This window comes from Amycolatopsis sp. NBRC 101858, assembly GCF_030269325.1.
Taxonomy (GTDB): Bacteria; Actinomycetota; Actinomycetes; order Mycobacteriales; family Pseudonocardiaceae; genus Amycolatopsis; species Amycolatopsis ponsaeliensis.
Map to the genome: position 1 here is coordinate 228148 of NZ_BSTD01000003.1, position 113139 is coordinate 341286.

General features: G+C 70.2%; 112 protein-coding genes (2 of these 112 cut by a window edge). 34 read left to right on the forward strand and 78 right to left on the reverse strand.

The annotated features are described in order from the left end of the window. Positions 1 to 452: the 3' portion of a TetR/AcrR family transcriptional regulator gene (locus QSK39_RS24420; protein ID WP_285480149.1), read on the forward strand. The gene continues 268 nt to the left of window position 1, outside the view; 452 of the gene's 720 nt are visible here — the last part of the coding sequence; its start codon lies beyond the left edge, outside the window; the stop codon is at positions 450 to 452. 10 nt (positions 453 to 462) lie between these two features. Here the strand turns inward: QSK39_RS24420 and QSK39_RS24425 are convergent, their stop codons facing one another. Beyond that, positions 463 to 1263, reverse strand: coding sequence for a class II aldolase/adducin family protein (locus QSK39_RS24425; protein ID WP_285480150.1), 801 nt, complete (start codon positions 1261 to 1263; stop codon positions 463 to 465). A 140-nt stretch (positions 1264 to 1403) separates the two neighbouring features. On the opposite strand from QSK39_RS24425, the gene QSK39_RS24430 reads away from it, so the two are divergent. Further along, positions 1404 to 2006, forward strand: coding sequence for a TetR/AcrR family transcriptional regulator (locus QSK39_RS24430; RefSeq protein ID WP_285480151.1), 603 nt, complete (start codon positions 1404 to 1406; stop codon positions 2004 to 2006). Positions 2007 to 2020: 14 nt separating this feature from the next. On the opposite strand, the gene QSK39_RS24435 is transcribed toward QSK39_RS24430, so the two are convergent. From QSK39_RS24435 to QSK39_RS24450, 4 genes are read right to left on the reverse strand one after another with little or no spacing between them, the layout of a single operon-like run. Further along, positions 2021 to 3187, reverse strand: coding sequence for an acyl-CoA dehydrogenase family protein (locus QSK39_RS24435; RefSeq protein WP_285480152.1), 1167 nt, complete (start codon positions 3185 to 3187; stop codon positions 2021 to 2023). Beyond that, positions 3184 to 4308 (reverse strand): acyl-CoA dehydrogenase family protein, encoded by a 1125-nt coding sequence (locus QSK39_RS24440; RefSeq protein WP_285480153.1) that lies wholly within the window; start codon positions 4306 to 4308, stop codon positions 3184 to 3186. The genes QSK39_RS24435 and QSK39_RS24440 overlap by 4 nt, the downstream gene beginning before the upstream one ends. Before the next feature lie 2 nt (positions 4309 to 4310). Continuing rightward, a complete protein-coding gene (locus tag QSK39_RS24445) occupies positions 4311 to 5081 on the reverse strand; it encodes a crotonase/enoyl-CoA hydratase family protein (protein WP_285480154.1) in 771 nt (256 codons plus the stop codon). Further along, a complete protein-coding gene (locus QSK39_RS24450; RefSeq protein ID WP_285480155.1) occupies positions 5078 to 5845 on the reverse strand; it encodes an SDR family NAD(P)-dependent oxidoreductase in 768 nt (255 codons plus the stop codon). The genes QSK39_RS24445 and QSK39_RS24450 overlap by 4 nt, the downstream gene beginning before the upstream one ends. Before the next feature lie 137 nt (positions 5846 to 5982). On the opposite strand from QSK39_RS24450, the gene QSK39_RS24455 reads away from it, so the two are divergent. Beyond that, entirely contained in the window at positions 5983 to 7554 is a 1572-nt protein-coding gene (locus tag QSK39_RS24455) for a class I adenylate-forming enzyme family protein (RefSeq protein ID WP_285480156.1), read from the forward strand. 40 nt (positions 7555 to 7594) lie between these two features. Here QSK39_RS24455 and QSK39_RS24460 read toward each other — a convergent pair whose 3' ends face one another. From QSK39_RS24460 to QSK39_RS24470, 3 genes are read right to left on the reverse strand one after another with little or no spacing between them, the layout of a single operon-like run. Beyond that, positions 7595 to 9232 carry an AMP-binding protein gene (locus QSK39_RS24460; protein ID WP_285480157.1) on the reverse strand — a complete coding sequence of 546 codons (1638 nt, stop codon included), beginning with the start codon at positions 9230 to 9232 and terminating at the stop codon, positions 7595 to 7597. Next, the gene (locus tag QSK39_RS24465) at positions 9229 to 10368 is read right to left on the reverse strand and encodes a thiolase family protein (protein ID WP_285480158.1); all 1140 of its coding nucleotides are present in this window, start codon (positions 10366 to 10368) and stop codon (positions 9229 to 9231) included. The genes QSK39_RS24460 and QSK39_RS24465 overlap by 4 nt, the downstream gene beginning before the upstream one ends. Positions 10369 to 10385: 17 nt before the next feature. Next, positions 10386 to 11492, reverse strand: a complete 1107-nt coding sequence (locus QSK39_RS24470) for a CaiB/BaiF CoA transferase family protein (RefSeq protein ID WP_285480159.1) — start codon at positions 11490 to 11492, stop codon at positions 10386 to 10388. 59 nt (positions 11493 to 11551) lie between these two features. Here QSK39_RS24470 and QSK39_RS24475 point away from each other — a divergent pair, with 59 nt between their 5' ends. Beyond that, positions 11552 to 12748, forward strand: coding sequence for an acyl-CoA dehydrogenase family protein (locus QSK39_RS24475; RefSeq protein WP_285480160.1), 1197 nt, complete (start codon positions 11552 to 11554; stop codon positions 12746 to 12748). Then, positions 12748 to 13104 carry an EthD domain-containing protein gene (locus QSK39_RS24480; RefSeq protein ID WP_285480161.1) on the forward strand — a complete coding sequence of 119 codons (357 nt, stop codon included), beginning with the start codon at positions 12748 to 12750 and terminating at the stop codon, positions 13102 to 13104. The genes QSK39_RS24475 and QSK39_RS24480 overlap by 1 nt, the downstream gene beginning before the upstream one ends. 25 nt (positions 13105 to 13129) lie before the next feature. Here the strand turns inward: QSK39_RS24480 and QSK39_RS24485 are convergent, their stop codons facing one another. Then, complete coding sequence (locus QSK39_RS24485) at positions 13130 to 14470, reverse strand: MFS transporter (protein WP_285480162.1); 1341 nt, start codon at positions 14468 to 14470, stop codon at positions 13130 to 13132. Between the two features lie 253 nt (positions 14471 to 14723). Between QSK39_RS24485 and QSK39_RS24490 the strand changes: the two genes are divergently transcribed. Then, positions 14724 to 16592, forward strand: coding sequence for a flavin-containing monooxygenase (locus QSK39_RS24490; RefSeq protein WP_285480163.1), 1869 nt, complete (start codon positions 14724 to 14726; stop codon positions 16590 to 16592). Between the two features lie 15 nt (positions 16593 to 16607). Here the strand turns inward: QSK39_RS24490 and QSK39_RS24495 are convergent, their stop codons facing one another. The 10 genes from QSK39_RS24495 to QSK39_RS24540 are packed head-to-tail and all read right to left on the reverse strand — an operon-like array spanning position 16608 to position 26060. Continuing rightward, entirely contained in the window at positions 16608 to 17327 is a 720-nt protein-coding gene (locus QSK39_RS24495) for an SDR family NAD(P)-dependent oxidoreductase (RefSeq protein WP_285480164.1), read from the reverse strand. A gap of 11 nt (positions 17328 to 17338) precedes the next feature. Continuing rightward, positions 17339 to 18169, reverse strand: coding sequence for an SDR family NAD(P)-dependent oxidoreductase (locus tag QSK39_RS24500; protein ID WP_285480165.1), 831 nt, complete (start codon positions 18167 to 18169; stop codon positions 17339 to 17341). Next, positions 18166 to 18906 carry an SDR family NAD(P)-dependent oxidoreductase gene (locus QSK39_RS24505; RefSeq protein ID WP_285480166.1) on the reverse strand — a complete coding sequence of 247 codons (741 nt, stop codon included), beginning with the start codon at positions 18904 to 18906 and terminating at the stop codon, positions 18166 to 18168. Before QSK39_RS24505 ends, QSK39_RS24500 begins: the two co-directional genes overlap by 4 nt. A 32-nt stretch (positions 18907 to 18938) precedes the next feature. Continuing rightward, the gene (locus QSK39_RS24510; RefSeq protein WP_285480167.1) at positions 18939 to 19367 is read right to left on the reverse strand and encodes a carboxymuconolactone decarboxylase family protein; all 429 of its coding nucleotides are present in this window, start codon (positions 19365 to 19367) and stop codon (positions 18939 to 18941) included. Next, positions 19364 to 20965 (reverse strand): flavin-containing monooxygenase, encoded by a 1602-nt coding sequence (locus QSK39_RS24515; RefSeq protein ID WP_285480168.1) that lies wholly within the window; start codon positions 20963 to 20965, stop codon positions 19364 to 19366. Before QSK39_RS24515 ends, QSK39_RS24510 begins: the two co-directional genes overlap by 4 nt. 14 nt (positions 20966 to 20979) lie before the next feature. Continuing rightward, entirely contained in the window at positions 20980 to 21930 is a 951-nt protein-coding gene (locus QSK39_RS24520; protein WP_285480169.1) for an SDR family NAD(P)-dependent oxidoreductase, read from the reverse strand. Between the two features lie 40 nt (positions 21931 to 21970). Further along, positions 21971 to 23488 (reverse strand): class I adenylate-forming enzyme family protein, encoded by a 1518-nt coding sequence (locus QSK39_RS24525; RefSeq protein ID WP_285480170.1) that lies wholly within the window; start codon positions 23486 to 23488, stop codon positions 21971 to 21973. A gap of 14 nt (positions 23489 to 23502) precedes the next feature. Then, positions 23503 to 24564: a cyclase family protein gene (locus QSK39_RS24530; protein WP_285480171.1), complete on the reverse strand. Its 1062-nt coding sequence runs from the start codon at positions 24562 to 24564 to the stop codon at positions 23503 to 23505. 7 nt (positions 24565 to 24571) lie between these two features. Then, a complete protein-coding gene (locus QSK39_RS24535; protein WP_285480172.1) occupies positions 24572 to 25816 on the reverse strand; it encodes a cytochrome P450 in 1245 nt (414 codons plus the stop codon). 13 nt (positions 25817 to 25829) lie between these two features. Further along, positions 25830 to 26060: a ferredoxin gene (locus tag QSK39_RS24540; RefSeq protein ID WP_285480173.1), complete on the reverse strand. Its 231-nt coding sequence runs from the start codon at positions 26058 to 26060 to the stop codon at positions 25830 to 25832. A 156-nt stretch (positions 26061 to 26216) separates the two neighbouring features. On the opposite strand from QSK39_RS24540, the gene QSK39_RS24545 reads away from it, so the two are divergent. Further along, complete coding sequence (locus tag QSK39_RS24545) at positions 26217 to 28097, forward strand: helix-turn-helix domain-containing protein (RefSeq protein ID WP_285480174.1); 1881 nt, start codon at positions 26217 to 26219, stop codon at positions 28095 to 28097. 6 nt (positions 28098 to 28103) lie between these two features. Here the strand turns inward: QSK39_RS24545 and QSK39_RS24550 are convergent, their stop codons facing one another. Further along, positions 28104 to 28715, reverse strand: a complete 612-nt coding sequence (locus QSK39_RS24550) for a TetR/AcrR family transcriptional regulator (protein ID WP_285480175.1) — start codon at positions 28713 to 28715, stop codon at positions 28104 to 28106. A 175-nt stretch (positions 28716 to 28890) separates the two neighbouring features. On the opposite strand from QSK39_RS24550, the gene QSK39_RS24555 reads away from it, so the two are divergent. Then, positions 28891 to 30690, forward strand: coding sequence for a flavin-containing monooxygenase (locus QSK39_RS24555; protein ID WP_285480176.1), 1800 nt, complete (start codon positions 28891 to 28893; stop codon positions 30688 to 30690). Positions 30691 to 30792: 102 nt separating this feature from the next. Here the strand turns inward: QSK39_RS24555 and QSK39_RS24560 are convergent, their stop codons facing one another. Beyond that, a complete protein-coding gene (locus tag QSK39_RS24560) occupies positions 30793 to 31230 on the reverse strand; it encodes a hypothetical protein (protein ID WP_285480177.1) in 438 nt (145 codons plus the stop codon). Positions 31231 to 31368: 138 nt separating this feature from the next. On the opposite strand from QSK39_RS24560, the gene QSK39_RS24565 reads away from it, so the two are divergent. Then, complete coding sequence (locus QSK39_RS24565) at positions 31369 to 32475, forward strand: acyl-CoA dehydrogenase family protein (RefSeq protein ID WP_285480178.1); 1107 nt, start codon at positions 31369 to 31371, stop codon at positions 32473 to 32475. Positions 32476 to 32546: 71 nt separating this feature from the next. Here the strand turns inward: QSK39_RS24565 and QSK39_RS24570 are convergent, their stop codons facing one another. Continuing rightward, on the reverse strand, positions 32547 to 33320 hold the full coding sequence (locus QSK39_RS24570; RefSeq protein WP_285480179.1) for an SDR family NAD(P)-dependent oxidoreductase: 774 nt from the start codon (positions 33318 to 33320) through the stop codon (positions 32547 to 32549). A gap of 140 nt (positions 33321 to 33460) precedes the next feature. On the opposite strand from QSK39_RS24570, the gene QSK39_RS24575 reads away from it, so the two are divergent. Further along, positions 33461 to 34246, forward strand: coding sequence for an SDR family NAD(P)-dependent oxidoreductase (locus QSK39_RS24575; RefSeq protein ID WP_285480180.1), 786 nt, complete (start codon positions 33461 to 33463; stop codon positions 34244 to 34246). 45 nt (positions 34247 to 34291) lie between these two features. Here QSK39_RS24575 and QSK39_RS24580 read toward each other — a convergent pair whose 3' ends face one another. From QSK39_RS24580 to QSK39_RS24595, 4 genes are all read right to left on the reverse strand, one after another. Then, positions 34292 to 36217, reverse strand: coding sequence for a flavin-containing monooxygenase (locus tag QSK39_RS24580; RefSeq protein WP_285480181.1), 1926 nt, complete (start codon positions 36215 to 36217; stop codon positions 34292 to 34294). 197 nt (positions 36218 to 36414) lie between these two features. Continuing rightward, a complete protein-coding gene (locus QSK39_RS24585) occupies positions 36415 to 37209 on the reverse strand; it encodes an enoyl-CoA hydratase/isomerase family protein (RefSeq protein WP_285480182.1) in 795 nt (264 codons plus the stop codon). Positions 37210 to 37225: 16 nt separating this feature from the next. Continuing rightward, positions 37226 to 38185, reverse strand: a complete 960-nt coding sequence (locus QSK39_RS24590) for a VOC family protein (protein WP_285480183.1) — start codon at positions 38183 to 38185, stop codon at positions 37226 to 37228. A gap of 37 nt (positions 38186 to 38222) precedes the next feature. Beyond that, on the reverse strand, positions 38223 to 39158 hold the full coding sequence (locus QSK39_RS24595; protein ID WP_285480184.1) for a cyclase family protein: 936 nt from the start codon (positions 39156 to 39158) through the stop codon (positions 38223 to 38225). A 197-nt stretch (positions 39159 to 39355) separates the two neighbouring features. On the opposite strand from QSK39_RS24595, the gene QSK39_RS24600 reads away from it, so the two are divergent. Then, complete coding sequence (locus QSK39_RS24600) at positions 39356 to 40333, forward strand: LLM class flavin-dependent oxidoreductase (RefSeq protein ID WP_285480185.1); 978 nt, start codon at positions 39356 to 39358, stop codon at positions 40331 to 40333. Positions 40334 to 40346: 13 nt separating this feature from the next. Here QSK39_RS24600 and QSK39_RS24605 read toward each other — a convergent pair whose 3' ends face one another. From QSK39_RS24605 to QSK39_RS24640, 8 genes are all read right to left on the reverse strand, one after another. Next, positions 40347 to 41030, reverse strand: a complete 684-nt coding sequence (locus tag QSK39_RS24605; RefSeq protein WP_285480186.1) for a TetR/AcrR family transcriptional regulator — start codon at positions 41028 to 41030, stop codon at positions 40347 to 40349. An 80-nt stretch (positions 41031 to 41110) separates the two neighbouring features. Further along, positions 41111 to 42169, reverse strand: coding sequence for a cyclase family protein (locus QSK39_RS24610; protein ID WP_285480187.1), 1059 nt, complete (start codon positions 42167 to 42169; stop codon positions 41111 to 41113). A gap of 108 nt (positions 42170 to 42277) precedes the next feature. Continuing rightward, positions 42278 to 42685, reverse strand: coding sequence for a nuclear transport factor 2 family protein (locus QSK39_RS24615; RefSeq protein WP_285480188.1), 408 nt, complete (start codon positions 42683 to 42685; stop codon positions 42278 to 42280). After that, a complete protein-coding gene (locus QSK39_RS24620) occupies positions 42682 to 43731 on the reverse strand; it encodes an ABC transporter ATP-binding protein (RefSeq protein WP_285480189.1) in 1050 nt (349 codons plus the stop codon). The genes QSK39_RS24615 and QSK39_RS24620 overlap by 4 nt, the downstream gene beginning before the upstream one ends. After that, positions 43721 to 44743: an ABC transporter ATP-binding protein gene (locus QSK39_RS24625; protein WP_285480190.1), complete on the reverse strand. Its 1023-nt coding sequence runs from the start codon at positions 44741 to 44743 to the stop codon at positions 43721 to 43723. Before QSK39_RS24625 ends, QSK39_RS24620 begins: the two co-directional genes overlap by 11 nt. Positions 44744 to 44785: 42 nt before the next feature. Then, a complete protein-coding gene (locus QSK39_RS24630) occupies positions 44786 to 46333 on the reverse strand; it encodes an ABC transporter substrate-binding protein (protein ID WP_285480191.1) in 1548 nt (515 codons plus the stop codon). Positions 46334 to 46430: 97 nt separating this feature from the next. Then, positions 46431 to 47324 (reverse strand): ABC transporter permease, encoded by an 894-nt coding sequence (locus QSK39_RS24635; protein ID WP_285480192.1) that lies wholly within the window; start codon positions 47322 to 47324, stop codon positions 46431 to 46433. Next, positions 47321 to 48262 carry an ABC transporter permease gene (locus QSK39_RS24640; protein WP_285480193.1) on the reverse strand — a complete coding sequence of 314 codons (942 nt, stop codon included), beginning with the start codon at positions 48260 to 48262 and terminating at the stop codon, positions 47321 to 47323. The genes QSK39_RS24635 and QSK39_RS24640 overlap by 4 nt, the downstream gene beginning before the upstream one ends. Before the next feature lie 349 nt (positions 48263 to 48611). Between QSK39_RS24640 and QSK39_RS24645 the strand changes: the two genes are divergently transcribed. The 3 genes from QSK39_RS24645 to QSK39_RS24655 all read left to right on the forward strand — a co-directional run bounded on the left by QSK39_RS24645 (position 48612) and on the right by QSK39_RS24655 (position 52075). Then, a complete protein-coding gene (locus tag QSK39_RS24645; RefSeq protein WP_285480194.1) occupies positions 48612 to 49427 on the forward strand; it encodes an IclR family transcriptional regulator in 816 nt (271 codons plus the stop codon). A gap of 113 nt (positions 49428 to 49540) precedes the next feature. Next, a complete protein-coding gene (locus QSK39_RS24650) occupies positions 49541 to 50521 on the forward strand; it encodes a VOC family protein (RefSeq protein ID WP_285480195.1) in 981 nt (326 codons plus the stop codon). Between the two features lie 117 nt (positions 50522 to 50638). Continuing rightward, positions 50639 to 52075: a FadR/GntR family transcriptional regulator gene (locus QSK39_RS24655; protein ID WP_285480196.1), complete on the forward strand. Its 1437-nt coding sequence runs from the start codon at positions 50639 to 50641 to the stop codon at positions 52073 to 52075. A 256-nt stretch (positions 52076 to 52331) separates the two neighbouring features. Here the strand turns inward: QSK39_RS24655 and QSK39_RS24660 are convergent, their stop codons facing one another. From QSK39_RS24660 to QSK39_RS24675, 4 genes are read right to left on the reverse strand one after another with little or no spacing between them, the layout of a single operon-like run. Beyond that, positions 52332 to 53519 carry an acyl-CoA dehydrogenase family protein gene (locus QSK39_RS24660; protein ID WP_285480197.1) on the reverse strand — a complete coding sequence of 396 codons (1188 nt, stop codon included), beginning with the start codon at positions 53517 to 53519 and terminating at the stop codon, positions 52332 to 52334. A 13-nt stretch (positions 53520 to 53532) separates the two neighbouring features. Continuing rightward, positions 53533 to 54783, reverse strand: a complete 1251-nt coding sequence (locus QSK39_RS24665; protein WP_285480198.1) for an FAS1-like dehydratase domain-containing protein — start codon at positions 54781 to 54783, stop codon at positions 53533 to 53535. Between the two features lie 34 nt (positions 54784 to 54817). Beyond that, positions 54818 to 55690 (reverse strand): alpha/beta fold hydrolase, encoded by an 873-nt coding sequence (locus QSK39_RS24670; protein WP_285480199.1) that lies wholly within the window; start codon positions 55688 to 55690, stop codon positions 54818 to 54820. A gap of 1 nt (position 55691) precedes the next feature. After that, positions 55692 to 56165, reverse strand: a complete 474-nt coding sequence (locus QSK39_RS24675) for a cupin domain-containing protein (RefSeq protein WP_285480200.1) — start codon at positions 56163 to 56165, stop codon at positions 55692 to 55694. A 128-nt stretch (positions 56166 to 56293) separates the two neighbouring features. On the opposite strand from QSK39_RS24675, the gene QSK39_RS24680 reads away from it, so the two are divergent. Continuing rightward, positions 56294 to 56752: a cupin domain-containing protein gene (locus QSK39_RS24680; protein WP_285480201.1), complete on the forward strand. Its 459-nt coding sequence runs from the start codon at positions 56294 to 56296 to the stop codon at positions 56750 to 56752. Positions 56753 to 56764: 12 nt separating this feature from the next. Here the strand turns inward: QSK39_RS24680 and QSK39_RS24685 are convergent, their stop codons facing one another. The 3 genes from QSK39_RS24685 to QSK39_RS24695 all read right to left on the reverse strand — a co-directional run bounded on the left by QSK39_RS24685 (position 56765) and on the right by QSK39_RS24695 (position 59744). Continuing rightward, complete coding sequence (locus QSK39_RS24685) at positions 56765 to 57610, reverse strand: IclR family transcriptional regulator (RefSeq protein WP_285480202.1); 846 nt, start codon at positions 57608 to 57610, stop codon at positions 56765 to 56767. Between the two features lie 368 nt (positions 57611 to 57978). Beyond that, positions 57979 to 59418 carry an aromatic ring-hydroxylating oxygenase subunit alpha gene (locus QSK39_RS24690; RefSeq protein ID WP_285480203.1) on the reverse strand — a complete coding sequence of 480 codons (1440 nt, stop codon included), beginning with the start codon at positions 59416 to 59418 and terminating at the stop codon, positions 57979 to 57981. Between the two features lie 50 nt (positions 59419 to 59468). Further along, on the reverse strand, positions 59469 to 59744 hold the full coding sequence (locus QSK39_RS24695; protein ID WP_285480204.1) for a ferredoxin: 276 nt from the start codon (positions 59742 to 59744) through the stop codon (positions 59469 to 59471). A gap of 299 nt (positions 59745 to 60043) precedes the next feature. Here QSK39_RS24695 and QSK39_RS24700 point away from each other — a divergent pair, with 299 nt between their 5' ends. Continuing rightward, positions 60044 to 61027, forward strand: coding sequence for an NAD(P)/FAD-dependent oxidoreductase (locus QSK39_RS24700; RefSeq protein WP_285480205.1), 984 nt, complete (start codon positions 60044 to 60046; stop codon positions 61025 to 61027). 16 nt (positions 61028 to 61043) lie between these two features. Here QSK39_RS24700 and QSK39_RS24710 read toward each other — a convergent pair whose 3' ends face one another. Then, positions 61044 to 61880, reverse strand: coding sequence for an FAD-binding protein (locus QSK39_RS24710; protein ID WP_502873304.1), 837 nt, complete (start codon positions 61878 to 61880; stop codon positions 61044 to 61046). A 4-nt stretch (positions 61881 to 61884) separates the two neighbouring features. Beyond that, positions 61885 to 62439 (reverse strand): VOC family protein, encoded by a 555-nt coding sequence (locus tag QSK39_RS24715; RefSeq protein WP_285480206.1) that lies wholly within the window; start codon positions 62437 to 62439, stop codon positions 61885 to 61887. A gap of 209 nt (positions 62440 to 62648) precedes the next feature. Here QSK39_RS24715 and QSK39_RS24720 point away from each other — a divergent pair, with 209 nt between their 5' ends. From QSK39_RS24720 to QSK39_RS24730, 3 genes are all read left to right on the forward strand, one after another. Beyond that, positions 62649 to 64304: an FAD-dependent oxidoreductase gene (locus QSK39_RS24720; protein WP_285480207.1), complete on the forward strand. Its 1656-nt coding sequence runs from the start codon at positions 62649 to 62651 to the stop codon at positions 64302 to 64304. Between the two features lie 29 nt (positions 64305 to 64333). Further along, a complete protein-coding gene (locus QSK39_RS24725; RefSeq protein ID WP_285480208.1) occupies positions 64334 to 64798 on the forward strand; it encodes a nuclear transport factor 2 family protein in 465 nt (154 codons plus the stop codon). Positions 64799 to 64867: 69 nt separating this feature from the next. Next, entirely contained in the window at positions 64868 to 66232 is a 1365-nt protein-coding gene (locus QSK39_RS24730) for an MFS transporter (RefSeq protein WP_285480209.1), read from the forward strand. Positions 66233 to 66274: 42 nt separating this feature from the next. On the opposite strand, the gene QSK39_RS24735 is transcribed toward QSK39_RS24730, so the two are convergent. From QSK39_RS24735 to QSK39_RS24745, 3 genes are all read right to left on the reverse strand, one after another. Then, entirely contained in the window at positions 66275 to 67180 is a 906-nt protein-coding gene (locus tag QSK39_RS24735; protein ID WP_285480210.1) for an SMP-30/gluconolactonase/LRE family protein, read from the reverse strand. Between the two features lie 551 nt (positions 67181 to 67731). Then, positions 67732 to 68016 (reverse strand): hypothetical protein, encoded by a 285-nt coding sequence (locus tag QSK39_RS24740; RefSeq protein ID WP_285480211.1) that lies wholly within the window; start codon positions 68014 to 68016, stop codon positions 67732 to 67734. A 57-nt stretch (positions 68017 to 68073) separates the two neighbouring features. Next, positions 68074 to 68943, reverse strand: coding sequence for an SAM-dependent DNA methyltransferase (locus QSK39_RS24745; RefSeq protein ID WP_285480212.1), 870 nt, complete (start codon positions 68941 to 68943; stop codon positions 68074 to 68076). A gap of 249 nt (positions 68944 to 69192) precedes the next feature. Here QSK39_RS24745 and QSK39_RS24750 point away from each other — a divergent pair, with 249 nt between their 5' ends. After that, positions 69193 to 70089 (forward strand): hypothetical protein, encoded by an 897-nt coding sequence (locus QSK39_RS24750; protein WP_285480213.1) that lies wholly within the window; start codon positions 69193 to 69195, stop codon positions 70087 to 70089. 308 nt (positions 70090 to 70397) lie between these two features. Here QSK39_RS24750 and QSK39_RS24755 read toward each other — a convergent pair whose 3' ends face one another. From QSK39_RS24755 to QSK39_RS24805, 11 genes are all read right to left on the reverse strand, one after another. Then, positions 70398 to 70838: a hypothetical protein gene (locus tag QSK39_RS24755; RefSeq protein ID WP_285480214.1), complete on the reverse strand. Its 441-nt coding sequence runs from the start codon at positions 70836 to 70838 to the stop codon at positions 70398 to 70400. Continuing rightward, positions 70835 to 71068, reverse strand: coding sequence for a hypothetical protein (locus QSK39_RS24760; RefSeq protein ID WP_285480215.1), 234 nt, complete (start codon positions 71066 to 71068; stop codon positions 70835 to 70837). Before QSK39_RS24760 ends, QSK39_RS24755 begins: the two co-directional genes overlap by 4 nt. Before the next feature lie 62 nt (positions 71069 to 71130). Then, the gene (locus QSK39_RS24765) at positions 71131 to 71490 is read right to left on the reverse strand and encodes a hypothetical protein (protein WP_285480216.1); all 360 of its coding nucleotides are present in this window, start codon (positions 71488 to 71490) and stop codon (positions 71131 to 71133) included. Between the two features lie 26 nt (positions 71491 to 71516). Further along, a complete protein-coding gene (locus QSK39_RS24770; RefSeq protein WP_285480217.1) occupies positions 71517 to 71948 on the reverse strand; it encodes a hypothetical protein in 432 nt (143 codons plus the stop codon). After that, complete coding sequence (locus tag QSK39_RS24775) at positions 71945 to 73798, reverse strand: hypothetical protein (protein ID WP_285480218.1); 1854 nt, start codon at positions 73796 to 73798, stop codon at positions 71945 to 71947. Before QSK39_RS24775 ends, QSK39_RS24770 begins: the two co-directional genes overlap by 4 nt. 113 nt (positions 73799 to 73911) lie before the next feature. Continuing rightward, positions 73912 to 76314: a hypothetical protein gene (locus tag QSK39_RS24780; RefSeq protein WP_285480219.1), complete on the reverse strand. Its 2403-nt coding sequence runs from the start codon at positions 76312 to 76314 to the stop codon at positions 73912 to 73914. A gap of 15 nt (positions 76315 to 76329) precedes the next feature. Beyond that, positions 76330 to 76632, reverse strand: a complete 303-nt coding sequence (locus QSK39_RS24785) for a hypothetical protein (RefSeq protein WP_285480220.1) — start codon at positions 76630 to 76632, stop codon at positions 76330 to 76332. Beyond that, positions 76632 to 77729 (reverse strand): DUF4417 domain-containing protein, encoded by a 1098-nt coding sequence (locus tag QSK39_RS24790; RefSeq protein ID WP_285480221.1) that lies wholly within the window; start codon positions 77727 to 77729, stop codon positions 76632 to 76634. The genes QSK39_RS24785 and QSK39_RS24790 overlap by 1 nt, the downstream gene beginning before the upstream one ends. Further along, positions 77726 to 78838 (reverse strand): ParB/RepB/Spo0J family partition protein, encoded by a 1113-nt coding sequence (locus QSK39_RS24795; RefSeq protein WP_285480222.1) that lies wholly within the window; start codon positions 78836 to 78838, stop codon positions 77726 to 77728. Before QSK39_RS24795 ends, QSK39_RS24790 begins: the two co-directional genes overlap by 4 nt. Beyond that, a complete protein-coding gene (locus QSK39_RS24800; RefSeq protein ID WP_285480223.1) occupies positions 78835 to 79698 on the reverse strand; it encodes a replication-relaxation family protein in 864 nt (287 codons plus the stop codon). The genes QSK39_RS24795 and QSK39_RS24800 overlap by 4 nt, the downstream gene beginning before the upstream one ends. After that, on the reverse strand, positions 79695 to 81890 hold the full coding sequence (locus QSK39_RS24805; protein ID WP_285480224.1) for a type IV secretory system conjugative DNA transfer family protein: 2196 nt from the start codon (positions 81888 to 81890) through the stop codon (positions 79695 to 79697). The genes QSK39_RS24800 and QSK39_RS24805 overlap by 4 nt, the downstream gene beginning before the upstream one ends. A 179-nt stretch (positions 81891 to 82069) precedes the next feature. Here QSK39_RS24805 and QSK39_RS24810 point away from each other — a divergent pair, with 179 nt between their 5' ends. Next, positions 82070 to 82480: a histone-like nucleoid-structuring protein Lsr2 gene (locus QSK39_RS24810; protein WP_285480225.1), complete on the forward strand. Its 411-nt coding sequence runs from the start codon at positions 82070 to 82072 to the stop codon at positions 82478 to 82480. A gap of 30 nt (positions 82481 to 82510) precedes the next feature. On the opposite strand, the gene QSK39_RS24815 is transcribed toward QSK39_RS24810, so the two are convergent. Continuing rightward, positions 82511 to 83107, reverse strand: coding sequence for a hypothetical protein (locus QSK39_RS24815; protein WP_285480226.1), 597 nt, complete (start codon positions 83105 to 83107; stop codon positions 82511 to 82513). A gap of 609 nt (positions 83108 to 83716) precedes the next feature. On the opposite strand from QSK39_RS24815, the gene QSK39_RS24820 reads away from it, so the two are divergent. Both QSK39_RS24820 and QSK39_RS24825 read left to right on the forward strand, forming a co-directional pair. Further along, positions 83717 to 84175, forward strand: a complete 459-nt coding sequence (locus QSK39_RS24820; RefSeq protein WP_285480227.1) for a hypothetical protein — start codon at positions 83717 to 83719, stop codon at positions 84173 to 84175. An 81-nt stretch (positions 84176 to 84256) separates the two neighbouring features. Then, positions 84257 to 84709 carry a hypothetical protein gene (locus tag QSK39_RS24825; protein WP_285480228.1) on the forward strand — a complete coding sequence of 151 codons (453 nt, stop codon included), beginning with the start codon at positions 84257 to 84259 and terminating at the stop codon, positions 84707 to 84709. A 9-nt stretch (positions 84710 to 84718) separates the two neighbouring features. On the opposite strand, the gene QSK39_RS24830 is transcribed toward QSK39_RS24825, so the two are convergent. The 7 genes from QSK39_RS24830 to QSK39_RS24860 all read right to left on the reverse strand — a co-directional run bounded on the left by QSK39_RS24830 (position 84719) and on the right by QSK39_RS24860 (position 92913). Continuing rightward, positions 84719 to 85738, reverse strand: coding sequence for a C40 family peptidase (locus QSK39_RS24830; protein ID WP_285480229.1), 1020 nt, complete (start codon positions 85736 to 85738; stop codon positions 84719 to 84721). Beyond that, a complete protein-coding gene (locus QSK39_RS24835; protein ID WP_285480230.1) occupies positions 85735 to 87741 on the reverse strand; it encodes a hypothetical protein in 2007 nt (668 codons plus the stop codon). Before QSK39_RS24835 ends, QSK39_RS24830 begins: the two co-directional genes overlap by 4 nt. 42 nt (positions 87742 to 87783) lie before the next feature. Then, complete coding sequence (locus QSK39_RS24840; protein WP_285480231.1) at positions 87784 to 90351, reverse strand: ATP-binding protein; 2568 nt, start codon at positions 90349 to 90351, stop codon at positions 87784 to 87786. Then, entirely contained in the window at positions 90348 to 90803 is a 456-nt protein-coding gene (locus QSK39_RS24845; RefSeq protein ID WP_285480232.1) for a hypothetical protein, read from the reverse strand. The genes QSK39_RS24840 and QSK39_RS24845 overlap by 4 nt, the downstream gene beginning before the upstream one ends. Continuing rightward, a complete protein-coding gene (locus QSK39_RS24850) occupies positions 90800 to 91039 on the reverse strand; it encodes a hypothetical protein (protein WP_285480233.1) in 240 nt (79 codons plus the stop codon). The genes QSK39_RS24845 and QSK39_RS24850 overlap by 4 nt, the downstream gene beginning before the upstream one ends. A 15-nt stretch (positions 91040 to 91054) precedes the next feature. Next, on the reverse strand, positions 91055 to 91978 hold the full coding sequence (locus QSK39_RS24855) for a conjugal transfer protein (protein WP_285480234.1): 924 nt from the start codon (positions 91976 to 91978) through the stop codon (positions 91055 to 91057). A 65-nt stretch (positions 91979 to 92043) separates the two neighbouring features. Next, positions 92044 to 92913, reverse strand: coding sequence for a hypothetical protein (locus QSK39_RS24860; RefSeq protein WP_285480235.1), 870 nt, complete (start codon positions 92911 to 92913; stop codon positions 92044 to 92046). Between the two features lie 406 nt (positions 92914 to 93319). Between QSK39_RS24860 and tcmP (QSK39_RS24865) the strand changes: the two genes are divergently transcribed. Together tcmP (QSK39_RS24865) and tcmP (QSK39_RS24870) are read left to right on the forward strand one after the other, a co-directional pair. Then, positions 93320 to 94579 carry a three-Cys-motif partner protein TcmP gene (gene tcmP, locus QSK39_RS24865; protein WP_285480236.1) on the forward strand — a complete coding sequence of 420 codons (1260 nt, stop codon included), beginning with the start codon at positions 93320 to 93322 and terminating at the stop codon, positions 94577 to 94579. A 100-nt stretch (positions 94580 to 94679) separates the two neighbouring features. Next, entirely contained in the window at positions 94680 to 95768 is a 1089-nt protein-coding gene (gene tcmP / locus QSK39_RS24870; protein ID WP_285480237.1) for a three-Cys-motif partner protein TcmP, read from the forward strand. 1 nt (position 95769) lies between these two features. Here the strand turns inward: tcmP (QSK39_RS24870) and QSK39_RS24875 are convergent, their stop codons facing one another. The 5 genes from QSK39_RS24875 to QSK39_RS24895 form a co-directional block, all read right to left on the reverse strand. Then, positions 95770 to 96528 (reverse strand): DUF5131 family protein, encoded by a 759-nt coding sequence (locus QSK39_RS24875; RefSeq protein WP_285480238.1) that lies wholly within the window; start codon positions 96526 to 96528, stop codon positions 95770 to 95772. Positions 96529 to 96798: 270 nt separating this feature from the next. Further along, complete coding sequence (locus QSK39_RS24880; RefSeq protein ID WP_285480239.1) at positions 96799 to 97569, reverse strand: DUF2637 domain-containing protein; 771 nt, start codon at positions 97567 to 97569, stop codon at positions 96799 to 96801. After that, entirely contained in the window at positions 97569 to 97841 is a 273-nt protein-coding gene (locus QSK39_RS24885) for a hypothetical protein (RefSeq protein WP_285480240.1), read from the reverse strand. Before QSK39_RS24885 ends, QSK39_RS24880 begins: the two co-directional genes overlap by 1 nt. A gap of 59 nt (positions 97842 to 97900) precedes the next feature. Next, positions 97901 to 98068 carry a hypothetical protein gene (locus tag QSK39_RS24890; RefSeq protein WP_285480241.1) on the reverse strand — a complete coding sequence of 56 codons (168 nt, stop codon included), beginning with the start codon at positions 98066 to 98068 and terminating at the stop codon, positions 97901 to 97903. Positions 98069 to 98219: 151 nt separating this feature from the next. Further along, positions 98220 to 99227 carry a quinone oxidoreductase family protein gene (locus QSK39_RS24895; RefSeq protein WP_353051077.1) on the reverse strand — a complete coding sequence of 336 codons (1008 nt, stop codon included), beginning with the start codon at positions 99225 to 99227 and terminating at the stop codon, positions 98220 to 98222. On the opposite strand from QSK39_RS24895, the gene QSK39_RS24900 reads away from it, so the two are divergent. After that, on the forward strand, positions 99226 to 99807 hold the full coding sequence (locus QSK39_RS24900; RefSeq protein ID WP_285480242.1) for a TetR/AcrR family transcriptional regulator: 582 nt from the start codon (positions 99226 to 99228) through the stop codon (positions 99805 to 99807). The two genes, QSK39_RS24895 and QSK39_RS24900, sit on opposite strands and share 2 nt — an antisense overlap. A 157-nt stretch (positions 99808 to 99964) precedes the next feature. On the opposite strand, the gene QSK39_RS24905 is transcribed toward QSK39_RS24900, so the two are convergent. Then, positions 99965 to 100579, reverse strand: a complete 615-nt coding sequence (locus QSK39_RS24905) for a TetR/AcrR family transcriptional regulator (protein ID WP_285480243.1) — start codon at positions 100577 to 100579, stop codon at positions 99965 to 99967. A 97-nt stretch (positions 100580 to 100676) separates the two neighbouring features. Between QSK39_RS24905 and QSK39_RS24910 the strand changes: the two genes are divergently transcribed. Together QSK39_RS24910 and QSK39_RS24915 are read left to right on the forward strand one after the other, a co-directional pair. After that, positions 100677 to 101843, forward strand: coding sequence for an alpha/beta hydrolase family protein (locus QSK39_RS24910; protein ID WP_285480244.1), 1167 nt, complete (start codon positions 100677 to 100679; stop codon positions 101841 to 101843). Positions 101844 to 101882: 39 nt separating this feature from the next. Beyond that, positions 101883 to 102188, forward strand: a complete 306-nt coding sequence (locus QSK39_RS24915) for an SDR family NAD(P)-dependent oxidoreductase (RefSeq protein WP_285480245.1) — start codon at positions 101883 to 101885, stop codon at positions 102186 to 102188. A 7-nt stretch (positions 102189 to 102195) separates the two neighbouring features. On the opposite strand, the gene QSK39_RS24920 is transcribed toward QSK39_RS24915, so the two are convergent. Next, a complete protein-coding gene (locus tag QSK39_RS24920; RefSeq protein ID WP_285480246.1) occupies positions 102196 to 102939 on the reverse strand; it encodes an SDR family oxidoreductase in 744 nt (247 codons plus the stop codon). Between the two features lie 91 nt (positions 102940 to 103030). On the opposite strand from QSK39_RS24920, the gene QSK39_RS24925 reads away from it, so the two are divergent. Continuing rightward, positions 103031 to 103876 carry a LysR family transcriptional regulator gene (locus QSK39_RS24925; protein ID WP_285480247.1) on the forward strand — a complete coding sequence of 282 codons (846 nt, stop codon included), beginning with the start codon at positions 103031 to 103033 and terminating at the stop codon, positions 103874 to 103876. A gap of 31 nt (positions 103877 to 103907) precedes the next feature. Here the strand turns inward: QSK39_RS24925 and QSK39_RS24930 are convergent, their stop codons facing one another. Further along, a complete protein-coding gene (locus QSK39_RS24930; RefSeq protein ID WP_285480248.1) occupies positions 103908 to 104315 on the reverse strand; it encodes a MarR family winged helix-turn-helix transcriptional regulator in 408 nt (135 codons plus the stop codon). A gap of 91 nt (positions 104316 to 104406) precedes the next feature. Here QSK39_RS24930 and QSK39_RS24935 point away from each other — a divergent pair, with 91 nt between their 5' ends. Beyond that, a complete protein-coding gene (locus tag QSK39_RS24935; RefSeq protein WP_285480249.1) occupies positions 104407 to 105318 on the forward strand; it encodes an alpha/beta hydrolase in 912 nt (303 codons plus the stop codon). Positions 105319 to 105456: 138 nt separating this feature from the next. Here QSK39_RS24935 and QSK39_RS24940 read toward each other — a convergent pair whose 3' ends face one another. Both QSK39_RS24940 and QSK39_RS24945 read right to left on the reverse strand, forming a co-directional pair. After that, positions 105457 to 106953 (reverse strand): MFS transporter, encoded by a 1497-nt coding sequence (locus QSK39_RS24940; protein WP_285480250.1) that lies wholly within the window; start codon positions 106951 to 106953, stop codon positions 105457 to 105459. Further along, the gene (locus QSK39_RS24945; protein ID WP_285480251.1) at positions 106950 to 107453 is read right to left on the reverse strand and encodes a DUF3291 domain-containing protein; all 504 of its coding nucleotides are present in this window, start codon (positions 107451 to 107453) and stop codon (positions 106950 to 106952) included. Before QSK39_RS24945 ends, QSK39_RS24940 begins: the two co-directional genes overlap by 4 nt. A gap of 107 nt (positions 107454 to 107560) precedes the next feature. Between QSK39_RS24945 and QSK39_RS24950 the strand changes: the two genes are divergently transcribed. From QSK39_RS24950 to QSK39_RS24960, 3 genes are all read left to right on the forward strand, one after another. Continuing rightward, positions 107561 to 108208: a TetR/AcrR family transcriptional regulator gene (locus QSK39_RS24950; protein ID WP_285480252.1), complete on the forward strand. Its 648-nt coding sequence runs from the start codon at positions 107561 to 107563 to the stop codon at positions 108206 to 108208. An 885-nt stretch (positions 108209 to 109093) separates the two neighbouring features. Beyond that, positions 109094 to 109555, forward strand: a complete 462-nt coding sequence (locus tag QSK39_RS24955) for a hypothetical protein (RefSeq protein WP_285480253.1) — start codon at positions 109094 to 109096, stop codon at positions 109553 to 109555. Positions 109556 to 109625: 70 nt separating this feature from the next. Further along, a complete protein-coding gene (locus QSK39_RS24960; protein WP_285480254.1) occupies positions 109626 to 110549 on the forward strand; it encodes a glycoside hydrolase family 43 protein in 924 nt (307 codons plus the stop codon). Here QSK39_RS24960 and QSK39_RS24965 read toward each other — a convergent pair. Continuing rightward, positions 110501 to 111355, reverse strand: a complete 855-nt coding sequence (locus tag QSK39_RS24965) for a class I SAM-dependent methyltransferase (RefSeq protein ID WP_285480255.1) — start codon at positions 111353 to 111355, stop codon at positions 110501 to 110503. The two genes, QSK39_RS24960 and QSK39_RS24965, sit on opposite strands and share 49 nt — an antisense overlap. 42 nt (positions 111356 to 111397) lie before the next feature. On the opposite strand from QSK39_RS24965, the gene QSK39_RS24970 reads away from it, so the two are divergent. Beyond that, complete coding sequence (locus QSK39_RS24970; protein WP_285480256.1) at positions 111398 to 111946, forward strand: serine O-acetyltransferase; 549 nt, start codon at positions 111398 to 111400, stop codon at positions 111944 to 111946. Here QSK39_RS24970 and QSK39_RS24975 read toward each other — a convergent pair. Continuing rightward, the gene (locus QSK39_RS24975; protein WP_285480257.1) at positions 111910 to 112743 is read right to left on the reverse strand and encodes an FkbM family methyltransferase; all 834 of its coding nucleotides are present in this window, start codon (positions 112741 to 112743) and stop codon (positions 111910 to 111912) included. The two genes, QSK39_RS24970 and QSK39_RS24975, sit on opposite strands and share 37 nt — an antisense overlap. Continuing rightward, positions 112740 to 113139, reverse strand: the 3' portion of a protein-coding gene (locus QSK39_RS24980) for an FkbM family methyltransferase (RefSeq protein ID WP_285480258.1). Its footprint extends 347 nt past the window's final position; 400 of the gene's 747 nt are visible here — the last part of the coding sequence; the start codon falls outside the window, past its right edge; it ends in the stop codon at positions 112740 to 112742. The genes QSK39_RS24975 and QSK39_RS24980 overlap by 4 nt, the downstream gene beginning before the upstream one ends.

The window sequence follows — 113139 nt, forward strand, 5'->3', positions numbered from 1 at the left end:
TGCGCATGCTGTCCCACAGCCTGCTCGAGAACATCCTCGCCCGGCTCGACCACATCTGGGTCTACGAGCACGACTACCGCAACCTGCGTGGCGCCAACCGGGCACGGCTCCTGCGGCAACGCCGGGAGTTCGAGACCCTCGTCGAAGGACTCCTCGCCGAGGCCATGGACGCGGGCCAGTTCCGCAAGATGGACCCGCACCTGGCGACCCTGCAGTTCCTGAACCTGCACAACCACACCTATCAGTGGGTCAAGCCCGGCGGGCAGTGGGACGCCGCGTACCTCTCGGCCGAATACTGCGCCACCCTCATCTCCGGCTTCCGCAGCCAGGACTACGACCCCGAATACCTCGACGGCCGGATGCGGGACGCCCTGGCCCGACGGGAGACCGCGACACCGGAGCCCGTCGCTTCGCGGGACAAGCCACGCACCGCTCGCCGCGGATCGGCGTGACCCGGACGGCTCAGTCCCGGTAGGACGGATCGGCACGGTCCAGCTTGCGCACCAGCGACGGCCATTCCCGGTCGTGGGAGACACCCAGATCGCCGACCCACTGGCGGACGGTCAGCTCGATCACCTCCCGCGGCGGCGTGATCAGCGGGCTGCCCGCCGCCATCGCCAGGAGCTGGGCGCGAGCCGCCTTCTCCAGGTAGTAGTTCTCCGTGAAGGCCTGGGCCACGCTCCGGCCGGTCGTGATGGTGCCGTGGTTGCGCAGGATCAGGGCGACGTGGCCGCCGAGGTCGGCGACCAGGCGCTCCCGCTCGGCCGTGCTCAGGGCGATGCCCTCGTAGTCGTGGTAGCCGAGACGCCCGTGGAACCGCATCGCGTGCTGGGTGATCGGCAGCAGGCCGGCCTCCAGCGTCGACAGCGCCATGCCCGCCTCGCTGTGCAGGTGCATGACGCACTGCGCGTCCTCCCGCGCACTGTGGATCGCGCCGTGGATGACGAAGCCGGCGGCGTTGGGCCGGTACGGGGTGTCGCCGATGACGTTTCCGTCCAGGTCGATCTTCACCAGGCTCGACGCGGTGATCTCGTCGAACCCGAGCCCCAGCGGGTTGACCAGGAAGTGGTGCTCCGGCCCGGGAAGGCGGGCGGAGATGTGGGTGTAGATCAGGTCGTCCCACCCGAACACGGCACACAACCGGTAGGCGGCGGCCAGATCGCGCCGAATCGCCTGCTCGGCTTCGGTCATCGGGGCGGTGTCCTCGATGTGGGTGACCGGCAGCTCGAAGGAGGAGTACCCGGTGTCGGCGACGCTGGTCATGAGGTCGTCCCTCTCGTCGTGAAAACTCCGGCAATGTGAACTGAACGTACAGTTCATTCTTTGTCGCCGCCTCTCCCCTGTCAATGCTCCCGGTGCCCTAAACTGAACAAGACGTTCAGCCGAGACCTGCGAGGTGCGCCATGCCCAGCCCGGCACCAGCCGGTCCGGTGTCCCGGCGCGCCCGGCGGCCCCAGCAAGGGCCGCGCGCAGAGGCGAAGATCCTCGACGCGGCCTACGAACTGCTGCTCGACGAGGGGCTGGAAGCCACGACCGTCGAGGCGATCGCCGCCAGGGCCGGAGTCAGCAAGGTGACCGTCTACAAGTGGTGGCCCAACCGCGCCGCGGTGATCATGTCGGCGTTCCTGCGCCGGTCCGACGACCTGCTCCCCTACCCCGACGACTTCCACCTCGGCGAGGTCGAGGACCGGCTGCTGCGGATGGCCGCGTCGTTCCGCGGCGCGACCGGCGCGGCAATGGCCGCGCTCATCGCCGAGAGCCAGTCCGACCCGGAGATCGCCCAGGCCTTCCGCGACGGCTACATCAACGCGCGGCGGGAGCGGGGCGTGGAGATCGTCCGCGCGGCGATCGACAACGGCGAGATCCGCGCCTCGGACCCCGACGTCGTCCTCGACCTGCTCTACGCGCCGCTCTACTTCCGCCTCCTGGTCGGGCACCGGCCGCTGGAAGACAGCGCGGTCCGCGAGCACGTCCGGCTCGTGCTCGCGGCGTTGCGGGCGGACTGACGGGCTCGGCGCCGTCACCCGGCCGCGGGCATGCCCGGCTCGTGCGGCAGACCCAGCACCTGCTCGGCGATCGTGTTCAGCTGGATCTCCGCGGTGCCCGCACCGATCGTCGACGCCCGCGTGCGCAAGAACCCGGTCAGCCACCGCGCGCGCTGAACCGCTCCCGGCGAGTTCCGGCCCAGCAGCCCGGCCGGCCCCAGCGCGTCGACGGCGAACTCGTGCAACTCCTGCTCGAACGCGGTGATGTGCAGGCGCGAGATGGACGAAGCCGGACCTGGTTCGCCATGGGCGAGGATGTCCGAGATGGTCCGCTGTGCGTTGTAGCGCATGATCCGGACACCGATCTCGAAGCCGGCGACCCGGTCGGCCACCAACGGGTCCGCCAGCGCTCCACGCTCCCGGAGCAGCTCCTCCAGCTCGGTCAGGACCCGCCGATACAGGGCGGCCTGGTTCATCGCGCCCGCGGCCCGCTCGTGCCCCAGGCTGGTGCGCACCAGCGGCCAGCCGCCGTTCTCCTCGCCGACCCGGTCGGCGACCGGCACCCGCACCCCGTCGAAGAACACCTCGGCGAACACGTGCCCGCCCGTGAGGTCACGCAGCGGCCGGACCTCGACGCCCGGCGCGTGGGCGTCGATGATCAGGTAGCTGATCCCCCGCTGCCGGTCCGCCACCGCTCCAGTGCGCACGAGGGTGAAGAACACGTCGGCCCGGGCGGCGTGGCTGGTCCACACCTTCTGGCCGGTGACGACGTAGTCCGGCCCCTCCCGGCGTGCGGTGGTGCGCAGTCCCGGCAGGTCGGAGCCCGCTCCCGGTTCGGAGTAGCCCTGCGCCCAGACCCGGTCGCCCCGGAGCATCGACGGCAGCCACCGCCGCTTCTGCTCGTCCGTGCCGAACTTGATGATCGTCGGCGCGGCGATGCCCAGGCCGGTCCCGACCGGGCCGGGTACCCGCGCACGCGCCAGCTCCTCCTGGTAGGCGACCTGGTGGGCGAAGGGAAGATCCATCCCGCCGTAGGCCTCCGGCCAGCCCGGGCCGGCAAAGCCGTGGTCGAACAGCGTCGCCTGCCACGCCCGGGTCCACGCGAACCGTTCGTCCGGGTCACGGGGCCGCGGCCCCGGGCCGTGACCGGTGAGGAACTCGCTCAGGCGCGCACGGAAGGCCTCGACGGGTTCGGTGGTCATCGGTTCGGTCCCGTCATCTCGAGCAGGCGGTTCAGGCGGCGGCGTTCCTCCCGCGGTGAGCCGAACAGCAGCTCCGAGGACTTCGCCCGGCGCAGGTAGAGGTGTGCGTCGTGTTCCCAGGTGTAGCCGATCCCCCCGTGGATCTGGATGTTCTCCTTGGCCGCGTGGGTGAACACCTCCGAGCAGTGCGCCCGGGCCACCGAAGCCGCGACCGCGGCCTCGGTCCCGGGCTGCCCGGCCACCGACCCGGCGAAGCGGGCCGCCGAGCGCGCGCACTCGATCTCGACGTGCAGGCGCGCACACTTGTGCTTGATCGCCTGGAACGACCCGATCGGACGGCCGAACTGCTCGCGCGTCTTGGCGTACCCGACCGCCATCTCCAGGCACCGCGCGGCGCCGCCGACCTGTTCGGCGGCCACCGCCGCCCGGACCAGGTCACGCACGTGCTCGAGCGGGCCCGAGGCGTCCCCGTCACCGACCCGGGTCGCCGGCGTCCCGGCGAGCTCGATCTTCGCCAGGGGCCGCGTCGCGTCCAGTGTGTCGAGCTCGGTGCGGGTCAAGCCGGAAGCAGTCGCCTCGACGGCGAAGAGACCCACGCCGTCGGCAAAGCGTGCCGGAACGAGGAGCAGATCGGCGGAATGCCCGTCCACGACGTACGTCTTGACGCCGCGCAGCGTCCACTCGCCACGGTCGTGCTCGGCGACGGTCTCCGGTGCGACGTCCCATCGGCCGTTGTCCTCGGTCACCGCGAGGGTCGCGGTGAGCGTGCCCTCGGCGATCGCGGGGAGCCAGCGCCGCCGCGCGGTTTCGTCGCCGACATGGGTCAACGCCTGACCGGCCAGTACCACGGTGCCGAAGTAGGGACCCGAGTAGAGCGCGCGCCCCATCTCCTCCAGCACGACACCCAGTTCGACCGGCCCCGCCCCGGCTCCGCCGTCCGCCTCGGGAATGGCGAGCGCGGCGAGGCCCAGCTGACCGGCGAGCTGGGGCCAGCCTTCCCGGTCGTAGCCTCCGGAGGACTCGACGCTCTGGCGCACCGCGCCCGAAGAAGCCTTGTCGCCGAGGAACTTGCGCACCAGGGCACGCAGCTCCTCCTGCTCATCGCTGACACTGAGACTCATCGCTACCGCCCGGTCCAGACCGGATCGCGGCGCTCGGTGAACGCCCGCGCACCTTCGCGAGCGTCCTCCGAAGCGAAGACCGGATCGGAGTGGACGGCCTGCCGCCTCCACACCTCGTCCTGCGGCCAGCCTGCGGCCTCCGAGGCGACGGCCTTGGAACACTGGACGGCCAGCGGTGCGTTACGGGCGATCCGGGCGGCGAGGTCCAGCGCGCCGTCCAGGGCCGTTCCCTCGTCGACCACGCGGTTGACCAGCCCCAGGCGTTCCGCCCGGGCCGCGTCGATCGGGTCACCCGTCAGCAGCAGCTCCATCGCGATCGCGCGCGGGACCCGTTGCGGGAGCCGGATCATCCCGCCACCACGCGCGGCCAGCCCGCGGCGCACTTCGGGCAACCCGAAACGCGCACCGCGGCCCGCGACCACCAGGTCGCACGCGAGCACCAGCTCGCACCCGCCACCGAGGGCCCAGCCTTCGACCGCCGCGACGATCGGCTTGCGGGGCGGCGCCTCCACCATGCCGCCGAAACCCCGTCCCGGCAGAGCGGGACGTTCGCCGGCCGCGAAGCGCTTGAGATCCATTCCGGCGCAGAACGTGCCGCCGGCGCCGGTGAGCACAGCGATCGTCAGGTCCGGGTCGTCGTCCAGCCGCTCCAGCGCCGCCGCGATGATCCGGGACGCGGCCAGCGTCATCGCGTTCTTCTGTTCCGGCCGGTTCAGGGTGATGACGAGGATCCGGTCGCGCGCCTCGACGATCACCTCGGGCGCGGCGCTCATCGGGGCCCCATCCGCAGCGCGCCGTCGAGCCGGATGGTCTCGCCGTTGAGGTACGGGTTGCGCACGACGGACAACGCGAGGTCGGCGTAGTCCGCGGCGTGGCCGAGCCGTTTGGGGTGCGGGATCGTCTCGGCGATGCTTTCGCGGATGTCCTCGCGCAACCGCGCCAGCATGGGCGTGTCGAACGTGCCGGGCGCGATGGTGTTGACCCGGATCTGCCAGCTCGCGAGGTCGCGCGCCGCCACCAGGGTCATCGCGTGCACACCGCCCTTGGACGCCGAGTACGACGTCTGGCCGATCTGCCCCTCGAAGGCCGCCGCCGAGGCGGTCAGCACGATGGCTCCGCGATCACCGTCGTCGAGCGTGTTGCCCGCCATCGCCGCCGCCCCGAGCCGCAGGACGTTGTAGGTGCCGACGAGGTTGACCTCCAGCACCTGCCGATAACTGTCCAGCGCGGCGGGCTTGCCGGCCTTGTCGAGGATCCGCAGCCGGTCGCCGCCGCGGCCCGCGCAGTGCACGACCGCGCGCAGCTGCCCCGACTCGCAGGCCGCGTCCAGAGGCGTGGCCAGGCTGTCCGGATCGGTGATGTCGGCGGGAACGAACCTTGCTCCCGGGCCGAGCGCGGCCGCGGTGTCGGCCCCGGGAGAGGACGGCAGGTCGGTGATGACCACCTTCGCTCCCGCCGCGACGAACGCCTCCGCGGTGGCGGCCCCGAGCCCCGAGGCGCCACCGGTGACGAGCGCCGTGATCGTGTCGAGTCGCATCGTTCCTCCGGAATCCCTTGTACCGCAGCCTGGTGGAGTGGCGGCACCGCGGTCTCGGCCGCTTGGCCGCCGATCACCCCTCAGGTACAATCAGCTAACTGATTTATCTAAACTATACCTCCCTTCGGAAAGAAGCCATGACGAACCCAGCACGTGCGCTTCCCGCGGAGCGCGGCCTGCCCCTGTTGTCCAGCTGGCTCCGGCGGGTCCTGGAGGTCGATCCCCGCGCCCGGGCACTGACTTTCGAGGAGACGGACCATTCCTGGTCCTACTTCGCCGAGTCGGTGACGGACCTGGACACGCTCCTGCGTGAGCACCCCGCGGCCCGGCGGGTGGGCATCGTGCTGCGGAACCGCCCGGGGCACCTCGCCGCGGTGCTGGCCACGATCGCCACCGGACGGCAGATCGTCACACTCAGCCCGCACGTGGGCGACGCCGGACTGGCCGAAGACGTCGAAGCACTGCGTCCCGACGTGCTCGTCGCCGACGAGCAGGACTGGGCCCGAGAGCCCGTTCTCCGCGCGGCGGAACGGATCGCCGCGATCTCGCTGGTCGTTTCGGGCGAGCACCGGCTGCGGGCCCACCCGGCGCCGTGGCGACCGGCGCCCGCCGGCCTGCCGACCGAAGACGTCGCCGTGCTCATGATGACCAGCGGCACGACGGGCAAACCCAAGCGGGTCGCGCTCACCTACACGCACCTCACCTCCGCGTTCACCAGCGCGGGCACTTTGCTCGGCGAAGACGGGGAACCACGGCTGCGCAAGGGAACCGTCATCCTGTGGTCCGCACTGACCCACATCAGCGGGCTCTACTTCGCGATCAGCAACGCCGTCGAAGGCCGTACGGTCGCGCTGATGGAACGCTTCGAGGTGCACGCCTGGGCCCGTTTGGTCGTCACGCACCGGCCCCGGGTCCTGCGCCTGCCGCCGACGGCCATCCGCATGGTGCTGCAGGCGGACGTGCCACCCGAGGTGTTCAGCGGGGTGCGCGCCCTGGGGTCGGGCACCGCACCGCTGCCTCCCGAACTGGGCGAGCAGTTCGAAGCCCGTTACGGCATCCCGGTCCTGGCGACCTACGGCGCGACCGAGTTCGCCGGTGCCATCGCCGGCTGGACCCTCGCCGACCACCAGGAGTGGGGCAAGAGCAAGCGAGGCAGCGTCGGACGCCCGCACCACGGCATCGAACTGCGCGTCATCGACAAGGACACCGGCGCCGTCCTGCCGGCCGGGTCGACCGGTCTCCTGGAAGCCCGCGGTCCCCAGCTGCCCGCCGCCGACGACGCATGGGTCCGCACCACCGACCTCGCGTCCCAGGACGAGGACGGCTTCCTGTTCATCCACGGCCGCGCCGACGAGGCGATCAACCGCGGCGGGTTCAAGATCCCGCCCTCGGTCATCGAGGACGCCCTGCGCGCGCACCCGGCGGTGACCGACGCGGCCGCGGTGGGACTGCCCGACGAACGGCTCGGCGAAGTCCCGGCCGTCGCGGTCACCGTGGGGGCCGAGACGACCGAACAGGAGCTCCTCGACCACCTCGCCGCCCGGCTCACGCGCTACCAGATGCCGGTCGCCCTGCGGATCGTGGACCAGCTGCCGCGGACACCGTCCATGAAGGTCGGCCGGCCGCAGGTGCGGGACCTGTTCGCCGCCCGCGTTGACGCCCCGAAGGTGATACCGGCGAGCCGGCTACCAGAAACCACTGCCGGATAACGGATCCGCCGCTCGGCCCGGCCGGGCCGAGCGGCGGGGACTACCCCGTGGCGCGCGTTGATTCCGCGTGCTCGGCACGCAGGCGATCGCGCAGCTCGTACTTGCGGACCTTCCCCGAAGGTGCGCGGGGCAGGTCGGCGACGACCTCGATCCGTTCAGGTGCCTTCTGCGGAGCGACGCGATGGCCCGCGAAGAGCTCGCGCACCTCCTCGACGTCGAGCGTCCCGTCGTCCGCCAGGACCACGAAGGCCGCGACGCGCTCGCCGTACTTGGGATCGGGTTCGGCGACCACGGCCGCGTGGCGCACGCGCGGGTGGGTCGCCAGGATGTCCTCGACCTCCTTCGAGGCGATGTTTTCCCCGCCCCGGATGATGATGTCCTTGATCCGGTCGGTGACGACCAGGTAGCCCTCGTCGTCCACGAGTCCGACGTCGCCGGTGCGGAACCACCCGCCCCGCACGAACGCGGATCGGTCGTGGACCGGGTCCCGGTACCCGGCGAACCGGCTGGGGCCCCGGGTGAGGATCTCCCCTGCTTCACCGGCCGGAACCGGACGCAACTGTTCGTCGACGATGCGCACCTCGTCGCCGAAGCGCACCATGCCGTCGGTCAACGACCGCCGCCGCGCCGGCGCGTGCAACGGCGCGGTCGCCACCCGCGGGTGTTCGGTGCTGCCGTAGGCCCGGGCCACGACGACCCCGGCCGCGTCCGCCCTCGCCACCAGCGCCGGCGGCACGTTCGTGCCACCGACCTGCACGAACCGGAGGGTGGAGATGTTCCGCCCGGTGGTGGCCGCGGCCCTGAGGATCGCGTCGACGTGCAACGGGGTTCCGCTCGTGATGGTGCAGCCGAACTCCTCGATGAGCTCGACCGCGCGGACGTCGTCCCACCGGTCCATCAGCACGGTGTCCATGCCCGCGGTGATGCCGCCGCAGACCGCCAGCAGCCCAGCGATGTGCCCGGAGGGCCAGGGAATGAGCCGGCAGTCGCCCGGCGCGGCCTCGTTGATCCGGTCGCCCTTGCGCAGCTCGCACAGCAGGGAGTTGTGCGTGTGCTGCACGCCCTTGGGCACCCCGGTCGTGCCCGACGTGTAGATCACCGCGCACACGTCGTCCGCGCTCACCTCGCCGGCGGGCGCCGACGGCCCGTCGCGCGTGACGAGCTCGGACCACTGAACCGCACCGGGCGGGAGCCGCTCGCCGATGACGACGACGTGCTCGAGCGACGGTCCGGCGTCGAGTGTCTTGAGACGGTCCAGGAAATCGATGGAACGCCAGGCATCCGGCACGATCAGCACCTTCGCACCGGCGTCCCGGAGGATGACCCCCAGCTCGGCCGCGCCGTAGATGTGCGTGATCGGCACCAGCACCGCGCCGGCGAGCCAGACGCCGAAGTAGGACGCCACCAGCTCCGGCCGGTTGGGCACCTGGACGGCCACCACGTCGCCGGGCCGCACGCCCAGCCGGCCCAGCCCGGCGGCCACCCTGCGGGCCTCGCCGAGCACCTCGGTGAGGGACATGGTGTGCTGCCCGGCGTCCGAGGCGAAGACGAACCGCGTCTCCGGGAACCGCCGCCCGGCGTCGCGGAGGGTCTCGGCCAGCGTCTTGGACGTGTAGTGCCCTTCGACGTACCAGCGCTCGCGCAGCCGGATCACGTCGTCCGCCACCGGGCGGTTCACGCCACCAGCTCGAAGATGGTGGCGTTGGCGGTTCCGCCACCTTCGCACATCGTCTGCAGGCCGAGCTCGATCCCGTTGTGCCGCATGTGGTGGATCAGCCGGGTGGCGAGGATCGCGCCCGACGCGCCGAGCGGATGGCCCACGGCGATCGCGCCGCCCAGGGGGTTGAGCCGGTCGAGGTCGGCGCCGAGCTCGACCTGCCACGCGAGGGGCACCGGTGCGAACGCTTCGTTGACCTCGAACGCGCCGATGTCGCGGATCGAGAGCCCGGCGCGGTCCAGCACCTTGCGGGTGGCCGGGATCGGCGCGGTCAGCATCATCACCGGGTCGGCGCCGGCCACCGAACCGGCCCGGATCCGCGCCAGAGGCCGCAGGCCGTGCGCGCGGGCGTTCTCCGCCGTGGTGACGAGCAGCGCGGCGGCGCCGTCGGAGATCTGGGAAGAATTGCCCGCGTGGACGACACCGTCGTCCTGAAAGGACGGTTTGAGCTTGGCCAGGACGTCAGGCGTCGTGCCCCGGCGCAGCCCTTCGTCCTGCTCGAGATCCGCGACCTTGACCAGGTGGTCGTCGAAGGCGCCGCCGTCGATCGCGGCCGCCGCCAGCTCGTGCGAGCGGCTGGCGTACTCGTCGAGCCGGCGTCGTGACAGGTCCCACTTGCGCGCGATCATCTCCGCGCCGGGCCCCTGCTCCAGCCGGTCGGTTTCGAACCGCTTCAGCACGGTCTCCCCATAGGGCACACCGGACTGCCGGGCGGCACCCAGCGGAACCCTCGACATCGACTCCACACCGCCCGCGACCACCCAGTCGTAGGCACCCGCGACCACGGCGTGCACCGCCGACTCCAGAGCCTGCTGGCTGGATCCGCACGCCCGGTTGAAAGTGACGCCCGGGACGCTTTCCGGCCACCCTGCGGCGAGCGCCGCGAACCGCCCGATGTTGCTCGACTGGTCACCCAGCTGCGTGACACAACCCCACATCACGTCGTCGATGCTCCCAGGATCGATCCCGGTGCGCTCGACCAGCGCCTTCAGCACCGCCGCCGACAAGTCGACCGGGTGCACCTCGCTCAGGGAACCGTTGCGCTTCCCGATCGGCGTCCGCACCGCGTCCACGATCACGGCCTCACGTACCGTCATGCTCTTCGCTCCCTGTGTCAGCCGTTGTCCGCGGCGCCCGTGTCATGGTCGGCGCCGGAACACCATCGTGTGAGCGCCGCTTCCGCTGAGCGGGACGCGCCCGCCCGCGGGCCGGGCAGCACGGGACGCCATCCGTCGCGCTCGCCGGAAGCCGGGGCGAAGGTGCCCCGGGCGGTCAGATGGGGGTGTTCCGCCGCCTCCCCCAGGCTCAGCACCGGGGTCAGGCACGCGTCGACGCCCTCGGCCAGGACCGTCCACTCCGCACGCGAACGCCGCCGCACCGCTTGCTCGATCTCGGCGCGCAGTTTCGGCCACTCACCCGGATCGTCCCGGCGCGTCGTCCAGTCCGGGGCCAGCTCCAGCAGCTCCACGAGCGCGGCGAAGAACTGCGGCTCCAGGGCGCCGATAGCGACGTAGCCCCCGTCGGCGCATGCGTAGACGTCGTAGAAGGGAGCCCCGGTGTCGAGGCGGTTCGTCCCCGCTTCGTCGGACCACGTCCCCCGGGTCCGGTACTCGTGCAGCATGGCCGTGAGGTAACTGGTGCCGTCGACGATGGCCACGTCCAGCACCTGCCCACGACCGCCGTGCACGGCGGCCAGGATCGACGCGACGAGGTACATGCCGCCCCCGCCGAAGTCCCCGAGCAGGTTGGCACTCGGCGTCGGTATCGCACCCCGCCGGGCGGCGTGGTGCAGCGCGCCGGTCAGGCCGATGTAGTTGATGTCGTGCCCGGCCCGGGACGCGAGCGGCCCGTGCTGGCCCCAGCCGGTCATCCGCGCGTAGATCAGCGCGGGGTTGCGCGCGTGCACGGCCTCGGGCGACAAGCCCGCTCGGTCGAGGACCCCGGGGCGGAACCCTTCGACCAGGACGTCGGCCCGCTCCGCGAGTCGCAAAGCGGTCGCACGCCCCTCGGCGGACTTGAGGTCGAGTTCGAGGACCGGCCGGTTCCCGGCGAGCGCCGGGCGCGCGACCCCGGGCCGGGCGATGGCGAGCACGTCCGCTCCCAGGTCGGCCAGCATCATGCCGGCGAACGGACCCGGGCCCAGCCCCAGGAACTCGAGCACCTTCAGCCCGGCCAGCGGCGGTTCGACCGACATCGAGTCCTCCCGGACAGCCAGGGCCATGAGCTATAAAGGGTATATTAGTTATCTATTCAAAAGACAAGTGGCACCAGGAGCGACCGATGCCCCAGGCCTTCTACGACGAAGACCACGAAGCCTTCCGCCACACCGTGCGCGCCTTCGTCGAGCGGTCGGTCCGGCCGCACGCCGAGGACTGGGAAGAGCACCGCCGGATCGACCGGGAGGCGTGGCAAGCCGCCGGCGCGGCGGGCGTTCTCGGCCTGCGGATCCCCGAGCCGTTCGGCGGCGCGGGCACCGACGACTACCGGTTCCGCTGCGTCGTGCAGGAGGAGCTGGCGGCCATCGGCGCGGCCGCGCTCGCGTCGAGCTTCTCGATCAACGAGGACATCGTGGCCTCGTACCTGACGAAGTTCGGTACCGACGACCAGAAGAAGCAGTGGCTGCCGGGCATGGCCGCAGGCGAGATCGTGACTTCCATCGCGATGACCGAGCCCCGCGCCGGAAGTGATCTGCGCGGCATCCGGACTTCGGCGCGCCGAGACGGCTCGGACTGGGTCATCGCCGGCACCAAGACGTTCATCACCAACGGCTTCAGCTCCGACCTGGTGATCGTGGCCGCACGCACCGGTGAAAGCGACGGTCGTGCGGTGCTTTCGCTCTTTCTCGTACCGTCTTCGGCCCCGGGGTTCGCCCGTGGCGCGAAGCTGAAGAAACTCGGCCTGCACGCGCAGGACACCGCGGAGCTGTTCTTCGACGACCTGCGCGTCCCCGCCGACGCGCTCCTCGGAGAGGAAGGCAGCGGCTTCCGGCAGCTGACCACGCAGCTTCCGCTCGAACGCCTCTCGATCGCCTGGCGCGGGCTCGTGGCCGCGGAATCGGCGTTGCGCTGGACCGTGGAGTACACCCGTGAACGCACGGCGTTCGGCAAGCGGATCGCCGACTTCCAGAACACGCAGTTCCGGCTCGCCGAGCTCACGACGGAAGTCGACATCACCCGGGCCTACCTCGAGCGGTGCATCCACCAGCTGATCGAGGGATCCTTCGACGCGGTCACCGGCGCCAAGGCGAAGTGGTGGGCCACCGAGCTGCAGAACCGCGTGGTCAGCGCGTGCCTCCAGCTGCACGGCGGCTACGGCTACATGGACGAGTACCCGATCTCGCGCGCCTTCGCCGACGCCCGGGTCCAGACTCTCGTCGGCGGTACGACGGAAATCATGAAGGGCATCGTCGGCCGGGACCTCGTCGGGCCCCGTCCCCGCTCCGCGGAACCGGATGTCCCGTCGGAAGGCGGCGCCTGATGATCAAGATCGTCGCGATGCTGAAGCGCAGGCCCGATCTCACCCTCGATGATTTCTCCCGCTACTACGAGCGAGAGCACGCGCCGCTGTTCGCGCGCACCATTCCTCCGGCAGTGGATCGGGCGATCGTCCACTATGTACAGAACCACGCCGTCGTCCTCGGTGACGGCCGGGCGGAGCCGCCCTACGACTGCGTCACGGAGATCGGGTTCGCCGACCTGGCCGGGATGCGGCTGTGGTCGGCCTTCTACAACGGCCCGGACGGCGCGGTGCTCCGCGAGGACGAGGAACGCTTCATGGACACGAGCAAGCGAGTGGTCGTCGTGACCGAGGCCCGGTTCCCGGTGGAACGCTGACGACCACCGGGAAACCGCGCCGGCCTCACGCCGGCTCGGTACGCGCCTCGGCTCCCCAGTGATCACCGGAACTCGCGACCGTCCGCGCCCGCCTGGTCAGCACCAGTACCACGACGATGCCGAGCAGGCACGCCGCGACCACGAGCCAGCCCGCGGCCTGCGGGCCCGCGGAGGCGGTGATCGCCGCGGCGAGCGCGGGCGTGATCCCGCCGCCGAGGACGGCGCCGATGTTGTAGGCCAACGCGGTCGAGGTGTACCGCACGTCGGTCGGGAAGGCCTGGGACATCGTCACGAACAGCACCGGGGCGGAGAAGTAGCTGAAGGCGAGGGTCAATGTGTAGACCACGCCCACCCGCAGCACCGCGCCGGCGCCGCCGTGCGCCAGCGTGCTCATGAGGAGGAACAAGGGGAAGACCAGGACGATCGCGGCGCCGTACCCGACCAGCATGGTCGACCGGCGCCCGAACCGGTCCACCCACGCCCCGCCCGCGAGGAACCCGGCCGCCGCGACCAGCAGGCAGGCCGCCGAAAGCCAGTACACCAGCCCGTCCGGCAGCCCGAGTGTCTTGAGCAGGTAGACGTTCATGTAGTTGACCAGCACGGCGAGGATCATGGTGTTCGACAGGTTCAGCGACGCCGCCACCAGGATCATCCGCCAGTGCCCGCGGATCGCCGCGGCGAGCGGCGAACGGCGTGTGCGGTTGGCTTCGACCAGCGATCGGAACTCGGCCGAGTCCTCGATCCGCCGCCGGTAGAGCAGGACGAACGCGGCCAGCACCGCCGAGATGAGCAACGGGATACGCCACCCCCACTCGGCCATGGCCGGCCGGCCGAGGATCGCGACGGTCAGCCCGGCGACCGCGGGCGCGGTGGCGACGCCGATCGCGGACCCGGCCGGCACCAGGGACTGCATCCAGCCCCGGCGGCGCCCGCCGTCGGTCTCCGCGACGAAGGTCGACGCCCCGCCGATCTCGCCCCCCGCGGAGAAGCCCTGCGCCAGCCGCGTGACGAGCAGCAGGATCGGGGCGGCGACACCGATCTGGGCGTAGGAGGGCAACACGCCCATGATCGTGGTCGCCGCGCCCATTCCGGTGACCGTCACGAGCAGCGCGAACCGGCGGCCGCGGCGGTCGCCGAGGCGCCCGAAGAAGATCGCCCCCAGCGGCCGCGCCACGTACCCGACGCCGAAGACCCCGAGCGTCGCCAGGATTCCGGCGGTGGCGTCCGCGGAGGGGAAGAACTGCGGCGCCAGGTAGACGACCAGGAACGCGTAGAGCGTGTAGTCGTAGAACTCGATGAAGGTGCCCAGCAGGCCGGCGATCGCGACCCGCCTGCCCTGTGGTCCCGCTTCCACGCCTGTGGCCATCTGCCACTCCTTCCGTGCACCGTCGCACCGCAGCGAGAAGAGGCTACTTTATTCATGTGGCCCCTGTCACCATGTCCGCGAGACACCGACGATGATCGTCATCAAGGCGTTCCCGGACTGCGATTCCTGGCGCCGACGTTCCACTCTGCGGTGCCGCGGCTTGACCGGAAATCTCTCCGCGTCTAGGTTCTTGGCGAATTTCAGTTCACTGTTTCGACCACGGCGATGACGCCGGAGACGGGATGGACGGCCGATGTCTCTGCCCGAGCAGACTGTGGACGGTAGCGGTGAAACGAACGGGCTCTGGCACCCGGCGGACCTCGAGGGCTTGCGAGCCCGCTACCGGGCCGAACGGGACCGCCGGTTGCGCCCGGAAGGCACCGGACAGTTCGGCAGTACCCTGCCGGGCTCCGCGTTCGCGGACTACGCAAGGGATCCCTGGTCGCCAGTCACCCCGCGGGAGCCGGTGACCGGCGACGTGGACGTCGCCGTCGTCGGCGCGGGCTTCGGCGGGCTCACCACCGCGGCGCAGCTGCGCCGGTCCGGGATCGCGTCGATCCGGATGATCGACACCGCCGGCGACGTGGGCGGTACCTGGTACTGGAACCGCTATCCCGGCGTCGCGTGCGACATCGAGTCCTACATCTACCTGCCGTTGCTGGAAGAGGTCGGCGCAATGCCGACCCGCCGCTACTCCCCCGGCGAAGAGATCCGCCGGCACGCGGTCACCCTCGCCCGGCACTTCGACCTCTACCGGGACACGCTGTTCCACACGGAGGTGACCGCCGTCCGCTGGCTCGACGAAGAGGACCGGTGGCAGATCGGCACCGACCGCGGCGACAGCTTCCGCGCCCGGTACGTCGTGCTCTCCGGTGGCCCCTTCTCGGCTCCGCGGCTGCCGGGGATCCCCGGCATCGACCGATTCGCCGGACACGCCTTCCACACCAGCCGCTGGGACTACGGCTGCACCGGCGGCGGGCCGGGCGACCCGCGGCTGGACCGGCTGGCCGGCAAGCGGGTCGCGGTGATCGGGACGGGCGCGACCGCGGTCCAGGTCGTCCCGGCACTGGCCGGGCAGGCCGGGCACCTCTACGTGGTCCAGCGGACCCCGTCCGGAGTGGACGTCCGCGACGACGGGCCGACCGACGAGAGCTGGTGGGCCTCGCTCCGGCCGGGCTGGCAGAAGGAACGCCGCGAGAACTTCCAGGCCCTCGTGCACGGCGCGGGCGCCGAAGAGGACCTCATCGGCGACGCCTGGACCGACACCGCGCCGGTGCGCGGGACCGCCCGCCTGGCCGCGGCCGCGGGCGCGGAGGACCCGGCGCTGGCGATGGAGCTGGCCGACCACCAGAAGATGGCGGAGATCCGCGCCCGCGTCACCGACATCGTCGAGGACCCGGAGACGGCGGCCGCCCTGCAACCCTGGTACCGGCAGTTCTGCAAGCGGCCCGCGTTCAGCGACCGGTACCTGCAGGCGTTCAACTCCGACCGGGTCGAGCTCGTCGACACCCGCGGCCGCGGCGTGGACGAGGTCACCGAAAAGGGCATCGTCGTCGACGGAACCGAGTACCCGGTGGACGCGATCATCTTCGCGACCGGGTTCGACGTCGGCTTCGACGTCGTGGCCCGCACCCGCGGCGCCGACCTGCGCGGCCGGCAGGGCGTTGCCCTGGCCGAGGCGTGGGCGGACGGAATGCGGACCTTCCAGGGCTGGGTCTCCCGCGGTTTCCCCAACCTCTTCCACCTGGGCACCTCGCAGAACACCTACTCGGTGAACTTCGCGCACACGCTGGAGGAGCAGGGCACGCACATCGCGGCCGTCGTGGCCGAGGCGGAACGCCGCGGCGACGTCCTGGTCGAACCGAGCGCGGCGGCCGAGGAGGCGTGGCAGCACACGATCGCCACCGGCGCGCCGATCGCCGAGGCCACCTTCGCCTTCGACGCCGAATGCACCCCGGGTTACTACAACCAGGAAGGCAGGCCGCGGCGCGGCCCGCAGTTCTACCCCGCGGGCCCGGCCGCTTTCCACGAGCTGATGGACATCTGGCGCCGGACCGGCGGGATGGACGAGGTGCTGGGCACTCCGGCCCGTACCCGCGACGGCGGACAAGAAAGGGCTTGACCGCCCGGTCGTGGATCAGCGGGTGGTGAACGAGCCTCCGTTGACGTGCAGGACCTGCCCGGTGATGTGCCGGGCGTCCGGACCGGCGAGGAACACCGCCAGCCCGGCGACGTCCTCCGGGGTGCCGGCCCGCTTGGTGTGGGTCGCCTCGACCAGCCCGTCGACCATCCCGTCCGGCAACGGCGTGCCGGCGTAGAACTCGGTGTCGGCGACGTAGCCGGGCACGATCGTGTTGGCGGTGATCCCGCGGGGCCCGACCTGTGAGGACAAGCCCGAGATCCAGGACTGCACCGCCGCCTTCGCGGCGGAGTACGGCATCGGAGCGAACTCCGCCGCGGCCGAACCCGTCGCGATGATCGCGCCGCCCGCCGGCATCCGCGGGAGCACGGCCGTGGTGGTGAGCACCGTGCCGAGCAGGTTGAGCGCCAGCGATCGCGTCCACCAGTCCGCGAGGTCGGCGAGCGGACCGTCCGGGGACGGACCGCGGAGGTTGCCACCGGCGACGTTCACCAGCACGTCGACCTGGCCCTCGAGCCCCGCGGCGAACGCGGTCACCGCGGCGGGATCGGCGGCGTCGCACGCCACTCCCGCGGCCCCGATCGCGGCCGCGGCCTTGCCCGTGCGCTCGGCGTCCCGTCCGGTGATCACGACCGCGTCACCCGCGGCGGCGAACCGGGCCGCGATCGCCCGGCCGATCCCGGTGGTGCCTCCGGTGACGACGACCTGCCTCGGCATGGTCTCCCCTCTCATCCGTTCGGAACGTCCGGCGCCCGCGCGGCCGCGTACTCCGGGCTCGCGGTGCCCGGGTTGACCTTGCCCATGCCCGGGAAGCCGATCGCGTAGCCGCCGTCGACCGGCAGGACCGCGCCGGTGACGAACGACGCTTCGTCGCTGGCGAGGAACAGCACGGCGTTCGCGATCTCGTCGGAGAGCCCCCAGCGGTCCATCGGCACGCCGGCGGGCCGGGCGATGCCCGCGGGCGGCTCGGCGTGGACTCGGCTCAGCGGGTGCAGGCCGGTCCAGATCGAGCCAGGCGCCACCACGTTGACCCGGATGCCGTCCGCCGCGTAGTCCAGCGCCGCGGAGACCGACAGCTGGTTCACCCCCGCTTTCGCGGCCCCGTAGACGCTGTGGTGCCGGTAGCCGACCAGCGAGGTCGCCGACGAGACGTTGACGATCGAGCCGCCGCCCGACTGCCGCATGGCGGGGATACCGGCCTTCATGCACAGGAAGACCCCGCGCAGGTTCGTGGCGTGCACCCGGTCGAAGTTCTCGGTGGTCTGCTCGTGCAGCGGCATCAGGCCGCCGCCGAAGCCGGCGTTGTTCACCAGCACGTCGAGCCGCCCGAACGTCTCGACCGTCGTGCCGATCATCCGCTGGACGGCCGCTTCGTCCGCGACGTCGGCCCGCACGCCGATCGCCGCGTCCCCGATCTCCTCAGCGACGTCCAGCGCGTTGGCGCTCCGGCCGACGACGACCACGCGGGCGCCCTCGGCGGCGAAGCGCACCGCCGTGGCCTTCCCGATGCCGGAGCCGCCGCCGGTGACGACGGCGACCTTGTCCCGCAGGCGCGTCACCCGAAGAACCGTCCACCGTTGACGCTCAGCGTGTGCCCGGTGACGTACGCCGCTTCCTCGGAAGCGAGGTAGGCCACGGCATACGCGACGTCCTCCGGCCGGCCCGCCCGCTTCATCGGCATCCGCGACGCGACTCTGACCGGGTCGCTGACGTTGCGGCGCATCAGCGGGGTGTCAACGAAGCCGGGCGGCACGTTGTTCACCGTGATGCCCTTGTCGGCGAACTCGGTGGCGAGTGCCTTGGTGAAGCCGATGATCCCGCCCTTGGCGGCGACGTAGTGGGCCATGTTCGGCGACCCGCTCTGCGTCGAGGACGAGGAGATGTTCACGATCCGGCCCCAGCCGGCGTCGAGCATGTCGCCGATGATCGCCTTGGTGACCAGGAACGGTCCCTTGAGATCGATCTCGATCGTCTCGTCCCACTCCTCTTCGGACAGTTCGAGGAACGCCTTGTACTTGGTGATCCCGGCGTTGTTGACCAGGATCGTGACCGGCCCCAGTTCGGCGCGCGTCCGGGCGGTGGCCTCGGCCACCGGAACCGTCTTGGCGCAGTCGGCCTCGATCGCGATGGCCTTGCCCCCCGCCTCGCGGATCCGCGAGACGGTCTCCTCCGCACCTTCGCCGTTGAGGTCCCACACGGCGACAGCTGCTCCTCGCTCCGCCAGGACCAGTGCGCTCGCGCGTCCGATACCGCTTCCGCCGCCGGTGACGACGGCGTTCCTGCCTTCGAGAGACATGCCCGTTCCTCTTCTTTGAGTGGTCTGCCGTGTCAGTTCTCGCCGAGCGCGGTGCGTGCGGCGGTGCGCGCCGCGACCGCGCGCGGGAAGCCGGCGTACCCGGCGGCGTGGTAGATGACCTCGGAGATCTCGTCGCGGGTCAGCCCGTTGCCGAGGCCGATCTTGACGTGGCTGCTCAGTTCCTGCTCCGCGCCGAGCGCGATCAGGATGCTGATGGTGACCAGGCTGCGGTCCCGCCGGGACAGCCCGGGCCGCCCCCAGAGCTGGGCCCAGATGCCGACCAGTCCGATGTCGACGATCTCGTCGGCGAGCCGGCCGTCGCGGCGGTCCGGCGGTTCGCCGTCGGGGCCTGCCTCCCGCACCGGCGCGTCCGGGAAGGCCGTGCGCAGGACGTCGGTCATGACCTCGTTGCCGAACTTGCGCAGGTCGGTGTCGGTGGTCTGTCGCAGGGAGTCGGTCACGCCGGTGCGCCGAACTCGAACACCGGGAAGCCGGCCGCCGCGGTCTCGGTCGCCACCTTCTGCATGTTCGACCGTCCCGTGGGGTTGAGCAGCTGCTTGCGCGGCTTGCCGGGGATGTTGGCGCCGTAGAAGTAACTGCTCTCCAGGAACGACGACCGGCCCGCCTGGTCGTTCATCAGCGTGGTCCACTCCTCTTCGGCCGCGGCGCTGACCTCGGCCACCACGGCGCCGTGCTCCCTGGCGTGCACCATCAGAGCGGTCACGAACTCCACCTGGTCGCCGTTGTAGCGGGGGTTGTTCCCGGTCGAACCGTGCGGACCGCCGGGGAAGAAGAAGTTCGGGAAACCCGCGCTGGCCAGGCCCAGGTAGGTGCGCGGCCCGTCCTTCCAGTAGTCGTCGAGGGCCAGCCCGGCCCGCCCGCGCACGCCGAGCTTGTTCAGCGCGCCGGTCCCGAAGTCCCAGCCGGTCGCCCAGATGACGACGTCCGCGTCCCGGACGACGCCGTCCGCGGTCTCCACCCCGGTCTCGGTCAGCTGGACGAGGGGGGTGTCCCGCAGGGAAACCAGCCGGACCGAAGGGTTGTTGTAGGCCTCGTAGTAGCCGGTGCCGAACGGCGGACGGCGCCCGCCGTAGCCGTGGTCACGCGGGATCAGCTTCTCGGCGGTCTCCTGGTCCCGCACGGTCTCCCGGATCTTGCCCGCGACGAAGGCACACCATTCGCCGTTGACCTCGGGGTTGTGCAGGAAGTCGATGTAGTTCGTGCTGAGCTTGCGGAACCCGCCCGACTTCCACAGCTTCTCGAAGAAGACCGCCCGCTCTTCGGCGGTGTCCGCCTCGGCGTAGCGGTTGGGCAGCTCGTGCAGGAACCCGGACGGCGAAGTCTCGAGAGTGTGCTTGACCGCCTCGTAGTCCCGCTTGAGCTCGGCCTGCCGGGCCGCGGGGATCGGCGCGTTGTTCAGCGGTGTGCACCAGTCCGGGGTCCGCTGGTACACGGTCAGCGACTCGACCACGTCGGCCAGCGCCGGGACGAGCTGCACACCGGACGAGCCCGTGCCGATCAGCGCGACCCGCTTTCCCCGCAGGTCCACGGCGTCCGCCGGCCAGCGCCCCGTGTGGTACTGCACGCCGCGGAACACGTCCTGGCCCGGGACGACCGGGCGGAACGGCACCGACAGCACGCCGGTCGCGGCGACGACGTAGCGGGAGCGGTACACCTCGCCGGAGCCGGTCGTGACCGTCCAGGTCCCGGCACCCTGGTCGTACACGGCGGAGGTCACGCGCCGGCCGAGCCGCAGGTCGCGACGCAGGTCGAACTTGTCGACGACGTGGTTGAAGTACCGCTCGACCTCGGGCTGGCCCGCGTACTCCTCCGACCACTCCCACTCCTCCCACAGCTCGCGGGAAAAGAGGTAGCCGTAGCTGTAAGACTCGGAATCGAAGCGCGCCTCGGGATAGCGGTTCCAGTACCAGGTGCCGCCGACTCCCTCGGCCTCGTCCAGCAGCAGCGCCGAGAAGCCCTCCTGGCGTGCCCGGTAGAGCTGGTTGATGCCGGTTACGCCGGCTCCGACGATCAGGACGTCCACCTCGGTGTCGCTCACGGTGCCCCTTCCCTTCACTCTGCCGGGCGCAGGTGCGCCATGAACGTGCCGGTGAAGTCGCCGAGGCTCTGCGGGACGAGGTAGCCCTTCTCGTCGGCGATCTCGTCCAGGTGGGCGGCGACGTCCTCGATGGACGGCGCAGCATCGGTGCTCAGCCAGCCCGGGGTGGCGCCGAGGAAGAGCCGGCTGAACCGGTGGGCGCCGGCAGCGAAGATCTCCCCGGTGACCGGGCAGTTCTCGTGGGCGAGCAGGCCCACCATCGGCGCGACCAGCGCCGGGTCCAGGGTCTGGGCCATCGCGGCGGCCGCCGCGTCCACCCCGCCGGTCCCGCCCACCCCGGCGCTGGTGTCCGGGTGCCCCGCCATCCGGGTCCACGCGTTGGGCGCGATGACGTTCGCCTTGATGCCGTGCGCGGCACCCTGGGTGGCGAAGTTGCGGGTCAGGCCGATGATCCCGGACTTCGCGGCGGCGTAGGCCAGGTTGCCCGCGAGCCCGAACATCCCGACCGAGGTGGTCGTCACGATCCGGCCGTGGCCGGCCGCCACGAAATGCGGCCAGGCCGCCCGGACCACGTGGAAGGAGCCGAGCAGGTGGACGTCGAGATGGGACTGCACGAACGCCTGGTCCGCCTCGGGCAGCTCCAGCCAGCGCATGATCCCGGCGTTGGCGACGACCGCGTCGATCCGGCCGAACGTGTCCCGCGCGGTGTCCACGATGGCCTGGCCGCCCTCGGGGGTCGACACGTCGCTCGTGTTCGCGACGGCCTCACCGCCTGCCGCGACGATCTCGTCGACGACCTGCTGGGCGGGACCGGTGTCGGTGCCGGAGCCGTCCATGGCTCCCCCCAGGTCGTTCACCACCACGCGGGCCCCGCGCCCGGCGAGGTGCAGCGCGTAGGCGCGGCCGATGCCGCGCCCCGCGCCGGTGACCACCACGACGTGGCCACCGAAGTCGTACTCGGACATGCTGTGTAGTCCTTCTCTCGTGAGGGATGGGGCGGGAGCGTCAGGTGACGAGCCGGAACCGGCGCACCTTGCCGACGCTCGTGCGCGGCAGCTCGTCGATCAGCGTCCAGTCCCGTGGGCGCGCGGCGGGCGTGAGGTTGCGAGCCGCCCACTCGTCGAGTTCGGCGGGTGAAGGCGGCGCCGCGGCGTCCCTGGCGACGACGTAGGCGACCGGCACGACGTCCCGGACGGCGTCCTCGCGGGACACCACCGCGACCTCCAGGACCCCGGGTGCCTGGGCGAGCACCGCCTCGACCTCCGTGAGGCTCACGTTCTCCCCCGCCACCTTGATCACGTCGTCCACCCGGCCGACGAAGCGGAGCAGCCCGTCCGTGCCCCGGGAGACGAGGTCGCCGGTGGCGAACCAGGTGCCGTCGGCGGTCTTTTCGCGGAAGACCTTGGCGGTGAGCGCCTCGTCGTCCAGGTAGCCGGCGAAGAGATCGACGCCGGGGGTACCGAGCACGAGCAGCTCCCCCGGCGCGTCCGCCGGACCGCCGGTGCCGGCCTGCTCGAGCCGGATCCGCCGGCCCGCCACCGGCTGCCCGATGACGTCGTGCCGGGCGAGCTCGCCGGTGTCCGCGCACACGATCGCCACCGTTTCGGTCATGCCGTAGAGCTGCCGCGGGCGGGCCCCCACCAGGTCGGCGAACTTCCGGTGGTGCTCACGGCCGAGGCTCTGCGCGAACCACACGTGCTCGAGCGCCAGCGGCCGTTCGTCCGCCGGGACCCGGGCGAGGATCATCCGGATCGGGGCGGCGAACAGGCTCGCGTGGGTCACCCCCAGCTCGCGGGCGTGCCGCACCCAGCCGGACGCGCTGAACACCGCGCTCAGCGCCACGCTCGCGCCGGCCGCCATCGCCGGGGCGAAGCAGTAGTACTGGGCGTTCGCGTGGAACAGCGGCAACGTGACGTGCCAGCGGTGCCGCGGCTCGAGAGCCACGGCCTCCGCCATCACGCGGGCCACCGTGGCGTAGGCGGCCTGGGTGAGCACGACCCCCTTGGGCGCCGAGGTGGTGCCGGAAGTGAACATGACGGCCAGCCGGTCGTCCGGCCGCACCACCGCGGGCGCGAAGACCGGGCCGTCGAGCGGCCCGCCCGCGGCGGTGTCCGCGGCGTCCTCGGCCAGCTCGATCACCGCGGGCACGCGCCCGGCGGCGCCCTCCCGGTACGGCGCGCCCCGCGACGCGGCGCAGATCCCGGCCGCCGGCGCGACCCGGCGGACCTGGCTCGCGATGTCCCTCGCCGTCGACTGCGGGTCCACCGGTACCAGCCAGGCCCCGAGCCGCGACGCGGCCAGCCACAACGCCACGAACGCCGGGCAGTTGCGCAGGACCACGTGCACCGCGGAGCCGGACCGGACGCCGGCGGCGTGCAGGGCGCCGGCGGTCCGGGCGACGACCGCGTCGAACTCCGCGTAGCTCCAGTCCGACCGGACACCGGACTCCGCGCGGAACACCAGGAACGGACGGTCGCCGTGGTCGCGGACCGCCGACTCCCAGACGCGCTGGAAGGTCGTCATGGTTCGCCGGCCGCTCAGACGGTGGCGACGGGCGTGAGCGGGCTGCCCTGGGTACCCGGCAGCCGCAGCGGCGGAGCGGTGAGCAGGAACCGGCTCCGCTCGTGCTCGTGCAGCCAGTCCGCCAGGTCCTGCAGCAGCCACAGCTCGCCCAGCGGGACGCCGAGCTTGAACAGGCAGTGGTGGTGGATCGGCAGCAGCGTCCCCGGGTTCTCGGCGTCCGGCGCCGGCCGGGCCATCCCGACGCCCTCGACGGCGGAGTTGTCCGAGATCAGCGCGGACAGCTGCGAGTCGGTGATCCACTGCAGCACCGCCGGGTCGTAGCCGTCGAGGTACGGGCCGATCTGGTTGACCGTGGCCGGATCCGGCCTGCCGTTCCACTCCAGCAGCTGCTTGTCCGTGCCGGTGTGCAGCAGCACCATGTCGCCCGGTTCCACGACGATGCCGTCCCGGTTCATGATGTCCTGCAACGTCGCCAGGTTCACCGGCTGGTTCGCCGTCCCGAGGTGGCGGGACAGGTCGATCAGCACGCCACGGCCCTGTACCCCGTGCGCGGCCATGTGTTCCATGCCGAGGTGGCGGGCGACGCTCGTGCTGCCGCTGCCGTCGCCCCGGGCGTCCTCCACCGGGCCGACGATGTCGACGTGCGCGCGATAACCGTTGTAGTACACGGCTTCCGGCACGCCGTCGGCATCCGCGTCGAACTCCGCACCCTGGTGGGCCAGCGCGTCCCACTGCGTCGAGTACTGCATCCAGAGCGTGACCTGGTCGTCCGACCACACGTCGTTGAACCCGGGGTGGATGAACTCCCGGGCGATCATGTTGTAGAAGGACGCCGGGTTGTGCTTGAGGTCCTCGGTGGGCTGCACGACCGGCGGGTACCGCCGCTGGTTGCTCGACGAGCCGCCCGGCAGGTCCAGCGGCAGGCTGAGGCCGAACGTGCGGCCCTCCTGTACTTCCGCGATCCCTTCGAGCACCTTGTGCTTCGTGAGGAGGTTGATCCGGCCGAGCTCGTCGTCGTCCCCGAACTCGCCCCAGTTGGACCCCGGGGGCCGCTGCTTCCACCGCTGAGTGCTCATACCCGCCTCACCACTTCACCGGGAGCTCGTAGATCCCGTACGCCTGCGAATCTTCCTTGAACCGCAGCGAATCGAAGTCCGCCGCGAGGGACAGCGTCGGCACCTTGGTGAACAGGCTGCCGAACGCGACCTGGAGCTCGATCCGGGCGAGCTGCTGGCCGACGCACTGGTGCGGACCCCAGCCGAAGGCGAGGTGGTGCGAGGCCCGCCGGGACAGGTCCAGCCGCGCGGGATCGGGGAACGCCTCGGGATCGTGGTTGGCGATCGGCAGCGCCGCGATCACGCCATCGCCCTTGCGGATGGTCACTCCGGCGATCTCGAAGTCCTCCAGGACCGCGCGCCGCGCCAGCAGGTGCGCGATGGTGAGGTACCGCAACAGTTCCTCGACGGCGTTGGCCACGAACCGCTCGTCGCCCGCGTTCTCCCGCAGGGCCGCCAGCTGGTCCGGGTTGCGCAGCAGCAACGCGGTGCCGAGGGTGATCATGTTCGCGCTGGTGTCGTGTCCCGCGACCAGCAGCATCAGGCCGAGGCGCTGGGCCTCGTCCATCGCCAGCACGCCTTCCTTGATCTTCTCGCCGAGGTCGGTGAGGACGTCCTCCTGCGGATCGTCCATCTTCTTCTCGATGAGGCCCTGGATGTACTCGCGCAGCGCCTTGTTCGTCGCCGCGCCCTCTTCCGCCGTCTTGGTCGTGGAGTTGACGACCGTCGCGTGCTTCTGGAAAAAGGTGTGGTCTTCGTAGGGCACGCCGAGCAGGGCGCAGATCATGAGCGAGGGCAGGGGCAGTGACACCGCCTCGTTCAGGTTGGCCGGGTTCGGTCCTTCGAGCATCCGGTCGATGAGTTCGTCGGTCATCTGCTGGATCTCGGGCCGCAGCAGGGCCATCCGCTTGCGGGTGAAGGAGTTCGTGAGCATCCGCCGCCAGCGGGTGTGCTCGGCGCCGTCGGTGTTGTTCAGCCCCGGCTCCATGTGCGGCGCGTGGGCCTTCATCGACGGCGTCGTGATCGGGTAGCCCGGCGCGCTGATCCCGGCGCTGAGCTTGTCACTGCTGAGCAGCTGCCGGGACACCTCGTGCGAGGTGGACATCCACGGCGTCTCGCCGTCCCACTGGCGCACCCGCACGAGGGACTCGCCGGTTTCGTGCAGGGCCAGCAGGCCGGGCGGTGGGAGGAAGGGGTTCTCGCGGGAGCGCGAGGACGGGAACTCGGGGAGGTCGCCGGCGGTCTCGGTGGCGCCGCTTGCGGTCTCGGTCATCGGTGTCTCCAGCTCACTCGGCGACGGTGGCGGTGGGAATCGACCCGGTTCGCTCGACGATCGTGATCGCCATCGCGGGACAGACGGCGGCGGCCTGGCGCACGTCGTCGGCGAGCTCGGCGGGCGGGTTCTCGTCGAGCAGGACGGCGATCCCGTCCTCGTCCCGCTGGTCGAACACCTCCGCCGCGGCCGCGACACACTGACCGGCCGCGACGCACTTCCCCTCGTCGATGAGGATCTTCATTCGGTGTCTCCTGCTGGATGGTGGGAGCGGTGATCTGTCCTGGGGCCCGGGTCTCCCCATGGCACCACAGCCGGGCGATCGAGACGATGGATAAAGTGCACCGTTCTGAAGCCTGGGGTGGTGGAAGGTCTCCCCCGGAAAGGGCATACTCGGGAAGTGACCACCGCAGACGCTGGCACCTGGCTCCACCTGCTCGACGCACACGGCTCCGCCGAGGCCATCGAGGACCTCCGGCGCGAGCTGATAGCGCGAGGGACGGCGGAGGACGCGGTCGAGGACGACGCCGAGCGGGCCCACCGGATCCAGCGCAGGCTCGCGGCCCACCAGCGCTACATCGACGAGCTGACGGTGCTGGACGACCTGGCCCGCCGGCTCACCACCCTGCGGGAACCCGGCGATGTCCTGGAAGAGGTCGCCGGCCAGGCCCGCAGGCTGCTGGCCGTCGACGTGGCGTACCTGATGCTCGTGCAGCCGGACGACACGCTGCGGACCGAGGTCGTCTCCGGGGCGTACGGGACCGGGCTGCGCGGCATCGTGCTGCCGCGCGGCACCGGGCTGGCCGGTGAGGTACTGCGCACCGGAAGCCCCTGGACCAGCGAAGACTGTCTCGCCGACCCGGCCTTCCCACACGACGAGGCGGCGGATCTGGCGGCGGACGGCGAGCACCTCGGCGGGCTGCTCGCCGTGCCGCTGCTCGCCGGCGGCACCACCACCGGAGTGCTGTGCGCGGCGGCCCGCGGCCGGCGCCGGTTCGGGCCGCACGACGTCGAGCTGGCCGCCCGGCTCGCCTCACACGCGGCCGTCGCCATGTCCAACGCGCGGCTGTTCGAGCAGTACCGCGACGCGGTCAGCGAACTGGAGCAGGCCAACACGTCGCTGCGCCGCACAGTCGAGTCCCGTCAGGCGGTCAACGACCTGCGTGACCGCCAGAGCAGGCAGCTGATCGAGGGCGGCCGGTTCGCCGACTTCCTGCGCGAGCTGCGCCGCTCGGTCCGCGGCACGGTCGCGGCGTTCGACCGCGAGGACGTGCTGCTCGACGGCGATCCCGGGCTGGAGCTGGCCACCCTCACCGGCGGGGTGACCGGGGCGGCGATCGCGGCCAGCCAGTCTGCGCAGCTGTGCGTGGACGGCCCGCGCGGGCCCGTGGTCGTCACCGCGATCGGGCTGAGCACCGGCTACACCGGCTGCGTCGTGGCGACGGTGACACCCGAGGAAGGCGTCGACGACGTCGCGGGATTGTCGGCGGTCACGGCCACCTCGCTGGCCGTGTACGTCGCCACCCAGATGTCCATCTACGAGGCCGACCGGCGGACCAGGGGCGAGCTGCTGGGCGCGCTGATGTCCACGGAGCAGCCGGAGGACACGATCCTGCGGCGCGCGGTGAGCGCGGGTGTCGGGTTCGACGGGCTCACCGCGGTGGCGGCGTTCGACCTCGGCGGGGACACCCGGGCCGTCGCGGCGCTGGCCCAGCAGGTGGCGGACGCGTTGGGCGGCTGGAGCGCGGTGTACTCGGGCACGGCCGTGGCGTTGCTGACCGGGGCCACCACCGACGGCGTGCGGGCGGCGGTCGCCAAGCTGACCGCCTCCGCGCCGGCGCCGACCGTGGGGATCAGCGCGGCGTCGGGCGGGGTGGCGGGCGCGCGGGCCGGTGTCGAGGCCGCGCGACAGACCGTCGCCGTGCTCGAGGCGCTGGGCCGGCCGGGAGAGTGCGTGCTCGCCGGCGAGCTCGGGGTCTACCGGTCCCTGTTCAGCACCGCCGGGCGAGGCGAGATCCGGGCCTTCGTGGCCGACACGGTGGGCCCGCTGCTCGACCACGACCAGGGCCACGGCACCGATCTCGCCCCCACCCTCACCACGTTCCTCACGATCGGGCAGAACCACCGCCGGGCCGCCGCGGAGCTGCACGTGCACCCGAACACGCTGTACCGGCGGCTGGAGCGGATCACCGCCCTGCTCGGCGACGACTGGCGAAAGGCGCCCCGCACCCTGGAGGTGCAGCTCGCGCTGCACCTCCACGCCCTGCTCGACAAGGTCTGACCGGGCTCAGCCGGGCTCCTTCGGAACCGTGCTCGTCACGATGCCTTCGAAGACCGATCCCACGGCTCGCGCGAGCCGCTCGCGGTGCGGAACCAGCGCGATCGGGCGCCCGATCGACACGGCCATCTCCTCGTGGGCCAGGCGCTGCGCGGCGTTGATCGCCGCCGCCCGCACGCGGATCTCCAAGGCGCCCGGGTCCAGCCCGAACCGCTGCGCCAGTACCGCGGCGAGCACCGGCTCGGCGCGGTCGTGCACGACCAGCCACACCGCTCGCAGCCCGGGATCGGTCACCGCCATCCGGACGAGGTCGCTGACCAGCAGGCCATCGTCCACCGCGACGTCGGGCGGCAGCTGGTAGGTGCGCCGCAGGTGGTCGGCGAGCGACACCTCGCCCGTCCAGCGGCGCAGGGCGGCGACGTAGGCGTCCACCGTCATGGCGAGCAGCGGCTCGGCGCACGCCTCCTTGGTCCGGAAGTAGCGCCAGAGGGTGCGCACCGAGATGCCGGCGGCCTCGGCGATCTGCTCGCCGGTGGTCGCCGCGATCCCCCGGGAGCGGAACAGCCGGACCGCCGCGCGCGAGATCTCCAGCTGCAGCCGCTCGCGGCTGCTCTCGCTCATCGGCGGTCTGCCGCGCCGAGACCCGGCCGTCGTCCCGGCCATGATCACTCCCGTAGCCAAGTGCAATTGAGGACTATGAATTTCACGCGATCAGATGTTAACTGTCACTACGCGCCACTATAGCGAATCTTGGTGCGCACCCCCTGAAGGACGAGCGACGAGGACGACGCCGCCTATGGCCGAGCGAGAGCGGACAGCCGAAAGCGGGACCTGGGGTCCCGAAGACGTGGAGAAGATCCGGGCGCGGTACCGCGCCGAACGGGACAAGCGTCTCCGCCCGGATGGCGCCGCGCAGTACCTGCTGCCCACGGGTGATCTCACGGCCTACGCGGTGGATCCGTGGTCGGAGCCGCCCGCCGGGCGTGACCCGGTCACCGACGACGTGGACGCCGTGGTGCTCGGCGCCGGCTTCGGCGGGCTGGTCGCCGGCGCGCACCTGCGCAAGGCCGGCCTGAAGCGGATCCGCCTGGTGGACATCGCCGGCGGCGTCGGCGGGACCTGGTACTGGAACCGCTACCCCGGCGTGGCGTGCGACATCGAGTCCTACATCTACTTGCCCCTGCTGGAAGAAGTCGGCGAAATGCCGACCCGCAAGTACGCTCCCGGCAGCGAGGTCCGCGCCCACGCCGAGCGGCTCGCCGAGCACTTCGACCTGCTGCGCGAATCGTTGTTCCACACCGAAGTCACTTCGCTGCACTGGGACGACGAACTGGGCCGCTGGCGTGTCGGCACCGACCGCGGGGACGCGTTCACGGCACGCTACGCGGTCATCTCGAGCGGCCCGTTCAACCGGCCCAAGCTGCCGGGCATCCCCGGGATCGAGAAGTTCCGCGGGCACTCCTTCCACACCAGTCGCTGGGACTACGCCTACACCGGTGGCGCCGAGGGCGTCAGCGAGTACCCCGGCCTCGCCGACAAGCGGGTGGCCGTGATCGGCACCGGCGCCACCGCCATCCAGGCCGTCCCCGCGATCGCCCCGCATTCCCGGGAAGTCCTTGTGGTGCAACGGACTCCGTCGACCGTCGACCGGCGGGACGACCGCGAGACCGACCCGCAGTGGTGGGCCGGGCTGGAACCGGGCTGGCAGCGCGAGCGGCGGGAGAACTTCCTCGCCCTGATCACCGGTGGTGTGGCGGAAGAGAACCTGGTCGGCGACCAGTGGACGGACTCCGCACCGGTCCGGGGCCGGCAACGGCTGCGCCGGGGTACCGGCGAAGACGTGGCGTTCGCCATCGAGGTGGCCGATCACGAGAAGATGGCCGAACTGCGGGCCCGGGTGGCCGAGATAGTCGAGGATCCGGAGACGGCGGCGGCGTTGCAGCCGTGGTACCGGCAGATGTGCAAGCGCCCCGGCTTCAGCGATCGCTACCTGCAGGCGTTCAACCGCGACAACGTGCGGCTGGTGGACACGGCAGGCCAGGGCGTCGAACGGATCACCGAGAACGCGCTGGTGGTCGACGGGGTCGGCTATCCGGTGGACGTCATCGTGTTCGCCACCGGCTTCGAGATCGGGGCCGATCCCGCCGTGCGGGCAGGTGCGGACGTACGCGGGCGCGGCGGGATCACCCTCGAGCAGTACTGGGCGGACGGCCTGCGCACGCTGCACGGCTGGGTCAGCCGGGGCTTCCCGAACCTGTTCCACCTCGGCAGCACGCAGAACGCGGTGTCCGTCAACTTCGTCCACGTGCTCGAGGAGCAGAGCGAGCACGTGGGCTCGGTCGTGGCGGAAGCCGAACGGCGCGGCGGGGTCCTCGTGGAGCCGGCCGCCAAGGCCGAGGACGGCTGGGTCGAGACGATCCGGGCGCGGGCCATCGACATGCACACGTTCCTGTCCGAGTGCACCCCCGGCTACTACAACTTCGAGGGCAAACCTAGGAAGCGCGTCGAGTCCTTCGGCGGCGGTCCCGTCGAGTTCCTCGCGCTCGTCCGCGCGTGGCGCGCCGACGGCGGGATGGAAGACGTCCTCTCCGGCTGAGGTTCGCGGGACCGGGCCCCGGCCCGGTCCCGCAGCCGTCGCGGAGCGATTCCCTGTCGCGGCAACGGGTTCGGACACCGACGCGACCTCGCCGGACACGGCCTAGACCGTCGAGTCCGCGCCGGTCAGCCAGCCGGCCACCTGCCGGACGTATTCCCGGTAGCCCGCCAGCGCGCGGGACACGACCGCGGCGGCTTCGTCGGGCTCCACGTCGAGCGAGAGCTGCATGAGCACGTGATGGGGCCCTTCGACGGGCGCGAGCGCGGCGGCCACCTCCGCGTCGATGAGGCCGATTCGACACGCCGCCTCGAAGGACTCCGCCGGGGTTCGCGGTGCCGACGGCACCACCGCGCAGTTCACCGCGAAGGCGAGATCGGCCAGCAGCGCGAGGACCCGCTCGATGACGAGGCCCGCGGTGCTGTCCCGGGCGAACCGGTTCCCGTCGATCGGTCCCAGCGACTCCAGCTGGGTGATCGACCTGCGCATGGTGATGAGGCGGTGCGCCATCGCGGGACGGTCGGGCGCCGGCGGTCCGGTCATCGCGTCAGCCTGCCACGCCCGGGCGCCGGGCCGCCGCCCGCTCTCCCGCTCGGTGGAACACACACCCGTCACTGTCCCGAAATCCGCAAAAAGGGATACTCTAATGGTCGAGACGGAACGACGAAACGGAGTGCGCCGGTGGACTTCGAGCTCAACGCGGAGCAGCTCATGCTCCGCGAGGCTTCCCGACGAATGCTGGCCGAGCGGGCACCACTGGACCGGGAGCACATCGACCGGGGCGAAACCGTGTCCGTCCCCGGGCTGTGGCAGCTGGGGGTCGAGCTCGGCTGGACCGGTCTCGCCGTCCCGGAGGGGTACGGAGGCACCGGCCAAGGCCTGACCGAGCTGATCCTGGTGGCCGAGGAACTCGGCCGCGCCGCCGCGCCCGGCCCGTTCGTGCCGACCGCCCTCGTCGCGCTGGCGGTGTCCCGGGCCCACGGGGCCGCCCTGCGAGCCGAGGTGCTGCCCGAACTCGCCGAAGGCACGGCCGCCACCTGGGCGTTCGCCGAGCCCGGCCGGGCCTGGGCGCCCGAGGAGATCGGGACCACGGCCCGCGCGGTCGACGGCGGGTTCGTGCTGGATGGCGTGAAGTCGGTGGTCCAGGACGCGGCGGACGCCCGGTGGCTGCTGGTGACCGCGCTGGCCGGGACCGAGACGGCGACGCTGCTGGTCGACCGGTCGGCCCCGGGGGTGTCGATCCGCCGGCACCAGGCGATGGATCCCACCCGGACGTTCCACGAGGTCCGGTTCGAGGGCGTCCTCGTCCCCGCCGAGCGCCTGGTGGACAGCGGGGCCGACGCGAGCCGCCGGTTGCTCGACGACGCGTCGATCCTCACGGCGGCGGACGCGCTCGGAGTGATGGAGCGGTTGCTCACCCTCACCGTGGACCACGTGTCGGCGCGGGTGCAGTTCGGCCGGCCGATCGGCTCCTTCCAAGCGGTCAAGCAGGCGTGCGCCTCGATGGCGATGGACGTGCAAGCCACCCGGGCGGCCACGTACTACGCGGCGATGGCGGCGGACGCGGGCGCCCCGGACGCCGCCCGCGCGGCCTGCGCGGCGGCCTCCCAGGCGGGCTCGGCCGCGCGCCGGGTGGCCGGCCATGCGCTGCAGCTGCACGGCGGGATCGGTTTCACCTGGGAGCACGACCTGCACCTGTACCTGCGACGGGCCATGGTGGACGCGGCACTGCACGGCGACCCGGCCCAGCACGACGAACGCCTCTGCGGCCTGCTGCTGGCGGGCTGAGCAGGCTGGGCCGCGTCAGGCCGGTGACGAGCGCGATCCGGGCGGCCAGCCGCCCTGTCACGGGTTTCTCCTCAGGCCATCGACATGCCGCCGTTGACGCGGATGACGTGTCCGGTCACGAAGCGGCTGGCCGGTGCGGCGAGGTACAGCACGGCGTAGGCCGAGTCGACCGGCTCCGTGATCCCCGCCAGCGGTGACGCCGACGACATCCGGTCGGTGAGGCTCCCGAACGCCGCATCGTCGGCCGCGGCCGCGCGGGTCATGCCGGTCTTCGTCCAGCCCGGCGCGATCCCGTTGACCCGGATGCCCCGGGGACCCAGTTCGACCGCGAAGGTGCGAGTCAGCGCTTCCGCGCCCTTCTTCGTCGCGGTGTAGGTGCCCGTGCCCGCGGTGCTGAAGTCGATGATCGTCGACAGGGTGTTGATGATCGACGAACCGGGTTCCATCACCCGGGCCGCCGCCTGGGTGCCGTGCAGCACGCTCTCCAGGTTGACCGCCACGAGGTGCCGGAACTCCTCGGTCGAGACCTCGAGCAGCGGACGGCGGCGCATGATGCCCGCGTTGTTGAGCAGGACGTCCAGCCGCCCGGCCTCGTTCACCGTCTTCGCGACCAGGTTCTCCACCGCCGCCCGGTCGGCGACGTCCACCTGGGCCGCAATCGCGTCCCCGCCTCCGTTGGCGATGTCCTTGGCGACCCGCTCGGCCGCTTCGCCGTCGACGTCGGCCACCACCACCCGCGCTCCCGCGGCCGCGAGCACGGTGGCACTCGCTTCGCCGATCCCGCTGCCGCCGCCGGTCACCAGAGCGACCTTCCCGGTCAGCCGGAATGCCTCGGTGATGTCCATGAACACTCCTCCACCGGGTCCGGTAGCCGATCACCTCTCGACCCGTCCTGGCTTAATTTACTACACTCAATTACGTCCGGCCGGTCTCTGCCGCCCCGCTCCGGGCGGGCTGCCCGGGCACCCGAGTGGAGGATTCGACGATGACCGCACCCGCCGACCTGATCTTCGACTACCCGAACCTCCTGCGGCTCGACGGCAGGCACGTGCTCGTCCTCGGCGGCGGGCTCGGCATCGGCCACGAGGCGAGCGTCGCCGCCGCGGCCGTCGGCGCGAACGTCTCTGTCGTCGACACCGACGCGGAACGGGCGAAGCGGGTCGCGGACGAGGTGGGCGGGCTGCCGCTGGTCGGCGACGTGACGCGCCGGGAGGACGTCGAGCGGATCGTCGCCGACGCCGTCGCCCGCTACGGCCCGCTGCACGGACTGGCGGACATCGTCGGGATCTCGGACTTCGCCACCATCGCCGACTCGGGCGACGAGGTGTTCGACCGCGGGATCGCCCGCAACCTGCGGCACGTGTACCTCGCGATCCAGATCGGCTCGGCGGCCATGTCCGGTGGCGGCTCGATCGCCGTCGTCGGTTCGATCGCGGGCATGCGCTCGGCGCCGAAACACGCGGTCTACGGCGCCGCCAAGGCCGCGGTGTCGAACCTCGCCGCGTCCGCGGCCGTGGAGCTGGGCCCCGCCGGCGTACGCGTGAACGTCGTCGCGCCCGGGCAGACCTACACCCCCAGGATCGCGCAGCGCCACCCCGAACCGGACTACTACGAGAAGGCGGCGCTGCCGGTGCCGCTCGGCCGTGTCGGCGCCCCCGGGGACATCGCGTCCGCGCTGCTGTTCTTCCTCAGCGACCTCTCCCAGTGGATCACCGGCCAGACCCTGGTGGTGGACGGCGGAACCAGCCGCAACTACCCCTACCCCATCTGAGCGCCGAAACGGCGTGGCCCGGCCGGGCCACGCCGTTTCTCCGCATCAGACCACGTGGTAGTCGTCCGGGTCGAACCGCTCGTAGAGCTCGTGCTGCTCCTCGAGCCGCCACGGGATGTTGACCTGCTGGCGGCCGAACTCGTTGACGTAGTAGTTCTTGTCCTTCGAGCCTTCGTCGTACCAGATCAGCGAAAGCATCGCCTCGTCCAGCCGCTTGTTGTAGTTCTCGAAGACATCCTCGCGCACCGACAGGTACTTGTGACCGCCCTCGATGAGGTGGATGAGGCTCTCGGCGATGTACCGCGACCACGTCTCGATCCAGACGATCAGCGAGCCGGCGCGGTTCTGGGAGTTCGGGCCGTACATCACGTACAGGTTCGGGAAGTCCGGCACCGTCAGCGACAGGTAGGCCCGCGGGCCGCCCCCTTCGGGCTCGGCCCAGCGCTGCTCGAGGCTTGCCCCGTCGAGCCCGCGGTATTCGGTGGGCCACAGGTACTTCTGGACCTCGAACCCGGTCGCGGTGAACACCACGTCGTAGTCCCGCTCGGTCCCGTCCGCGGCGCGGATACCCGTCGGCGTGAACCGCTCGATGCCTGCCGTGACCAGCTCGACGTTGTCCTGCAACAGCGCCGAGTACCAGCCGTTGTCCACGATCATCCGGCGGGCCAGCGGAGCGTGCGCGGGGATCAGCCGCTCCCAGAGGTCCGGGCGATCCGGCAGTTTCGCCTTGATGTAGGCGGTGAGGTCCTTGCGGTAGGAGTCGTTGGCCGCGTTCACCTGGCCGCCCTCGGCCTTCCACGCCGGGTCCGGCTCCTGGAGCAGCTGCCCGTCGAGGCGCAGGGTGGCGTACGAGTAGCAGTACCAGTTCCAGTAGTAGGGCATGGTGTCGAGCAGCCACCGCGTCTCCGGCGGGACGGGGTCGCCGTACCGGTCCCGCGGGCTGATCCACTGCGGGGTGCGCTGGTAGACCCCCAGGTTCGCGGCGCGGCGCTGCACCGACGCCATCATCTGCACGCCGGTGGAGCCGTTGCCGACGATCGCGACGCGCTTGCCGTCGAGGTCCTCGTCGCCGGTGCACTCCGCGGTGTGGATGATCTCGCCGCCGAAGTCCTCGATGCCCGGGGCGTCGAGGCGCTTCGGGGTGGCGAACAGCCCGCTCGCGCTGACGACGGCGGTGGCGGTGATGTGCCGTTCTTCCCCGGCCACGGTGACATCCAGGCCCCAGGTCCCGGCGCCGGTGTCGAAGGTGGCGGCGGTGACGTCCGACCGGTAGGAGATGTGGTCGGTGATCCCGTGCTTTTCGGCGATGTGCACCAGGTAGGCCTTGACCTCCTCCGCGCGGGCGAAGTACTCGGTCCACGGGTAGTTCTTCTCGAAGAAGAACTGGTAGAGGAAGATCGAGGTGTCCACCCGGACGTCGGGGTAGGCGTTGATGTCCCAGGTGCCGCCGAGCGATTCGCGGCGTTCGTAGATCGTGAACGGGATGCCCAGTTTCTTCAGCTGCACGCCCATCGCGATGCCGTTGAACCCGGCGCCGACGATCGCCACCTCGAACCCGGCGGGGATCTCGGGTTTCCCGTCGGTCCACCGGGCGAGCCGGGGGTGCTCGTCGAAGGCGGCGAGGTCGCGCCGGTACCGCCACGTCCGCTCGTCGAGCTGCTCGGCCCGGAACGCCTCGTACATCCTGCGGAGTTCGGCGTCCGTGGGTGCCGTGGTCTCGAAATCCGCGGGCTTGGCCAGCAGGAAGTCCAGTGCCTTCCGGGTGACCAGCTCCCGGTCGGTCTCCGCGACGACGTACTGGGTGAGCGCCCCGCCGTACATCGGGACGGTGGCGAGTTCGAGCGTGAGCAGTTCCTCGTCGCCGGTCGCCTGGTACAGCGCCATCCGCAGCGCGTTCAGGTCGGCGTCCGCCAGCGCTCGCCGGACGAAGCCGGCGTCCGGCGCCCCCGGGGCCGTGTCCTCCGTGGTCATTCAGCTCCTTTCGGGACGGTCCCGCACATCGGCACGAGCCGCGGATCAGGCTCGGCGGCCCCGATCCGGGTCGCCCGACAGCGGAATCCATCGTCGCCCGGCACCGCGGCGGGCATAAGGGCGCGACACCACTGAGCGGGACAGAGCGTGCATGAGCTCGATCACGGCGTGGCCGATTGCGTCGAGCTCACCGGGGTTCAGCGGACCGTCCACTTGGGACGCCGGAAGGTCTCCCGATCGACCTGGGCCATCCCGGCCGGGTTGCCGAGCTGGGTGTAGGACAGCCCGGTGCGCAGCGCCTGGGTCCGCCCGGAGTCGAGCGACTCCCAGATCGCCCGCACACTGCCCTGGATCGCGACCGGTGGCTTCGCGGCGATGATCCCGGCGAGCTCGTCCGCGCGCTTCCACAGACCGGCGCGCGGCACCACCTCGCTGACCAAGCCGATCTGCAGCGCCCGCTCGGCCGAAAGCCGTTCGTCCAGGCCCAGCAGGGTGATCCGCAGGGCCTCGCCGAGCGGGACCCGCCGGGCGAGGCCGATCGGTTCCAGCGCCGCCGTCATCCCGTAGCTGACGTGCGGGTCGAAGAACGTGGCGTCGTCCGAGCAGATGATGATGTCCGCCTCGTTGAGCCAGTAGAAGGCACCGCCCGCGGCCATCCCGTGCACCGCCGCGACGAGCGGCTTCCACACGCGGTTCAGCTTGGGGGACAACGATTCGCCCGGGTCCACGTCGTTCCAGAGGTTGTCCGGGTGCCGCAGCCGCTGCTTGACGTCGACGCCGGTGCTGAAGGCCTTGTCCCCCGCGGCCCGCAGGACGACGACGTGCACGTCGTCGTCCGTCTTGACCTCCTCCCAGATCAGCGCGAACTCGTCACACATCTTCTGGTCGAAGCTGTTCAGCGCCTCGGGCCGGTTGAGCGTGACCGTCGCGATGTGGCCGGCGGTCGTGTAGGTCACCGTCGTCAGCTCGTCCGGCTTCGGTCGGTCGGCCATCGTGATTGCCTTTCCGCTAGCCGCGCGGGTCGCCGGGGACCGGTGCTGTGGTGAAGATCCACGGGATACCGAGCGCGGTACGGGGGTCCGCCACGATCGCCTCGTCCGTCCGGGTGCGGAACGCGACGCCCTGCGCGTCGAGGTGGGCCGCCACCTTGCCGAGGTCGGCGACCCGGAAGGTGATCGTGTGGTAGGTGTCGTGCGGCCGCGTCGTCTGCCAGTCGGCCCACGCGTCGGTGCCCTCGTCCGGTGTCCCGTATTCGAGGATCGAGTCCGACAGCTGAACGTACGTGCTCGTCAGACCGAGCAGCTCGTTCCGGCCTTCGTGGATCACCCGGCCGCCCAGCGCCGTGACGACGACCTTCAGCGCGCGGTCGAGGTCCCCGGTCAGCACCGTGTGGTGCGAGGTGTGGTCGATGCCCAGCACGGGATCGCCGGAGGCCGGCGGGAGCTCCCAGCCCTCCTTGATCCGGGGGTCGAGGGGGAACGGGATGGTGGGCAGGAACTCGTAGCGCAGGCCCGCGGTCTCCGGGGTGGTGAAGAACAGCGGCAGGGTGCCGTTCGCCGAGCGGGGTACCTCGGGGCCGCCGCCCGGATCGTCGTTCTGGCCGACCGTGCCGATGCCCAGGTCGTTGATCGCCGTGTAACAGGCCTGCATGTCCGGCACGTACCAGCCGAACCCCTTGAGGTGCGGCGTCTCCACCGTCGGGTAACGCTGGATCCCGCCGGTGACGTAGCGCTTCGGGTCGATCGTGTCGAGCAGCAGGTCCGCGATCGGGGTGAACGTCGAATAGTCCTGCGGGTAGCCAGGGGTCGGCGGCCGGCCCTGGTTCATCAGGGCCATCGGCAGGCTCTCGCGGCCGAGCACTCGCTCGTACCACGCCTCGGCCTCGTCCAGGCTCAGGACGTGATGGCTCGGGTGGTACATCCGGCCGACCCGGAAACCGGCGATGTCCAAAGTGCGCACTGCGGTCACGTGTTCTCCTTTGCTGGTCCGAGCCGGACGAGGGTCGTCACTTGATCGCGATCGGGGAGACGGGCGAACCGACCGAGTTGCTGATCTTCAGGCCGGTGCCGGTGAACAGGAACTCGTAGACGCCGTCCGCGGCGCAGTCGGCCGCCAGGTCCTCGAAGGTGAACATCTCGCCGATCGTCAGCCCGAGGTCCCGGATGGCGATCTGGTGCACCGGGATGACGGAGCCCTCGACGACCGTCGGATACCGCTCGAAGGCCCAGTTGTCGATGGCGATCGCGGCGATGTCGCGGTCCTTGAACCACTGCAGCACCTCGAGCCCGGGCCCCGGCTCCGGGCCGCGGCCGAACTTCGTCTTGTCGCCTTCGAGGAAGTACTGGTACCACCCGGTGCGCAGGCAGAGGACGTCTCCGGGCTCGACGGTCACGCCGTGCGCCGCCTCGGCCTCCTCCAGGTCGGTGCTGGTGATCTCGTGCGAGTCCGGCAGCCGGTCGACACCCTTGACCGCCGGCAGGTCGAGCAGCACCCCACGCGAGATCAGGTGGCCGTTGGCGGCGGCGAACGAGTTCCGCGTCGCGCCGGCACCGGGCCGGACGGCGGTCGAGGGCACGCCGTTGTAGAAGAAGCCGCCGTACCCGACGTGCGACAGAGCGTCCCACTGGGTCGCGCACTGCAGCCCCATCACGACCATGTCGTCCGCCGAGATCATCCCGTCCGGCAGGCCCGCCGTGTCCAGGGGCGTCCACGTCATGGTGTGCACCGGGTTGATCCGGAAGCCGCCGTCCTGCGGGCCGTTCTTGTCGAACGACATCCCGAGGTCGATCCGCTTGCCGGTGCGCGCCAGCTTCGCCGCCGCGGCCACCTTCTCCGGGGTCACGAGGTTGAGCGTGCCGATCTCGTCGTCCGCGCCCCAGCGGCCCCAGTTGCTCAGCTTCTTGCCGAGTTCCTGGTGCGGCCAGGTTTTTTCGTCACTCACGACATTCTCCCGTCGAGAAGAGGTGATCCCGCCGTCCTGCGCCGGTCCACGCTAGGGCTTCGCGGACCGGCGGTCAGCGGATCATCCCGCTCAGAGGAACGGTCGTCCCGGCGTCCCACGCACCAGCACGGCGGATGGCGGGGGCGGCGCCGCGGTGCTTCACTCCACCCCGACGACGCCGTGGCGGAGGGACGACCGTGCAATTCTCACTACGCTTCGATTTCCGCAACCCGCCGTTCGCCGACGGCACGACCGCGGACCGCTACGCCGCCGCGCTGGACATGGCCGCCTGGGCCGACGGCGCGGGCTGCGACGCGATCATCCTCTCCGAGCACCACGGTTCGGCGGACGGCTACCTGCCCAGTCCGCTGCCCGTGCTGGCCGCCATGGCGGCGCGCACGACCCGGGTGCGGCTGCGGGTGTCGGCGATGGCGGGACCGTTCCACGATCCGCTCCGCCTCGCCGAGGACCTGGTCGTGCTCGACCACCTCAGCCGCGGGCGCGTCGACGTCGTCATCGGCGCCGGGTACGTCTCTTCCGAGTTCGAAATGTTCGGGGTGGACCGGGCCGAACGGGTGCGGCGGGTCACCGAGCTCGTGACCACTCTGAAGGCCGCGTTCACCGGTGAGCCCTTCGAATACCGCGGCCGGCGGGTGTCGGTCACGCCCACCCCGTTCCGGCCGGGCGGCCCACCGCTCGCTCTCGGCGGGAGCACAGCGAAGGCCGCTCGCCGGGCGGCGCGCCTGGGCGTCGGCTTCGAGCCCGCCGGGCCACAGCTGTGGCAGCCGTACCGTGAAGAACTGCGGATGCTGGGCCGACCCGATCCCGGACCGCAGGCCGCGGTGTCCGCCGGCCTGGTCATGCTGGCCGAGGTTCCCGAGAAGGCGTGGGGCTGCGTCGCACCGTTCCTGCTCCACGAGATGAACTCCTACGGCGCATGGCTGTCCGAAGCGTCCGCGGATCCGTTGACGCCCAAGTACTTCACGGTGGCCGGCGTCGATGAGCTGCGGGCGAGCGGGCGGTACCGGATCCTGACGCCGGACGAACTCGTCGCCGACGTGCGGGCGGATCCCGGCCGGAGCATCTCGTTCAGCCCGCTCTGCGGCGGCACCCCGGTCGAGACCGGCTGGGAAAGCCTGCGCCTGCTGGACGAACGGGTGCTCCCCCGCGTGTGAGGCGACCGGCGGGTCAGGCGGCGCTGCCGCGGACGGTGCGCAGCAACGCCCGTCCCCGGTCGAGGGCCGCACCCGTGTCCGCGGACGCGTCCCCCGGCTCGCCGAGGATCCCGTTGAGGAAGATCTCGCAGTAGAACGCGGACAGCGACTCCACGGCCAGCCCCCGCCGCCCGCCCACCCACTGGTAGGTGTAGTTGTGCAGGTTGAGGAACGCCAGGGTGGCGAGGTCGACGTCCTGGATCCGCAGTGCGCCGTCGTCGCGGCCCGCCGAGATCGTGTCCCGGACGAACGACTCGAAGCGGTATCGCTTCTGGCGGAACCGGATCCGCAGCTCGCCCTGCAGCTGCTGGTACTCGTGCAGGAAGACCCACACGTGGTCCTGCCGGTTCATGATCTGCCAGAGCAGGGACTCCGAGAGCAGCCGCAGCCGCACGGGGAACGACGCCTCCGACGCGACGATCGCGGCGCCCTCGGCCAGCAGCGGATCGAGCACCCGGTCGTGGATCTCGGCGAGCAGTGCTTCCTTGGACCCGATGTAGTAGTAGAGCGCGCCACGGGCCAGCCCCGCGGCTTCGCCGATGTCGGCCACACCCGTACCGACGTAACCGTTCCTCGAGAACAGCCGCACGGCCACGTCGACGACGTGCTCGCGCTTGCGGTAGTACCGCTCGGTCTTCCGTTCGGTCTTCGAAGGCATCTCACCGATCCCGCACACCAGTCGGCCGGCAGAACGACACGCGCACCGGCTGCCGCACGAGACGGCAGCCGGGACAGCGGTCACACGGTCGCGACCGGGGTGAGCGGGCTGCCCTGGGTTCCGGGCAGCCGCAGCGGCGGCGCGGTGAGCAGGAACCGGGTGCGCCCGTGCTCCCGCAGCCAGCGAGCCAGGTCGCGGGTGAACCAGAGCTCGCCGAGGGGCACGCCGAGCTTGAACAGGCAGTGCTGGTGGATCGGCAGCAGGGTGTGGGGCACCGGCTCGTTCGGCGGCCGCTCCACACCGACGCCCTCCACCGCGTAGTTGTCCGCGATCAGCGCCGACAGCCCGCTGTCGGTGACCCACTGCAGGATCGCCGGGTCGTGAGCATCCAAATAGGACGCTGTTCGGTGGATGGCCACCGGGTCGGGGTTCTTGCCCCACTCCAGGATCTGCGTGGCGAAGCCCGTGTGGATCACGACCATGTCGCCCGGCTCGACGACGACGTTGTCCGTCTTCATGATGCCGGACAGGGTGGCGAAGTCGACCGCCTGCCAGCCACGGCCGAGGTGGTGCTCGAGGTCGATCAGCACGCCGCGGCCCTGCACCCCGTGCGCGGCCATGTGCTCCAGGCCGAGATGGCGCGCGAAGCCGAGGCTGCCGCTGCCGTCGCCCTTGGCGTCCTCCTGCGGTCCGACGATGTCCTGGCCCGCCCGGTAACCGTTGTAGTACACGGCTTCCGGCACGCCGTCGGCATCCGCGTCGAACTCCGCACCCTGGTGGGCCAGCGCGTCCCACTGCGTCGAGTACTGCAGCCAGAGCGTGACCTGGTCGTCCGACCAGACGTCGTTGAAGTCCGGGGAGATCTGCTCGCGGGCGATGACGTTGTAGAAGACGTCCTGCTTGTGCTGCAGGTCTTCGGTGGGCTTGAGGATCGGCGGGTAGCGACGCTGGTTGAGCGCCGTGCCGCCCGGGTAGTCGAGGGGCAGGCTCAGGCTGAAGGTCACGCCCTCCTTGATCTCGGCCGCTCCCTGCAGCACCTTGTCCCGCGTGAGCAGGTTGATCCGGCCGAGTTCGTCGTCGTCCCCCCAGTCACCCCAGGTCGAGCCGGGCGGGCGCTGCTTCCATCGGCGGTCGGTCACGGGACCTCCTTGGCACTCGACGGCGTTGTCGAGGATGAACGGATACGGGCATCCACGCTGTCGCGACCGGCCGGGCCACACCAGTGGCCGTCCCGGTCACCGGACGGATCAGGCCGGAATGATCGTGAGCGTGCGCCGGGTGAACAGCCAACGGCCGTCCCGCAGGCGCAGCCGGTCCTCGTACCGGCCGACCAGCACCACGGTCCATCCCGCGGCTCCCGGCTTGAGGAACACGAGGTCGCTGATCGCTTCGGCCTCGGCCCCCGAGCCGGTGACGAGCGTGTTCCCGACGACGTGGCGCTGCGGGCCGGCCGGCTTGACGGTCTCGTAGTAGGCCCGGAGCGCCTCGGTGCCCACGACCGGTTCCTGGCCGGGCAGCACCGAGATGCCCTCGGCCGCGAAGAGGGCGACGAGGTCGTCCGTGCGGCCGTCGTCGAGGGCGTGGCAGTAGGCGGCCAGTGTCGCCCGGACCCCCTCGGCGATCTCGGCGGTCTTGGTCGGCACGGTGGTGGTCATCGGGGCTCCTCGGATCGAGGTCGAACCGGCTCCGGTTCGACGAGCGGGAAGTGACAGGCAACGCTCTGCTCCGGCCCGATCCGGCGCACCGCAGGGACCTCCGCCGCGCACCGTTCGCGCGCCCGCGGGCACCGCGTCCGGAACGGACAGCCGGACGGCGGCGCCAGCGGCGAGGGCACGTCCCCTTCGAGGGCGGGCCCGGCGAAGCCGCGCGTGGGATCGATCAGCGGAACCGAGTCGAGCAGGGCCCGGGTGTAGGGGTGCGCCGGCCGGGCGTAGACGACGTCCGCGTCGCCGAACTCGCACACCGTGCCGAGGTACATCACCATGACGTCGTCGCTGATCGCCCGGACCACGCCCAGGTCGTGCGCGACGAACAGCACGGTGAGGTCGAACTCACGCTTGAGATCCTCGATCAGGTTGAGGATCTGCGCCTGCACCGAGACGTCCAGCGCCGACACCGGCTCGTCGCAGATCAGCAGGGCCGGGTTGAGCGCCAGCGCGCGGGCGATCGCGACGCGCTGGGCCTGTCCGCCCGAGAGCTGGCGCGGCACCAGGTCGGCGAACCGGTCGCCGCCCAGTCCGACCTGCTCGAGCACCCGGGCCGACGTCCGCGCGCGCTCCGCGGCCCCGGCGCCGGCCACGGCCAGGCCCTCGACGACGATCTCCTTGACGGGCCGCCGGGGGTTCAGCGAGGCCACCGGGTCCTGGAAGATCATCTGGATCGACCGGCGCAGCTCGCGCATCCGGCTTTCGCTCGCCTGGTCGATGCGTTCGCCCGCGTAGGTGATCGTGCCGCCGGACGGCCGGTTGAGCCGGAGCACCGCCCGTCCGGTGGTCGACTTCCCGCACCCGGACTCGCCGACGATGCCGAGGGTCTCCCCCGGCAGCACGTCGAAGCTGACCCCTGACACGGCCTGGACCACGCCCGCGTCGGTGCGGAACCGGACCACCAGGTCCTCGACGCTGAGCAGGGCGCCCGCGCGCAGGTGTGCCGCGCGCGGCGGCGTGCCCGCCGCGGTGTCCGCTGCAGACTCAACGGCCAACGAGATCACCTCCGGTGTATGCGGGGGCCGCCACCGGGTGGCAGCAGACGACGTCGTGGTCCGAGCCCACCCGGGCGAGCACGGGTCCGGGCTCGGTGCACTCGGGAGTCGCCGCCGAGCAGCGCGCGGCGAACCGGCAGCCGCCCGGCGGGGCCACCGGGTCGGGCAGCGAGCCCGGGATCAGCCGCAGCGGCGTGTGCCGGTGGTGGTCGATCGTCGGGGCGGCGCCGAGCAGGGCGTGGGTGTACCGGTGCCGGGGCGCTGCGAAGACCTGGCGGGTCGCGCCGATCTCGGCGAGGCGCCCGGCGTACATGACGGCGGTGCGGTCCGTCCGCCCCGCCACGACGGCCAGGTCGTGGCTGATCAGGATCATCGACGTGCCGCGGTCGCGCTGGATGCGCCGCAGCAGGTCGAGGATCTGGCGCTGGACCGTCACGTCCAGCGCCGTCGTCGGCTCGTCGGCGATGAGCAGGTCCGGCTCGCAGGCCAGCGCGATCGCGATCATCACACGCTGGCGCATCCCACCGGACAGCTCGTGCGGGTAGTTCCGCAGGCGCTTCTCCGGGTCGGGCACCCCGACCTCCGTGAGGAGGCCGAGAGCCCGCTCCCGCGACTCGGCGCGGCCGACGCCGAGGTGCTTGCGCATTCCTTCGGTGAGCTGGCGTTGCACCCGGACAACGGGGTTCAGCGACCGTCCGGGGTCCTGGAACACCATGGCGATCCGTTTGCCCCACACCTCTTCCCGCTGCTTGCGCGGGAGGGAAAGCAGGTCACGTCCCTGGAACAGCACCTCACCCGAACAACCCGAGTGGTGCGGCAACAGGCCCATGATCGCCTTCGCGGTGACGGACTTGCCCGAACCGGACTCGCCGACGACGCCGAGCGCCTCTCCCCGGCCGAGGGAGAAGGTCACGCCGTCGACCGCCCGGACGACGCCGCGCCCGGTGCCGATCAACGCCTTGAGGTCTCGCACCTCGAGCACGGGTGCCGGAGGGGACGTGGTGGGGGTCATGGCCAGGCCGCCTTCTGGGTTCGGGTGTCCCGGGGATGACTGCTAGTGCTGCTTCCAGAGCGCGTCCGGCAGCAACGAGCCGAAGCCGTACTGCTCGACGCCGCCGATCTGCTTGCTGCTGATGGCAGCGCTGACGTTGCGGGTCAGCCAGAGGTTCGGGTGGTCCTCCACGAGGCGCTTCTGGACCTGGTCGTACGCGGCCTTGCGCTCGTCGGCCGAGGTCGAGGTCCGCCCCTTGACCAGGGCGGCGTTCAGCTCGGGATCGTTGATCCCGCTCATGTTGGACCGCGAGTCCGCCGCGAAGGCGGTCCACAACCGCGGTTCCGGGTCGAGGAAGGCCGCCGAGGAGACCGTCGCGTCGAAGTCGTGGGTCGTCTGGAGCTTGGCGAGCTCGGCGTATTCGACGACCTTGACCTGCATCTTGACGTTCTGGAACGCGTTGAGCTGGGCCTGGATGGCCTCGGCGAGCGCCCGGTTCTCCGACGACGACGTCGCGGTGAAGGTGAACGAGACGGTCTTGCCCTCGGCCGCGAGCTCGTTGAAGAGCCGCTGGGCCGTGGCCTTGTCCGGCGCGCCCACCGGGGTGCCGGTGTGGAACGGCGACGAGGCGTCGAACAGCGTGTCGACCAGCTGGCCCGCACCGCCGAAGACGGAGACGTTGAGTGCCTGCGGATCGATCGCGGCGGCCAGCGCCTGCCGCGCCCGGAGGTCGTTGAACGGCGCGCGCCGGGTGTTCAGCGCGATGTAGTTGCCCCCGCTGAGGGGCTGGACGGCCGTGACGAGGTTGGACTGGCCCGCCTTCTGCAGGTTCGACCAGCTGGACTCCACGGCGACGTCCGCGCCGCCGCTGACCATCGTGTTCAACCGCTGGTTGCCGTCGATCGCCGGCCGCAGCGTCAGCTGGTCCAGGTGCGGCCGCGGCGCGTCCCAATAGCTGGGGTTGCGCTTGAGCACGAGGGCGTCCTGCCGCCGCCACTCCTGCAGGACGTAGGGGCCCGCGCCGATCGGTTTCGCGTCGAAGGACGCGCCGCCCGCGGCGATCGCCTCGGGTTTGGGGACCCAGTTCAGGCTGGAGGTGACGACCGAGTAACCGAAGTTGGGCACCGCCGCGGTCATGGTGACCCGCAAGGTGGTCGCGGACGTCGCCTCGGTGCTCGCGACCTGGGCCGCGTCACCCTGGTAGAGAGAACCGGTCGCGGGATCCTTGAGCCGGTCCCAGTGCGCCTTGACCGCGGACGCCTCGAACGGGGACCCGTCGCTGAACCGCAGGCCGGGACGCAGCGCCAGCTCGAACGTCTTCCCACCGTCCGCCGTCTTGAACGACGCCGCCAACGACGGCGTGATCGCTCCCGTCGCCGGGTCGGTCCGCAGCAGGGTGCCGAACAGGGCGTTGCCGACCACGGCGCCGCCCGGCCCGTTGTTGCTGCCGAAGGCGGGATCGAGCGTGCGGGGCTCGCTGAGCATCAGGACGGTGGCGTTGCCGCCTTCCACCGGGTTCCCCGTGGCCCCTTGGGCGCCGCTGCCGCTGGTGGCGCCTCCGCCACCACAGGCCGCCAGCGCCATCGCCATCGCGGTTGCCACGACTGCCACCGGCAGACGTCTCGTTCTGATCATCGTTGACCTCTCGTAGGCGACCGGTGCCGGTCGCGTGGACGGTGCTGGGTACTGCGAAGCCGAGTGGGTGCGCTCACCGCAGGCTGCGGTCGAAGCGGCGACGGAGGTGGTCGCCGGCCTGGTTGAGGGAGAAGACCGTCAGGAAGATGACGGTGGCGGGCACGAAGACCAGGTGCGGGTAGTCCCCGATCGCGTCCTTGCCGTCCGCGATCATGCCGCCCCAGCTGGGTGTGGGCGGCGGGATCCCCATCCCGAGGAACCCGAGTGAGCCCTCGGCGACGATCAGCGCCGCCATCACCACGGGCAGGTAGGCGGCCAGCGCCGGGAGCAGGTTCGGCAGGATCTCGCGAAACAGGATCCGGATGCCGCCGGCGCCCATGTTCTTGGCGGCGGTGACGAATTCGCGCGAGGCCCACAACAGCGTGTTCGCCCGCGCAAGGCGGATGAAGGTCGGGATGACCAGCAAGGTCAGCCCGATCAGGATCGTGGAAACGCTCGGTGTGAGCACCGCCGACAGGGCGAGCAGCAGGATCAGCGGCGGGAACGCGAGCATCGCGTCCGCGAGCAACCGGATCACCGCGTCCACCCTGCGGCCGAAGTACCCCCCGATCATGCCCAGCGTCCCGCCGATGACGGTGCCGAGCAGGCCGGCCACCGTGCCGACGACCAGGGAGACCTGGGCGCCGTGCACGACCCGGGACAACAGCGAGCGCCCCAGCTGGTCGGTGCCCAGCAGCAGGTCCAGGCTTCCGCCGCCGGGTACTTGGCGCGGCGGTCCCACCGCGATGTCGAACGGGCCGAGCGGCAGCACCGGCGCCAGTACGGCGGACAGGATCACCACCGCGAGCCAGAAGTAGGAGAGGGCGACCAGAACCGACCGCGGTCTGCGGACCGGCCGGACTTCCGGATCGGCACTCGTCCGTGCTCCGGCGGACGAGCCGTTCATGGCGGGATCGACCGTCGTCATGCCGCAGCCACCTTCCGCACGCGCGGGTCGAGCCAGTTGTAGCTGAGGTCCACGAGCATGTTGATCACCACGTAGACGACCACGATGAACACCACGATCCCCTGCACGGTCACCACGTCCCTGGCGGTGATCGAGGTGACGATGAACTGGCCGAGCCCGGGCAACGAGAACAGCGTCTCCACCACGACCGTCCCGCCGATCAACCGGCCGAGGTTGATCCCGGCGAGGGTGATCAGGGAGAACGACGACGGGCGCAGCGCGTGCCGGAACATCACGTACATCCGGCTCATGCCCTTGGCTCTGGCCGCACCCACGAAGTCTTCGCCGAGCGTGGAGATCAGGTCCGACCGCAGGATCCGGTGGAATGCCGCAATCTCGATCAGCGCGATGGCGAGCGAGGGCATGATCGCGCTGGAAAGGTTCGCGCCCAGCCCGTCCGCCTCGATCCGCGACCAGCCGCTGACCGGGAACCAGTGCAGCTGCAGAGCAAGGAAGTAGACGAGCAACGGGCCGGCGATGAAGGCCGGCACGGAAAGAAGCACCGACGACAGGGCCGTGACAGCCCGATCGACCACGGTGTCCTGCCAGGTTGCGGAAACGACGGCCAGAACCACCGCCACCACGACCGAGATCAGCAGGGAGAGCACGGCCAGCTCGAGGGTGACCGGGAGCCGGGCCAGCACCGCGTCCGTCACCGGCTGGTTGGTGACCGGCGAGGTGCCGAGGTCGCCGGTGAGGGCGTGACCGAGCCACGACAGGTACTGCTCCCACAACGGCCGGTCCACGCCGAGTTTGTGGTTGAGGGCGGCGACCGCCTCGGGCGTCGCGTTCTCGCCGAGGATGACGGCCGCGGTCGAGCCCGGAGCCAGGCTCAGCAGGGCGACGGAGCCCAGAGTGACCAGAAGGACGACGACGACGTTGCGACCGACGCGTCTCACCGCGGTGAGCACCATGCGACTCACTTCCTTGGGAGGGCAGGTGATTCGGAGCCCGGTCGGCCCGGGTTCGTCCGGGTGACCCGTGCTCGTCTGGAACTCGCCCGCAAGCCCCGGGCGCTGGGTGCCGACAAAGCTAAGTCAACCGATCGGTACAGACAAGGGTCTCGTTCTACTGGGCGGAAAGTGGTCGCCCTCGCCCGACCGGCGCCGACTCGGCGATACGTGCTCGACCAGGTGCACTCTCGTTGTATCGATCGGTCTACAAAATTAACGCGCAGCGCGGTAGCCTGACCTCAGCAGGGACACACAGCGGTGTCCGGTGCCGGACGAGCGCACGAGGAGGTCGCACGTGACGGAGTCTCCAGCGGGCATGGTCGACAGGGTCGTCCTGATTCTCGGTGTCTTCGAGCGCTCCGGAGGAAAGCTGACGCTCGGCCAGGTCAGCTCCCGCAGCGGTCTCCCCCGGTCGTCCGCACACCGGATCCTGCAGCAGCTGGTCGACGCACGACTGCTGTACCGGATGGACAACACCTACACCCTGGGCCTCCGGATGTTCGAGATCGGCAGCCTGGTCGTCGGGCGCAGCCGGCTGCTCGAGGTCGCCCGGCGGCAGCTTCAGGAGCTGGCGGTGCGCACCGGCCTCGTCGCCCACCTGGCCCTCCTCGAAGGTCAAGACGCGCTGTACCTGGAAAAAGTCGGTGGCGCGTTCACGAGCGTGCCGCCCACCCGGGTCGGCGGGCGGCTGCCCGCGCACTGCACGGGCGTCGGCAAGGCGCTGCTGGCCTTCTCGCCGCAGACCGTTGTGGACGATTACCTCAGTCAGAACCTGCGGCAGCGGACGGTGGCCAGCATCTCCTCCCCCGCCGCGCTCGAGACCGCGCTCCAGCGGGTCCGCGAGTCCGGCTACGCGGTCGATCGGGAGGAGTCGGCTCGCGGCGTCGCCTGCGTGGCCGCCCCGATCCTCGAAGGGGGGAGCGTGATCGCCGCGGTGTCTCTCTGTGGCCCCCGTGCCCGGGTGGTGGTCGACGACCTCCGGTACCGGGTGATGTGGACCGCCGCCGAAATCTCGCGCCAGGCCGCGCCGGGTGGCCACCGGACGGGTTGTTCCGGTCAGCGGAAGATGGTCGAGCGCCTGCGCCCGGAACCCGAGACCATCACAGCGTGACCGCAAACCCGTTCGTCCTCAGTGGAGGGTCCTCGCCGGTTCCCTCCACTGTGGATCCCTGAACGGCGGTCCGGTACCGGTTCCCGACCCACGACGCCTCCAAGGAGCCTCCGTTGAGCCAGCCCGAGTACGACCAGGGACCCCGGATAGCCCATGCCGGCAGTGTGCACCTGGGCACTCCGGATCTGCAGAAGTCACTGTGGTTCTTCCGCGACCTGCTGGGTATGGAGGTCGTCGAGGAGCTCGACGGTACCGCGTACCTTCGCGGCTACCAAGAACTCACGCACCACTCGCTGATCCTCTCCCAGCAGCCCGAAGCGACGGTGCTCGGTTACAGCTTCCGGGTCCAGCGCCCGCAGGACGTCGAGCTCTTCGCGCAGCGGTTCGGCGAACAGGGCATCAAAACGCTGGAGATCGGCAAGGGCCAGGTCGCCGGGCGCGGCGAGGCGGTCCGGTTCCTGGTGCCCGGTAGCGAGCACCCGTTCGAGCTGTACTACGACATCACCAAACCACTTGCGCCGGAGGAGATCCGGTCGAAGATCCTGAGCAACAGCTCGCGTCGGCGCGGCCTCGGTGTACGCCGGCTCGACCACATCAACCTGCAGACCGGCGAAAGCACCGTCGAGCAGGCCGAGCTCTGGCTGCGCGAGGCGCTCGGGTTCAAGCGGCGCGAAGTGCTGAAGACCCCGGACCTGCTGATCGCCTCCTGGCTGTCGGTCACCCCGCAGGTGCACGACGTCGCGATGGGCCGGGGTGCCGAGGACCGGCCTGGGCAGTTCCACCACGTCGCTCTGAACGTCGAGAACTTCCACGACTTGCTCACCGCCGCCGACCAGATGCGCGACCTCGACATCGAATGGGGCGCCGGACCGGGCAAGCACGGCATCGGCCAGGCCATGTACCTCTACGTGCACGACCCCGGTTCCGGACACCGGATCGAGCTCTACTCCGGCGGCCACCTGATCTTCGATCCCGACTGGCAGCCCCTCGAGTGGTCACCTCGCCAGGAGTGGGGCGGAACCTGGTACGGGCACACCCTCGACACCGGTCCCGGCGGCTCCTTCCTCACGACCACGCCCTCGGCCGGCCTCTGATCGGAAAGGCACCGTCCGCACGGGCACCGCGTAAATACAGTACGCTCTTTCGAACCGGCCAAGCAGGAGGTTCGAGTTGGGCGACATGTCCTCTCCCGACCACGTCGTGGACCCGGAGTGACCGCGGGCCCGGTCGCGGCAGCGAAGGCGGACAGTCCCGAGGAGAAGCGGGCGGCGCGGATCGCCCGGTCGCTGGAGGACGAGATCATCGATCGCGGCTGGCCGGTCGGTGAGGTCCTCGGCTCGGAAACCGAGCTCCGCGAACGGTTCGGGGTGTCCCGCGCCGTGCTGCGCGAGGCGGTCCGGCTGGTGGAGCACCACCAGGTGGGCCGGATGCGGCGCGGACCCAACGGCGGGCTCGTGGTCGTCGCACCCGACGCCGGGCCCGCCACCCGCGCCCTGGTCATCTACCTGGAGTACCTCGGCACCAGCGTGGAGGACCTGCTGGCCGCGCGGCTGCTGCTGGAACCGCTCGCGGCCCGGCTGGCCGCCGAGGCGGTCACGGAGGAGGGCATCGACGCGCTCCGGGCCGGTCTCACGGACGAAGAGGCCGGCCTGGGCGCCGGCCCGGTCCGGGACGACGCCCTGCACACCCTGCTCGGCAAGCTCTCGGGCAATCCCGTGCTGGGGCTGTTCACCGACGTGCTCATCAGGCTGACCTACCGCTATGCACGCACCTCGCGGCGGACCTCCCCGGACTCCGTGCTCGCCGCCACCACGGACGCGCACAGCTGGCACCGCGGGATCATCGAAGCGGTCATCGCGGGAGACGCGTCGGCCGCCGAGACCCGGCTCATCGAGCACCTCGGTTCTGTCGAGGAGTGGCTGCTGACCCACCGCGTCCGCACGCCGCCGGGCCGCCGCAGCGGCCGCCCACCGGCGCCGGCCGAGGCCCACGGGCAGAAGCTGGCCGAGGTGATCGCCGAACGGATCCAGCTCGACATCGCCGACGACGGGTGGAAGGTCGGCTCGGTGTTCGGCTCGGAGACCGATCTCGTCGAGCGGTACGGGGTGTCGCGGGCCGCCCTGCGCGAGGCGGTCCGGCTGCTGGAGCACCACAGCGTGGCCCGCATGCGCCGCGGGCCCGGTGGCGGGCTGCTCGTGGAGGCCCCGGACCCGACCGCGAGCATCCGCACGATGGCGCTCTACCTGGACCACCAGAGCCTGACCGGGCAGGACCTGCGGCTCGTGCGCGAAGCGATCGAGCTGGGCTGCCTCGGCAACCTGGCCAAGGCACCCGACCTGGTGCCGGCGGCCGCCGGCCTGCTCGGCGCGGCGATAGACCGGGCCGCCGACGGAGGCGAATCCGGTGACGTCTTCCACGCGAAGCTGGCCGAGCTCGCCGGCAACCCGGTACTCGCCCTGTTCCTGCAGATCATCACCGAACTCTGGACCCGGCACAGCCGCGCGGAGCGGCCCGCGGACGCGGCGACCGGCGACGAAGTCCGCAGGGTGCACCAGGCGATCCTCGACGCGGTCCTCGCCGGCGACGCCGCACTGGCCCAGCACCGGATGCGCCGGCACCTGCAGGCCCTGACCGCTTGGTGGCAGTAGCTGCGCGAGTCGCGTAGCGGCCCGGCACGCGGGCATCGACCGCATGGCCGGTGACCGCCGCGCGGCCTCACCCGCGAGCCGCGGCAGCACCCACGACCCGCAGCCCGATGACCACCGCACGGTCTCACCCACGAATCACAGTACGAAACCGCCGCAGCCTCACCCACGACCCGTGGCCTCGGCGACCGCCGCGCGGACTCGGCGCGAGTCGCCTCCGCGCGGCGAATTCCGCACCCTCAATGCACGCTTCGCACCCTCAGCGCGGGTCGCGTGGCAACCCGAGCCCGCGCTCGGCCACCTGGTTGCGCAGCACCTCGTTCGCTCCGCCCGCGATCGTGTAAGCGCGCGAGTACAGGAACGCGTCCTGCCACCAGCCACCCGCGGGCACTGCCGGATCACCCTCGACGAGGATGCCGTCCGCACCCTGCATGGTGACCCCGTACTGGGCGAGATCGTGGTGGGTCTCGGAGAAGAAGATCTTGCCCAGCAGGGCGTCCACCGGGGCGTCGGTCCCCGCGGCCATGCGTGACTTCGCCATGGAGACCAGCGCGGTGTTGACGTGCACCCGCGTGGCGAGGGCGCCGACGGCCTGCCGGGTCGCCGAGTCCTCCAGGGCCGGCCGGCCGCCGACGGTCCGGTCCCGGGCCAGCTGGAGCAGGTCCGTCAGCACCGCGACCAGCTCGATGCCGCGGGCGGCCACGCCCGACCGCTCGTGCGCGAGACTGCTCATCGCCACCCGCCAGCCGCCGTCGACAGCACCGAGCACGTTGGCCGCCGGGATGCGGACACCGTCGAGGAAGACCTCGTTGAAGTCCGTGGTGCCGGTGATCTCGCGCAACGGCCGCACGCTGATCCCCGGGGTGTCCATGGCAACCGCGAAGGCCGTGATCCCCCGGTGCTTGGACGCCGACGGGTCGGTCCGGGCGAGCAGGTAGCCCATGTCCGCGTGGTGGCCGTTGGTGGTCCACACCTTCTGCCCGTCGACGACCCAGTGGTCGCCGTCGAGCCGGGCGCGGGTGCTCAGCGCGGCCAGGTCGCTCCCCGCGCCCGGTTCGCTGAACAGCTGGCACCAGATGTCCCGCCCGGCGCGGATGCGCGGCAGGAACCGGTCGCGCTGCTCGTCCGTGCCGTGCTCGATGATCGCCGCGGCGGCCAGCGTGGCGGCACCGATGGGCAGCCACGTGCGGGCCCGGGTGATCTCTTCGACGACGATGAACGGCTCCAGCGGGTGCGCGTCCGGCCGCCCGCCGTACCGCTGCGGCCAGTCGATCCCGAGATACCCGGCTTCGTACAGCGCGGCGGTCCACGCCCGGATCGCCGGCAGCTGCTCCTCCTCCGGTGCGCGCACGCCGGCCTTGGTCTTGATCCCCGGGGCGTTCTCTTCGACGAAGGCCCGCACCAGCTTGCGGAACGCTTCGAGCTCCACCGGCACATCCAGCCGCATGCTCTCTCCCCCGTCAGCCGACGCCGAAGCGCTCGAGCTCGTACTCGACCATGCCGTCGAGGTCCGCCGCGGGCGGCTCCGGCAGCACGACCTGGTGATCCCGCGTGGGCAGCAGCACCACGGCCGTACCGGGGGTGCTCACCTCGCCGCGCTGGTTCTCGCAGCGCACAGCCAGGTGCACCTCGTTGCGCCCGTCCACCTGGACCTTGTCCACGACCTCGCCCCGGACCCAGGTCAGGTCGCCGAGGTAGTTGAACTTGCGGTGCTCGCAGCGCAGCTTCCACAGCCACGCGTCGTCGCCCATCCAGTCGGTGACGAGGTGGGCCAGCCAGGTCTCGCGCATGCCGCCGTAGTCGTAGGAGTTCGGCAGGCCGAGTTCCTCGGCCCGCACCGGGTCCCAGTGCAGGCGCTGCACGGTGTCCGGGACGTTCAGCGGGTTGCGCGGGAACAGGCCGGGAGCCTTGCGCCGCACGTTCGCCAGCAGCCGGAAGGCCCCGGGCGGGGTGAGCTGCATGCCCCACCCCAGGTGCCAGACGACCACGTCCGTGGTCGTCAGCGGTCCTTTGGCGCGCTGCTGCAGTTCGTCGCCGATCCGCACGTCCTCGAAGTAGCGCGGCTCGGAACCGCGTCGCGTCTCGGCGGCGTAGGCCGCGTCGACCTCGGCGAGCACGTCGTCCGAGTAGGGTTCCTGGACCAGCTTTTCCTTGGCCCGCTTCTTCGAGGCATCCCGCTCGGCGTTGATCCACGTGCCGCGGCGCAGCGCCTGCAGCTCACCCGAACCGTTGATGTAGAGGAAGTCGTGCATGACGTGCACCGTGCGCCCGCCGAACCGGGACCTCTTGGGCTGCACGCCCACCTGCGTGCGCAGCTGCCGGCAGCGCTCGCCCAGGTGCAGCGGGCGCCACCACTCGAACTCCATCACCGCCTGGTACGAGCCCAGCCCGGCGAACGGGTCCCCCTTCAGCAGGGCCTTCGTTTCCGCGTCCGGCTCCGGCGCGGCGTCCTCCCCCATGGTGTAGAGGAAGGTGGGCGGGGCGATGAGGCCACCCCACCGGGTGCCCGCGGCGTAGCCCGGGTCGCAGTACAGCGGGTTGTCGTCCCCGTACCCGAACGCGAAGTGCCGGGTGCCGTCCTGGGTCACCTCGTAGTTGTGCGGCGGATTGGGCAGCCGCAAGGGAATGCCGAGGCGGCGGCGCGAACGCTCGATCGCGGCGTCGGTGAGCACACCGAAGGCTTCCGCCGCCTTGTCTTCGGTACTCGTCACCCGCGTTCTCCCGCCCCTCGGTCTTGGTGCCGCGTCACAGGATTTCGGGTGCTTTCACGTCCCGGAGCAGGTAGGCGAGCACCGTGCTCTCGAACTCGTCCTTGCGCTCGATCATGGCCCAGTGCCCGCAGTCGTGGAACACGTGCAGTTCGACCCGGGGAATGAGCCGCATCGGCACCAGCGCGCTGTCCAGCGGCGTGACCCGGTCGTCCCGGCCGAAGGTGATCAAGGTCGGCGCCTGGATCTTCGTGAGCAGGCCCACGGCGTCCGCGGCACCGGCGCTGCGGTTGCGCATCGCGGCGAGCGAACCGAAGTTGAACAGCTTCTTGACGTCGGCCAGCGCACCCGGGTCCGAAGCCGCCTGCCAGCGCATCTCGACGAACTCCTCCGTCAGGATCGCGGTGTCGTAGACCATGGACCTCATCCAGGCCATCAGCTTCTCGCGAGTCGGGTCCTCGACGAACTGCACGAGCAGCGTCATGCCTTCCGACGGCGACGGGCTGAAGATCGGCAGGCCGATACCGCCGATGGTGACCAGGCGGCTGACGCGCTCGGGCTGGGTGCCCGCCATCCGGGCGGCGATGTTGCCGCCCATCGAATTTCCCAGCACCGGCACCGATTCGAGCCCCAGCGCGTCGAGGAAGTCGACGACCGCGGGCAGCGCGGCCGGCATCGGGTTGGCGTCGGGCGAATAGCTCTTCCCGAAGCCGGGGAAGTCCAGCGCCAGCACGCGGAAGTGCTCGGCGAAGACCGGCAGGTTGCCGCTGTAGTTCGCCCAGGCGGAGACGCCGGGGCCGGAACCGTGCAGCAGCAGGAGGGGCGGGCCCTCCCCGGCCTCGTGGTAGTGCAGAGTCCCGCGCGGGGTCTCGACGGTTTTCGCGGTGCCGTCGTGCGTGAGTTCGGTCATGTCAGCGTCGCACCCATCCGAAGTCGTGCCAGTGGGTTTCCATTTGGGTGAACGGGACCGGCCACGTTTCGATGTAGGTGACCCCCTTCGAGCCCGCGGTCATCGTGTACGGCGTGCCCGCCCGGCTGACGAACACGTCCCCCGGGCCGACGTGCACGGTCTCGGGTTCGTCGTTGTCGTAGTGCTCGATGAAGTACTCGCCGTCGAGGACGAACAGCATCTCGTCGATGTTGTGGTGGTGCCGGGGCACCGTGAAGTCCGGGACGACCCGCAGCGGGTTGCGGTTGAAGCGCCCGACCTCGATCGGTTTCGTGGTCACGAGCATCGATTCGCCGAACGTGCGCGCGAAGTCGACGGGCGCGTCCGCGAGCATGCCGCCGTCGTTCCAGAAGTACCGGGGATGGTCTTGCTGACCTTCGAGCGGCATCGGAACCCAGTCCGAGTCCGCGACGAGATCGCCGAAGATGATGGTCACGCGGCGACGCTACGCGGACGCAGAACCCTCGTCAGGGCATGATTCCGTTCGGTGGGACAGAAAAACGGCGTTCCGTCCACCGGGACCGTCCGCTGACACCTACGGCGCCGCGGCGGGACAATCCCGCCGTGGCATTCGACGAATACAGTCTGATCGGCGACGAGGGCTGGCAGGACATGCCCCTCGACCTCACGCCTCGATACCTGTGGGCCGGCGGCGGGTTGCTGGCCGACGCCCCCGTCGACTTCGCGAAGACCTTCGGCACCAACATGAAGGTCTCCTCGAACGTCGACCGCTCGTTCAACATCAACGGGCTGCGCTGCACGCCGAACTTCGCGGTCCCCAGGCACCACCACAACCTCGACGAGCTCATCATCGTGTTCGCCGGCGAGTTCACGGTGCGCTGGGAGGAGGACGGCGAGGAGCTCAGCCGGACGATCGGCGCCGGCGGGTTCTGGGTCAGCCGCGCGGGCACGGCCTACCAGATGACGGCGGGTCCCGAGGGAGTCACCTACACCGAGTGCTGGCCGGAGCCGATGGCGAACCTGCTGACCTGGTGGCACGACGAGTGCTGGATCCACCGCTGAGTTCCCCGCCGGTCAGGCCTGGCCGCCGGCGCCGACGCTGAAGTTCGCGTTCCAGATCGCCGCCGCGGCACTGCGGACGGCGTCGGTGGCCGCGCTCCAGCGCATCCGCCCGGCGGGCCCGGTGACCGACACGGCCCCGATCGCCCGTCCCGAGCTTCGGATCGGCGCCGCGACGCACACCAGGTCCGCGTACGCCTCCCCGCGGTCGAGCGCCACGCCGGTCTCCCGGACCTTGCCCAGCTCCGTCCACAGCAGGTCCGGCTCGGTGATCGTGTGCCGGGTCTTCCGGGGCATCCGCGCGGAGATCACCTCCTGGGTGGCGTCGTCGTCGAATGCGACCATCGCCTTGCCCAGCGCGGTGCAGTAGGCGGGTTTGCGGCCGCCTCGACGGGTGGGCAGCGGCACCGGTCCCGTGACGATCCGTTCGAGGTACACGACATCGGTGTGATCCAGCACCGCGAGCTGCGCGGACAACCCGGTGCGGGCGGCCAGGACCTGCAGGTGCGGCAGCGCCGCGTCGGGAAGCCGGTTGCCGCCCAAGGCGAGGCTGCCCAGCTCGAACAGCCGCATCCCGATCCGGTACCCGCCGGACTCCCGCTCGACCCAGCCGACCCCGCGAAGCTGGTCCGCCAGCCGGTGCAAAGTGGATTTGGGGAGCCCGGTGCGCTCGCTCAGCGCGCCGAGGGTGAGTACGCGCGGGCCGCCGTCGAAGGCTTCCATGATGCTGGCGATCCGCCCCATCACCGTGCGCTCCGCGGCACTGTCCCGTTTGGATCGCGGCTCGTGCTGGTCGTTGTCACCCGCGGACTCGGCCGCTTCGCGAAGTCCGCTCCACGAATTCGTGACGCGCGAAGACATGGCTGCCACCTTTCCCTCCGGGCTTCATCGCCCGAGGGCGCACCCACCCGGACCGGTCATGGCGCCGGCCGGCGGGACGTGGTGACGCGAGTGGCGCCACGGCGGGCCGGTGGTGGTCGGCGGACCGGCCCGGATGAGTCGTCCTCGTCCGGGCTGTGCACCGGGGAGCGGCCGGACCGTTCCCCGCGTGTCGCCAGCGTCACATCGCCACCTACAGGTGTCAAGGGATGAGGCCACTCTTTTACCTTCAGGAGGGCTTCTGACGACGTTTTCGATCCTGATGAATACCCTTAACCTCGGCATAACGAAGGCCCCGGCCGGGAGGGCATCACCCTCCCGGCCGGGGCCCGGTCGTTTTCGCGCCCGGCTCAGGTCCAGATGAACCGGTCCGCCACCCGGTGGTGGTTGTAGACCGTCATCTCCTGGTCCTCGCTGAGCCGGTGGCCGTCGAAGCTCGGCGAATGCATCCCGACGGTCACTTCCTTGGAGTTCATCAGGTCCTGGGTGAAGACCTCACCGAGGCCCGCCTCCCGGAAGTCCTCGAAGATCTGCGGCTCGTGGTCCCGCTTCTTGCCGTAGTCCTCGACCGGAACGGCGTCCAGGGCGAAGATCTCGAACAGGCAGCTGTCCGGGTCCAGGCCGTTGGGCCGGGAGCGGTACATGAACGACGAGCCCTGGTTCGGCAGCAGGATGGTGTTCGGGAAGACGTTCCACGCCGTCCCCGCCTCCGCCCACTGCTCCGGGGTGATGTCGTTCCACGCGTAGCCCTCGGTCTCGACGATCTCCCGGTACAGGCCCATGAACACCTGGCCGGCCGTGGCCCCCTCGGGGATCTCCGCGGTCTTGAGCGCCTCGGCTGCCCGGTGGCTCCGGTCGTTCTCCAGGCCCTTCATGTCCTCGAAGATGTACTGGACGCTGAGCGCGAACGCCTCACGCGGGTCGGTCACCCCGTACGACTGCTGCTTGCCCGGGTCCTTGACCTTGTTGCCCGCGTTCGTGTCGATCTTCTTCTGGCCGACGCTGGAGTAGTGCGCGTGCCGCTCGTAGGTCGTCGTCGGCGACCAGGTGCGATTCTCCAGCTCCTTCATCGACGCGATGTTGGTGTTGGTCTTGTCCAGCCGGTAGAGCTGCGGATGGGTGCCGGCCACGTGGTAGGCCTCGAGGAACCCGTCCAGCGCGGTCTTCCAGTTGCAGGGCAGGATCACGCCCTTCTGCCACTTGATCCGCATGTTCTCGTAGTGGAACGGCTCGAAGATGCGTGCGATGGGGTCGAGGTAGTCCAGCAGCGGCGCGGCGCCGGGGTCCATGTTCACGAACACGAACCCGCCCCACACTTCCGCGCGGACCCGCACCAGGCCCAGGTCCTCGTCCGACCGCGGGACGAACTCCTCCCGGTCCAGCACGAGCCGGATGGAGCCGTCGAGGTTCCATCGCCAGCCGTGGAACGGGCAGATCAGGGACCCGACGCGGCCGCGCCCCTTCGCCAGCCGGGTGCCGCGGTGGCGGCAGGAGTTGAAGTAGGCACTGATGGCCGTGCGGGACTCCCGCACGACGATGATCGAGTGCGCGCCGATCTCGTACTCGACGTAGCTGCCGACACCGGGCAGTTCCTCTTCGCGGCAGGCTATCTGCCAGGTGCGCGAGAACATCTTCTCGAGCTCGAGCCTGAGGAAGTCCGGATCGAGGTACCGGGCCTTCGGGACGAAGGCCCGGGCGAGCCGGTACTTCTCCGGCACCTCGTCCGGGGGAACGTCACCCGCGAACCACGGGGTCTTTCCGGTCAGCTTGGGTTCGAGGACCGCGGACACCGCAACCACTACTCCTGTCTTCTGCGAAGGGGACGAACCATGGGGACCGCTCAGGCGTCGGGGCCGGCGATCTCGACACCGTCCGAGCGCCGCACCACGTGGATGCAGTTGCCCGGGCAGCCGTCGGCCGCGTCGATCACGTCGAGCCGCAGCGACGCGGGCACATCGGCCTGCTCACCGTCGGTGAGCAGGTCGCCCTCCGCCTCTTTTTTCACGTAGGCGAGGCCGTCCTCGCCGAACTGGAACACATCGGGGGCGAACTGCACGCAGAGGCCGTCCCCCGTGCAGAGTTTCTGTTCGATCCACGCCCGGACGTCGTCGCTCATGCGTTACCTCCCTCTCGCCAGGACGGCCGCCGCGATCCGTTCGAGACATCTGCGAAGCCGGCCGGCGGCGCGGTCGTGTTCCCGGCACCGGTCGCGATCGACTCTCCCCGCGCCCTGCGAGCAGGTCCACCACACATCCCGGTGGGCGGAATACCGCGTCACGGCCACGGGAGCGGCACCGTGGCGGACCGCAAATACCGTCCCACTGAGCGATGCGGCGGGCGGACAGGGCCCGGCGAGCCCCCTAGCTTCGGGCTACTCCCACCCGTCCACCACGAAAACACGCCAGGAGACCGCCCGTGGCCGAGACCGTGACCACCGACATCCTCATCGTGGGCGCCGGCCCGACCGGGCTCTACGGGGCCTACTGCGCCGGGTTCCGCGGGCTCGGCACCGTGCTCGTGGACGCGCTCCCCCAAGTCGGCGGCCAGATCACGGCGTTGTACCCGGAGAAGGAGATCCGCGACATAGCGGGAATCCCGGCCTCCCGCGGCCGCGAGGTGGTCGCGACGCTGAAGACGCAGGCGGACTCCTACGGCCCGGTCTACCTCCTGGGCCGACAAGCGGTCGGACTCGACCGGTCTGCCGACGGCCGGCTGCGGGTGACCCTGTCCGACGCCACCGTGATCGACGCGGGGGCCGTCGTCCTGACCGCGGGGATCGGCACCTTCACCCCGCGCACCCTGCCCGCGGGCGAAGAGTTCCTCGACCGCGGGCTGAGCTACTTCGTCCCGGACCCCACGGTGTACGCCGACCGCGACGTGCTCGTGGTCGGTGGCGGGGACAGCGCCGTCGACTGGACCCTGGCCCTGCACCCGATCGCGCGCTCGGTGACCCTGGTCCACCGGCGCTCGACCTTCCGCGCGCACGCGGCGAGCGTGCGGGAGGTGCACGAGTGCGGTGCCACGATCGTCACCGGCGCCCAGGTCGCGGCCCTGCTCGGGAACGGCCGGCTGCGCGAAGCGCACCTGCGGGTCGATGGCGAGGAGCAGGCGCGGGTCGTCAAGGTCGACGCCGTGGTCGCGGCCCTCGGGTTCATCTCCAACCTGGGTCCGCTCCTGGAGTGGGGCATCGAGCTGGACCGGCGGGCGATCGTGGTCGACACCCGGATGCGGACCACCCTCGACCGGGTCTACGCCGCCGGCGACGTCACGACCTACCCCGGCAAGATCAAGCTGATGTCCGTGGGCTTCGGTGAGGTCGCGACGGCGATCAACAACGCGGCCGTGGCCATGGACCCGGGGCTTTCGCTCTTCCCCGGGCACTCGACGGACTCCGCCTGAGCCACGCCGCCCGGCGTCAGCTCCGGGCCAGGTCCAAGATCGCGAGGTGGGCGAACGCGGCCGCGCGGCCGAAACGCACATCCGGGCGCTCGGCGTCGTCGCCGGCCGCCATGGCGTCTCCCGTGGCGTACAGGCCCGGGACGACCGTGCCGTCCGGGCGCAGCACGCGCGCTCGCTCGTCGGTGCGCAGGCCGCCCTTCGTGCCCTGATCGGCACCTGCGCCGACCGCGGCGAACCCCGGATCCTCGGTCAGCAGCACGCCGCGTCCGGCCCGGATGGTGGCGCCGCCCCGGGTCGTCACCCCGCGGACCCCGGACGGCTCCACGACGAGTGCCTCGACCGCGGTGTCGACCCGGACCGCGCCCCAGCCGGTCTCGAGGTAGGCGAGCAGCATCCGGCCCACGAACGCCTGCTCGCCGCGCATGACCGGGGCGATCCCGGTCCCCCAGCCTTCGCTGTCGAGCGGTGGGCGGATCAGCGCGACGAGGTTGCCCAGCGCGGCCCACAGCAGGTCCGGCCCGGCGACGGTCCGCCCGCCGGATGCCGGCCCGGCGCGGTCCTGGAACGAAGGGAACCAGTGGGTCTCCTGCAGTTCCTCGATCAGCTGGGGAGCCGTTCGAGCCCAGGCGTCGCGCAACGGCACCGGGACGTCCTCCCCAGCTGCGCCGTCGAAGCCGGACCCGTCCGCACCGGGCAGCCAGAGCGTCCCGTCCGAGGCGCCGGGCGGTCCGCCGAGCTGCTCGCTCCGCTCGACGACCACGGTCCGCAGTCCGCGCGCGGCCGCGGCGAAAGCGCCTACCAAGCCGGCACCGGAACCGACGACCACCACGTCCACGGTGTCCACAGTGTCCACGGGCTCAGGCCGGCGTCCGGTTCGAGGCCGCTTCGAGCGCCGCGAACCGCCCCGCGCTCGCTTCGTCCAGCTGCATGACTTCGACGTAGTGGCCCATCTCCGCGCGCATGTCCAGGTAGCCCATCCGGATCCCGGCGGTCTCGCCGTACTGCGCCCACGACCGGCCCGACGCCCGGACCACGTCGGTGGCCTCGTCGAAGTCGTCGACGCGGTAGCCGAGGTGGTGCAGCGTGATCGGCGCGCCCGGGCGCACCGGCTCGCGGTAGAGGTCGACCGCCCCGCTGACCGGCTTGATCACCTCGATGTTCGTGGCGCCGGCGTTGACCAGCAGGGCGTCGATCACCCATTCGCTCGCCGGCTTGCCGTCCACCACGACCCAGGTCGAACCGGGCTCGCCGCCCATCGACGGCGGCAGCCCGCCGCCCATCGAGGAGCCGTGGTGCACCCGGCACTCGACCGTGCCCAACCGCGACTGGAGGTAGGTCGCGGCGGCGTCGATGTCGTCGGTGACGTAGCCGAGCTGAAGGAAGTGCCGGAAGAGATCGCTCAGGGCCCGCACTGCTCTCCCTAGATCGTTGAGACCGGCGGCGTCCACCGCCGGGGTAGGACGACTCTCCCCTTGCCCGGCAACCGGATCCAGCACACATCCCGGGCAGCGGAACGGGTTCTCGGGCCACCGTCCCGGCCATCGGAATCGGCGCTTCCTCGGCCGCCTGCTGTCCACGACGATCCCGGATACCTACCGTCGAATGGTCTCGGGAGAGTGCTGTGCCGGATACCGGAGAAGCGAGCTGGGACGAGGTGCACGACGTCGTCGTCGTCGGCAGTGGCGGGGGCGCGCTGACCTCGGCGCTGCTCGCGGCCCACGGCGGCGCGAGCGTTCTGGTCGTGGAGAAGGACGAGTTCATCGGCGGCACCACCGCGGTGTCCGGCGGCGACATGTGGATCCCGAACAGCAGGCACGTCCGGGACCGGGACTCCCGCGAGGACGCGATCGCCTACGTCACCCGGCTTTCGGACGGGCGCGCCAGCGACCCGTCGCTGATCGAGGTCTACGTGGACACCGGCCCCGAGGCCCTCGAGTACCTCGAAGCGCACACCGGACTCGACACGGAACCGCACATCGGGCTGGACGACTACTACTCGGTCATCGGGGATCGCATCCCCGGCGTCCGGCCGTTCCCCCGCTCGGTCTCGATCAAGCCGTTCCCCGCCGGCCCCGAGCTCGGCCTGGACCTCGCCCGAAAGATCAACAAGGGCCCGTGGGTGCCTCCGGTGGAGATCAGCTTCCCGGAGTCCCGGCGAGGCGGGATCAGCGCCGAAGAACTGGCGAAGCGGGAAAAGGAGGTGTGGCGGGCCAAAGGCGGCGGCCTGATCGCGGCCCTGCTCAAGGGCCTGGTCGACGCCGGCGTCGAGGTCCGCACCGAAACCCCGGGCGAAAAGCTGGTGACCGACGCCGACGGCGCGGTCATCGGGCTGGTGGCCGGCGGCCGGCGCATCGGCGCGCGCAAGGGCGTCGTGCTCGCCTGCGGCGGCTTCGAATGGAACAAGGAGATGGTCAAGACCTTCATCGGCTACGAAGTCAAGCCGATGACGCCCTGGTCGAACACCGGCGACGGGCACCTGATGGCCATGGAGGCCGGCGCGAAACTCGGCTCCATGACGACGTTCTTCAGCTACGGCGTCGTCTACGAGCCGTGGCAGAAGGGCCGAGACGGCAACCCGCTGCCGCAGATGATCATGGGCCTCGGCGCCGGCTCGATCATCGTGAACCAGCACGGCAACCGGTTCATGCACGGCGGCTACACCTACAACGACTTCTCGCACCCCTTCAACAGCTTCGACCAGCGCAACCCGGGCTTCACCAACAAGCCGCCAGCGTGGATCGTCTTCGGTGCCGAGCACTTCGAGAAGGGCATCTTGGGCTCGAAGCCCGGGATCGAACTCAACCTGACCGGACCGGGCGGCGAGGAGCCGCCGGAGTGGCTGGTGGAGGCCGGCTCCATCCGCGAACTCGCCGAAAAGACCGGGATCGACCCGGAAGCCCTGCTGGCCACAGTGGACCACTACAACGAGTTCGCCGAGAAAGGCGAGGACCCCGACTGGGCCGACCCGCTGCAGACCCACGTGCTCACCGGACCGGATTCGGTGCACATCAAGCCGATCACGGGCCCCCGCTACGGCGCGATCCAGCAGTGGCCGGGCACGATCGGGACCAACGGCGGCCTGCGGATCGACGCCGACGCCCGGGTCCTGGGCAACCGTGTCCCGATCATCGACGGGCTCTACGCGGCGGGCAACACCTCGGCGTCCGTGCTCGGCGGGACCTACCCGGGCGGTGGCGGCTGCGTCGGCCCGAGCGTGGTGATGGGCTACCGGGCGGGACGGCACGTGGCTGCGCAGCCCTCCCGTCCAATCGGCTGACCCCCTCCGACCAGGAAAGAGCCGCCCCGATGAACCTCGACGCCGTCGCACTGGCGGCCCTGCGCCTGCAGAACGGGTACGCGCTGGCCATCGACACCCGGGACTGGGACTACTTCCGGACCCTGTTCACCCCCGATGTCCTCGCCTGCTACCCCAACCGGGACTACCACGGGCTGGACGACTGGCTCGGCGACTTCGTCCCGTTCCACGACCGCTGCGGCTGGACGGCGCACGTCATGACGAACCACGTCGTCGGCGGCGACGACGGCGGAATCTGGGCGACGTGCTACGGCCAGGTCCAGTGGACCCACGCCGACCAGCCCGGGCACATCAGCCGGACAACGGCCCTGTACCGGGACCGCCTCGTCCACGACGGCGACGGCTGGCGCATCGCCCAGCGCAGGCTGGATCTCCTGCTCCGCGAGCCGGAGACGCCGATCCCGCCGTCGGTCAGCCTCCCGAACTCCGTCGAAAAGCTCACCGGCCGGCTCTGAAGCCGGTACCAGACAACCAAGCCCGGCCACGGTTCGGGGACGCGCATCGACTCGACGAGGAGTGGCCACGTGGAGACACGACCCGCCGGCAACCGCGAACGCAAGCACCCCAAGGAACCCGTGCCGCCCGCCGCGCGGCGGGCGGCACTCGCCGGAGGCGTGGGCACGTTCATCGAGTACTACGACTACCTCCTGTTCAGCGTCCTGACCGTCTACATAGCACCGTTGTTCTTCCCGTCGGGCGATCCCGCCGCGTCGGTCCTCGCCGGGCTCGCCGTCTACGGCGCCGGGTTCGTGGCCAAGCCGATCGGCGCCATCGTCTTCGGGCGCATGGGCGACCGCCGGGGCCGCCGCCAGACGCTGCTGCTGACGGTCGTCTTGATGGGCGTCACCACCAGCCTGATCGCCGTGTTGCCGACCCACGCGTCGATCGGGATCGCCGCCCCGATCCTGCTGGTGGTACTGCGAGTGCTGCAGGGCGCGTCGAGCGGGGCCGAACTGCAGGGGGCGGTGACCTACGTGCTGGAATCCGCGCCGAAGTCGCGCCGGGCCGGGCTGGCCTCGATGGTCAACCTCGGGACGGGTCTCGGCGGCGCCTCGGGCGCGTTCACCGCCGCCGTCATCGGGATGACGGTCTCGCCGCAGACCATGCTCACCTGGGGGTGGCGCGTCCCCTTCCTGGTCGCCATCCCGCTGACGGTCCTCGCCTTCATGGTCCGCAAGCGCCTCGAAGACTCCCCGGACTTCGCCGAACTCGTGCAGCGCAACCAGATCGCCCGATCGCCGGTGAAGGACACGTTCGTCACCCACCGCCGGATCCTGCTCATCGCCATCCTCGTGGCCCTGGCCTACGCGATGTTCGGCGGGCTGCTCGGCTGGCTCGTGCCCTACCTGACGGGTCTGCGCCGGCTCGACCCCGCACCGATTTTCCTCACCTACGCGATCGGCCAGGCGCTGGGCAACGTGGTGGTGCCCACGATCGGCCGGCTCACGGACCGCTTCGGCCACCGCGGGATGATCATCGCCGCGTTCCTGGTGTCGCTCCTGCTGATGGTCCCGATCCTCGCCGTCCTCGGCGGTGCGACCTCGCCGCTGTTCCTCGGCATCGCCATCACGCTCTTCATCGCGTTGATCGCGGGCTCGGGGGTCGCCATCTACACCTACATCGCCGAAGTGTTCCCGGTGTCCGCCCGCTTCACGGGATCGAACATCGGCACCCAGCTCGCCACGGCGGTCGGCGGTGGGACGGCGCCCCTGATCGCCAGCACGCTCGTGCTCGCGCTGGGCTCGGTGTTCGCGCCTCTGCTGGTCCTGGGTGCCGCGGCGCTCATCGGCGTGACCGCGGTCCTCGTCGCACCACGGTTCCTGGCCGGCTCCGAGTCACCTCTGTACGGCCGCGCGCCGCAGGCGACGACGACGGCCGCGCGGGTGTAGCCGCCGGGTGCCCCGAGATCCCCGGGGCACCCGGCGCGGCGCTCATGGCTGGAAGTTCAGCCGGAGTGCGGGCCACGGCCACGGCACCGCGTAGAGCGCGCCCTGCCCGCCGGCGCTGACGTAGGCGACGTTGTCCGCGCCGAAGAACAGGTTGGTGACGTTGCCGTCCCGGACCGGCGTGACGAACCGCGCCACCACACCGCCGCCCTCGGGATCGAGCACAACGATCCCGGATTCCCTCAGGTCGGCGACGCACACGTGGCCGAGGCCGTCCACGGCCAGCCCGTCCAGGCTGTAGGTCACGTCCGGGTGCTGGTACAGGTCGGGCAGCTCGCGCAGCCCGCCCGGTCCGGTCACCTCGAACACCCGGACCCGGCCGGTGTAGGTCTCGGACACGTACAGGCGGGTGCCGTCCGGCGACAGCCCGGCGCCGTTGGGCCCCCGCAGGTCCGCGGCCGCGGTGCGGATGGTGCCCGCCGACGGGTCGACGTAGTGGATCATCCCGCGGGTCGTGTCCGCGACGTAGGCGGCGCCGTGGACGTCGAACACGATGTCGTTGAGGCCGCCGAGCCGGGTGCCGCCCTCGCATTCGGTGAACACGTCCCGCACCTCGCCGGTCGCGGGGTCGACCCGCTGGATCGCGCCCCCGACGTAATCGTCCGGGATGCCGACCGGGGCGATCTGACCGTCGGTCTCCTTGAAGACGTACCCGCCGTCGTTGCAGACGTAGATCGCGCCGTCCGGCCCGAACGCCAGGCCGTTGGCCCCACCGCCGACCGAGGCGATGATCTCGATCGCGCCGTCGCGGCGCACCCGCTTCACCGCGGCACCCTCGATCTCCGGGACGACGACCGAGCCGTCGGCGTCGACCGCACCGCCTTCCGGGAACCGCAGGCCGGTCGCGACCGTCCGGACCTTCTCCTGGTCGAAGACCTCCGACGTGGTCATCCTCGCTCCTTTGCGTTGACGTTGCGCAGCACCCGCTGACCGCCGGCTTCGGTCACCACCGACCCGCTTCGCAGGTCGTGAAGTACCAGGCCGGCGCGAGCGGACGTGGTGGCTCCCCTGCGGACCGCGGGGCAGTCCGCAGGAGAGCGCCCCGGCAGAATCGCGCACGAGCGGCGCCCGCGCGCGTGCCCATCCCGGCAGGCGGGACGAACGGTTGTCCGGCGGTCCTCGCCGGAATCGGCTCGCGGTTTCGTGCCGGTAACACCCGAAGCGCTGCTGACCCAACCGGAGGAACTGACATAGGCGATTCTCCCCACGTAGCAGGCGACCAGTGCTCGCTACGCTTTCCGGCGGCAGCGGGAAGGTGGCCTCGCTGGACCTCAGGGGACTCGGCCCGGTACACATTTGTCGCGTCGGCCGACAAGCACGGCAGCCACACCGGCGCCCTGCTTGCCTCGGGCCACACCGGACTTCCCACCCGCCGGGTGGCGATCCCTCAGCGAACAGAACGCGAGGTAACCTCGCCGAAGTCGCCCCTCAGGAGCGCGGGCTCAGCCCTCTTTTCGTGGACGACCGCCGCCCACACCCGGACCGGGGCGGGCTGCCTCCCAGCGTTCGATCTCCTCACGACGCTCCCGCGACCAGCCCGGCGTGCGACCGGTGACCGCGTCCGGTTCGGGAAAGGGGTGGTCTTCGGCGTAGCGCGTGCGCCAGTTCGCGACCGCTCGGTGGCTGACGTTGAACCACGTCCCGATCTCCACCATGTCGACGTAGCGGAACGTCGTGCCCGCCGGCGCGGCCGGGCCGTCCTTGATCTCCCGCTCGGCGTGCTCCACCAGCCGAAGTTAGCAGGAACGACCAGGTGGAGGACGCATTCTCGGCGCTCGTGCGTGTCAGAACTCCTTCAGGTAGTCCAGGAGGGCCATCGCCTCGTTCACGCTACCGACCTGCTCGAGGAACCACGCGCGCTGACGTTCCGCCTCATCGGGCCAGTGCGGAAAGGCGCGGACGTCCCCGGCGTAGAAGAAGACCTCTGGGCCTAGCTCCCAGATCAAGGCGTTGATCGCGGTTGCCGCGACAGCCAGTTCGTCGCTGTCGGCGCCGAACCAGCGCATGTCGGCCGGATCGAGTCCCTGGCAGCGGACGACCTCCGCCGTCGCGCGGAAAAGGCCGCCGGTGCCGACGGCATCGTCACGGAACAGCCGTCCCGGTTCGAGGTCACGGAGGCTGACGGCGGTGAGCTTCCACGCGGTGGGACTGGGCGCATACATCCGCGTGTCGACCTTCAGCCCCGGCCTGGAGCGAAGGGCTGCGAGGACCGGGCCCAGCAGGTCGCAGGTGAAGCGACGCCTCCCCGTGGTCAGCTCAAGCTGGCCGGCGCGCAACGCGGCTTCAGCAGTTCGCTTGATCCGGCGACGCAGCCGCTCATCGGTCTCACCGTAGAGCCAGTCGAGCAGCAGATACGCCCACTGCGCCAGGTCCGGGCGGCGAGCGAACACCTCGCCCCAGACTCCCCTGGCGATGCCGACGAAATCGCCCGGCGACGCCGACATCATGACCTTGGCCAGGTGATCAGGCCGATCGACGAGCAGTCCGCCCGCCGCGATCGTGGCGACGACGCCGAGCGGGATCGCCGGCCCACGAGGAGCAATCCGAGTGCGCCAGGCAGCCGCGACTTCGACGGCGATCTGCAAGGCGTGTACCTCCACGTCGAGCGGCTTGTTCATCCGTTCCCCGTCGGCCCGGTGCCTGCGTTTCTTCATCTCACCCTCCCACCAAAACCTTGTTGACTTAGTACTCGAAGTTTGCCTACCGTAAACCGCGAGCACTTAATACACAAGGTTTTAAGCAGGGGAGATGAGATGCCCAACCACGAGGGAGCCAGCTGGTCGCCTCCCGAACCGCGGCGGCTACCAGCGTTGCGGGAGCACCTGACGGACTATTTGCTGACCGAGCCCGCCCACTGGTTCACGGCGACGTCTCTGCGCAGGGGCCGCGGGACGCTCCGGCCGATGACCACGCCGGAGAAAGGAGCGCTGCTTCTGCTCGGAGACGAGTACCGGCGGTTGGTCAAGGCACAGCTGTTCTACGTGACCGCCGACATCACCCAGCTGGTCCGCCAGGCGGCTCCCAGCCTGCAAGACGAGTGGGGCCTGCAGCCGCAGGACGTCCCGGCGATGACGGGGTTCATGCTGTTCGCCGAGCCGATGGCCGAGTACGTCCGCGACGACGGCAAGCGGGTCGACATCGTCGCCGTGTCGTGGGGCGGGACCGAGCTGATCAGGTCCGACACCGGTGGGCTGTGGATCACGTTCTGGAGCGCCACCGACTTCGCCGCGATCAAGCGGCTCGCACGCTCGGCCGGGGCGAGCGCGGCCGAAGCCGAGAGCACGGCCCGTCAGCAGAACGCCGAGCTGACCTGGGACAACGAGATCTACCTGCCCTGGGGTGCGAAATCAGCAGAAATCAACCCGAGACCAGACGGGCAGCCGATCGAATTGGCGCATATCGCGGCCGCAGAGACGACGATCAACTGGTTGCGGACCGTTCACGCGGGCTGGATCTTCTGCACGCCGAACACACTGACCGAGACGACCGAGGAACACCTTCCCCGGACTCAGCGCGCCCGCGCGCAGCGAGCCGGGATCAGCCCGTCACCCGTCCGGGTGGTCTCGGTCAGCCGGACGGCGACGTCGAAGCCCGCTCGTCGTGATGAGCCGTCGGGACGCACCGTCAGCGTCCGGTTCCCGGTCGCGCCGTTCATCCGCCGTCAGGCCTACGGTCCGGGGCGACAGCTGCGCCGGTTGACCCCGGTCGCCGGGCATTGGCGTGGGCCAGTGGACGCACCGATCAGGATCACGAAGAAGGTCAACCTGGTGGACACGCCGCCGAGTCGCCCCGGCAAGTGAATCGATGACCACAATGGACGGTGCAGGCACCGCAGCGCTTTGCCCTTCTTGCCGATCCGCTATCGGAGTCGCGCACCGCCGGCGCTGCGACGCGGCGCGCTGCCTGTGGACCGGGCTTCAACGTTCAGGGTGCGCTGGTGACCACGACTGTGGTGAGGACGTCTGGGATGGACGTTGGCCAGGGTGGCAGGACTGCGAGGACCTGGGCATGATGCTGTCTTCCGGCTTTCCCGATTTGAACCGGCTCTACACTGAAGCCTTCTGGGACAAGAAAACCGCTCATTGGCGCCTCGTTCCCTGACTTCCGCTCAGTCGGCTGCGCTCGGATGCGGCGGCGCCCAGCCACCTTCGATACCGAGGTCCGCGCGGGCTTCCGTGACGAACGTCGTGATCGCCCGGTCCAGCCGACGACGTCCGGACTCCTCGTCCTCCTGAAAGAGCTCGGCTATCACGCCGCCGAAACCCGGTCGGCTGTTGACCTGGATGGTTCGCACGATCTCGGCCCACGTACGCGCGGCCTCGAGCAGCCGTTCCAGCGCGGCGTTGAGTTCCTCACTGCAGAAGAACGCGGTCTGCATGCAGGCGTCTTCCATGCTGTCGAACACCGGTGCGGCGTCGACAGCGTCCCGGCCTCGCCAGATGGGAAGCCGGGACAGGCGGTAGGCGGCGACGGTGATCGCCGGGAACAGCCGGCTCTTCCGTTGCAGGACGACGTAGTGGTCGGCGCCGTCGTCGGCGGACGTGGTCACGGGAGGTCGTAGCCGAGGTTGGTCGCGACGTCGTCGACGAAGTCCTCGCCCGGCACGGCCGCGTCCTGGCCTTGGACCTCCCACGCCGCGTCGTCGACTGCGTCGCCGCCTTCGGTGAACGCGTTCGCCACGACGTCGACCAGTTCGCGGGCGTGCTCGGTGTCCAGGTCGAAGCGCTGGGCAGCGCAGGTGGCGGCGTGGTCGAGGTCGTTCTCCGAGTACTCGTACATGATCCCTCCGGGTGCGGTCCGATTCGAACGCAGAAGTCACGTCGCCGCGGCACCGGCCTGATTCAGAACTGGAGGCGCACCTCGGCGCCCCGCCACGCGCCGGCATCGGACGCCGTGGCCGGGCGGTAGTGCCAGACCGGATGGTTCGAGCAGGCCAGCGAACGGACGCAGTGGCACGATTCGACGCGCCACCAGCCGGCGTGCAGGATCCGCAGCCGCACCTTCCGCGCGCCGGCGAACGGATAAGCCTCCAGTGCTGCGACCGCTCGCCTGGCGACTTGAGCGAGCGTCACGCCGTGCACGAGAAGATGTCCGCGGGCTTCGAGGTGATCGGCGACCCACTCCACAGCGGCAAGCTCCGGAACCGTGGTGCAGCAACGCATCCGCGACCACCAACTTTCTGCCGAGTTCGGCAGAGACATGCAGGTCTCGCGGATGGTGGATGCGGTCAGTCGTGATCGAGTGCTTCGGCCTCGGCTCGTTCTTCCGCCGTCAACGTGATCAACCAGGTGTCGAAATCCTGCAGCGCGGCGAGCTGCGCGCCACGCGCCGGCCGGACTCGGGCTTCTTGTCCGGTGACGAGATCGAGAACGAGGCTTTCGCCCTCGGTTCGAGCTTCGGCGACGTGCAAGGCGCGTCGCCGGGCCGCGGCGAGATCGAAGACCGGCAGATTCGCCCGGACGCTGCCTCCGACGAGCGGACGGATCCAGATCACCGCCGGATCGTCTTCGTCTCGGCGCGCATGGCGTGCCAGCGCGGCCCGAAACACTTCTTGGCCGTCCTCGCTGACGATGAGTTCGGCGCCGGGAAGGTTCTCCCCCGCGTCTTCTCCGCGTCCGTTGAGCAGGTCGTGCAGCCTGCGCCACAGCTCGTGGTTCATATCGTCACGACCTCCTTGATGGGTTTTCCGGCGATCGTGGTGACACCCTTCGCCGTCAGCATCGTCCGGATCTCGTCCCGCTGCATCTTGCTCTGGCAAAGGATCCGGCTGGGCCCTTCCGGCCCGAGCAGGTCGATGCCGTCGGCGAACATGACCTCGTTGCTCGCGTTGGTGAAGGACACGATCTTGAACGGGTCACGGGTGGCCTTGGACGTCGAGTGATTGCCGGCCGGGTTGACCGCGCCGAAGGTGTCGGCGTTCGCGCCGTAGTAGTCCGCGCGGGTGAGCAGCCGCTCGGGCTGATCCCAAACCAAGCTCGGTCCGGATCCGAGCGACGAGGTTTTCCGAACCCGCAGGAACACGGAGCTGGCGCCACCGCTGAGCTTGTCGGCGTGCTCGCTCTTGCCCACGTTCTGGTGCGTGCCCATCGTCGTGCGGCGTTCGGTCGAGGCGAGTACCCCGGTGGCGAGCATCGCCTTGAGCCCGGCGGCCGAGGTGCTGTGGGCCAGCGATCGGCCGGCGACCGCGCTGGTGAGTTTCGTGAGGGAGTTGCCGACGTCGAACCGGGTCCAGGACAGCCAACCGGCCGAACGCCGTGGTGCCGGGTCGTAGCCGGGACTCGACGCGAGGGAATCGCCGTCGGTGAAGCCGGCGGCCTTGGCAACGGCGTCGCGCAGGACCTGCACCTTGGCCGGCAGGGCTCGGGTGTGGGCTTCGAGCTGGATGTCCTTGGCGAAACGGGCCAGCTGTGCGTCCGTCATGCCGACGGCCTCGTGGGCGCGGTCGTGGAAGATCTCCTGGCGCACCATGTCTTCGAGATGGACGCCCGTCACCCGGGCCGCGACCACCTCGGCGTGCTGGCCCAAGCTCTGGGCGGTGACGTTGGCCGTCAGGTAGCTGTACTCACCTTCGTCGCGGGTCATCGGCCGGTTCGCCAGGTTCAGCTGGCCGAGCCGCCGGACGAGCTCGGGCCCCTGCCCCTCGCCTGCGGGCGCGATGACCTCGAGCCGGCCGCGCAGCGAGTACTCCGTCGTGGCGGGGTTGTTGACGCCGTAGGGACGATAGACCGCCTGGAAACCGTCGCCGAGGTCGATGGCGTACTCCTTGCCGGCCACGTTCGTGTCCCGGGCGCCGTCCCAGCTGGCCTGCCCGGTCGTGGTGTCCAGCTTCGGCTTGATCCGGGTCGCACTTCGCAGGACGGCGACAGCGGAGTCGCCGAAGGCCGCGGGCGGGAGCGCCAGGACCATCACGGTAACCAGGGCGGTGCCTTCATGCAGGAACGGCGCCACTTGGTCGACCTTCGTGCCGGTCGCGGCGGCGTGCTGCAGAGCCTGGAACCGTCCGACGTAGTGGTCGAGCATGGCCTGCTCAACGGTGGAGGGCGAGTCGCCGAGGATCTCCGCGAGGCCCTGGATCGCGGTCTCGGCGGCGTCGATCTTCTCAGTGGTCGTCGCGGGCGTTGGTGCCCCCGTGGTGAGGGTGCCGTTGCCGATGTGGTGGTTGACGCTCTTGGCCGCGGCGATGAGCTTCTCGGCCACGGCGTGCTTCTCGTCGACCGGTAGCCGGCCGGTGACCTGCTGCTCGACCTGCGCCGGGACCATCTGCGGGCTGATGTTGAGTGCGTCGAGCAGCTTCGCCTCGGCGTCTTCGTCCACTCGCGCGTGCAGCACGCTTTGCGGGCCGTTGCTGCTCTGGTAGCTGACCAGGGTGGCCGTCGAGGACAGCAGGTCGGCGCCGCCGACGAGGACTGGCTCGCCGTAGGCGTGCCCGACGTCGGGGGTCAGCGGAATCGTGGTGACCGGCAGCTGTCCTGGCTCCACATCGACCGGATCGTCGGCAACCAGAACCACCTCCGGCTCTTGGACTTCGGAGGGCGGCTCTGGCTCGCTCTGCTCGTCGTCATCCACCGCGGCGGACGGTGCGATGACGTACGGGGTGTGGACCGTTTTCGAGTTGGTGCCCATCAGGCCTTGCCGAGGTGCTGCAGGGCCGATGCCGAGGAGATCTTGAGGTCGCCGGAGAAGAACTTCACGAAGTCGCGACGCAGATTTTTCTTGCGCTCCACGGCGTGATCCAAAAAGGACTCGGCGATCTGCCCCGCGGTCACCGCGGATTCGGCGATACCATGGGTCTTGGCGGCCCGGGCGCGCATCGGCGCCACCCACTTCATGTTCTGGCTCGCACCCGAGTAGGCGGTGGTGTGGAGGGTGGCGCGCCACTCGGCGTCGGGCACGGACTCGAGCCGGCGGATAACCGAATGCGCCACAGCCGGGTTGACCTGCACGCCCTTGCCGAGTGAGCCGGCGAGGTGGGCGTCGTAGACCTGGTCGTAGACCGCCGTGGTGCTCGGCCGGTAGCCGAGTGCGAGTTTGTCTTGGCCGAAGTTCTTGAACGATTGGCCCAGATCGATCGGCACGAGACCGCCATCGCCGGTCCGCAGGACGTTGTCGTGGTGGGCGTCGTGGTTGCCCAGGGCCCAGCTCGTGACGTGCAGCCGGACGATCTCGTCGACGTCGGCCTGCGACCAGCTCGAGGGCGAGCCCGACATCGGCTTCGTGCCCGGCAGCATCGGCTGCACGCTGACCGGCTTGCCCTCGACCTTGGTGGCGTACACCGGCACCGCCGGCAACCCAGCGCGGGCCACCAGCCGTGATGCGGCTGCTTCGGCTTGGGTGTTGGCTCCGCCGTGCGATGTTCCTTCACGCTTGGCGATCCAGGTTGTGCCGTCGGGCCCGGTGTGGAGGGTTTTCGGGTGGGTTCCACCGAGCTTCGCCGGCGTTCCCGTGCCGAAGTCCCACGCCGCGACAGCCGCAGGATCCAGAGGCTTGGGAACGACGGCGTGCGCGGCTTGCGCCTGATGCAGAGCAGCCACGAGCTGTGCGTGCTGTGCCCCGAACCGGCTGCGCGGCTTGCCGATGACCGGAGCTGCCACCGGCTTGGGCGCGTTCGGCACCGCCGTCTTCACGCCCAGCTCCTGTTTGACCACGCTGACGGCAGAAGGCGACGCGTCCAAGTGTCCTTTCAGGAGCTTGCCCAAGGTGGCCTTCGTCGCGACAACGGCTTCTACGGGACTCGCTATGCCGTTGCTGGTGACGAACTCCCGGAGGTCGGCGACCTTCTGCTCGTCCGCCCAGGCAAGCACCGCCGTCTGGCCGGCTTGCAGGACGACCTGGTTGTCCGGCGCCGGATCAACGGTGTCCCAGCTGGAAGAGGCCTTGTAGACCACGGCGATCGCGCGGACCTGCTGTGTCAGGGCGCCGGCCTTCTCGTGGTCGAGGGGCCCGGAGGCAAGGACGACGGCGGCTTCTCCCGCACAGGCCGCGGAGCTGGACAGCATCGCCGACCGCTCGATGACGGCGGCGTGGAGCTCCTGCCGCTCGCCGGCCGAGGTCGAGGCGCGCAGCAACTGCAGGATTTGCTGTGCGTTGAGGGTCTTCGTGTGGCTGTCGTCGACCGTCTTGGCGTTCTTCGCCTTCAATACCGCGGTGCCCAGCTGGGCGGCGGTGACGGAACCCAGCAGTTGGTCGACCTGGTGGCGGGCCGCGGCGGTCGCGACAGCGAAGTCGTCGGTCAACGCGGGATTCTGTGCCGTCGCGATCCGGTTTTCGCAGTGCAGCAAGACCGCGATCCTGGCCGCCGATGCAGTAGAGCCTTCTACGGTGACGGCTGCGGCCGCGGCGTCGAAACTCGACTGCGCATCGACGAGTTGAGCCTTGCTGGCCAGCCAGCCGTCGAACCCCTGCGGTAACCCCGACGCGGGTGCAGGGAGGGCCCACTGACGCAGCGACATCCCGTTGACCGTCTCGCCCGCGCACAGCGCGTCGTAGCGAGCTTGGGCAAGGGCCTGGATCTTCTTCTTGGCTTCAGCGTCTGCCGGTACGGCCGGGTCCAGCCACACCGCGAGCGGGTGGGGCGCCCGGCCGGTGAACCCGACCAAATCCGGATAGTGGAACCCGGACGCAGCGGCGACCTCGACGAGTTCGTCCGGAGTCAAGGAGGCCAGGTATTCGGAGGTGAGGGCCTGCAGCTGCTGGTGGTAGGGCCCGGCCGCGGTGTCGGAGAGCTGGCTTTCGGCGGCGAGCGCAGCTCCGACCGCGGCCGAGAACATCCCGAAGCCCTCGACCGGATCGTCGGGGAGGTCGATCGCCGGCGGCCCGGTCGGGTCGTCGGGGTCGATGCCGCCCTGCACGATGCCGGCGACGAACTTCAGGTCCTCCTCGGCGACGTCCGCGGGCTCGGTGGTGTGCGCGCAGATCGCCGCGAAGTGCTGCAGAAGCGCGTCATCCGCGGCACTCGGCGCGAACGTCTTCGGGCCTGCGGGGGTGACGGCGTAGGCGGCGTGGCCGGCTTTCGAGTTGGTTCCCATCGCGGCGCCCGGTGGCTAGCGTGCCGATCCGAGGAGGTCGTCGACCTGCGCCCGCACCGCGATCTCGAGGGTCGCTTCCGGCACGATCGGCTCGACCTCCGCGGCGGACGCGATAGCGGTCTCCGCCCAGAGCGCCATCCGGCCGGCGAGATCCTGCGGGTCGACCTCAGCGAGGCGCTCCCGCCAGACCCGGGAGGCCCCGTGCTCTCGCGGGACCCACTCCACGAAGGTCTCGGTGGTCTCGATGCCGAGGACGGCAACCGCGGTGACGGCAGCGCCGTACTCGGTGGACCAGCCGAGCAGGACCCACAGCCTCATCAGCTGCCTCCCTTGGTGGAGACGGATTCGCTCGGGAACAGCGACGCCATGTACCGAACGGAGCGGGCGAAGGCGTCCGGGATGCGCGCGTGAACGTCCTGACGGCCCTCAGCCGTCATCACGGCGCCGTGCAGGGCGTACTGCGCGGGGTTCTGGCTGATCACGACGAGACGCTCGCCGAACAGCTCGAGAGCGGTCTCGATCCGGTCCCGCCGCGACAGTCCGGTCAGCATCACGACCAAGTCCTGGGAGACGTTTTCGGCCAGCCAGTGCAGGCCGGGCAGGACCCAGCTGTTCCAGTTGGCGTTCTCCCGGACGGTCTGGACGTTGACCGCGACCGCGGCCGGCTCGGTGTCGGCGATCCAGTCCGCGATCCGGCGCAGGTCTTCGAGCCGGTACCAGTACAGGTTCGGCACGGTCGGGACGCCGGCCGCGGCGAACTCCGCGGCGATGATCAGCGACCGGCGCATGTTGATCAGGTGCTCGGCGCGGGGCCAGTTGCCGTAGATCGAGTAGTTCGGTGCCAGCACGAGCCCGAATCGCAGGGCCGCGATCCGCTCGACGAGGTCGTCGCGGCGCCGGGCACTCCAGAACGCCTCGACGAGCGGATCTTCGCCGTACCCGGTGAGGACGGTCAGCGTCGTGTCCGGGACTTCGAGGATCTCGGCGGCGGTCCGGCCGTCGGTCCAGCGCGGGTAGAGCGCGTGGGTGCGCGGCGAGAAGACCCGTCGCAGCCCGACCGCGTAGGCCGGCCAATGCACGCCTGAGTCCAGGTCGGCGACGCTCGAACCGTCGACCTGCGGGATGAACGCCGGGATCCGCGGCGGCAGCAGCGTGCTGACGGTGAGGTCGTCGAACTCGAGGGTGCCGCCGACGTCGCGCATCCAGGCGTCGATGTCGGTGCGCGAGCCGCAGCGGATCGGACAGGACTCGCAGGCCTTCCGCGCGCAGCCGCAGTACGAGCAGTCAGCGTTGCAGCCGGAACACAGCGGGGCGATCACGACGCCGGGTTCGGCGTCGTCGCCGGAGTACCAGGGGCAGCGGCGGCAGTCGCAGTGCGCCGCCGGGGCGTTCGGCATGCCGAGGAACGCGGTCATGCGGCTTCTCCCTTGTGGACGATGTCTCCAAGCTGGTCGAGCAGGAGTGCCAGCGACCCGCGGTCGTGCGGCCCCAGCTGCCCTCCCTGGACGAGAGCGAGCAGCAGCTGGCGCAGGGCGGCCAGCGTCCGGTCGACGAGCCGGCTGTCGACCGTCGCGGCTTGCTCCGGGCGGTCGGGGTCCGCGCGGAGCTTCTCGGCGCGGGCGGTGTCGGCTTGCTCCTGGACGCGTTCGGCTTCGGCCAGGGCCTGCTCCGGGCTCAGCTCGGGCTCGTCGGTGGCCGCGGCGAGCGCCGACGGGAGCAGCCGCGTGCGGCCGCTGTCCTTGACCGCGGCCCAGATGTCCTGAGCGGCCTGCGCGCGGCCGCGGCTCAGCTCGACGAACCGGATCCGGGTGTGCAGCGAGACTTTGGCCTCGTCCATCTCCTCGGCGATCTCGCGGGGCATCTCGGCGAACGCGCGCACGAGCTCGCGGGCCTTGCGCGGACTCAGCTGCAGGCCGAGCCGGCTGAGGACCTCCGCCCACGGCGCCGCGCACCGCTTGTCAGTCCCCCGGATGCGCTCCATCGCCGCGAACCGCGCGATCGGGTCGTCGATGGCGTAGACGTCCGTCGGGACGGCGTGGCCGCCGGCGAGGAGCTTGCCCAGCAGGACGGCACAGCGATCGAGCACCAGGGCCGCCGCGAGTTCGCCCGGGCGCAGGTTCTCCCGCGCGAGGTTCTCGACCAGCTGCCAGACCCGGCGCTCCTCGTCGGACAACGGTCCCGGGCACACGACGGCCGGCAAGGCGGCGAAGTGCGGGTTGTCCGGCCGGTGCACCGCGCCCCACCGGCACGCCCGCAACCGCCGCTCCCCCGCAGCAAGCTTCATCGCCGGATGCTTCCCATCCCCCGCGTCGATCTCCTCCACCAAGACCGGCTGCAGCACTCCGACGTTCGAGATCGACGAGATCAGGTCCGCAAGATCCGCCGGCGTCGTGCTGTCGCCCGGTAGGCGCCCCTGCAGCTCGGTGAACGGCGAGCCTTCGCCGCGCAGCGGCAGCAGTGCGAACCGCCGTTGCCGCAGCCGCGGGGACAGCCCGAACTTCTGCACGACCTCATCCGCGGTCATGCGAGCCTGCCGAACACCGAAACGCGCCGGTCGTCGCCGAGCAGCGGCGACGCGACCGGAGCAAGCGGACCGGCAGCTCGCAGCCGGGGCAAGGTCGTCGCGAGCATCACGACCCGTCCCGCGGCGGCACCGACTCCGGTGGTCGCGTGGGCGTGGGCCCGCAGGTCAGCGAGCCGGCGGTCGAGGACGTGTTCGGCCGCACCGGACAGCACGATCAGGGCTCGGGGGAACCGCGGGTATCGGCTTCGCCAGGCCAGACGCCCGTTGGCCGGCGCGTAGTCGTGGTACCGGAGGTAAGCCGTCAGCTTCTGCGCTAGGCGCGCCACCGGCATGGTCGCCCGGTCCAGCTCGATGAAGATCGTGCGCTGCGAGCGGCGGCCATGCTCAGCGTTCTCGAGGACGTAGTGCAGGACCGCGTCCGCGATCACCGACCCCCGTTTACCCGCGCGGTCCTGGAAGGAGTGGGCGACTTCGGGGGTCCAGGCGAGCGGCCCGCACTCGTCGCCGCGCCGACGAGCGGACTCCACGAACGCCAGGCCGGTCTCGACGACGTCGAGCGCGTGCCCCTGCAGCAGCCGGGCGACTTGGGGGCCGGCGACCCGATAGGCCCGCGCGTCGACCACACCCGCGGCCTCGACTGCGTCCGCGCCGGCCGAGGTGAGGAACCACGCACCGGGAAGGTGCTCCCGGACGATCCGCTCGGCGAAACCCGCGCGCCGAAGGCCGGCCAGCTTCCGCCGCAGCAAGGCCGGGGCCAGCTCGGGGGCAAGGAGCCGGCCGACCTGCTCGGTGGACATCAGCCGGTGCCAGTACAGCGCGACCAGGGCCTCCCCCTGGAACGCGTCGAGGGCCGCGGTCACTCGACGCTCGATTCGAAGGACGTTTCGCCCGCCAGGTCCACGGCCGCGCCGCTGCCGCGGGTCGGCGGCCGTCCCCGTTGCGACTGCGGCGCCGGGCGACCGGTCTGCAGGGCGTCGAGGATCCGCTCGTCGAGGTCTTCCAGCTCGTCGAGAACTTCGCCGATCGGCCGACGGCCGAGGTTGCGATCGAGGCAAACGTCGACGTCCTTGTTCCACTCCGGGTGGAAGTGCTCGGCGTACTCGTCGTCGACGTGCAGGCCGCGGATCTTGAACGGCGTCGTGCGCTGGCCGCCGAGGGTCACGGTGACGACGTGGTGGAACTGCTCCAGCTCGGTCACCGTGACCGGCTGCACGAGCCCGCCGAACTCGCGGGCGACGGTCCGGGCACCGTCGATGGCCGCGGCGGAGGTCATCAGCAGCGACTGGTTCTGCAGCAACGCCCTGCGGGTCTCCGCGGCGAGCCGGTCGGGCATCTGGTTCATGGCGTGCAGCGCGACCCGGTACTTGCGCAGCTGCTCGAGGATCGCGGCGAGGTAGCCACGAGAGGCACCGTCGACCGCGGCGAGCTCGTCAACGAAGGCGTCGCACCTGCGCCGCTTCTCCACCGGCGTATCGGCCCGCGACCGGCCGGCACGGAACAGGTCGTAAATCATGAACGACGTGATCAGCTTGTTCGTCTCGCCGGTGCCGGTGGTGCAGACGAACACGATCCGGCCGGTGTCCATCGCGCGGCGGACGTCGTAGGTCGTGACTGAAGAGCCGAGGAACGCCGACAAGGTCGGGCTGGTGCGCAGGCGGTTGATGATGTTGGTGACCACGGTCGTGGCGTCCGGGGCGAGTTTGGGGAACGAGTCCGTCCAGTAGCGCCGGACGCTCGGCTTCAGCACCGGCAGGACCGATTCGCGCCAGGTCTCGTCGTCGAGCAAGGTCGGGATCTGGAAGATCGTCGGGGCGCAGTCGGCGGGCAGCCTCATCGCGAGGTAGCAGAGCGCCTCGCAGGCCTTGGTCAGGATCGACTTCGCCCGCGGTGCGGCGTCACCCCAGCCGAGCGCGGTGGCGAACGACGTCACGACCGCGTCGACGCGGTCCTCAATGTCGGACTCGGTGAAGCCCTGCATGCTCAGCGGGTTCCAGCCGGGCAGCCGCTTGTCGCGGCCGCGGACGTCGAGGTTCACCTCCCAGAGCCGGCCGCGCAGGTCCGGGTCCGACAGGTACGGCTTGGCGCGCTTCCAGCCGTCGGCGTGCGGGTCGAGGAACCAGACGCCGCCGCCGAGGCGGGCGATCTCGATGGCTTGCCCCAGGGCTTCCTCGGTCTTCCCGAAGCCGGCCTTGCCGAAGCGGGCGGAGAAGAGCAGCTCGCGCAGGGGGACGCCGACCAGTCGCTCGTCGCCGTTGACGTCGGTGACGTAGCCGAGGCGCACCAGCCCGCTGCCCGGCCGGTAGGTAGGAACTTCGCGCGGTGCGGGGAGCACCCAGCCCCGGCTGCGCGCGATCGCCGGCGACTGGCACCGGCCGGACGGCGGCTTCAGCAGGGCGGCGATCTCGCTGGTGGTCACCAGCGAGTCGGTGGCCGGCCTGGCCAGTCCGGTGTGGAACCTGTGATCGAACAACCGTCGGATCAGGACGGTGTCCGCGCCGAAGTGCCAGCCGAAGATCCGGGGGCCGCGAGCCCGCCAGTAGTTCTCGCCGCGATAGACGTCGAAAGCGCCGATCACGCTCCTCAGGTGCGCCTGGGCTCGACCAGGGATTTCCGACTCGCAGCGGATCAGCACCTGCACCGCGAAAACAGGCTCGTCCGTCGCGAACTTATTCATCGCCCGCTGTACTGGTTTCGCTGTGCCGCGTCCGGGGGCGGACCGTGCGATCGGAAGGAATTCGCCGATAAGGTCCGTCACAAAATTCGCCGCTGCGCCGAACAGCCCAGCTCCGGGACCGGTTCCGGTTTCTCGAGCGACCCGGTTCGCTTGATGCCGGATCCGTGCCGGAGTGAGCGGGATCAGGTCGAGGCACACATTTACCGACTCCCCCAGGTCCGGACGCACGTCACCCAGCGCGCTGACCAAGGATTGCAGTGGATCGTCGGGCCGGACGGGCAAAGCCGCCAGCGGCAGGTGCGCCGGCCGTGCCAGCACGAGCTCCGCGCGTGCAACTTGCAGATCTGCGGTACTGGCTGTCGAGGTTTTCGACTTCACGGTGGCTTCTCCTCCGACACGAGCGAGATTCATCTCAGTCACGCGCACCGACGACCCTTTTGATGCGAGCTGCTGGAGACGGATAAATTGCCTTGAAGTCGACACTGCAGATAGACTCGGCAACGAAGCGGAACATTCGTCCGCTTACATACTGGTATATACCGCCTCAAGGAGCAGGAATGGCCCAGAAGGTCCTCGTCGAGATGCTTGACGACATCGACGGAACCCACGCCGCGCACACCGTCCCGTTCTCCCTCGACGGTGTCACCTACGAGATCGACCTCTCCGACGACAACGCCGCCGCCCTGCGCGACGAACTCGCCCGCTACATCGGCGCTGCCCGCCGCACCGGCGGCCGGAAGGTCCGCGTCGCGACCGGACAGTCCACCACCGCAAGCTCGGCCGACCGCGAGCGCTCGAAGGCGATCCGCGCCTGGGCTCTAGACAACGGCTACGAGGTCTCCGAACGAGGTCGACTCTCCTCCGACGTGGTGTCCGCGTACGACGCTGCTCAGGCGGAGGAAGCCGAGCCGGTGAAGGCGGCCCGCAAGCGCGCCCCGCGCAAGAAGGTCGCCGCCGCCCGGAAGTGACTGCTGTGACGGGAGATCACTGGGGAGAGATCACCGCGACCCGGCCGTCGGCGGCGAGGACGAAGCACCCTCGTCGCCGATGGAGGACGTTTCACCCGTAGCGCGCCGGATTTCGACGTCCGGGTACGCCAGCTTGTTCAAGACGCCGGTCACCGATTCGCGCCCCTCGACGCTCATCACCACCTTTCCGAACGCCGGGTCCGTGCTGAACCGGATCCGCACCCCGACGGCCGACTTCGGCACCCACCCGTGCACCGGCCGCACGCGCCCCAGCTGATGCGCGAAGCCGAGCACCGCCCGCGGCGACGGATCGAAGGTCGCCGTCGGCAGCAGGTCGAACCGGACACGGGAGCGGAGGTGGCGGGAACGAATGTGTCGGTGGAGGACGAACACCGCGATCAGGATCGCGACCGCGGCGGTGGTCACCCACCAGAACGCGCCACTCGCGAGGAGGTCGCCCAGACGGAGCGCCTTCGGCGCGCTGTGTTCGAGCGTGACCTGGCGGCCACGCGTGCCGGGGAACATGTCGGCATTCGGAGTGAGGTCGAAAAACAGTCCACGACCTCGTGCAACCCGGCGCCCGTCAAGACAAGCCAACGCACCGCCAACATCACCGCCGACGAACACACCGGCTGCTCTTGCCCCATTCATCGGAACCCACCCTTCCTGCTTACGCTCCTCACGCGAAACAAGACACGTACTTGATCAAAGAGGTTGCATACAAAGCGGAGCATCGACAAACCCCGCCAAGGCACCGCGGCTGCGTAGTGGCGCTCCGTCACCGACGGGAACCTCGGCCGGACTCTTGGCCTCTCGACGGCAGCTCGTATTCGACGGCGGCAAGCCGGCCAGCCGGTGCGAGCTGCGCAAGACCCGATGCGCTCGAAGCTCGAGGGCAAGGCCAAGAGCAAGTCTGTCGATCAACGCGCCTGGAAGTGCGCCTCATTCCCAGACGTAACGATGTCCGATGAACTGTCGACTCAAGTGGTGACATCGCGCCGCAGGCAGCCCTTCGGGCAGCGCAGGCGAATCCGCGACACCATGCGGACCAGGAGGTGCAAGGTGGCCAGGCGCGACGCTGAGCAACGACTCTCACCCAAGGAGAAGCGGAACCGCCAAACCCTGCGGGCGACGTGGATCGGATCGATCGCCGGCGTGTTATCGCTCGCCGTGGCCGTCCTTGTCTGGCACCCGTGGACCACAGGGACGAGTAGTCGACCACGGATTGTCGTAGACGTGACCACTCAGGACGGCGCAGCTAAATTCGAAGACTTCATACGTACACATGACGGCCAGATCGTGTACATCGATGTGAGCTGCGACGAGTACGGTTCAGATTCAAAGAAGATAGATCAGAAATCACATTGCTGGTTCCAGGACATGGACAACTACAGCAGCGACTCCCCCAAGGCATTTTGGCTGAGCACCTTTTCACAGGCACAGACAGCATACGAATGGTGGAACCAGGCAGCCAACGAATCAGAAGCGGGGCGCGGCGAGCTGTGGACCTACTTCCCCGAGAAGCCCAAGGGAAGCAGTGCGTTCGTTTCCTCAAACGGAGGGAACGACAGTAGCGGAGTCGGCGGACTAAAGGCCAAAGGCTACTTCGGTGTCGTCATAACCGGAAGTGGCAGCCTTGGTCCGACCGGCCTTGATATGGTCGACCTGCGACCGGAGTCGACACCGACTAGTTGATTACAAATCTAGAGTGCACAGCGAAGCTGGTAAGCTACTTGATCTACACTGCCTGCACGCCGCGCGAATCGGGAGGAAAGCATGGCTGGCCAAGGCCCAGCCGAAGTTCACACCGCCACCATCCCGGTCGACCATTCCCAGTTCACCATCTTTGATGTCTTCGGTGACGACACCTACGCCGACCTCGATATCCCGCGGGACCCGGCTTGGCTGGTTACGGCCGGGCGGAGTGGCGCCCTCTTCCACACATCCGACCGCGCTCTGTCCGCGGAAGTCACCCTGGAAGTCTGGGCCGACGCGCCAGAAACGCAGACCGCCACGGCAGACGCGGCCGACCACGTCTTCCACACCGCCAACGGACGCGTCATGATCGCTTGCATCACGGCGTCGCCCAGCGACCAGAACGTCGCGCTGCCCGGTCCTGGTGATTACCACTTGCGCGCTCGACGGTTGACCTCGCGCAACATCGCCGAAGAAGGCGATCCCGACTTCTTCCAGGAAGTCTGGCAAGTACAGATCTGGCCACGTACCTGAGCGACGCGCTCAGCGTCCTGCCGGACGCGTGACGCCGACCAGGTTACGGCCGAACGGATCGATGCGCACCGGCTTGCCGAAGTCGGGTGCGTTGATCATCTGCGTGGCGGAGACAGCTAGCCCGACGTGGGTGACGTGAACTGGATCTGTTCCGAAGAACACGAGATCGCCGGGTTGGACGTTCTGAGCCGGCACGCGCGGTCCTGCCCCGTACTGCGTCTGCGCCGTCCGTGGCAGGTCGATTCCCGCCGTAGTGTAGGCAGCTTTCGTGAGGCCGGAGCAATCGAAGCCGGAGTCGCCGCCGCCTGGTCCGTTGCCGCCCCACACGTACGGCAGTCCGCGTTGATCGCAAGCGAACTTGATCGCAACCTGCGCGGCCCGGTTCGGCGCTCGCACGGAGGCGCAGTCGCTCTGCGATTGAACGGCTTGCGCGTAAGTATGAGCTTGGGCGAGGACCTTCTTCACGTACCACTCGGCGTGGTTGTAAGCGAAGATCGCCGCGTGAAGATCCCGCCCGTCGCGAGCGCCGGAGTCGCAGAGGTAAGCCGCTGCGGCATAGATCGCGTCGTGCGGGTTGTACCGCGACGGCGGGCGCGCGCCACCCGGCGGGATCGGATGGCGGGCGACGACGCTGTCGAACGTGGCCTGCAGGAACTGCATCGGCCCGCCCGCGCCGGCGCTGTTGCTGCCGCTCTGCACGCCGGGCAACCGGGCGCGGCCATGATCGGTTTCGACCTTGCCGATCGCCGCCAGGATCGACCAGTCGAGCCCGGAACACGTCTGTACGGCCTCCCGGTAGAGGACGAGGTAGTCAGCCGGGATGTCGGCCAGCGCGGCGTTCGAAGGCCCGGCCGCCGAGCTCGTCCCACCGGTTCCGGAGAGCGCGGTGAGCAGAACGACGACGGCGACAGCGCAAATCGCGGGCGGTCCGAGGAACAGCAGCGCCGCGAGGCAGCCCCATCTGCCGGGGTGCTCACGGACCTCCTTCCGCGCGACTTCGACACCCTGCACGATCAGCAGCGGGTTCAAGGCCGTTCTCCGGAGCTGCCGAGCCGGTCGCGCAATCGCTGAGCCCACGGCGCGGTCGGCGGGAGCATCCCCGGCGGCAACGAAGGCATCGGCGGCTTCGGAGCCGCGCCGCGTTTGGTCGCAGCAGCCGCCAGGTCGGTGCCGGTGAACTCCGGTGTCCGGCTGACCGACGGCGGTGGCTTGACGGCAAGGTAGATCGGCGCGTCCTCTTTCGTCTGAGCCGGTCGGCTGTTCAGTGCCGTGATCACGCTGGTGGCGGCTCGCCACGCCGGCAGCGCGCCGGTCGCCGTACTGAGATTCCCGGTGTAGGCCGCGGTGTACGTCTTCGCCGCCTCAGCACGGCGAGCCAGCGAGGACCTGGCAGCACCGGCCTTCGCGGTAAGGGCCGTCTGCGCACGGCGTGCCGCCGCCGGCCACGAGACCGGTGCACCCGCGGTGTATTTCACGACCGTCCCGCCGGCCCGGCCCGCGGTGACGAGACGATCTTTGAGCCGTCCGACCGGGGCGAAGGTCTCGGTGAACGCCGAGGACCCGGCTTTGATCGTGCGGGCGAGCCGGTCCGGTCCAGGCGGGACGATCGGTGCCGGCAGCGACTTCGGCGCGCTGCGCGGGCGGGCCAGACGTTGCATCCGGTTGTTGACCTGGGCCCGGACGCGCTGAAGGTTCGCGACGAGGCGTTTGCGGAACAGGAAGCCGGAGAAGACGACCAGGTCGATGACGGCGAACCGGACCAGCTGCGGGCCGAGGTCGGCCAGCATCACGGTGCGCAGCAGCACGGTCATCACGGCCAGGAAGAACATCCCGGCCAGGAGCTTCGCGATCGTCGCGGCGATCGAGCTGACCCGGTAGGCGAGCTGGTGCTGCATCGACGGCACCAGCGCGACGACGAGCGCCAGCGCGAGCAGCAGGCCCTCGAACAACAGCAGGTACGGAGCGAGAATCTGGACGGCGTTGAGGCAGATGGTCAGGATCGCGAACAGGATCATCGCGATCGCGTACATCCACGCGCCGAGGGCGCGGTCGCCGTCGGCCACCTCGTTGTACTTGCCGTAGTCGCCCGGGCAGCCGTCGAGTTCGCGGGCTTTGGTGCTGTCGTCCTTGCCGGACCACGGCCCGGCGTCGAGGACCTGCTTGACCGCGTACTGGCAGGCGCCGTCGACACCTTTCACGCGGCTGATCGGGGTGCCGTAGTTGAGGGTCTCCCAAGGCGTGACGAGCAGGTTGTCGATGAATGCCTGTCCGATTGGCGCGGCCGGGTTCCCGGTGCCGCCGGGTTCCTGGCCCATGATCACGCTGGAGACGTCGGCGCCGACGTCGCGGCTGAGCGAGAGGACGCCGTCGTCGCCGATGAGGAAGTCGACGGGATGGGTGATGATCGCGATGGCGAGGACGTTGATCGCGATGGTCGACGCGGTCTCCCGCCACGCGCGGGTGGTCAGGCCGCGGGCGAAGAGCAAGCCGAGGTAGCAGGTGGCGATGAGCATCGCGATCTCGCGGAGCCGCAAGCCGCCGATGATGTCGCTCTGCCAGATGTCCTCGATGTCGTGCGCCGGTGCCTTGATCCAGTCGAAGACCTGGGTGGAGGCGGCCCATTCGGTGAACCAGACGGAGAACCCGACGGCGTACTTGCCGATCGCGAAGCCGATGTTGCCGAGCCAGAGCCAGATCGTGGGCATCGGGTTGTCCATCAGCCACGGCAGGTTCGCGAACAGGTCGTAGTTGTGGAGGTCGCGGCCGTAGCCGTCGTCGATGCTGAAGATCCCGCCGAGGTGGACGTAGTGGCCCGGATCGTCCTGCAGCGGCAACGGCGGCGCGTCCGGATCCGGCGGTGGTGACGGAGTCTGCCCCGGGACCCACAGGCACGTCGGATACGGCTCACACGGGTTCGTCGAGTTCGGCGGCAGTGGAACGACTTGCGCCTCGGCAGGAATCGGCGCCAGCAACGCCGCGAACGCAATGACGGAAACGAGAATCGCCGACTTGAGCATCATCACGCCTCCCACGTGCCGGACTGTCCGATGCAGACACGCCGCCCGGCCGAGGGTTCAATGCGCGCCGCGGGAGACGACCGGCGTCGTGAGCACGGCCGTCGGCAGCGTGCGATAGGGCTGAGTGGTGACCTTGACCTTCCCGATCCGGCCGGAGTGATCACGCACCAGGAACTCACCGGCCCGGGCCTGGCGCTCAGCTTCGCCCCCGCCGGGCGCCAGCGGCGACAGGCCTTTGGTGACGACCTCGACGTACTGCGGGTCGCCGGGGTCGACGCCGAGCCACCCAAGCCCGCTGCGAGCGAGGCCGTCGTCGCGGTGCCGGCCGAGGAACCGCACGGCGATCAGGCCGCGCAGGACGTCGTCGCCGAGGTCACGAGGAGCGTGGGAGCCGAACGCCGCGTCCGCGCCGTGTTTACGGCCGTCGCGGACGAACTCCAGGGCGATCTGCTGGCCCTCGGGGGTGCCGGTGACGTTGTAGGCCTCGTCGCAGATGAACTCGCCCCACCGGTCTTCGGTGAAGCAGATCTCTTTCGCGATCGCGGCGATCAGCAGGTGGAAGGCGCGGCCGAACAGCTTCCGCGGCGGGATCCGCGCGGCCATCCGCTCGTTGCTCATCTCCAGCGCACTCGGCAGCGGGATCTCGTTGGTGCAGAACACCACCATGTCTGCCCCGTACAGGTCGACCGGGTCTAGGTCGTCGTCGAAGATCGGGCGGGTGATCGGGTCGCGTCGCAGCCGGTCGAGCCGCTCGGCGAGCGTGCGGGCGGCCGGGTCCTTGCCGCCGTGTCGGCGGAGGATGTCGACAAGTCGGTTGCTGGAGGGATCTGCGTGCCCGCTGACGGCGTCGAGTGCACGGCCGAGGGCGTCGCGCTCGGCGGAGTTCGACTCCAGGTCGAGCCATGCGGCGAAGAACGTCTCCGCGATCCCGGTGCTGGAGCGGCTGGTGGTGCGGAAGACGCGCAGCGGGTCGCAGGAGTGCCGCAGCTCGGCCGCGGCCGGGCGGTCGCCGTCGAGAGAGGGGTCGATGATGTCGACGATCTGCGACGCTCCGGGCAGCGCGGCCGCGACGGGCGCCCACTCGCGGCTGCGGGTCCGGTCGATCACGATCACCCGCCCGTCCAGCATCAGCCGTACGACCGCGGCAACGTTCTTCAACACCACCGACTTGCCGGCACCAAGCTCGCCGATCACCGCGATGCCGCCAGAGGAGTCGTGGGTCGGGCCATAGGTCGGATCGAGCAGGAACGGCGCGATGGCCCCGCCATCGAGGGTCAGGCCGAACAAGGCGCCGGTCGGGTCGCCGAAGTCGGTCGCCGACACCGGCAGCAGCATCGCCGCGTCGGTGGCGAGAAGGTTCTGGCTGCACTCCCGCACCACCATCGGCGTCCGACTGCCGGGCAGCATCGCCTGGTACAGCAGCTTCTGCCCACCCAGCGGCCGCTCCCACCGGTACTCCCCGCCCAGGAACGCCGAGCGCAGCGCCTTCGCCCGCGCATCGCACTCCCGGCCGGTCGACGCCCAGACCGCGGCGACGACGCCGACCTCGAGGTCGATCTCCGTCGTGCTGGCGCCCAGGCGGGCGTTCTTGTGCTGGATCTCCTCCTGCGCCGACACCACATCCGCCGGCACCCCCGCCGCATCACCCGCGTGCTCCTCGTCCTGGCCCATCAAATCCCGGGTGCGACGCCGGTTCGCCGCGCGGGCGTCTTCGTTGCCGCGGGCAGTGATCCGCAAGGTGTAGTCAACGCCGAAACCGATATCGGCCAGCCGAGCAAGGATCTCGTGACCGGGGAAGGTGAACGCCCGCGGCATCTCCGCCAAGACCAGGAACGCCTGATAGCTCGCCAGCACGCCGTCGTCATCCGGCGTGACGCACTTCAGGAACCTCCGACCCAAGGTGCTCAACGGTCCCCGGCTGCCTTCGTCGGTACGGCCACCTTCGTCGAACACGGCACTGCGGAGCATCGCCAGCTGCGCCCGGCTGCTCCCCCGCCGCACGGCGATGCCGCTGTTGTGCACCGCGGCCGCTCGCTCCAGCTGCGGTTCGTTCACCCCGCGGACCGGCGCCCGACAGAGCCACCACAGCAACTCCGCCTCCGTCGCCGGGCGCAGCGGCAGCGCCCCACCCAGCTCCTGTCCCGCCACCCGCGCGCGCTCCCGGCCCTGAGCGATAGCGGCCAAGGTCGCCGGCCGAGCCGGGACGCCGAGCGTTTCGCCGAGCGCAGCCGCGGTCGCCCGCCACAGAACCTGGGCGAAGTCGCGCCACCCGTGGCCGGTCAGCGGCTGGGCGATCCAGTAGCTGCGGCCCAGGACGTCGAGCTGGTCGAGCTGATCCCAGGCGTTGTGGACGGTCTCGGCCCAGTGCGGGTTCGCGTCGAGATCGATCCCGTCCAGGCACCGACGCACGATCGCGTGCGGCTGCACCTGCTCGCACAGCGATGCGATCATGACCTCGCCGCGCAGGGACTTCATCAGCGTCACGGTGCGGTCGTAGAGCTCCCGCAGTTGCCGCCCGGTCGAGCGGGCGCTCTGCTGGGGCAGGACCCGCCACACCGCCCACGTCGAGCCGTCGACGCAGAACAGCAGGTTCCCGGCGATATCGGTGACCGGGTTCTCGATCACGTCGCGTCCTTCCGCGCTCGGTCCAGCACCAGCTGCAGCGACGACACCGCCGTCTCCTGCCCCTGCTCGACGTGCAGATACAGGTGCGCCCGCTGACGCTGCGGCCGGCTCGGCCGGTACGCCCGGCCGTTCCGCGTGCCGGTCGTCGGCGCCACGAGATGGGCCGCGAGGCCGAGCAGCCAGCCGAGCGGCGTCCGCGACTCGATCCGGGCACGCCGGACGAACACCGCCGACAACGGCACGAGCCACCGCGCCGGTCCCAGCCAGTCCAGCAGCGGCAGCTTCCACACCACCACCAGCAGCATCAGGAACAGCACGCCCTGAGTCAGGGTGTAGGGCCCGCCGGGCAGGTAGCCTCCGTCGCGGCCGGGCATCCGCCCGAACATCCGCGGGAACCGACGCGACCGGGTGTAGGACCGGCCGATCAGGACATCGCCGCGCGGCTTGGTCACTGGGTGAACCAGGCGCCGAACATGCCGGCGACGCCGTCGAGGTTGAGCAGGATGCCGAGGAAGATCGCGGCGATCACGCCGTACTTGATCGCGCGGGTGAAGTTCCCGCGCGTGCCGATCAGCAGCCCGATCCCGCCGACGATCGCCGCCAGCAAGATCAGCCGCCGGACGGACTGGTCACCCCAGGCGAGGTTGGTGTCGATCCAGGACTTCACGTCCGCAGCAAGCACGATCATCAGGCTCTCCTTGATTCAGTGGCCAGCCGGCAGAGGCGCGGGATCGATGCGGCTGATCTCCCACCGCCCGGCCCGCGCGACGAGCGCCAGCGGATAGTCGACCGGCGTGGTCTGCCCGGCGGCGTCCACTCCCCAGGCGTGGACAAGGGTGTGGACAACCGTCCCGTCGGGCGGGCGCGCGGCTTGGCCGGGCTCGAACTTCTCGTGCGTGCGCAGCTCGTTGAGCCGCATGCCGGCGAACGGCGCCGGGGTCGGCGGAGCAAGGCTTGCTCCAGGGCTGATGAATCGGTCGAGCTGGCCTTGCCCCGCTAGGTAGGCGACGAGGAAGCCGCTGACTGACTGCGCGATGGGCCCGGTCGGATCGGCCACCTCGTCGTACGCCAACTCGACGGCACCGCCGGTGCTCGGGCACGCCACCGGCGCGGGCAAGGCAGTAGCGACGTAGGCACCGGCCGCGCCGGTGACCGCGACCTGGGTGCACAGGAGCGACGCCTTGCGCTTGCCGTCCGGCTGGAGCCGCAGGACGTCGGCGATCACCACGACCGACCACGAGCCCGCTTCCGAGACCGTCGAGATCACCGCTGTGTCGATCGGCACCTGCGTGCCCGGCGCACGCTGGATCGTCGCGCCCGCCGGGTAGAAGGTCTCCAGCCCAGCGGAGTCGTCTCGAGTCGCTGAAAGCCACGAGCGCACGTACATCTCGGCCCAGCCCTCCGGCGAGGCGGAGGGCGCGGATGCGCCGCCGTCCCGCATCGGCGGCGCGCCCGCAGGCTGGAGAACAACGAGACCGGCGACGGTCAGCAGCGGCCCGGCCAGCACAGCTAGCCACGCCAGCAACCGCCCACCCCGCCGGGACGCGCCCCGGAACACCGGCTCGACGTCCGCATCAGGGAGCAGCTTGACCAGGAGATTTCCGCTGCGTCCGCGGATCTTGCCCACCACCGCACCTCCCGACGCCACGTCGTTCCGATGTCCAAGGCACGCGGACCCCGGGTCGCCGTGATTCAGCCGGCCCAGGGCAGATCGCGTCCGGGGTATTCGGCCGCGGCCTCGGCGAGCTGCTCGAAAGCGCGCTGGCGATGCCGGGTGATCGTCGGCTGACTCAGTCCGAGCAGCTGCCCGACCTGCCGATCCGTGGCCACGCCATCGCGGCCGGTCGGCCCGTCGAAGTATCGGGCGGTCAGGATCGTGACGAAGTGCTCGTTGAGCCGTTCCTCCGTAGCCGCCCACGCCAGCAGTCCCAGCAGCTCCTCCGAGGGGTCTACCTCATTCGGCACCGTGGCCAGCGGTCGGTGTACCTCGTCGTCGATGCTGACGACCTCGGCAGCGACCTGGCCGCAGTCAACGCCGAAGTCCCGCTGGGCCGCGCGCTGAGTCTCCCGGACGAGGTTCGCCGCGACGTGGTGGCGGCGTCGGAGTGGGTAGCAGCGGGTCTGCTCCCAGAGGTGCCCAAGCACCGACGCCTGGATGTCCCGGCTGTCCTCATCCGCCGAGACCCCACCGCCGCTCACGCCACGCCGAACACCGACGGCTCCGCCCGCCGCCCGAGCAGCTCGGACGACCCGGCCGACGATGCCGGGCACCGCGGGCAGCATCGCGTTGACCACGATCTCGGCCGCGACGACACCCGCGCTGTCCCGCTCGGCAGCCCGCAGCAGAAGTGCGTGGAGCACCTCGTCGTGCCGGCCGTAGTCACGCGTGGCCAAGACGGCCACCAGGTCGTTGTGAGAAGGGATGTCGGCGAGCGCTGCGTCCTCAGCAGACCAGCTGCGGAGGGCCTGGTCGAACTTCGCGATCGTGCGCGCCTGGCGGAGCTGCTTCTGCAGCATCGTCAGAGGACTGTTTTCGGTGGATCGGCTGCTCGACGTGGACATGTGCCGGCTCCTTCGCTCCGGGTGACAAGTTCCACGTCAGCCTCGAAACCGGCCCTCGCTCCATCCCTCCGCCGAATCCTTGCCCGGGGAAAGAGCAAGCTGCAATTCACCCATTCAAGTGACTTGCGCTACGGGACTGGGACTGAGAAGCAAGGCTGAAACCGGCCGCGTCGCGTCCGATACGATGATCCGTCAAGTCGGTGCTCATACTCCGCCCCCACCTCGGCGCCTCTTGTCGCGATCCGCACATCAGTACCTCATCGCTGCCGATTCGCCGCGACGCTCGACACCGATTCGACGACCCCGACCAGTTCGACTTCAGATTCACTAGATCGTTATCTACCTGCCGTAGCGTGCCTGTACCGCGCAGCGAACTAAGTATTGATCGGCGTACGGGAGGCCGCATATGGCTATTGACAGCGAGCCAAGGCAAGAGGACCTGACTCCCGGAGAGCTGGAGGACTACAGCCTCAGTGGCGAAGAAGGCGGCGAAACACAGGCTGGCTCCGACGACCCCTTCTTTGTGTCCAAAAAGGCCGCGGCGGTGTTCAAGCACAAGCTGCTGAAGACGTACTTTCCCAAGTTTGCCGGCAAGGCCGGCTCGACCGAGGCTGACAAGCGCTTGGTCTACGTCGACACCCACGCCGGGCGCGGCGCCTACGACGACGGAACAGCCGGAAGCCCCCTGCTGGTGGCGCAGGACGTCGCCATGATGCAGCAACTGCGGCGAATCGACTGCTTTTTCGTGGAGGCCCGCAAGAGCAACTACACCCATCTCGACGAGGTTCTCACCCGGAACATGCCCGATGGCGCTCACTGGCACACGCGCCACGGTCGAGCAAGCGATCACCTGCAAGAAGCTTTGACCTTCGCCGGCGACTCGCCGCTGTTCATGTTCATCGATCCCTACGGCCTCGGCCCCACGTTTGACGAGGTCGTGACCGTGCTCAACCGTCCGCGCAGCGGCTACGGACGCAAGACCGAAGTCCTACTCAACTTCATTTCGATGGCCTTCTCCCGCGCCGGTGGCTACTTGCGCCGCACGGAGAAATCTGCACAGCAAGTGACCACCCTCGAGCGCCTCGATGCCGTTCTCGGCGGCGACTGGTGGCGCGTGATCTACCTCGCGTCGGAATCGACAGGTCCCGCGATCCAGGCCATCGCCCTTGGCTACGCCGAGCGAATTCAGGCGAAGACCAACTGCTTCGCCAGCCTGATTCCGGTCAGAGACCGTGCGCACAACGACCCGCTCTACTGGCTCGCCCACTTCACACATCACCCCGACGGTGTCTGGTGGATCCGTGAATCCGCTGCATACGCGAGTGAGGCATGGCGACGGCACTGCAGCCCACCACCGCCAGGAGATGACAACGGACTCTTCTCAATCGAAGACCCGTTCATCACCGAAGAGGACGCTCGGCACGCTGGCTGGATCGACACGATCGAGCAGCACGCTCGAGCGCTGCTCCGAGAGCGGGGCGCAATCGAGCTCCCACGGGACGCACTAGCGTTGTTCGGACCTGAAACCTACGGTCAAGCCTGGTCTAAGCACCTGCGGGGAGCGCTCGCCCGGCTTCACAAGGAGGGAATTCTCGATCCCAAGCCGTACGCCAACATCTTGGACAAGTACAAGGGGTGTCGGGTTCAGCATTCAGACCAGCACTAGCGACTCCCTTGAACAAGATTCTGAAGCCGTGTAGCGTCAACGAGGCACTCTTCGAGGTTGATACATCACCTTCGGTAATCGTCGCCGCTGGGGAGACGGCATGCCCGTAAACGGTCCCGTGCCTTGGAAGCGCGCCGACCACACCGGCGCGAAGCACGACATCTACCGGCGCTACCTCAAGCGCTGGTTCCCCATCCTCCTGAATGGCTCAAAACCTTACAGGTCGGTCATGTACGCCGAAGGGTTCGCCGGCCCCGGGGTCTACGTAGACGATCACCCAGGATCCCCGATCATTGCCATGCAGGCTCTCGTCGACGAGGTGACCAACCCGAAACCCGTGGTCAAGATGCTCTTCGTCGACGACGACTCTCGATGCGTCGAGATGCTCAACGAGCAGTTTCGTGTCAGGTTTCCCGTTCGGCCGCGCACGCACGACACGCTGCTGTTCAAGGTCACCGAGGGAACCTGCATCGACAAGCTCGAGTCCGAACTGAACGTCATGAGGGCGTGGGGACAGCCCATCCTCGCCGTACTCGACTCATGGGGCAACGTCCCGATCACCTACCGACTCCTGGAACGACTGGCTGCGAACCTGTCTTCAGAAGTGATCATCACCCTGGGTACGCAGCCGTTCATCCGCTTCGTCTCGAAGATGGGCTCCGACGCCGACGAGGTCTTCGGTGGCGACCCGACATGGCGCGAGGTGAGCAACCTGACCAGCGGCGCGGCCAAACGGCAGCACATCCTGACCTGCTACCGCCGGACGCTGTCGCGAGCCGGCTTCAAGTTCCTCCTCGACTTCGAGCTGATCGACACCCGTGGCGAGTCCCTGTACCTCGTGTTCGGCACCAACCATCGTCGCGGCCTGGAAAAGATGAAAGACTCCGCCTGGGAGGTCGATCGCGTCTACGGCGTCGGCTTCCGCGACCCACGGGACGAACAGGCTGAAACGCTGTTCGAGCTCACCGAACCCGCTTTGGCGCCCCTGGGCCGCCTACTACTCAATCGGTTGAAGACCGGGCCGGCGACTGGACTGCGGATTGAGACGCTCAGGGAATTCGCGTTGTTCGAGACGGTATACCGACCCGAACATGTGATTAAGACACTGCGAGAGTTGCGGCCTCAGGGCTTGATTGACAGCGACAGCCAGCACCTGACGCGGTCGAGCATCGTGCGCGCGAAGCCATGATTCAATCGGCGGTCACCGCAACTGGGCGTACCGGCATGGCGTCATAGGTTCGTCCATCGAGTTCACGGCCGAGCGACTTCGGCCGGATACCGCCCCACTGCTTGTGGAAGAAGGGGACGTCAGCGGCGGCACAGTTGTCGCGGATGTCCCGCACCCAGTCGACAGCGCAAGGACGCGCCCGCGGTCCCGACTCACCGCCAGTGATCACCCAGCCGATCCCATCCAGAGACAAGCCAAGCAGGGGGCCAAGTAGCGGCTCAGCTGAGATGAAGCGAACTGCCGCCGGAACCTCTCGAAGGTGGTCGACCCGCTCCAACTGCCCCTCGTTCTCGACCGACACGCCCATCCAGAGGTTCTGCGGCCATTCCAGCCGATCCGCCATCCGACGCAGCCGCAACGAGCGCTTCGTCAGCATCTGGTACGTGTGCTGCGGGGTTTCAGCGATCACCGCCAGCACATCCCTGATGAAACCCACGGGGACCCGCGCATGGAACAGGTCGGACATTGAGTTGACAAACACGAGGCGTGACTGCCGCCAGCGGTGCGGGAGAGCCAGCGAATCGGGATGGATGGCCACACCGAAGCCCGGACCGGAAGTCTTCGGATTCCCGTCGGTCTGGTACTTCGCGGCACCCATGGCCTTCAGCCGCTTGGCCAAGGTGAGCGCGTAACAGTTGTCGCAGCCTTCAGAGACACGATCACACCCCGTCGTAGGGTTCCAGGTCGCCTCCGTCCATTCGATGGAACTACCGTCAGCCATGTCTCGTCACTCCTCGCAAAGACCGAAGGCAAGACTAGATGCATCTACCCTGACGCCGGTCAAGCCACCCCAACCTCGTCCGAATCGCCTCTATTCACCAGACCGACGGTAGAACCTATGTTCGAACAACGCAACACGTCGCCGCACCATTGCACCCAACCAGCGTCTGAGGACGGGTGGAGTCGCTCCGTTACCGCTGGCTGCAAGGGCAGCTACCACCAGTGATCGCCAGCAACGCCACTGCGGATCGGTCCACACGGCAATGAGAGGTTAAGAGCCGGTGAACGTCGATTCCCGCACGTCGGTGTTCCCCTCGCCAACAGGGGACATTCGATGCGGTCGACCCAACGGTCCTGGATCCGGCGGCGGCATGGCCCCGTCCGGACCCCGGCCAGTCACACGCCACCGCCGCAGCACCCGGCGGCCGTAGTTGTTCGTACCGACAACACGATCAAGATCCGCTCCAGTCGGAGTCCTACCCGCAGCCTGCTCCTCGAGGTAGAACGCCCACATCTGCTGCTCAGCCGACCCCTCGACAGGCAATGCCAACTCAGCGTCCGCACCAGCGGAGCAAGGAACTTCCACCGCTTGGACAACGGGTTCGCTGAAGGCATCCACCCTCGCGGCCGATGGGCCTCGGTCGTCGGCGCGATGGCGCTTCAACGCCCGGTTCAACAGCTCCACCGCCAGCAAAAGAGCCAGCGGAGGGCAAGCCGCAATCACCACCGAGAACACCGTCAGCCGCGGAGCCGATCCAATGTTCGCGCACAACGACAACGAGATCCCGAACCCGAACGCCACCCACGCAGCCCACCGACCGCCACCGTGACTCGGCCTCCACAACTCCACCGTCGCCGTCGTCAGGAGTCCATCAACGATCAACGGCCAAATCGACGCAGTCGGCCCGTCCGCACCGAAACGCACCGCGAACTCACGACCATGCCGATACGACGCATACGCCGCCAGCACCGCCACCACACCGGTACAGAAGCACTGCACCCCAAGTGACCAGCTGACACTCTTAGTCGCCGAGGAGGTCATCAACGACCACCTCGGCGATGCCGCTCGATGTCCACTACCCCGGAGAACTGCAGCTCACGGGCCTTTTCGAGCCGTGGGGTTTTGGAACGAACCGCGCCGGGGGCACAGACAGCAACCTCACAAGCGCGTCGGCTGGGCGCGTCTTGTGAAGACATCTCCTCGGTGATCCTTTCCGCCGCGCCGGTGATCACCGGCAGCTGATCGATCTCCACTGTCGCACGATCCCCCTCGGCATCAATCCGGATGCTCAGCTGCGTGATCTCGAACAGCATCCGAAGTAGACCTTCCGGCGCCTGCGCCAGGTTCAGCGCCAGGTAAGGGAGCGCGTCGATCAGCCCACATCCTCGGCCGTCGGCACGTCGGGGTCGGCCCTCCCGGACTGCCTGAGTTCGGCCAGTGCGTTCGCCACGTCAGCTCGCTGTTTCTCAAGGTCGTTGTACCGCCCCCTTAGCGCCTTAGTGAACGGATCGTCCGGGGCACCGTCGGCGGCTTGCTGCAAGATCGAATCCTACGTGCTCGGCCAGCCCTGGCAGCGCACCGCCGGCTCGGCACCGCTCGGCTTCGTCGGTCATCGGACGGAACGGCAAGCTCGCCAAACTTCGCGGCCGACGACGGAGATCAGTCCGCTGGCCAGGCGGCTTCGCCGGGGATCATGGGAGCAGCAGCAGCTTTCCCGTCGTCGTCCGCGACTCGATGTCCGCGTGGGCCCGCGCCGCCTCGGCCAACGGGTAGCGACCGCCGATACGCACGACCAGCTCGCCTTTCTCGACCAGTGCGAACAATTCGGCCGCGTGCCCGACGAGTTCCTCCCGGGTACCGATGTGATCGGGCAACGTGCCGTAGGTGAGCCGGGTGCTGCGCGGGATTGCGTTCATCGCGATGCTCGGCACGTCACCGATCAACGGACCGTAGAACACCATCGTGCCGTGCGTCCGCAACACCTTCAGCGATCCCGCGAACGTGGGCCCGCCGGCACCGTCGAACACCGCGTGCACCCCCTCGCCACCGGTCAGCTCCAGCACCGGCTCGACGAACTCCTCACCGGTGGAGATCACAAGGTGATCAGCGCCCGCGGCCGCGGCGACCTCGACCTTCTCCGGCCGCGACACGAGGCCGATCACGGTACCGCCACGAGCCTTGATCAGCTGGGTCAGCAAGAGCCCGACCCCGCCGGCAGCGGCGTGCACCAGCGTGATGTCCCCGGGCTGCACCGGATGGCAGACGGTGCAGTGGTGGTGCGCGGTCAGGCCCTGCAGCAACACGGCCGCGGCTGTCTCGTCATCGATGGCGTCCGGCACCGCGACGACATGGGCCGCCGGGAGCACGATCTGCTCCGCGTAGCTGGCATGGGTTTCGATCGTCAGCCAAGCGACCCGTTCCCCGGAGACGAACTCGTCGACCCCCTCGCCCACCGCCGCCACCACACCGGCGCCTTCCATTCCCGGCACCTCGGCCACCTTCCCCCGACGGATACCGACGTCGAAGAAGTTCACGCCCGCGGCCCGGACGTCGACCAGTATTTCTCCCGGGCCCGGACGGAGAGCCGGGCGCTCTTGCAGCTGCAGCACTTCCGGTCCGCCTGCTTCACTGACGATTATCGCTCTCATGTGGCCGAAGCTAGATCGCGAAAAATGTACCTGCAAGTACACTTTCTTCATGGCCACGAAGAAGGGCGCTGCGACCCGCCTGCGCATCGTCGAAGCCGCCGCGGCCGAGATCCGAGAGCGCGGCGTGAACGCCACCACACTCGACGACGTGGGCAGGCGCAGCGATACCGGAAAGGGGCAGCTGTTCCACTACTTCCCGGAAGGGCGGGAAGAGCTCTTGCTGGCTGTCGCCGAGCACGAAGCCGACCGCGTGTTCGAGGGCCAGCAACCGTACCTCGACGAGCTCACTTCGCGCGCGGCTTGGGAGGCGTGGCGCGACCTCATCGTCACGCAATACCGCGATCAAGGGCTTTACTGCCCGCTCGGAGTGTTGATCTCCGACGTGGGCCGGCACAGCCCGGCGTCGCAAGCCGTTGCGGCGCAACTAGTCAAGCGGTGGCAGCAGTGCGTCCGGGTCGGCATCGAGGCCACCCAAGCGGCCGGTGAAGCCGACCCGCGACTCGACGCCGACCGCACCGCGGCAGCCGTGATCGGCACCATCCAGGGCGGTGTCACGGTCCTGCTGTCCACCGGCTCCACGGAACACCTGGAAGCCGGACTGAACCTCTGCCTCGACCACCTGCTCTTGTAAGCCCGCGATCCGGGACACCTCGGTGCGCCGTGCCGGGCGGTGAACTCGCGGGAGCACGTGCGCCGTAGCCAGCTGTGCCGCGAGAACCGGGCGGTGGCCCGGCTCGAGAACCGGCCGGGATCCGCTCACGACGTGTGGGGCAGCCTCCGCTCGTCGCTCACGACGACGCAGCCTTCAGCGCCGCCTCGATCGCCCGCGTCAACGTCTCGAGGTACCGGTCGTCGATCGGACTCTTGAGCACGAGCATGCGGAAGGCGAGCGGGGCGATCAGCAGGTCGGTGCCCAGCTCGAGGTCCAGGCCGGGTGGGAGTTCGCCGCGGTCGATCGCGGCCCGCAGGATCGCGCGGGCCGCCGCCCGGCGCGGTGCGGCCACTCCGTTCTGGAGCACTTCGTCCAGGGCCGCGTCGTGCGTGGCTTCGGCCAGCAGCCCGGCGCCGATCCGGGTGATGAGCGGGTTGTCCAGCTGGGCGCGGAACGTGGCGAACAGCTCGCGCAGGTCGGTGCGCAGCGCGCCGGTGTCCGGAGTGGGCGGCAGCGCGTCGGCGACCTTGCCCCGGATCAGCTCGGCGAGCATCGCCTGCTTCGACCGCCACCGCCGGTACAGCGCGGCCTTGCCGACCCCGGCGCGCCGGGCCACCGCGTCCATCGACGTCCGCGCGTACCCCGTCTCGGCCACCTCGGCGAAAGCCGCCTCGGTGATCGCGTCGGTCACCTGCTTCCGCAGGACAGCCCCGCCCGTCGCGGGCCGGGTTCCCTCATCACTCGTGGGCATACCACCCAGTGTAGCGAACGGAACGGTGGCGTTCCATTGGCAATCGTGCTAGAACGGAACGAGACCGTTCCGTTCGTAACTGAGCAGGAGGCATCCGATGAAATTCCTCTTCGACGACGAGTCCTTCTCCTTCGAAGCCCTGCGCGCCGCCGGCTACATCGCCTACGCCGGCGCCGACCTGGGCGAAGTCCTCGTCACCTGCCGCCAGATCCCCGAGGCCGACGAAGACGCCTGGTCCACCCAGTGGGCCGCGACCGCCGCGCGGATCGAGGGCATCGGCCGCGACGCCCTGACCGCCGGGCACCGGGTCAGCGCGCGAGAGGCGCTGCTGCGGGCGTCCAACTACTACCGCGCCGCCGACTTCTACCGCCGCGACGACCCCGAGCACGACGCCGAGTCCGCGCGGCTGGCGAAGGCGTCCCAGCACACCTTCGCCGACGCCGCCCCGCTGCTGGACACCCCGGCCCGCGCGCTGAGCATCCCGTACGAGGGCACCACCCTGCCCGCTTACCTGTTCCTCGTCGACGACTCCGGCGCCCCTCGCCCGACCGTCCTGTTCCACGGCGGGTTCGACTCCACCCTCGAGGAGAGCTACTTCGCCATCGCCGCGGGCGCGTTGCGTCGCGGCTACAACGTCCTCACCTTCGACGGCCCCGGCCAGGGCACCCCGCTCCGCCGAGGCCTGCGGTTCCGGCCCGACTGGGAAGCCGTGGTCACCCCCGCCGTCGACCTCGCCCGCAGCCAGCCCGAAGTGGACAACGACAAGCTCACCCTGATGGGGATGAGCATGGGCGGCTACCTCGCCGCCCGGGCAGCGGCCTACGAGCACCGGCTCGCCGCGTGCGTGCTCTACGACGGGATCTACGACCTGCACGAGCCTTTCGCCGCCGTCGCCACGCAAGCGGCGTCGACTCCGGGCGGGCTCGACGCGGTGATCGCGGCGAACACCGGCGCGAGCTGGGTCGTCCGCAACGGCAAGTGGACCTTCGGGCTGCCGACCTTCGAGGAGGTGGTCGAGGCGACCAAGGCCTACACCATGGCCGGCATCACCGACCGCATCACCTGCCCCACCCTGGTCCTCGACGCCGAGAACGACCAGTTCTTCCGCGGCCAGCCCCAGCGCGTGTTCGACGAACTGACCTGTGAGAAGGAGCTGATCTTCTTCCGCGAGGACGAAGGCGCCGGGGAACACTGCCACGAAGGTGCGCTGTTCCTGTTCCACCAGCGCACTTTCGACTGGCTCGACACCGTCCTCGGGCGCTGAACGACCGCCGGTAGTGATAGCGAGAACAGGAAACTCGCCATGAGTGTCAAAGCAACCCGCACCAACCTGTCCCCGCGCGCCTGGGAACACCGCGGCCGGCCCGGAAAGCTGCTCGCGCGGCTCGGCCTGCTGGTCACCCAGCCGGTGGAGCGGGGCATGCTGCCGCAGCTGTACGCCGCGACCGCGCCGGGTGTGCGCGGAGGCCGGTTCTTCGGGCCGGCCGGCCTCGGCGAGACACGCGGCCGCGTCACCGAAGCGCGGCTCGGCCGGGAAGCCGCCGACCCGGCGACCGGCGAACGTCTCTGGGCGGCGGCCGAGGAGCTGACCGGCACCAGCTACCTCTGAACCCGGCCTACAGCTGGGCGGCGCCACCGTCCACGGGGATCTCGGCGCCGGTGGTGAACGTCGCGTCGAACGCGAGGTAGGCCACCGTCGCCGCGACTTCGGCCGGCTCGCCGAACCGGCGCATCGGGTTCTGCGCGGTCATCTCGGCCTTGGTCTGCTCGGCGACGTCCGGCGGCAGGACCGACTCGAGGATGCCCGTCGCGATCGGCCCGGGGCTGACGGCGTTGACGCGAACCTTGCGGGGCAGCAGTTCCCGCGCCAGGGACCGGGTCATCGACCGCAGCGCGGCCTTGGTCGCGGCGTAGGCGCTGATCATGTCGAGACCTTTGGCGTTCGCCACCGACGTGGTGAGCACGACACCCGCGCCTTCGCGCAGCAGCGGCGCCAGTTTCTGCACCGTGAAGTACGGGCCCTTGGTGTTCACGGCGAACAGTTCGTCGTACTGCGCTTCCGACATCGACTCGAACGGCGCGAACGCGGTCACGCCCGCGTTGACGAACACCGCGTCCACCGCGTCGAACTCCGCACCCACCAGCCGCGCCAGCTCCTCGACGTCGGTCATGGACGCCGAGTCGCTGCGCACGGCCGTCGCCCGCTCGCCGAGCCGCCGGCGCGCGGACTCGAGCTTTTCCTTGTCCCGTCCGGTGATCAGCACGTGCGCGCCGCGGGTCACCAGCAGTTCGGCGGTCGCGAACCCGAGTCCGCTGCTGCCGCCGGTGATCACGACGTTCTTTCCCTGGTAAGCGTTCATACCCCGAGTCAACCGCCGGTCCCGCCGCCCCGTCCAAGTCCCGTTCCGCATGCCGCCATGCCCCCGGTGCATGACGGCGTAGGCTCGAAGGGTGGATCTCGACCTGCGGCTGGTCCGGTACTTCACGGTCGTGGCGGAACACGGCAACTTCGGCCGGGCCGCCGCCGCGCTGCACCTCGCCCAGCCGTCGCTGAGCCGCCAGATCCAGCGGCTGGAGCACCAGCTCGGCGTGCGGCTGTTCGCGCGCACGCCGCAGGGCACCACCCTCACCTCGGCCGGTGCGGCGTTCCTGCCGCGCGCCCACGCCGTCCTCGAAGCCGCCGGCGACGCCGTCACCGTCGCCCGAGCCGCCGACCCGCCGCGGGAAATCACCATCGGCTACGTCGAGGGCCTGATCATCACCCCCGCGGTGCAGGCGCTGCGCCACCGCCACCCGGACGCCCGCGTCCGGACGCGGCTGCTGCGCTGGCACGACACCCACGCGCTGGCCGAAGGCCGGGTCGACGCCCTGGTCGCCCGTGCCCCGCTGCCGTTCCCCGCGACGGTGACGCCGCTGTACGAGGAGCCGCGGGTGCTGCTGGTTCCCACGACACACCGCTTGGCGGGCAAGGAAGTCGTCTCCGTGGACGACCTGGGCGACGAGGACCTGGTGGCGTGCGCGGTGACGCCGACCCTCTGGAGCACACCGAAGGACGGCTCGCCGCCACCCGCGCCGGACGACAGCTTCGAGGACAAGCTGGAGCTCGTGGCGTCGGGAAGCGCCGTGGCGGTGCTGCCCGCCGGTGACCACCGCCTCCGGCTGCGCGGGGACGTGACGGCGATTCCGGTCGAGGGCTTCGAGCCCTGCCGGGTCGTGGTGGCCTCGCGCACCCGGGACCCGAACCCGCTCGTGGCGCCGTTCCTCGAGGCCGCGCGGCTGCTGGTGCCCGCCGCCTGATTCCGCACGGTCGAGGACCACCGCGACCGGCCTAGCCGAGCAGGTCCAGCAGGATCCGTTGCAGCTCAGTACGGTCGCCAGGCGCGATCTTCGCCAGCCGGCGGTCGAACTCCGCCGCCAGTGCCGCGAGCGCGCGGGCACGGGCGGCTTCGCCGCCGGGGGTCAGGACGAGCCGGTGGCGCCGCAGGTCCGCGTCGTCGATTTCGCGGCGTACGAACCCCTTCGCGACGAGGTTGCGCACGTACACCGTTACGCTCGCCTTCGGGATCACCAGCGCCGTCGCCAGCTCGGCCGGGTACGGCGACGCCGGGACCTCGGCGAGCACGAAGAACTCCTTGGGATCCAGCCCGAGCGCGCCGAGCTCGCCGCTGCAGGCGTCCAGCACGACGGTCAGCAGGCGGTGGTTCAGCGTCCACAGCTGGGCGGCGTCGACCGGCACTTGGCTCTCCTCAGGTGGTACAGTTCGGAACTAGTTCAGTTTCGTACTAGCTGGGTCATCGAACAAACCCTACGCGAAAGGTGGTCACCGAGTGCGCCGGCACCTGACGATCCCCCGCGGGCCGATCGAGCTCGCGGCCGACCTGCACCTGCCCGACGACGCCGGCGGCGAGCCGCTGCGCGCGGTGGTGCTGTCCACCCCCGGCAGCAGCGTCAAGGAACAGATCGGCGCGAACTACGCCTCCCGCCTCGCCGCCCGGGGCATCGCCGCGCTCGTGGTCGACCCCGCCCACCAAGGAGCGAGCGGCGGCGAACCCCGCGACCTCGAAGATCCCTACCGCCGCGGCGAGGACATCTCCTACGCCATCGACGCGCTCGGCACGACGCCCGGCATCGACCCGAACCGCATCGGTGTCCTCGGCATCTGCGCCGGTGGTGGCTACGCCGTGCACACCGCCCGCACCGACCACCGCATCAAGGCGGTCGGCACCGTCGTCCCGAGCGACATCGGCACCGCGTTCCGCGGCTTCCAGCCCGGCGGCCCGGCGGCCGCACTGGACGCCATGGCCGCCGCGCGCACCCAGGAGAACCGCACCGGCGAGCTGAACCGTGCCAACTGGCTGCCCGACACCCTCGACGACGCACGAGCCGCCGGCAGCACCGACGTCGACACCACCCAGGCGATCACCTACTACCGCACCGAACGCGGCCACCACGAGAACTCGACCAACCGCCGCCTCTCCCGCGGCGACGCACTGTTGCTGGGCTACGACGCCTTCCACCTCGTCGACGAGCTCATGACCCAGCCCCTGCAGGTCATCCTCGCCGGCCGCATCGGCAGCACCGGCTCGTACGAGGCCGGGATGAAGCTCTGGAAACTGGCCCCGAACCCGGTGGACCTGATGGTGATCGACGGCGCCGGCCACTACGAGATGTACGACGTCCCCGAATACGTCGACGCCGCCGCCGACCGGCTCACCGCCTTCTACACCGATCACCTCTGAGCCGGCTCGGCCGCCCGAGGAACCGGTCGATGCCGATGCCCGCGAGGTAGGCGCACCGCGCGGGCGCGCCAGGAGAGGCATCCGCTGTCGAAAGGCGTGATGACGAAGCCGGCTCAACGACTTCCGCTTGGCTCCGCATCACTCCTTCGTCGCGCTGCGAGGGCTCGCAACTTGATGAGGCACAGCGTGGCCCGGAGGACCTGGGGTAGCTGTGGCGGCGAGAAGCCGGCCGTTGCGCGCGGCGGCAGCCATGGCCCACCGACTTGTGGAAAGGACGCCGAGCACGAGCACCAGGACTCCGCAACCGCCGATGAGTGCCCAGGCGATGTGGCTCGAGTCGATGAAGTCGGCGCCGGTGCCGGTCACGATGGAGCCGGTGACGGCCACGCCGGTGGAAGCGCCGAACTGGCGGGCACTGGCGGCGATCGCCCCGGCCACCCCGACCTGGTCGGGCGGGAGGCCGGAGACCGCGGTGCTCGTGATCGGCGGACTGATCATGCCTGCGCCGAGGCCGAAGACCGCGTAGGCGACCAGCAGGTACACGCTGTCGGTGGACGCGGTCAGCGGGACGAACAGGAGTGCGCCGGCCGCGAGGAGCGTGCCGCCCACGGCGAGAGGAAGCCGAGTGCCTCGCGAAGCCACCAACCGACCGGCGAGGTTGGCGGAGACGGCCTGGCCCAGCGCCAGCGGAACGACCATCAGTCCGGCGTGCAGGGGGCTGAGGCCGCGGATGTCCTGCAGGTAGAGGGTGTTGAGGAACAGGAAGCCGCTGAGACCGGCCGTCATCACGATCGAGATCGTGTTCGCGCCGGAGAACGGTGGGCTGCGGAAGAAACGCAGATCGATCAGCGGCTCGGGTCGCCGGGGTTCGACGACGAGCAGCCCGGCGAGGGCCAGCACGGCGAGGGCGAACAGCCCGAGTGTCCACGGGGCTGCCCAGCCGAGGCGCGGACCCTCGATGGTCCCGGCGACGATCGACGCGAACAGGACGATGATCAGCGCCTGGCCCGGCGGGTCGAACGCGCGGGCCCGGGCGGCCCTGGATTCCGGGATGAACTTCTTGGCGAGCAGGAGGGCGACGATGCCGATCGGCAGGTTGACCCAGAACACGGCCCGCCAGGTGCTGGCGCCGACCAGCAGGCCGCCGAGCACCGGTCCGGTCGCGATGGTGACGCCGATGACCGATGCCCACGCGCCGAGCGCTCGTGCTCGTTCCCGACGGTCGGTGAAGACGGTGACGATGATCGACATGGCGACCGGGTTGAGCATCGAACCACCGACGGCTTGCACGGCGCGGAAGCCGATCAGCCACCCGATGCCGGGCGCGATGGCGCACACGAGGGAGCTGAGGGTGAAGAGCGTCAGCCCGAGCAGGAACACGCGCTTGCGGCCGAAGCGGTCCGCCATCGAGCCGGAGAACAGGAGCAGGCAGGCCATGACGAGGGAGTAGGCGTCGACGGCCCACTGCAGGCTGCTGACCGAGGCGTGCAGGTCCCGGCTGATCGACGGGAGCGCCACGTTGACGATGGAGAGGTCGATCCCGGTCACGCCCACGCTGAGACAGCAGATCACCAGCGTCAGCCGGCGGTTGACCGGACGTGGCGCGGCACTCGCCACCGTGGAGCCGGGGCTCACGTGCGGCCCCACTGCGAGCCGAAGGTGAAGCGTTGTGCGGACGCCCCGTCCAAGGCGAGAGCCTCGAGGTTGGCCACGCCGTCCGACCAACGGGGGACCGAGCCGTCCTCGACGCTCCAGAGGACGTGGCCCGGCCAGGACCCCTTCAGGAACCAGTCGTACCTGAGTTGCAGAGCCTCACGGTGCAGTCCACTGTAGACGAACAGGCGCGCGCTCCCGACGTCCCGCCACAGGCTCAAGGTCGCGATGTGGGCGTGCGGATCGTGACCCGCCAGGTCCGGAAGGCCGAGGGGTAGCACGTAGGACCCCCAGGGCCCGAAGTCTTCTCCGGGTTGATGGACCGCGTCCCCGTCATAGCCTTCCTCGGCTCGGCCGAGGAAGCCGGGGGCGTGGTCGCCGGCACTGTAGATCTCGTCGCCCCGGCCGGCGAGGTCGGCCAGCGCGGCCGGCTCCATGGCGGGGTCGAGCAAGCCGAACGTGTACAGCGCGATGGTGCTCACGTCTCCCATATGTGAATGTATAGCATACATTCACATACTGCACGAGGCCGCGCCGCGTGGCCTGTTTCCCCCCGGACACCATGAGATCCGGCGGTAGCCTCGGGGCCATGACGGCCAAAGACATGACGGTCGGCGCGCGGGCCCCCCAGCAGGCACGTAGCCGCGAGACGCAGACCAAGCTCCTCGCCGCCACCGAGGGCCTGCTCGTCGAGGTCGGCGCGGACGCGATCACCATGGGTGCGGTCGCCGCCCGCGCCGAAGTCTCCGTCGGCACGGTGTACCGCCGCTTCGAGAACAGGGACCTGCTCCTGCGCGCCGTCAAAGACCGCATGCTTGCCCGGCTCGGGGACCGGCTCGACGCTCGGCTCCAAGGCCCGCTGGCCGACCTGGAGTCGGTGATCGATGCCTACACCGTCGCCGTCGTCGACTGGATGGCCGAGAGCGGACGCCTCCTGCCGGAGATCTTCGGGGTCCGCCTGCGGCCCGTCCCGGAGGAGCGCGCCGAAGGCCTGGCCGCCCTGCGGCGGCGACTGGTCGAGGCGGCCGCACCACACCGAGGGACAGTCCGGCTCCGAGATGCGGATGCGGAACTCGCGTTCATCGGTCGCACGATCACCGCCTCGGCGATGCACCGCGCGCTCAGTATCGAGGCGGCTCCGGACGGAATGACCTGGGAGCAGTGGCGCGTCCGGACCGCTCTCATGGCGGTGGCCTACCTGACCACCGACCGATCCTCGGCTCCTCACCCGCCATGACGGTGTTGGCGATGGGCCGGAAGTGCCGTCCGGTTACTCGGCCGTGCGCGCGCCGAAATCCTGGAAGCCCTCCGGTCTCCCACGTCCACCTCCGATCTCGCCTTCGCATTGGGGGTCACCCCAGTGCGGTCTCGCTCCGGGAAGGGACCGGTGCCGACGCGGTGTCCGAGGCCGAACAGGTGCCGATCTCGACCATGTCGACTTAGCGGTAGCTCGTACCCGGCTCGGCCGGCGGACTGTCTTCGACCTCGTGCTCGGCGGGCGCCGCCTACGAGGCCCAGGTTGCCGAGGCGGGATCTCCGGCACCGACGCCGCGAAAAAGTACTCTCCGCGCAAGAAGACCGCCGCCTGACGCTGTCCACGATGGCCAGTAGATCACTGAGGAGACAAACCGCAAATCTGCAGCTCACGACCCCTTCGAGCCCGTGAGGTTGCTGCGTGAACCGCGCCGGGGGCACAGCCAGCCATCGTGTGGCCCAGGCCACTCCCCTCGTCGGCCGGATGGCACCCACGCCTCACCTCCCCGCCGGGCTTCTCCTCTTCACTCGAGCTGTCAACGACCCCCTGTCCGTCCACTTCGGACCTGGTTGCCGAATCGCTTCCGGGCGGGCTTTCGACTCGTCTTGGGGCAAGATCACCGGACCGAGGGGCTGCACATGCAGACGCATCTGCTGTGTACCCACAGTACCTGTGACTGCTGCATCGAGGTGAGGATTCCTGCCGCCGTACCCAAAGACGGCGGTCCATACGAGTGGATTCCTGATACAGACAGGAAATTGCGTGTTGAACCACCTCCTTCCCTTCCCCGCACGGCGATTTCCCCTTGGCTCGCCTGACGAGTAACGATGGCCGGGTCCGTTTCACCGATCTCGAGGAGTGATGACGATGAACCCGCGGAACCGCGCGATCGCCGCGACGATGGTGGCCGTGGCGCTGTGCGTTGCCGGGGCCGAAGGGGCCTCCGCCGCTTCCAGCCCGGCTGTCACCTCGGCTTCGCACACCAAGGCCGCCGTGCAGCAGATCCGGGAGAACCTCGCTCGGGCCGCGCATGCCGGTGATGTGCGGCTCGCGCAGCGTCAGCTTTCGCGGCTGAGTGCCGAGCTCACGTCGATCGAGTCCGTTCGGTCGGCCACCCCGGCGCTCGCCGAAGCGAAGCAGCAGACGGCCGCCGCGCGGGATGCCGTCTCCGCGCTGCCCAGCGGGCTGCCCACGCCGGGGGCGCTCACCGCCGCGCTGCAGGGGCTGCTGGCCAGCCTCTCCGCGCTGGTCAGCGGGCTGCTCGGCGGGACGTCGGTCCCGGGCCTGCCCGCCCTGCCGACGCTGCCCACCCTGCCGACCGTCGGCTGACGACGGTCCGGGTGCCGCGGCCGGAGGATGCCCCGCCGGCCGCGGCACCCCCCTGCCCTGAGGAGAACCCGTGCACCGCCTACGCGTTCCGGCGCTGCTCTGCGCCCTGCTCGCCCTGCTCCCCGGGACGGCCCAGGCCGCCTCCGCGCCGCAGCAGCTGCTCGCCCAGGACTTCCCCGATCCCTCCGTCGTCCCGGCCGCCGGCGGCTACCTCGCCTTCGCGACCACCAGCCCGGCCGGCACCGTGCCGATGGCCGCCGCCAGTACTGCACCCGGCCCGTGGAAAGTCATCCGCAACGCACTCGCGAACCCACCGGCCTGGGCCGTCCCCGACACCCAGATCTGGGCGCCCGACGTCTCGCGCCGCGCGGACGGCACCTGGCTGATGTACTTCTCGGCCACCTCGGCCGAACGCAAGGTGATGTGCGTGGGCGCCGCCGTCGCCGACGACGTCCGCGGCCCCTACCGGCCCACCGGTGACCGGCCGCTCGTCTGCCCGCCCCAGGACGGCAGCGACATCGACCCGCAGGGCTTCACCGATGCCGACGGCACCCGCTACCTGCTCTACAAGAGCCTCCACGGCAACGGCCCGCCCTCGACCCTGTGGCTGCAGCAGGTCGACCCGACCGGGCTCGTGCCCACCGGCGGCCGCAAACCGCTGCTGCGCGTGGATTCCCCGGCCGAGAAAGGGGTCATCGAGGCGCCCTTCCTGGTGAAGACCGGCGGCGGCTACACCCTGCTCTACTCGGCGGGAACCTACACCGACGAGAGCTACCACACCGCGTACGCCACCGCGTCCACGATAACCGGTCCGTACCGCAAAGCCGGCACGCTGCTCACCACGAGCGGGCTCGGCGGCGCGGTCGACGGACCCGGGGGCGCGGCCGTCGCGGACGGTCGCGTCTACTTCCACGGCTGGCTGCCCGGCCGCACGGCCCGCGCGCTCTACTCGCTGCCGATCCGGTTCGAGGGCACGAAACCCGTGCTCGGCTGAGCGTGCGCCCCGGTCGCCACGAGGCCGAACGTCGTCGGCGGCCCGAACCGCTCCCCCAGCCACTGCAGCGGACCCGCCTGCGTCGACCAGTACCGGTCCACCCGGACGCCGGAAAACCTTTCCCGCAAAAGCTTTTCCAACGCCTCTTCGTCGACCCCGAGCCGGACGACGTGGTATTCGACCGTGTCACCGGGGAGGTCGTCGTCGTAGGCACCGCGGAGCCGGCGGGACAACGACGCCAGCCCGCGGGCGCGGTCGGGACGGCCGAGCCGCCACGTCAGGTAGGCGCCGCGGTCGACCAGGCGCGACACCCGGCCGCGCCGCGGGTACCACAGCGGGTCCTGGTAGCTGACGAACGCACCACCCGGCGCGACCTGGCTGACGTACTGGCCCACGGCGGCCAGGTAGTCCGGGATGTGGTGCAGCACCGACAGGCACAGCACGACGTCGAACGTGCCGAGCGACGCCGCCGCCGTGCCGTCGGGATCGTGCCGCACGTGCACGGCCGGGTTGTGCCGGAACCGGTCCGCGAGCCGGGTCGCGCTGTCCTGGCTCAGCTCCGTGATCCAGACCTCGGCGCCGAGCGCCGCGACGTGGTCGGTGAACGTGCCGTGCCCGGCGCCGACTTCCAGCACCCGGCAGTGGCCCCAGCGGGCGAGCACGTCCCGCACCACGTCGCGGCAGGTCCCGACGACCCGCTGGTGCAGGGCGCGGTGCCGCAGGTGCGGCGAGCCCGCGGTGTAGTCGAACCCGGCGTGGTGGACCACACTTTGGTGGCGGGCCACGGGTTCCGGGATGCTGGTCACGGCGCTGCTCCTTATTCTCGGGGGCGATGCGGAGGAGGTCCGGTGGGCGCGTTCCGGGTGGTATGGGCCGCCGATCTGGCCGCGGCCGCGGGCAAGCCGGTGCGGTCGCCGGTGCGGGCGCTGTGGCTGCTGCTGGCCAAGCCCGGGGTGCTCGCCGTCTTCCTGTTGCGGGTGCAGGAAGTCCTTCACGCGCACCGGATCCTGCACCCGGCCGCGCACCTCGTGCGCTCGCTCGCCCACGTGCTGACCGGCGCCGACTTCGTGCCCGGCTGCCGGATCGGCCCCGGGCTGCGGCTCGAGCACCCCGGCGGGGTCGTGTTCGGCGCGGGCGCGGTGCTCGGGCCGGACGGGTTTGTGTGCCAGCGCGTGACGCTCGGGGAACGCCTCGGCGAGCGCGGCGGGCACGCCTACCCCGTGGTCGGCGCCGGTGTCTTCCTCGGCGCCGGCGTGACGGTGCTGGGCGGGGTGCGCATCGGCGACGGCGCGCGCGTCGGGGCCGGCGCCGTGGTGCTCGACGACGTCCCGGCCGGCGCGCTCGCCGTCGGGGTGCCGGCTCATCCGGTTCCCGCGAAGCGGAACAGCGAGTTGTAGGGCAGCAGGCCGGCGCGCTCCCGGCGCCGGTAACCCCACGGCGTCAGCACGGCTTCGACGGCGGCCACCGCCGCCGCACCCGGGGTTTCGACCAGCAGCACCGGGTGGTCCCGGTGCAGCACGTGCTCCGCGCCGCGCAGAACGTCCGGTTCCGCGCCTTCGACGTCGACCTTGACCGCGTCCACCCGGGGCCGCCCGGCCCGGTCCCACTCGGCGTCCACAGTGGTCACCGGGCAGACGACGGACGGGCCGCCACCCACGGCCCGGTGAGCGAACGCATCGTCCACTGTGGACGTGAAGGAGGCTTCGCCGCCGACGTGACCGGCCGCGGCCCGCACGACGCGGACGTTGGCCCGGCCGGCGCGGCGGACGTTGGCGGCCAGCCGGTCCGCGGTCGCGGGCAGGGGTTCGAACGCCCACACCTCCCCCGCCGGCCGATGCGTCGCCACCATCAGCGTGAACCAGCCGATGTTCGCGCCGACGTCGAGGAACAGCCCACCTGGCCGGACGGCGTCGGCGACCGCCTCGACCTCGCCGTGTTCGTAGCCGGCGGCGATCACCGAAGCGCGGGCGAGCGCGCCCGCCGGGTCCAGCTCGACGTCGACCCCGGGCGCGAGGTGCGCACGCACCCGCGGCAACGGGCCCGCCGGCAGCAGCCGGTCGAGCGCCTTGAGCACCGGCACCCGCACCCGGCCGCCGGTGAGCCGCGCGTGGCAGCTCGCGAGCCCGAGCGCGGCCCGGGTCCGGAGCGACCCGGCGCCCGGCCCCACTTCCAGCCGCGGCCGCGGGACCGTCACCCCGGGACCAGGTCTCGCCGGACGAAGATGCCGTCGCACTGGAGCATCCGGCCGGTGCGCGCGTCGCGGAAGCCGGGTTCGAGCGACCAGACGGCGAACCCGCGGTCGTCGAGGTGACGCACGATCTCCTCCATCAGCGGCTGCGCGCCGTACAGCGGCACCAGCGAGAGCTCGGCCTGCACCACGGAGAGCGACGGCAGCGTCTTTTCCGCGCCCGCCAGCACTTCGGCTTCGTAGCCCTGGACGTCCATCTTCAGCAGCACCGGTTCGGTGACCTCGCCGCCGAGCAGGTCGTCCACGGTGGTCATCGGGACTTCCTCGTGGCCGACGCACCGGGAGTCCGGCGCGGCGTCGACGTGCGCGGGCAGCATGTCCAGCACCGAGGAGGAATAGGAG

Coding starts and splice junctions, on each gene's coding strand:
- QSK39_RS24425 (WP_285480150.1), bottom strand. CDS start 1,263: ATGACCAGCGTCGCCGACACCGGGTACTCCTCCTTCGAGCTGCCGGTC.
- QSK39_RS24430 (WP_285480151.1), top strand. CDS start 1,404: ATGCCCAGCCCGGCACCAGCCGGTCCGGTGTCCCGGCGCGCCCGGCGG.
- QSK39_RS24435 (WP_285480152.1), bottom strand. CDS start 3,187: ATGACCACCGAACCCGTCGAGGCCTTCCGTGCGCGCCTGAGCGAGTTC.
- QSK39_RS24440 (WP_285480153.1), bottom strand. CDS start 4,308: ATGAGTCTCAGTGTCAGCGATGAGCAGGAGGAGCTGCGTGCCCTGGTG.
- QSK39_RS24445 (WP_285480154.1), bottom strand. CDS start 5,081: ATGAGCGCCGCGCCCGAGGTGATCGTCGAGGCGCGCGACCGGATCCTC.
- QSK39_RS24450 (WP_285480155.1), bottom strand. CDS start 5,845: ATGCGACTCGACACGATCACGGCGCTCGTCACCGGTGGCGCCTCGGGG.
- QSK39_RS24455 (WP_285480156.1), top strand. CDS start 5,983: ATGACGAACCCAGCACGTGCGCTTCCCGCGGAGCGCGGCCTGCCCCTG.
- QSK39_RS24465 (WP_285480158.1), bottom strand. CDS start 10,368: ATGACGGTACGTGAGGCCGTGATCGTGGACGCGGTGCGGACGCCGATC.
- QSK39_RS24470 (WP_285480159.1), bottom strand. CDS start 11,492: ATGGCCCTGGCTGTCCGGGAGGACTCGATGTCGGTCGAACCGCCGCTG.
- QSK39_RS24475 (WP_285480160.1), top strand. CDS start 11,552: ATGCCCCAGGCCTTCTACGACGAAGACCACGAAGCCTTCCGCCACACC.
- QSK39_RS24480 (WP_285480161.1), top strand. CDS start 12,748: ATGATCAAGATCGTCGCGATGCTGAAGCGCAGGCCCGATCTCACCCTC.
- QSK39_RS24485 (WP_285480162.1), bottom strand. CDS start 14,470: ATGGCCACAGGCGTGGAAGCGGGACCACAGGGCAGGCGGGTCGCGATC.
- QSK39_RS24490 (WP_285480163.1), top strand. CDS start 14,724: ATGTCTCTGCCCGAGCAGACTGTGGACGGTAGCGGTGAAACGAACGGG.
- QSK39_RS24495 (WP_285480164.1), bottom strand. CDS start 17,327: ATGCCGAGGCAGGTCGTCGTCACCGGAGGCACCACCGGGATCGGCCGG.
- QSK39_RS24505 (WP_285480166.1), bottom strand. CDS start 18,906: ATGTCTCTCGAAGGCAGGAACGCCGTCGTCACCGGCGGCGGAAGCGGT.
- QSK39_RS24520 (WP_285480169.1), bottom strand. CDS start 21,930: ATGTCCGAGTACGACTTCGGTGGCCACGTCGTGGTGGTCACCGGCGCG.
- QSK39_RS24525 (WP_285480170.1), bottom strand. CDS start 23,488: ATGACGACCTTCCAGCGCGTCTGGGAGTCGGCGGTCCGCGACCACGGC.
- QSK39_RS24530 (WP_285480171.1), bottom strand. CDS start 24,564: ATGAGCACTCAGCGGTGGAAGCAGCGGCCCCCGGGGTCCAACTGGGGC.
- QSK39_RS24535 (WP_285480172.1), bottom strand. CDS start 25,816: ATGACCGAGACCGCAAGCGGCGCCACCGAGACCGCCGGCGACCTCCCC.
- QSK39_RS24540 (WP_285480173.1), bottom strand. CDS start 26,060: ATGAAGATCCTCATCGACGAGGGGAAGTGCGTCGCGGCCGGTCAGTGT.
- QSK39_RS24550 (WP_285480175.1), bottom strand. CDS start 28,715: ATGAGCGAGAGCAGCCGCGAGCGGCTGCAGCTGGAGATCTCGCGCGCG.
- QSK39_RS24555 (WP_285480176.1), top strand. CDS start 28,891: ATGGCCGAGCGAGAGCGGACAGCCGAAAGCGGGACCTGGGGTCCCGAA.
- QSK39_RS24560 (WP_285480177.1), bottom strand. CDS start 31,230: ATGACCGGACCGCCGGCGCCCGACCGTCCCGCGATGGCGCACCGCCTC.
- QSK39_RS24570 (WP_285480179.1), bottom strand. CDS start 33,320: ATGGACATCACCGAGGCATTCCGGCTGACCGGGAAGGTCGCTCTGGTG.
- QSK39_RS24575 (WP_285480180.1), top strand. CDS start 33,461: ATGACCGCACCCGCCGACCTGATCTTCGACTACCCGAACCTCCTGCGG.
- QSK39_RS24580 (WP_285480181.1), bottom strand. CDS start 36,217: ATGACCACGGAGGACACGGCCCCGGGGGCGCCGGACGCCGGCTTCGTC.
- QSK39_RS24585 (WP_285480182.1), bottom strand. CDS start 37,209: ATGGCCGACCGACCGAAGCCGGACGAGCTGACGACGGTGACCTACACG.
- QSK39_RS24605 (WP_285480186.1), bottom strand. CDS start 41,030: ATGCCTTCGAAGACCGAACGGAAGACCGAGCGGTACTACCGCAAGCGC.
- QSK39_RS24615 (WP_285480188.1), bottom strand. CDS start 42,685: ATGACCACCACCGTGCCGACCAAGACCGCCGAGATCGCCGAGGGGGTC.
- QSK39_RS24625 (WP_285480190.1), bottom strand. CDS start 44,743: ATGACCCCCACCACGTCCCCTCCGGCACCCGTGCTCGAGGTGCGAGAC.
- QSK39_RS24635 (WP_285480192.1), bottom strand. CDS start 47,324: ATGACGACGGTCGATCCCGCCATGAACGGCTCGTCCGCCGGAGCACGG.
- QSK39_RS24660 (WP_285480197.1), bottom strand. CDS start 53,519: ATGCGGCTGGATGTGCCGGTGGAGCTCGAAGCGTTCCGCAAGCTGGTG.
- QSK39_RS24670 (WP_285480199.1), bottom strand. CDS start 55,690: ATGACCGAACTCACGCACGACGGCACCGCGAAAACCGTCGAGACCCCG.
- QSK39_RS24685 (WP_285480202.1), bottom strand. CDS start 57,610: ATGTCTTCGCGCGTCACGAATTCGTGGAGCGGACTTCGCGAAGCGGCC.
- QSK39_RS24695 (WP_285480204.1), bottom strand. CDS start 59,744: ATGAGCGACGACGTCCGGGCGTGGATCGAACAGAAACTCTGCACGGGG.
- QSK39_RS24725 (WP_285480208.1), top strand. CDS start 64,334: ATGAACCTCGACGCCGTCGCACTGGCGGCCCTGCGCCTGCAGAACGGG.
- QSK39_RS24735 (WP_285480210.1), bottom strand. CDS start 67,180: ATGACCACGTCGGAGGTCTTCGACCAGGAGAAGGTCCGGACGGTCGCG.
- QSK39_RS24745 (WP_285480212.1), bottom strand. CDS start 68,943: ATGAAGAAACGCAGGCACCGGGCCGACGGGGAACGGATGAACAAGCCG.
- QSK39_RS24750 (WP_285480213.1), top strand. CDS start 69,193: ATGACCACGCCGGAGAAAGGAGCGCTGCTTCTGCTCGGAGACGAGTAC.
- QSK39_RS24760 (WP_285480215.1), bottom strand. CDS start 71,068: ATGTACGAGTACTCGGAGAACGACCTCGACCACGCCGCCACCTGCGCT.
- QSK39_RS24765 (WP_285480216.1), bottom strand. CDS start 71,490: ATGTCTCTGCCGAACTCGGCAGAAAGTTGGTGGTCGCGGATGCGTTGC.
- QSK39_RS24770 (WP_285480217.1), bottom strand. CDS start 71,948: ATGAACCACGAGCTGTGGCGCAGGCTGCACGACCTGCTCAACGGACGC.
- QSK39_RS24780 (WP_285480219.1), bottom strand. CDS start 76,314: ATGGGAACCAACTCGAAAGCCGGCCACGCCGCCTACGCCGTCACCCCC.
- QSK39_RS24785 (WP_285480220.1), bottom strand. CDS start 76,632: ATGAGGCTGTGGGTCCTGCTCGGCTGGTCCACCGAGTACGGCGCTGCC.
- QSK39_RS24790 (WP_285480221.1), bottom strand. CDS start 77,729: ATGACCGCGTTCCTCGGCATGCCGAACGCCCCGGCGGCGCACTGCGAC.
- QSK39_RS24795 (WP_285480222.1), bottom strand. CDS start 78,838: ATGACCGCGGATGAGGTCGTGCAGAAGTTCGGGCTGTCCCCGCGGCTG.
- QSK39_RS24810 (WP_285480225.1), top strand. CDS start 82,070: ATGGCCCAGAAGGTCCTCGTCGAGATGCTTGACGACATCGACGGAACC.
- QSK39_RS24825 (WP_285480228.1), top strand. CDS start 84,257: ATGGCTGGCCAAGGCCCAGCCGAAGTTCACACCGCCACCATCCCGGTC.
- QSK39_RS24850 (WP_285480233.1), bottom strand. CDS start 91,039: ATGATCGTGCTTGCTGCGGACGTGAAGTCCTGGATCGACACCAACCTC.
- QSK39_RS24860 (WP_285480235.1), bottom strand. CDS start 92,913: ATGTCCACGTCGAGCAGCCGATCCACCGAAAACAGTCCTCTGACGATG.
- tcmP (WP_285480236.1), top strand. CDS start 93,320: ATGGCTATTGACAGCGAGCCAAGGCAAGAGGACCTGACTCCCGGAGAG.
- tcmP (WP_285480237.1), top strand. CDS start 94,680: ATGCCCGTAAACGGTCCCGTGCCTTGGAAGCGCGCCGACCACACCGGC.
- QSK39_RS24875 (WP_285480238.1), bottom strand. CDS start 96,528: ATGGCTGACGGTAGTTCCATCGAATGGACGGAGGCGACCTGGAACCCT.
- QSK39_RS24880 (WP_285480239.1), bottom strand. CDS start 97,569: ATGACCTCCTCGGCGACTAAGAGTGTCAGCTGGTCACTTGGGGTGCAG.
- QSK39_RS24885 (WP_285480240.1), bottom strand. CDS start 97,841: ATGCTGTTCGAGATCACGCAGCTGAGCATCCGGATTGATGCCGAGGGG.
- QSK39_RS24900 (WP_285480242.1), top strand. CDS start 99,226: ATGGCCACGAAGAAGGGCGCTGCGACCCGCCTGCGCATCGTCGAAGCC.
- QSK39_RS24895 (WP_353051077.1), bottom strand. CDS start 99,227: ATGAAGAAAGTGTACTTGCAGGTACATTTTTCGCGATCTAGCTTCGGC.
- QSK39_RS24905 (WP_285480243.1), bottom strand. CDS start 100,579: ATGCCCACGAGTGATGAGGGAACCCGGCCCGCGACGGGCGGGGCTGTC.
- QSK39_RS24910 (WP_285480244.1), top strand. CDS start 100,677: ATGAAATTCCTCTTCGACGACGAGTCCTTCTCCTTCGAAGCCCTGCGC.
- QSK39_RS24915 (WP_285480245.1), top strand. CDS start 101,883: ATGAGTGTCAAAGCAACCCGCACCAACCTGTCCCCGCGCGCCTGGGAA.
- QSK39_RS24920 (WP_285480246.1), bottom strand. CDS start 102,939: ATGAACGCTTACCAGGGAAAGAACGTCGTGATCACCGGCGGCAGCAGC.
- QSK39_RS24950 (WP_285480252.1), top strand. CDS start 107,561: ATGACGGCCAAAGACATGACGGTCGGCGCGCGGGCCCCCCAGCAGGCA.
- QSK39_RS24955 (WP_285480253.1), top strand. CDS start 109,094: ATGAACCCGCGGAACCGCGCGATCGCCGCGACGATGGTGGCCGTGGCG.